The 89,927-nt window shown below is 58.3% G+C and carries 84 protein-coding genes, 1 pseudogene and 1 riboswitch (1 of these 86 cut by a window edge); of the genes and pseudogenes, 43 read left to right on the forward strand and 42 right to left on the reverse strand.

Annotation, left to right across the window (positions count from 1 at the left end; all coding sequences use genetic code 11):
* Nucleotides 1-268 carry the beginning of an ABC transporter permease subunit gene (locus ACJ8IM_RS21695; RefSeq protein ID WP_033654570.1) on the reverse strand. 1,904 nt of this gene lie to the left of the window's left edge, so the window shows 268 of its 2,172 coding nt (coding positions 1-268); the start codon lies at nt 266-268; its stop codon lies off the left edge, out of view.
* Nucleotides 269-664: 396 nt separating this feature from the next.
* Between ACJ8IM_RS21695 and ppk1 the strand changes: the two genes are divergently transcribed.
* The 6 genes from ppk1 (at nt 665) to ACJ8IM_RS21725 (ending at nt 10,248) form a co-directional block, all read left to right on the forward strand.
* Nucleotides 665-2,728 (forward strand): polyphosphate kinase 1, encoded by a 2,064-nt coding sequence (ppk1, locus tag ACJ8IM_RS21700; protein ID WP_033648827.1) that lies wholly within the window; start codon nt 665-667, stop codon nt 2,726-2,728.
* Nucleotides 2,729-2,738: 10 nt separating this feature from the next.
* Nucleotides 2,739-4,289, forward strand: coding sequence for an exopolyphosphatase (gene ppx / locus ACJ8IM_RS21705; RefSeq protein WP_033635528.1), 1,551 nt, complete (start codon nt 2,739-2,741; stop codon nt 4,287-4,289).
* Nucleotides 4,290-4,470: 181 nt separating this feature from the next.
* Entirely contained in the window at nt 4,471-4,653 is a 183-nt protein-coding gene (locus ACJ8IM_RS21710) for a YfgG family protein (protein WP_004941600.1), read from the forward strand.
* A 103-nt stretch (nt 4,654-4,756) separates the two neighbouring features.
* On the forward strand, nt 4,757-6,190 hold the full coding sequence (gene mgtE / locus ACJ8IM_RS21715) for a magnesium transporter (protein ID WP_033654569.1): 1,434 nt from the start codon (nt 4,757-4,759) through the stop codon (nt 6,188-6,190).
* Between the two features lie 185 nt (nt 6,191-6,375).
* Nucleotides 6,376-9,702, forward strand: a complete 3,327-nt coding sequence (locus ACJ8IM_RS21720; protein ID WP_308317486.1) for a diguanylate cyclase — start codon at nt 6,376-6,378, stop codon at nt 9,700-9,702.
* A 192-nt stretch (nt 9,703-9,894) separates the two neighbouring features.
* The gene (locus tag ACJ8IM_RS21725; protein ID WP_033635531.1) at nt 9,895-10,248 is read left to right on the forward strand and encodes a DNA-binding protein; all 354 of its coding nucleotides are present in this window, start codon (nt 9,895-9,897) and stop codon (nt 10,246-10,248) included.
* Between the two features lie 9 nt (nt 10,249-10,257).
* Here ACJ8IM_RS21725 and alkA read toward each other — a convergent pair whose 3' ends face one another.
* Nucleotides 10,258-11,748, reverse strand: coding sequence for a DNA-3-methyladenine glycosylase 2 (gene alkA, locus ACJ8IM_RS21730; protein ID WP_033654567.1), 1,491 nt, complete (start codon nt 11,746-11,748; stop codon nt 10,258-10,260).
* A 164-nt stretch (nt 11,749-11,912) separates the two neighbouring features.
* Between alkA and yegD the strand changes: the two genes are divergently transcribed.
* Together yegD and ACJ8IM_RS21740 are read left to right on the forward strand one after the other, a co-directional pair.
* A complete protein-coding gene (yegD, locus tag ACJ8IM_RS21735; protein WP_033654566.1) occupies nt 11,913-13,265 on the forward strand; it encodes a molecular chaperone in 1,353 nt (450 codons plus the stop codon).
* Between the two features lie 51 nt (nt 13,266-13,316).
* Nucleotides 13,317-13,883, forward strand: a complete 567-nt coding sequence (locus tag ACJ8IM_RS21740; RefSeq protein ID WP_033654565.1) for a GNAT family N-acetyltransferase — start codon at nt 13,317-13,319, stop codon at nt 13,881-13,883.
* Here ACJ8IM_RS21740 and ACJ8IM_RS21745 read toward each other — a convergent pair.
* A complete protein-coding gene (locus ACJ8IM_RS21745; RefSeq protein ID WP_033654564.1) occupies nt 13,880-14,497 on the reverse strand; it encodes a pyridoxamine 5'-phosphate oxidase family protein in 618 nt (205 codons plus the stop codon). The two genes, ACJ8IM_RS21740 and ACJ8IM_RS21745, sit on opposite strands and share 4 nt — an antisense overlap.
* 61 nt (nt 14,498-14,558) lie before the next feature.
* Entirely contained in the window at nt 14,559-15,512 is a 954-nt protein-coding gene (locus ACJ8IM_RS21750) for an aldo/keto reductase (protein ID WP_033654563.1), read from the reverse strand.
* Nucleotides 15,513-15,784: 272 nt separating this feature from the next.
* On the opposite strand from ACJ8IM_RS21750, the gene ACJ8IM_RS21755 reads away from it, so the two are divergent.
* The 6 genes from ACJ8IM_RS21755 to baeR are packed head-to-tail and all read left to right on the forward strand — an operon-like array spanning nt 15,785 to nt 26,770.
* The gene (locus tag ACJ8IM_RS21755) at nt 15,785-17,038 is read left to right on the forward strand and encodes an MdtA/MuxA family multidrug efflux RND transporter periplasmic adaptor subunit (protein WP_033654562.1); all 1,254 of its coding nucleotides are present in this window, start codon (nt 15,785-15,787) and stop codon (nt 17,036-17,038) included.
* A complete protein-coding gene (locus ACJ8IM_RS21760; protein ID WP_442516251.1) occupies nt 17,038-20,157 on the forward strand; it encodes an MdtB/MuxB family multidrug efflux RND transporter permease subunit in 3,120 nt (1,039 codons plus the stop codon). Before ACJ8IM_RS21755 ends, ACJ8IM_RS21760 begins: the two co-directional genes overlap by 1 nt.
* Complete coding sequence (mdtC, locus tag ACJ8IM_RS21765; RefSeq protein ID WP_033654560.1) at nt 20,154-23,234, forward strand: multidrug efflux RND transporter permease subunit MdtC; 3,081 nt, start codon at nt 20,154-20,156, stop codon at nt 23,232-23,234. The genes ACJ8IM_RS21760 and mdtC overlap by 4 nt, the downstream gene beginning before the upstream one ends.
* A gap of 10 nt (nt 23,235-23,244) precedes the next feature.
* Nucleotides 23,245-24,675 carry a multidrug transporter subunit MdtD gene (gene mdtD, locus ACJ8IM_RS21770; RefSeq protein ID WP_033654559.1) on the forward strand — a complete coding sequence of 477 codons (1,431 nt, stop codon included), beginning with the start codon at nt 23,245-23,247 and terminating at the stop codon, nt 24,673-24,675.
* Nucleotides 24,672-26,054 (forward strand): two-component system sensor histidine kinase BaeS, encoded by a 1,383-nt coding sequence (baeS, locus tag ACJ8IM_RS21775; protein WP_033635541.1) that lies wholly within the window; start codon nt 24,672-24,674, stop codon nt 26,052-26,054. The genes mdtD and baeS overlap by 4 nt, the downstream gene beginning before the upstream one ends.
* Complete coding sequence (baeR, locus tag ACJ8IM_RS21780; RefSeq protein ID WP_033635542.1) at nt 26,054-26,770, forward strand: two-component system response regulator BaeR; 717 nt, start codon at nt 26,054-26,056, stop codon at nt 26,768-26,770. The genes baeS and baeR overlap by 1 nt, the downstream gene beginning before the upstream one ends.
* 7 nt (nt 26,771-26,777) lie before the next feature.
* Here the strand turns inward: baeR and ACJ8IM_RS21785 are convergent, their stop codons facing one another.
* Together ACJ8IM_RS21785 and ACJ8IM_RS21790 are read right to left on the reverse strand one after the other, a co-directional pair.
* Nucleotides 26,778-27,167, reverse strand: a complete 390-nt coding sequence (locus ACJ8IM_RS21785; RefSeq protein WP_033654558.1) for a type II toxin-antitoxin system VapC family toxin — start codon at nt 27,165-27,167, stop codon at nt 26,778-26,780.
* Nucleotides 27,168-27,170: 3 nt separating this feature from the next.
* Entirely contained in the window at nt 27,171-27,434 is a 264-nt protein-coding gene (locus ACJ8IM_RS21790; protein WP_033654557.1) for an antitoxin, read from the reverse strand.
* A gap of 339 nt (nt 27,435-27,773) precedes the next feature.
* Between ACJ8IM_RS21790 and ACJ8IM_RS21795 the strand changes: the two genes are divergently transcribed.
* From ACJ8IM_RS21795 to gutQ, 18 genes are all read left to right on the forward strand, one after another.
* Complete coding sequence (locus tag ACJ8IM_RS21795) at nt 27,774-28,112, forward strand: YegP family protein (protein WP_033648841.1); 339 nt, start codon at nt 27,774-27,776, stop codon at nt 28,110-28,112.
* Nucleotides 28,113-28,292: 180 nt separating this feature from the next.
* Nucleotides 28,293-29,645 (forward strand): prephenate-dependent tRNA uridine(34) hydroxylase TrhP, encoded by a 1,353-nt coding sequence (gene trhP / locus ACJ8IM_RS21800; RefSeq protein WP_033654556.1) that lies wholly within the window; start codon nt 28,293-28,295, stop codon nt 29,643-29,645.
* Between the two features lie 466 nt (nt 29,646-30,111).
* The gene (gene yegS, locus ACJ8IM_RS21805; protein ID WP_033635546.1) at nt 30,112-31,017 is read left to right on the forward strand and encodes a lipid kinase YegS; all 906 of its coding nucleotides are present in this window, start codon (nt 30,112-30,114) and stop codon (nt 31,015-31,017) included.
* Between the two features lie 170 nt (nt 31,018-31,187).
* Nucleotides 31,188-32,402, forward strand: coding sequence for a D-mannonate dehydratase ManD (gene manD, locus ACJ8IM_RS21810; RefSeq protein WP_025303867.1), 1,215 nt, complete (start codon nt 31,188-31,190; stop codon nt 32,400-32,402).
* 5 nt (nt 32,403-32,407) lie between these two features.
* Nucleotides 32,408-33,424, forward strand: a complete 1,017-nt coding sequence (locus ACJ8IM_RS21815; RefSeq protein WP_080289917.1) for a Zn-dependent oxidoreductase — start codon at nt 32,408-32,410, stop codon at nt 33,422-33,424.
* A 91-nt stretch (nt 33,425-33,515) separates the two neighbouring features.
* Entirely contained in the window at nt 33,516-34,805 is a 1,290-nt protein-coding gene (locus ACJ8IM_RS21820) for an MFS transporter (RefSeq protein WP_033648844.1), read from the forward strand.
* A 52-nt stretch (nt 34,806-34,857) separates the two neighbouring features.
* Complete coding sequence (locus tag ACJ8IM_RS21825) at nt 34,858-36,363, forward strand: mannitol dehydrogenase family protein (RefSeq protein WP_033654554.1); 1,506 nt, start codon at nt 34,858-34,860, stop codon at nt 36,361-36,363.
* Nucleotides 36,344-37,675, forward strand: a complete 1,332-nt coding sequence (locus ACJ8IM_RS21830; protein ID WP_033654553.1) for an MFS transporter — start codon at nt 36,344-36,346, stop codon at nt 37,673-37,675. The genes ACJ8IM_RS21825 and ACJ8IM_RS21830 overlap by 20 nt, the downstream gene beginning before the upstream one ends.
* Before the next feature lie 98 nt (nt 37,676-37,773).
* Entirely contained in the window at nt 37,774-38,460 is a 687-nt protein-coding gene (locus ACJ8IM_RS21835) for a GntR family transcriptional regulator (protein ID WP_033635552.1), read from the forward strand.
* Between the two features lie 206 nt (nt 38,461-38,666).
* Nucleotides 38,667-39,716, forward strand: a complete 1,050-nt coding sequence (fbaB, locus tag ACJ8IM_RS21840; protein WP_033635553.1) for a class I fructose-bisphosphate aldolase — start codon at nt 38,667-38,669, stop codon at nt 39,714-39,716.
* Nucleotides 39,717-40,053: 337 nt separating this feature from the next.
* On the forward strand, nt 40,054-40,581 hold the full coding sequence (locus ACJ8IM_RS21845; RefSeq protein WP_033648847.1) for a hypothetical protein: 528 nt from the start codon (nt 40,054-40,056) through the stop codon (nt 40,579-40,581).
* Nucleotides 40,582-40,839: 258 nt separating this feature from the next.
* Nucleotides 40,840-41,388 (forward strand): PTS glucitol/sorbitol transporter subunit IIC, encoded by a 549-nt coding sequence (gene srlA, locus ACJ8IM_RS21850; RefSeq protein WP_004941528.1) that lies wholly within the window; start codon nt 40,840-40,842, stop codon nt 41,386-41,388.
* A gap of 15 nt (nt 41,389-41,403) precedes the next feature.
* The gene (gene srlE / locus ACJ8IM_RS21855) at nt 41,404-42,384 is read left to right on the forward strand and encodes a PTS glucitol/sorbitol transporter subunit IIB (protein ID WP_033635556.1); all 981 of its coding nucleotides are present in this window, start codon (nt 41,404-41,406) and stop codon (nt 42,382-42,384) included.
* A gap of 22 nt (nt 42,385-42,406) precedes the next feature.
* The gene (gene srlB / locus ACJ8IM_RS21860; protein WP_021504438.1) at nt 42,407-42,769 is read left to right on the forward strand and encodes a PTS glucitol/sorbitol transporter subunit IIA; all 363 of its coding nucleotides are present in this window, start codon (nt 42,407-42,409) and stop codon (nt 42,767-42,769) included.
* Nucleotides 42,770-42,779: 10 nt separating this feature from the next.
* Nucleotides 42,780-43,559 (forward strand): sorbitol-6-phosphate dehydrogenase, encoded by a 780-nt coding sequence (srlD, locus tag ACJ8IM_RS21865; protein WP_033654552.1) that lies wholly within the window; start codon nt 42,780-42,782, stop codon nt 43,557-43,559.
* 46 nt (nt 43,560-43,605) lie between these two features.
* Entirely contained in the window at nt 43,606-43,962 is a 357-nt protein-coding gene (gene gutM / locus ACJ8IM_RS21870) for a transcriptional regulator GutM (RefSeq protein WP_033654551.1), read from the forward strand.
* Nucleotides 43,963-44,045: 83 nt separating this feature from the next.
* Complete coding sequence (gene srlR, locus ACJ8IM_RS21875) at nt 44,046-44,819, forward strand: glucitol operon DNA-binding transcriptional repressor SrlR (RefSeq protein ID WP_033635559.1); 774 nt, start codon at nt 44,046-44,048, stop codon at nt 44,817-44,819.
* Nucleotides 44,812-45,783, forward strand: a complete 972-nt coding sequence (gene gutQ, locus ACJ8IM_RS21880) for an arabinose-5-phosphate isomerase GutQ (protein WP_016926691.1) — start codon at nt 44,812-44,814, stop codon at nt 45,781-45,783. Before srlR ends, gutQ begins: the two co-directional genes overlap by 8 nt.
* 39 nt (nt 45,784-45,822) lie before the next feature.
* On the opposite strand, the gene ACJ8IM_RS21885 is transcribed toward gutQ, so the two are convergent.
* From ACJ8IM_RS21885 to thiM, 3 genes are all read right to left on the reverse strand, one after another.
* Nucleotides 45,823-46,281, reverse strand: coding sequence for an inhibitor of vertebrate lysozyme family protein (locus ACJ8IM_RS21885; RefSeq protein WP_033654550.1), 459 nt, complete (start codon nt 46,279-46,281; stop codon nt 45,823-45,825).
* A gap of 84 nt (nt 46,282-46,365) precedes the next feature.
* Nucleotides 46,366-47,166: a bifunctional hydroxymethylpyrimidine kinase/phosphomethylpyrimidine kinase gene (gene thiD / locus ACJ8IM_RS21890; RefSeq protein WP_033654549.1), complete on the reverse strand. Its 801-nt coding sequence runs from the start codon at nt 47,164-47,166 to the stop codon at nt 46,366-46,368.
* Entirely contained in the window at nt 47,166-47,957 is a 792-nt protein-coding gene (thiM, locus tag ACJ8IM_RS21895) for a hydroxyethylthiazole kinase (protein ID WP_033654548.1), read from the reverse strand. The genes thiD and thiM overlap by 1 nt, the downstream gene beginning before the upstream one ends.
* Nucleotides 47,958-47,992: 35 nt before the next feature.
* Nucleotides 47,993-48,089, reverse strand: a riboswitch (TPP riboswitch).
* Nucleotides 48,090-48,230: 141 nt separating this feature from the next.
* Between thiM and ACJ8IM_RS21900 the strand changes: the two genes are divergently transcribed.
* Together ACJ8IM_RS21900 and ACJ8IM_RS21905 are read left to right on the forward strand one after the other, a co-directional pair.
* Nucleotides 48,231-48,656 (forward strand): GNAT family N-acetyltransferase, encoded by a 426-nt coding sequence (locus ACJ8IM_RS21900; RefSeq protein ID WP_033654547.1) that lies wholly within the window; start codon nt 48,231-48,233, stop codon nt 48,654-48,656.
* A gap of 101 nt (nt 48,657-48,757) precedes the next feature.
* Complete coding sequence (locus ACJ8IM_RS21905; protein WP_033654546.1) at nt 48,758-49,438, forward strand: class I SAM-dependent methyltransferase; 681 nt, start codon at nt 48,758-48,760, stop codon at nt 49,436-49,438.
* Here the strand turns inward: ACJ8IM_RS21905 and ACJ8IM_RS21910 are convergent.
* On the reverse strand, nt 49,415-50,644 hold the full coding sequence (locus ACJ8IM_RS21910; RefSeq protein ID WP_101455547.1) for an MFS transporter: 1,230 nt from the start codon (nt 50,642-50,644) through the stop codon (nt 49,415-49,417). The two genes, ACJ8IM_RS21905 and ACJ8IM_RS21910, sit on opposite strands and share 24 nt — an antisense overlap.
* A gap of 95 nt (nt 50,645-50,739) precedes the next feature.
* On the opposite strand from ACJ8IM_RS21910, the gene ACJ8IM_RS21915 reads away from it, so the two are divergent.
* Nucleotides 50,740-51,189, forward strand: coding sequence for a winged helix-turn-helix transcriptional regulator (locus ACJ8IM_RS21915; RefSeq protein ID WP_033648951.1), 450 nt, complete (start codon nt 50,740-50,742; stop codon nt 51,187-51,189).
* A gap of 6 nt (nt 51,190-51,195) precedes the next feature.
* Here the strand turns inward: ACJ8IM_RS21915 and ACJ8IM_RS21920 are convergent, their stop codons facing one another.
* Nucleotides 51,196-51,456: a DUF1158 family protein gene (locus ACJ8IM_RS21920; RefSeq protein ID WP_033655345.1), complete on the reverse strand. Its 261-nt coding sequence runs from the start codon at nt 51,454-51,456 to the stop codon at nt 51,196-51,198.
* A complete protein-coding gene (locus ACJ8IM_RS21925; protein ID WP_229601737.1) occupies nt 51,428-51,982 on the reverse strand; it encodes a DUF2778 domain-containing protein in 555 nt (184 codons plus the stop codon). The genes ACJ8IM_RS21920 and ACJ8IM_RS21925 overlap by 29 nt, the downstream gene beginning before the upstream one ends.
* 183 nt (nt 51,983-52,165) lie before the next feature.
* Between ACJ8IM_RS21925 and rluF the strand changes: the two genes are divergently transcribed.
* Nucleotides 52,166-53,035, forward strand: a complete 870-nt coding sequence (gene rluF, locus ACJ8IM_RS21930; RefSeq protein WP_033655344.1) for a 23S rRNA pseudouridine(2604) synthase RluF — start codon at nt 52,166-52,168, stop codon at nt 53,033-53,035.
* Between the two features lie 121 nt (nt 53,036-53,156).
* Here rluF and ACJ8IM_RS21935 read toward each other — a convergent pair whose 3' ends face one another.
* From ACJ8IM_RS21935 to ACJ8IM_RS21950, 4 genes are all read right to left on the reverse strand, one after another.
* A complete protein-coding gene (locus ACJ8IM_RS21935) occupies nt 53,157-53,609 on the reverse strand; it encodes a DUF943 family protein (protein ID WP_033655343.1) in 453 nt (150 codons plus the stop codon).
* The gene (locus ACJ8IM_RS21940; RefSeq protein WP_033655342.1) at nt 53,602-54,405 is read right to left on the reverse strand and encodes a DUF3289 family protein; all 804 of its coding nucleotides are present in this window, start codon (nt 54,403-54,405) and stop codon (nt 53,602-53,604) included. The genes ACJ8IM_RS21935 and ACJ8IM_RS21940 overlap by 8 nt, the downstream gene beginning before the upstream one ends.
* 181 nt (nt 54,406-54,586) lie before the next feature.
* The gene (locus tag ACJ8IM_RS21945; protein WP_230116455.1) at nt 54,587-57,649 is read right to left on the reverse strand and encodes an autotransporter outer membrane beta-barrel domain-containing protein; all 3,063 of its coding nucleotides are present in this window, start codon (nt 57,647-57,649) and stop codon (nt 54,587-54,589) included.
* A 195-nt stretch (nt 57,650-57,844) separates the two neighbouring features.
* Nucleotides 57,845-58,159 carry a hypothetical protein gene (locus ACJ8IM_RS21950; protein WP_025303891.1) on the reverse strand — a complete coding sequence of 105 codons (315 nt, stop codon included), beginning with the start codon at nt 58,157-58,159 and terminating at the stop codon, nt 57,845-57,847.
* A gap of 175 nt (nt 58,160-58,334) precedes the next feature.
* On the opposite strand from ACJ8IM_RS21950, the gene ACJ8IM_RS21955 reads away from it, so the two are divergent.
* From ACJ8IM_RS21955 to ACJ8IM_RS21975, 5 genes are all read left to right on the forward strand, one after another.
* Complete coding sequence (locus ACJ8IM_RS21955) at nt 58,335-58,967, forward strand: response regulator transcription factor (RefSeq protein ID WP_033654271.1); 633 nt, start codon at nt 58,335-58,337, stop codon at nt 58,965-58,967.
* Nucleotides 58,964-60,745: a hybrid sensor histidine kinase/response regulator gene (locus tag ACJ8IM_RS21960; RefSeq protein ID WP_033654272.1), complete on the forward strand. Its 1,782-nt coding sequence runs from the start codon at nt 58,964-58,966 to the stop codon at nt 60,743-60,745. The genes ACJ8IM_RS21955 and ACJ8IM_RS21960 overlap by 4 nt, the downstream gene beginning before the upstream one ends.
* Before the next feature lie 707 nt (nt 60,746-61,452).
* A complete protein-coding gene (locus tag ACJ8IM_RS21965; RefSeq protein ID WP_051917633.1) occupies nt 61,453-62,277 on the forward strand; it encodes a phytanoyl-CoA dioxygenase family protein in 825 nt (274 codons plus the stop codon).
* Nucleotides 62,278-62,368: 91 nt separating this feature from the next.
* On the forward strand, nt 62,369-63,484 hold the full coding sequence (locus ACJ8IM_RS21970) for an acyltransferase family protein (RefSeq protein ID WP_072008421.1): 1,116 nt from the start codon (nt 62,369-62,371) through the stop codon (nt 63,482-63,484).
* Nucleotides 63,485-64,044: 560 nt separating this feature from the next.
* On the forward strand, nt 64,045-64,869 hold the full coding sequence (locus ACJ8IM_RS21975) for a phytanoyl-CoA dioxygenase family protein (RefSeq protein ID WP_308317487.1): 825 nt from the start codon (nt 64,045-64,047) through the stop codon (nt 64,867-64,869).
* 29 nt (nt 64,870-64,898) lie between these two features.
* Here the strand turns inward: ACJ8IM_RS21975 and ACJ8IM_RS21980 are convergent, their stop codons facing one another.
* From ACJ8IM_RS21980 to ACJ8IM_RS22000, 5 genes are read right to left on the reverse strand one after another with little or no spacing between them, the layout of a single operon-like run.
* Nucleotides 64,899-65,156 carry a hypothetical protein gene (locus tag ACJ8IM_RS21980; protein ID WP_308317488.1) on the reverse strand — a complete coding sequence of 86 codons (258 nt, stop codon included), beginning with the start codon at nt 65,154-65,156 and terminating at the stop codon, nt 64,899-64,901.
* Nucleotides 65,153-65,527, reverse strand: coding sequence for a hypothetical protein (locus tag ACJ8IM_RS21985; protein WP_308317489.1), 375 nt, complete (start codon nt 65,525-65,527; stop codon nt 65,153-65,155). The genes ACJ8IM_RS21980 and ACJ8IM_RS21985 overlap by 4 nt, the downstream gene beginning before the upstream one ends.
* Nucleotides 65,512-66,027, reverse strand: coding sequence for a lysozyme (locus ACJ8IM_RS21990; protein ID WP_308317490.1), 516 nt, complete (start codon nt 66,025-66,027; stop codon nt 65,512-65,514). The genes ACJ8IM_RS21985 and ACJ8IM_RS21990 overlap by 16 nt, the downstream gene beginning before the upstream one ends.
* Entirely contained in the window at nt 66,011-66,244 is a 234-nt protein-coding gene (locus tag ACJ8IM_RS21995) for a class II holin family protein (protein ID WP_060448321.1), read from the reverse strand. The genes ACJ8IM_RS21990 and ACJ8IM_RS21995 overlap by 17 nt, the downstream gene beginning before the upstream one ends.
* Nucleotides 66,245-66,273: 29 nt before the next feature.
* Entirely contained in the window at nt 66,274-69,018 is a 2,745-nt protein-coding gene (locus tag ACJ8IM_RS22000) for a hypothetical protein (RefSeq protein ID WP_308317491.1), read from the reverse strand.
* 186 nt (nt 69,019-69,204) lie between these two features.
* Between ACJ8IM_RS22000 and ACJ8IM_RS22005 the strand changes: the two genes are divergently transcribed.
* Nucleotides 69,205-69,453, forward strand: a complete 249-nt coding sequence (locus ACJ8IM_RS22005) for a hypothetical protein (protein WP_050438967.1) — start codon at nt 69,205-69,207, stop codon at nt 69,451-69,453.
* An 85-nt stretch (nt 69,454-69,538) separates the two neighbouring features.
* Here the strand turns inward: ACJ8IM_RS22005 and ACJ8IM_RS22010 are convergent, their stop codons facing one another.
* Genes ACJ8IM_RS22010 through ACJ8IM_RS22085 form a run of 16 tightly spaced genes read right to left on the reverse strand, consistent with a single transcriptional unit; the run spans nt 69,539 to nt 85,595 of the window.
* The gene (locus tag ACJ8IM_RS22010; RefSeq protein WP_308317492.1) at nt 69,539-69,835 is read right to left on the reverse strand and encodes a hypothetical protein; all 297 of its coding nucleotides are present in this window, start codon (nt 69,833-69,835) and stop codon (nt 69,539-69,541) included.
* Nucleotides 69,836-69,841: 6 nt separating this feature from the next.
* Nucleotides 69,842-73,231 carry a hypothetical protein gene (locus ACJ8IM_RS22015; protein ID WP_308317493.1) on the reverse strand — a complete coding sequence of 1,130 codons (3,390 nt, stop codon included), beginning with the start codon at nt 73,229-73,231 and terminating at the stop codon, nt 69,842-69,844.
* Nucleotides 73,231-75,987 (reverse strand): hypothetical protein, encoded by a 2,757-nt coding sequence (locus tag ACJ8IM_RS22020; protein WP_308317494.1) that lies wholly within the window; start codon nt 75,985-75,987, stop codon nt 73,231-73,233. Before ACJ8IM_RS22020 ends, ACJ8IM_RS22015 begins: the two co-directional genes overlap by 1 nt.
* A 9-nt stretch (nt 75,988-75,996) precedes the next feature.
* Nucleotides 75,997-76,566 (reverse strand): virion core protein, T7 gp14 family, encoded by a 570-nt coding sequence (locus ACJ8IM_RS22025; RefSeq protein ID WP_308317495.1) that lies wholly within the window; start codon nt 76,564-76,566, stop codon nt 75,997-75,999.
* Entirely contained in the window at nt 76,559-77,032 is a 474-nt protein-coding gene (locus tag ACJ8IM_RS22030; protein ID WP_308317496.1) for a hypothetical protein, read from the reverse strand. Before ACJ8IM_RS22030 ends, ACJ8IM_RS22025 begins: the two co-directional genes overlap by 8 nt.
* A complete protein-coding gene (locus tag ACJ8IM_RS22035) occupies nt 77,032-79,533 on the reverse strand; it encodes a hypothetical protein (RefSeq protein ID WP_308317497.1) in 2,502 nt (833 codons plus the stop codon). The genes ACJ8IM_RS22030 and ACJ8IM_RS22035 overlap by 1 nt, the downstream gene beginning before the upstream one ends.
* Nucleotides 79,533-80,141: a hypothetical protein gene (locus ACJ8IM_RS22040; protein WP_308317498.1), complete on the reverse strand. Its 609-nt coding sequence runs from the start codon at nt 80,139-80,141 to the stop codon at nt 79,533-79,535. Before ACJ8IM_RS22040 ends, ACJ8IM_RS22035 begins: the two co-directional genes overlap by 1 nt.
* Nucleotides 80,141-80,464, reverse strand: coding sequence for a capsid staple protein (gene gp10, locus ACJ8IM_RS22045; protein WP_033648874.1), 324 nt, complete (start codon nt 80,462-80,464; stop codon nt 80,141-80,143). The genes ACJ8IM_RS22040 and gp10 overlap by 1 nt, the downstream gene beginning before the upstream one ends.
* Nucleotides 80,465-80,503: 39 nt before the next feature.
* Complete coding sequence (locus tag ACJ8IM_RS22050; RefSeq protein ID WP_308317499.1) at nt 80,504-80,953, reverse strand: hypothetical protein; 450 nt, start codon at nt 80,951-80,953, stop codon at nt 80,504-80,506.
* Between the two features lie 11 nt (nt 80,954-80,964).
* Entirely contained in the window at nt 80,965-81,411 is a 447-nt protein-coding gene (locus ACJ8IM_RS22055) for a Bbp16 family capsid cement protein (protein WP_308317500.1), read from the reverse strand.
* Nucleotides 81,412-81,464: 53 nt separating this feature from the next.
* Nucleotides 81,465-82,448 (reverse strand): major capsid protein, encoded by a 984-nt coding sequence (locus ACJ8IM_RS22060; RefSeq protein ID WP_100396667.1) that lies wholly within the window; start codon nt 82,446-82,448, stop codon nt 81,465-81,467.
* A gap of 6 nt (nt 82,449-82,454) precedes the next feature.
* Nucleotides 82,455-83,165 carry a peptidase gene (locus ACJ8IM_RS22065; RefSeq protein ID WP_308317501.1) on the reverse strand — a complete coding sequence of 237 codons (711 nt, stop codon included), beginning with the start codon at nt 83,163-83,165 and terminating at the stop codon, nt 82,455-82,457.
* A 10-nt stretch (nt 83,166-83,175) separates the two neighbouring features.
* Nucleotides 83,176-83,442 carry a head fiber protein gene (locus tag ACJ8IM_RS22070; RefSeq protein WP_308317502.1) on the reverse strand — a complete coding sequence of 89 codons (267 nt, stop codon included), beginning with the start codon at nt 83,440-83,442 and terminating at the stop codon, nt 83,176-83,178.
* On the reverse strand, nt 83,408-83,707 hold the full coding sequence (locus ACJ8IM_RS22075; protein WP_308317503.1) for a Bbp19 family protein: 300 nt from the start codon (nt 83,705-83,707) through the stop codon (nt 83,408-83,410). The genes ACJ8IM_RS22070 and ACJ8IM_RS22075 overlap by 35 nt, the downstream gene beginning before the upstream one ends.
* A complete protein-coding gene (locus tag ACJ8IM_RS22080) occupies nt 83,704-85,389 on the reverse strand; it encodes a portal protein (protein WP_075685980.1) in 1,686 nt (561 codons plus the stop codon). Before ACJ8IM_RS22080 ends, ACJ8IM_RS22075 begins: the two co-directional genes overlap by 4 nt.
* Before the next feature lie 2 nt (nt 85,390-85,391).
* Entirely contained in the window at nt 85,392-85,595 is a 204-nt protein-coding gene (locus ACJ8IM_RS22085) for a hypothetical protein (RefSeq protein WP_239505497.1), read from the reverse strand.
* 338 nt (nt 85,596-85,933) lie between these two features.
* On the opposite strand from ACJ8IM_RS22085, the gene ACJ8IM_RS22090 reads away from it, so the two are divergent.
* On the forward strand, nt 85,934-86,305 hold the full coding sequence (locus ACJ8IM_RS22090; RefSeq protein ID WP_121513947.1) for a Gp49 family protein: 372 nt from the start codon (nt 85,934-85,936) through the stop codon (nt 86,303-86,305).
* A 75-nt stretch (nt 86,306-86,380) separates the two neighbouring features.
* Here the strand turns inward: ACJ8IM_RS22090 and ACJ8IM_RS22095 are convergent, their stop codons facing one another.
* The 5 genes and pseudogenes from ACJ8IM_RS22095 to ACJ8IM_RS22115 form a co-directional block, all read right to left on the reverse strand.
* Nucleotides 86,381-87,853 carry a terminase gene (locus ACJ8IM_RS22095; protein ID WP_308317504.1) on the reverse strand — a complete coding sequence of 491 codons (1,473 nt, stop codon included), beginning with the start codon at nt 87,851-87,853 and terminating at the stop codon, nt 86,381-86,383.
* Nucleotides 87,850-88,401, reverse strand: coding sequence for a terminase small subunit (locus ACJ8IM_RS22100; RefSeq protein WP_308317505.1), 552 nt, complete (start codon nt 88,399-88,401; stop codon nt 87,850-87,852). The genes ACJ8IM_RS22095 and ACJ8IM_RS22100 overlap by 4 nt, the downstream gene beginning before the upstream one ends.
* A gap of 106 nt (nt 88,402-88,507) precedes the next feature.
* On the reverse strand, nt 88,508-88,765 hold the full coding sequence (locus ACJ8IM_RS22105) for a hypothetical protein (RefSeq protein ID WP_049234898.1): 258 nt from the start codon (nt 88,763-88,765) through the stop codon (nt 88,508-88,510).
* A gap of 72 nt (nt 88,766-88,837) precedes the next feature.
* Nucleotides 88,838-89,224 carry a hypothetical protein gene (locus ACJ8IM_RS22110; protein ID WP_308317506.1) on the reverse strand — a complete coding sequence of 129 codons (387 nt, stop codon included), beginning with the start codon at nt 89,222-89,224 and terminating at the stop codon, nt 88,838-88,840.
* 159 nt (nt 89,225-89,383) lie between these two features.
* Nucleotides 89,384-89,927, reverse strand: a pseudogene (locus ACJ8IM_RS22115) (hypothetical protein); the annotation flags it as partial.

An 89,927-nucleotide genomic window follows, 5' to 3' on the forward strand; every position in this document is an offset into this window, starting at 1 on the left:
CCTGCGCGTCAATGCGGTAACCGACGCGCTGCTGCACGTCCATGCCCAGCGCCAGCGCCGGGGCCGACGCCGCGATCGGCAGCGGCTGCGCCTGGCCGAGCGAGGCCGGTTTGAACAGCGGCAGCACCGCAAACAGCAGATAAACGAAGATCAGCATCAACGTCATCAGCACCATCAGCCCGCTGGCGGTCACTGCCGCCTGCACGCCGCGGTCGATGCGCCCGCGCATGCGATCTCGGGGATGTTGATTGGCCGTCGTCTGTGTCATGTGTCTCGCTGTCGCTGATGTAATCGGGCTTGCGCCGTAAGATAACCGGGCATCTTATGTCAGTTTTATGACGTTTGCATGACAAAGTTACCCTGCTTTGCCCAGGTTTTTTACACTGCAAACAGACAATATGGCGTCGGTATATTGCTGAAAAATGAACGTAAACACGCTTAATATCACTAAAAATGAGCCTGCTAATCGTCATTTCATGCTACTCACTTCACTGCCGGGCGTCCCGCCTCGGCGAAAATTTATTGCCGCCGAAAAATGCCGCGCGCCAACGCAATGGATATGTTGGACTTTCCTGTCAATCTCTCGCAATAATGATCAAGGACACTAGAGCGGCATCCGGGCGCTGCGTCCCGGATCCTATTCTAAATTTGAACTGGAGTGGCAATGGGTCAGGAAAAGCTCTACATCGAAAAAGAACTAAGCTGGTTATCCTTTAATGAACGCGTGTTGCAGGAAGCCGCAGATAAGAGCAATCCCCTGATTGAACGTATGCGTTTTCTGGGCATTTACTCCAACAACCTCGACGAATTCTATAAAGTCCGCTTCGCCGATCTCAAACGGCGCATCCTGATCAGCGAAGAGCAAGGCTCCGCCGGCGCCTCGCGCCACCTGCTGAAAAAGATCCAGGCCAAGGTGCTGAAAACCGATCAGGAGTTCGACGGCCTGTATAACGATCTGCTGCTGGAAATGGCGCGTAACCAGATCTTCCTGATCAACGAACGCCAGGTGTCCGAGAACCAGCAAATCTGGCTGCGGCAATATTTCAAACAGCATCTGCGCCAGCACATCACGCCGATCCTGATCAATCACGACACCAATCTGGTGCAGTTCCTGAAAGACGATTACACCTATCTGGCGGTGGAGATCATCCGCGGAGCGCGCATCGACTATGCGCTGCTGGAGATCCCGTCCGACAAGGTGCCGCGCTTCGTCAATCTGCCGCCGGAAGCGCCGCGCCGCCGCAAGCCGATGATCCTGCTGGACAACATTCTGCGTTACTGCCTGGACGATATCTTCAAGGGCTTCTTCGACTACGACGCGCTCAACGCCTACTCGATGAAAATGACCCGTGACGCGGAGTACGATCTGGTGACCGAAATGGAATCCAGCCTGCTGGAACTGATGTCCTCCAGCCTGAAACAGCGCCTGACCGCCGAGCCGGTGCGCTTCGTGTATCAGCGCGACATGCCGAACGAAATGGTGGAACTGCTGCGCGGCAAGCTGGGCATTTCCAACTACGATTCGGTGATCGCCGGCGGCCGCTACCACAACTTCAAAGATTTCATCAGCTTCCCGAACGTCGGCAAGGCCAACCTGGTCAACAAGCCGCTGCCGCGCCTGCGCCACATCTGGTTCGACGGTTTCCGCAACGGCTTCGACGCCATTCGCGAAAAAGACGTGCTGCTCTACTATCCGTACCACACCTTCGAGCACGTGCTGGAGCTGCTGCGCCAGGCGTCGTTCGATCCGAGCGTGTTGGCTATCAAGATCAACATCTACCGGGTGGCGAAAGATTCACGCATCATCGAATCGATGATCCACGCTGCGCACAACGGCAAAAAAGTCACGGTGGTGGTCGAGCTGCAGGCGCGCTTCGACGAAGAAGCCAACATTCATTGGGCGAAGCGCCTGACCGAGGCCGGCGTACACGTGATCTTCTCCGCGCCGGGCCTGAAAATCCACGCCAAACTGTTCCTGATTTCACGCCGTGAAGGCGATGAAATTGTGCGCTATGCTCATATCGGCACCGGCAACTTTAACGAAAAAACCGCGCGCATCTACACCGACTATTCGCTGTTGACCGCCGACTCACGCATCACCAACGAGGTGCGTCGGGTGTTCAACTTTATCGAGAACCCCTACCGGCCGGTCACCTTCGACAACCTGATGGTGTCGCCGCAGAACTCGCGCCTGAAGCTGTATGAGCTGATCGACAACGAAATCGCCAACGCCCAGGCCGGGGAACAGGCCGGCATTATGTTGAAAATTAATAATCTGGTGGATAAAGGGCTGGTAGATCGGTTATATACCGCGTCCGGCGCCGGCGTGAAGATCCGCCTGCTGGTGCGGGGCATGTGTTCCCTGATTCCCAACCTGCCGGGGATCAGCGACAATATTCAGGTGATCAGCATCGTCGATCGCTTTTTGGAACACGACCGGGTTTACGTTTTCGACAATAAAGGTGACAAACGGGTGTATCTGTCCTCCGCCGACTGGATGACCCGCAACATAGATTACCGTATCGAAGTGGCGGTATCGCTGCTGGATCCGGCGCTGAAACAGCGCGTTCTGGACATTCTGGAGATCCTGTTCAGCGATACGGTCAAGGCCCGTTATGTGGATAAAGAACTGAGCAACCAGTACGTGCCGCGCGGCAACCGCCGCAAAGTGCGTGCCCAGGTGGCTATTTACGAGTATTTAAAAGCTCTGGAACAACCAGGACAGTAGGCCAGCAACTATGCCGCTAAAAAACACTGCAACGAACAAACCGCAGGAAATCGCCGCCATCGACCTCGGGTCGAACAGTTTCCACATGGTGATCGCCCGCGTCGTCAACGGCGCCTTACAGGTATTGGGCCGTTTAAAACAGCGGGTGCATCTCGCCGACGGATTGGACAGCAACAACGTACTCAGTGAAGAGGCGATAGAACGCGGCCTGGCCTGCCTGGCGCTGTTTGCCGAACGGCTGCAGGGCTTCCCGGCGGATAACGTCACCATCGTCGGGACGCACACCCTGCGTCAGGCGGTGAACGCCGAAGTGTTCCTCAAGCGCGCCGCCAAAGTGATCCCCTACCCGATCGAAATCATCGCCGGCCAGGAAGAAGCGCGTCTGATCTTCATGGGCGTGGAGCACACTCAGCCGGAGAAAGGCCGCAAGCTGGTGATCGACATCGGCGGCGGATCCACCGAGCTGGTGATCGGCGAAGACTTCGAGCCGCTGCTGGCGGAAAGCCGCCGCATGGGCTGCGTCAGCTTCGCCCAGCTGTTCTTCCCGGGCGGCGAGATCAGCAAAAACAACTTCCGCCGCGCGCGGCTGGCGGCGGCGCAAAAATTGGAAACGCTGGCCTGGCAGTACCGCATTCAGGGCTGGCAGTACGCGCTGGGCGCCTCGGGCACCATCAAGGCCGCCCACGAAGTGCTGGTGGCGATGGGGGAAAAAGACGGTCTCATCACCCTGGATCGCCTGGAAATGCTCGCCGAACAGGTGCTGCAGTTCAAAAGCTTCAGCTCGCTGAGCCTGCCGGGGCTGTCGGAGGATCGCCAATCGGTGTTCGTGCCGGGGCTGGCTATCCTGTGCGGCGTGTTCGACGCGCTGGCGATCCGCGATCTGCGCCTGTCCGACGGCGCGCTGCGCGAAGGCGTGCTGTATGAAATGGAAGGCCGCTTCCGCCATCAGGACATCCGCAGCCGCACCGCCAAGAGCCTGGCCGATCACTACAACATCGACCGCGAGCAGGCCAAGCGGGTGCTGGAAACCACCGAGCTGCTCTACTCGCAGTGGATGGCGCAAAACACCAAGCTGGCGCATCCGCAGCTGGAAGCGCTGCTGAAATGGGCCGCCATGCTGCACGAGGTGGGGCTGAGCATCAACCACAGCGGCATGCACCGCCATTCGGCCTACATTCTGCAAAACTCCAACCTGCCTGGCTTCAACCAGGAACAGCAGCTGCTGCTGGCGGCGCTGGTGCGTTTCCACCGCAAGGCGATCAAGCTCGAAGAGCTGCCGCGCCTCAACCTGTTCAAGAAGAAGCACTACCTGCCGCTGATCCAGCTGCTGCGTCTGAGCACCCTGCTCAACAACCAGCGTCAGTCGACCACCACGCCGGAAACGCTGCGCCTGACCACCGACGACAACCACTGGACGCTGCGCTTCCCGGCCGGCTACCTGGCGCAGAACAACCTGGTGCAGCTCGATTTCGAGCGCGAGCAGGCCTACTGGAACGACGTCGTCGGCTGGAAGCTGCTGATCGAAGAAGAAGGCTCGCAAAACGAACAGCGCTCCGCCTGATCCCCCGCCCCCTGCCAGACAGGGGGTTTTTCTTTCCGCCCTCGCCCCGTCAACCTAAACGAAGCCCTAATACGCCGCCCCACACGCCGGAAAAAAATGGACAACTTTTGTCATCAGCGCCTAAAATCCGCTTACAAATTCACGAGCGAATAACACAGGACACCGGCATACCGGGTGATATATGCGCAAGAAAACCACCGGACAGATGACGAAGATAGTGTTGTTTATCAGCTTTATCATTTTAGTCGGCCGACTGCTGTACGCCGCCGTGGTGGCGGTGCCTCATCATCAGGAAAAAAAGCAGGCCGCTGCGCAAAACGCCGCCGAAGTCAGCGCGCCGCAACAGGACGCCTCCTCTGAATAACCGCCGCACCCCGGCCGTTTCATAAAAATGACGCCGGCACCCGCTATGCTCTATCTTTTAATGAGCCTGCGTCAGGAACGCCGAGCGCCCGTAAAGGAACACCATGTCAGCCGCAACCCATAACGTCAAAAAAGTCGCTGAATACCGCCAGCGCATTCTCACTCTGCTGTTGAACAATAAGGAGTTGGTCGACGGCATTCTCGGCCGGCCAGGGGATGAACACGCCCTCAGCCAAAGCGAACTGCTGAACCAGACGGCGGAAATCACCGGTCTGTTGGACGATATGCACGCCGCCGACCTGGCGGACCTGCTGGAGGCGCTGCCGCAGGACGAACGTATGGCGCTGTGGCGGCTGGTGGGCAACAGCAAGCGCGGCCAGACGCTGGTGGAGGTCGCCGAACCGGTCTGGGACAGCCTGATCGAGGAAATGAGCGACAAAGACCTGCTCAAAGCGATCAAAACGCTGGACGTCGACGAACAGGCCTACCTGGCGCAATACCTGCCGCGTAACCTGATGGGCCGGTTGCTGACCTCGCTGGAGCCGGAGCAGCGCGCCCAGGTGCGCGAGATGAGCCAGTACGCCAAAGACAGCGTCGGCTGGATGATGGATTTCGAACTGGTGACGGTGCGGCCGGACGTCACGCTCGGCGCGGTGCATCGCTTCTTGCGCATGCGCAAAACCATTCCCGACGCCACCGATAAACTGTTCGTCACCGATCGCAAAAACACCCTGTTGGGCGAGCTGCCACTGACCGCAGTGCTGCTGAACGATCCGGAGATCCCGGTGCGCGAAGTGATGGACAGCGATCCCGCCACCTTTCAGCCCGAAGACAAGGCCGATGAAGCGGCCGGCGCGTTCGAACGTTACGACCTGATCAGCGCCCCGGTGGTTGACGCCAAGGGCAAACTGATGGGCCGCCTGACCATCGAAGAGATCGTCGACGCCGTCAACGAAGAGAGCGACACCAACCTGCGTCGCATGGGCGGTTTGAGCCCGGAAGAAGACGTGTTTGCCCCGGTCAGCAAGGCGGTCAAGACCCGCTGGGCCTGGCTGGCGATCAACCTCTGCACCGCATTCATCGCCTCGCGGGTGATCGGCCTGTTCGAACACACCATTTCCCAGCTGGTGGCGCTGGCGGCGCTGATGCCGATCGTCGCCGGCATCGGCGGCAACACCGGCAACCAGACCATCACCATGATCGTGCGCGCGCTGGCGCTGCACCAGATTGAAGTCGGCAACATCTCGCGCCTGATGCTCAGAGAGCTGGGCGTCGCCATCATCAACGGCGTGGTGTGGGGCGGCATCATGGGCGTCATCACCTGGCTGCTGTACGGCGACGCGGCGATGGGCGGCGTGATGACGCTGGCGATGCTGCTCAATCTGCTGCTGGCGGCGCTGATGGGCGTAGTGATCCCGATGACCATGCTCAAAGTGGGCCGCGATCCGGCGGTCGGCTCCAGCGTGCTCATCACCGCGCTGACCGATACCGGCGGCTTTTTCATCTTCCTCGGCCTCGCCACCCTGTTCCTGCTGTAATACGCGAAAAGCCGGCCGCGCGCCGGCTTTTTCGCCATTCTGTCGCCGGGTTTGCGTTAACGCAGTAAAGTCGGCCATCCCGGTAGGTTTTCCTCTCGCGCTGTACTACCCTTTGCCAATAAATCGTCTTAATTCATCCACGTCATGAATCCAATCACTGACAGAGGCCATCGGTAAGGGTGTCTATGGAGATCAGCGCGCCGAACACGTTCGGCACCCACAAAGGCGTCGTGCTGACGCATTCCCTGTTAGTGGCGCTGGCGACGTTTCTGCTCGCCTTGCTGAGCCTGTCGCTGTCCAGCGAAGCCAGCCACTTCACCCCGCTGTGGTTTCCGACCGCCGCCGCTATCGCGGTGCTGTACCGCCACGCCCCGCGCCACTGGGGCCTGCCGCTGTTGGCCAGCGGCCTCGGCATCGTGCTCGCCAGCTTCTTGCTGTTCGGCGTCAGCGCCACGCCCGTCAAGCTGGCCGCCATCAACCTGCTGGAAGCGGCGGTTTGCGCCCTGCTGCTGCGCCGCATGCTACACCCGTACGATCCGTTGAACGATCTCGCCAGTTGGCTGCGTTTTGTGGTGTGCGCGGTGATTTTTACCCCGCTGTTCAGCGCGCTGCTGGCCGCCGGCCTGGTGCCCGCGCCAGGCCAGCCTTTTTGGCAGCCGTTCGGTACCTGGTTCATTTCCGAAGCGATAGGGGTGCTGTCGCTGGCGCCGATCGGCCTCTCTTATAACCGTCGCACCCTGACGGCGCTGAACCCGTTTCCATTATTGCTGACGCTGATGGTTACGCTGGCTTTCAGCTTTATGGCGCTGACCTACCTGCCTTTTCCGTTCACGTTCGTGATTTTGCCGCTGCTGTGGGCAGCCATCGCACTGCCGCGTTTTGAGGCGTTCACCGTTTGCTTCTGCACCCTCTTGCTGATCACCGTGATGATTTCGCTGGGGTTGCTGCATTTCCAGGCTTCCGGCAAGCACCTTGGCGATCTCGGTCTGTACTTGCCGATGCTGCTGATTTTAATCCCGGCGCACGCGATGGCGGTGGTGATGCACGCCTTTCGGGTGGAAAAACAGCACATCGTCGAGAGCGAAAGCCGCTTTCGCAGCGCGCTGGAGTATTCCGCCATCGGCATGGCGCTGGTGTCGCCGCAGGGGAAATGGCTGCAGGTCAATCAGGCGCTGTGCGCGCTGCTCGGCTATACGCCTGAGGCGCTGCATAAGCTGACCTTTCAAGAAATTACGCATCCCGACGATCTCACCGCCGATCTAAGCCAGTTGCACGACCTGCTCGATGGCCATATCAGCAGCTACACCATGGAGAAACGCTACATCCGCAGCGACGGCCAGACCGTCTGGGCGCTGCTGGCGGTCTCGCTGGTGCGCGACGCCGAAGGCCTGCCGCTGTATTTCATCTCGCAGGTGGAGGACATCAGCGATTTGAAACGCAGCCAGGCGGAAAACAACCGGCTGGTGGAGCGCATTACGCTGGCCAATCAGGTGGGCGGCGTCGGCATCTGGGAATGGGTGATGAGCCAGGAAAACTTCACCTGGGATCAGCGCATGTTCGAACTCTACGATCTCAATCCCGACCAAACGCCGACGCTGGCGCTGTGGCGCACGCTGTTGGTGCCGGAAGATCGCGACCGCACCGATCGCGAGCTGGCCGCGCTGTTGGCCGACCCCAAGCCTTTCGTCATGGAATACCGCATCGTGACCCGCCAGGGCAGCGTGCGCCATATTCGCGGCCAGGGCAACGTGATCCTCGACGATCAGGGCCGGCCGCTGCGCATGATCGGCACCAATATCGACATGACCGAGCTCAAGAGCCTCGCCGAAGCGCTGCACGAGGAGAAAGAGCGTTTGCACATCACCCTCGACGCCATCGGCGAAGGGGTGATCTCCACCGACAGCCACCTGCGCATTACCTTTATGAATCCGGTGGCCGAGCAGATGTGCGGCTGGCCGCTCGATCTGGCGATCGGTATGCCCGTCGCCGGCGTGGTGCGCCTGACCAACGGCAAAGACGGCCCGGAAATCGAAAACCTCACGCAATATCCACGGCAGTGGCCGGCGGATTACGCATTGGTGCTGCACAGCCGCGACGGGCGCTATTTCGACGTGCAGCAGTCTGTCTCACCGCTGAAAACCCTCGACGGTGAAACCATGGGCGCGGTGATGGTGCTGCAGGATGTCACCGCCTCGCGCGAACTGATGAAAAAGCTCAGCTACAGCGCCTCGCATGACGCGCTGACCGGCCTGCCGAACCGCGCCAGCTTCGAGAAGCAGCTGAAAGCGGCAATCGTCGCCGGCGGGGAACCGTCGCCGCCGCATTCGCTGGTGTTCCTCGATCTGGATCGGTTCAAGGCGGTGAACGACACCGCCGGCCACGCGGCGGGCGATGCCTTGCTGCGGGACATCGCCCAGCTGATGCGGCACCAGCTGCGCAACAGCGACTGCCTGGCCCGGCTGGGCGGCGACGAATTCGGCCTGATCCTGTTCGACTGCCGGCCGGAGCAGGCCAAATCGCTGATGCAACAGGTGGTCAACCAAATCAGCCAGCATCCGTTCTACTGGGAAGGGAAAATTTATCGCGTCGGCGCCAGCGCCGGCATCACGCGCATCGGCGGCGACGCCAAAAGCAGTGAGCTGCTGGCCCAGGCCGACATCGCCTGCTACACCGCCAAGCACCACGGGCGCGGCCAGGTGTATATGTATGAAGCACGGCAAAAACAGCTGCTGGAGCGGCAGCATGAATTGCTGAGCCTGCAGGAAGTGCAGACGATCGTCAGCGAGGGGCAGCTGCGGCTGCTGACCCGCGCGGTCGCACCGCCGGCGACGCCGCTGTCGGCCGCGTTCCACCAGGTGAAGCTGCAGGTGATGGCGCCGGACGATCGGCCGCTGCCGCACGAGGCATTCATCGCCGCCGCGCAGCTGTACGGCCTGATGCCGGACATCGACCGCTGGGCGGTGGCGCAGCTGCTGGTGCACTGCGCCGACGACATCAAGCGCAAGGGGCTGTCGCTCGCGTTGCCGCTGGCCACCGACAGCCTGCTGAACACCGACTTCCAGCGCGAGCTGACGGAAAGGGTGCGCGCTTCCTCGCTGCCGCCGCAGGCACTGTTGTTCAGCGTCGATGAGGCCGTGGTGCTGGAACACGCCGCGCAGTGCCGGGCGTGTCTTCGCGAACTGCAGCAACTGGGCTGCCGGCTGATCGTCAATGGCTTCGGGCATAATATCAATGCCTTCGATGAGCTGGGCGATCAGAAAATCGACATCATTCGCGTCGATGAACGCTTTATCACCAATGTGCACTGCAACCAGATGGATGAACTGATGGTCTCGATGCTCAACGGCGCGGCGCATCGGATCAAAGCGCAGACGCTCGCCGGGCCGGCCCACCAGCCGGTGACGCTGCAGGCGCTGCGCGATATCGGCGTCGATCTGGCGGATGGCGATCAGGTAGCGCTGGAGCAGCCGCTGGCGGTGTTGCTCAGCGACGGCTACTTCGGCATTCGCTAACCCCTCCCCCTCACCGGCGCCGTCTCGCGGGCGGCGCCGCACTCCCGTTATTCACATTGTGTTAACCCATGCGAGATTAGTGATATAAATAACACCTGAAGCTTAAACGATTAAATAAGATGAAACTCCCATGCGAACATCAGCGTATCCGTTGATTTTGCTCGACATGTGATGGCTCAGGGATAAGGGACTATGGAAAAGAAATGGTTTTCCGCCAGGGAACTGATGGGCAAGGCGGGGTTGCCTTCAACCCCGCAAGGGGTCAATTTGATGGCCCGGCGCGAAGGCTGGCTAAGCCGCCGCCGCAGCGGCGTGCAGGGCAAAGCGCTGGAATACCATATCGACAGCCTGCCGTACGGCGCGCGCAGCCTGTCGGCCTTGCGCGAGACAGACCCTCCGGGCTACGACGTCAAACGCCAGGATCCGATACGGGTCTGGATCGAGTATTACTACCACCTGACGCCGGCAGAGCGGGAAAAGCTGCTGGCGTTCCTGATGCGCGAGGGCATGAGCCGCCTGCTGCAGCTGATCGAGCCCCCCCGCTAGCCCGAATGCTCAATCCTCCCCTTCCGGCGCCCAGCCGTCGTTGTGCCACAGATGCAGCGTGGCGTAAGAGCGCCACGGGCGCCAACGTTCGGCATAGCGTTCGATCTGGCGCGGCGTCATGCCGGGAAAACGCTGTTTGATCAGGTAGTCGCCGGCCAGAAACACGTCCGGCCAAGACCAGGCGCGCATCGCGATATAGCTGGCGGTCCAGCTGCCGATGCCCGGCAGCGCGGTCAGCGCCCTGATGCCCTGGTCGATATCCAGCACGTTGTCGAGCTGCAGCCGCCCTTCGCCCAGCGCGCGGGCGATCTCGATCAGCGCCGCCGCGCGCTTCAGCTGCACCCCGAGCGGGCGCAGTGCTTCGGGCTGCAGCTGCGCCACCCGTTCGGCGCTGGGGAAAACGTGGGTAATGCCCTCGTGCGGCGCCGCCAGCGGCTCTCCCCAGCGTTCGGCCATCCGCCCGGCGAAGGTCGCCGCCATTTTCACGCTGACCAACTGCCCCAGCACCGCCCGCGCCGCCTGCTCGAAGCTGTTCACGCAGCCCGGCAGGCGCAGCCCCGGCGCATCGGCCGCCAGCGAGCCCAGCGCCTCATTGATGCGATCCGGCGCGGCGTCCAGATCAAACAGCAGGCGCACGCGGCGCAGCACCTCCGTCGTCACCAAACTGAGCGCAGGCGCGATCTCGACCCTGACCCGGTTGCGCGCTTCCTCCGGCTGCACGCTGACCCAGCCGCGATATTCCGTGCCGCCCTGGTTGACGGCGATCGAACGCAGGTAGCGGCGTCCCTCGACTCGCTCCACGCCCTGCACGGCGCGCGCCTGCAGGAAATTCAGCATGCGATCCCAGTCATAGGGCGGCCGATAGCCCAGATGGAACACCAGCCCGCTGGCGGCGGCCCGCTCACCGCGCGCGCCGCCGCTGCGCAGCGCAGACGGGATCAGGCGATAGCGCGCCTTGAACAGCTCGTTGAAACGCCGCAGGCTGCCGAAACCGGCGGCGAACGCCACCTCGCTGAGCGGCAGATCGGTGTCCGCCAGCAGGCGTTTGGCCTGCAGCAACCGGTGCGACTGCGCGTAATCGATCGGCGAAGCGCCAAACTGTTCGGCGAAGATGCGCCGCAGGTGGCGATCGGAAATGCCGAGCCGCGCCGCCAGCGCTTCGCAGCTGTGTTCGGACAGATAGCCTTGCTCGATGAGCTGCACCGCCACCTGCGCATAGCGATTGCCCAGATCGATCAGCGCCAGGCCGGGCGCCAGCTCCGGCCGGCATTTAAGGCAGGGGCGAAAGCCCGCCAGCTCGGCCGCCGCCGCGCTCGGATAGAAGGTGCAGTTTTCCAGCTTCGGCGTGCGGGCGCTGCACACCGGGCGGCAATAGATGCCGGTGGAAGAGACGCCGACGAAAAAGCGGCCGTCGAATTTGCGGTCACGCGCGCGCAGCGCGTCGTACAACGCTTGCTGTTGAGTATTCATGGCAACGCTCGGGTTCGGTTTTTTCTGCATTATGGGGCTCGCCTGGCGCGTTGACGTGCGGAATTCGGACATTAAGTTAAGCATGCCGATGCCGCGCCCGCTAAATTTTTCGACACTCGCGCATTGGCGCATTGCCCGCCGGCCCCGTCTCGGGTAAAGTCGCCCCCCTTCATTGGCATGGGGACAAAAAAGAGATGTTTATTGGATTCGACTACGGGACAGCCAACTGTTCCGTCGCGGTGATGCGCGACCACGGCCCCGAGCTGCTGACGCTGGAAAACAACGAACCGTATCTGCCTTCGATGCTGTGCGCGCCGACCCGCGAAGCGGTGAGCGAATGCCTGCACCGCCATTGGCAGGTGCCGACCGGCAGCGAAGAAAACCAGCAGCTGCTGCGCCGCGCCATCAGTTACAACCGCGAAGAGGACATTCCGGTCAACGGCGACAGCGTGTTGTTCGGCCTGCAGGCGCTGGCGCACTACATGGAAGATCCGGAAGAGGTGTACTTCGTGCGCTCGCCGAAATCCTTCCTCGGCGCCAACGGCCTGAAACCGCAGCAGATCGCCCTGTTCGAAGACCTGGTGTGCGCCATGATGTTCCACATCAAACGCCAGGCGGAAAACGTGCTGCAGACCGGTATCGAGCAGGCGGTGATCGGCCGGCCGATCAACTTCCAGGGCATCGGCGGCGAAGAGGCCAACCGGCAGGCGCAGGGCATTTTGCAGCGCGCCGCCGAACGCGCCGGTTTCAAAGCCATTGAATTCCAGTTCGAGCCGGTGGCGGCGGGGCTGGACTTCGAGGCGACGCTGAGCGAAGAGCAAACCGTGCTGGTGGTGGACATCGGCGGCGGCACCACCGACTGCTCGGTGCTGCTGATGGGGCCGCAGTGGCGCGACCGCGCCGATCGCCAGCAAAGCCTGCTGGGGCACAGCGGCTGCCGGGTCGGCGGTAACGATCTGGACATCATGCTGGCCTTCAAACAGTTGATGCCGCTGTTCGGCCTGGGCGGCGAAACCGCGAAAGGCATCGCCCTGCCGGCGCTGCCTTACTGGAACGCGGTGGCGACCAACGACGTGCCGGCGCAAAACGACTTCTACAGCGCCGCCAACGGCCGCGTGCTGCGCGATCTGATCCTCGACGCGGCGGAGCCGGAAAAGGTCAAACGCCTGCTGAAAGTGTACCAGCAGCGCCTGAGCTACCGACTGGTGCGCGCGGCCGAAGAGAGTAAGATAGCCCTGTCCGCCCAAACCGCCATCAGCGCGCCGCTCGGCTTCGTGCAGGCCGATCTGGCGGAGAGCATCAGCCAGGCTCAGCTCGCCGACGCCATCTCGCAGCCGTTGATGCGCATCCAGGAACAGGTCAGCGCCGCGCTGGCCAGCAGCCAGACCGCGCCGCAGGTGATCTACCTGACCGGCGGCAGCGCGCGCTCCCCCCTGCTGCGCGCCGCGCTGCAACAGCAGCTGCCGGGCATTCCGATCGTCGGCGGCAACGACTTCGGCTCGGTCACCGCCGGGCTGGCGCGCTGGGCGCAAACGCTGTTCCGTTGACGGCCCAAGGGCGCGGCTCGCCGCGCCCTTGCTCATTGGAGGCTATGCATCATGTCAACCATCCTTACCCTCGACAGCGCCAGGCTGCGCCTGCGCCCCTGGCGCGACGACGATCTGCCGGCCTTCGCCGCGCTTAACGCCGATCCGCAGGTGATGCGCTATTTCCCGGCGACGATGACGGCCGAGGAAAGCCGCGCGCAGGCCGAACGCATCCGCGCCTTCATGCAACAACATGGCTGGGGGCTGTGGGCGGTGGAAGTGAAAGACGGCGCGCCCTTTATCGGGTTTGTCGGGCTGGCGCGGCCGGGCGACGATCTGCCCTGTTCCCCCTGCGTGGAGATTGGCTGGCGGCTGGCGGCGGCCCATTGGGGCAACGGCTACGCCGCTGAAGCGGCACGCGCGGCGCTGGCGTGCGCCTTCGACACGCTTCACTTGTCGGAAGTGGTGTCCTTCACCGCCGAAAACAACCAACCGTCGCGCCGGGTGATGACGCGCATCGGCATGCAGTTTGACGGCGAAACCTTCCTGCACCCACGCCTGCCGGCGGGCCATCCGCTGCAAAAACACGTCTTGTACCGGCTGAACCGGCAAACGTGGCGCGAACGTCGCGGCGATTAATACAGCGTATCCTTCAGCCGCTGCGGCAGCGCCTGGTCGTACTCCTCACCGTCGAAGCGCGTTTGGCTCACCGCGGCCAAAATATGGCCGGGGCTGGGCAGCGCCGAACGTTCGAGGCGGCTGCCCTCTTCCCAGAGTCCCGAACGCAAGATCGCCCGGCTGCACTGGAAGAACACCGCCTCCACCCGAATGCGCAGCACCGAACGCGGCAGCTGATTGCGGTGGGCGAAGCGCTGCAGCACCGCCGGCGCCACCACGATCTCCGCCCGCCCGTTAATCCGCAGCGTTTCGCCGATGCCGGGGATCAGCAGCAGCAGCGCCACCCGGTTGTCGTGCAGGATATTGCGCAGGCTGTCGATGCGGTTATTGCCGCGCCGATCCGGCAGCAGCAGGGTTTTCTCGTCTTCGATATGGATAAAACCGGCCGGATCGCCGCGCGGGGAGACATCCATGCCGTCCGGCCCGACCGTCGAGAGGGCGGCAAACGGCGCCGCCTCGATAAACGGGCGGTATGCCGGGTGGATATAGCTGACTTCTTTAAACACCGAGGGCGCGGCGGGTTTGCCGTACAGCTGTTCCAGCGTCGCGAGGTCGTTGATGGTATCGCCAGACATTGCAGTTTCCTGAATAAGTCATATTGACCCCTTCAGCATAGAGCAAAATCGCCGGCGGCTCTTACTCAGCGCTGGCGTGGGTCAGCGTCTGAATGTCGTCCGCATCCAGCGTCAGGCGGGTGGCGCTGACCAACTCATCCAACTGCGGCAACGAGGTGGCGCTGACGATCGGCGCGGTGATGCTCGGGCGCGCAATCAGCCAGGCCAGCGAGACCTGCGCCGGGGAGCTGCCGTGCTTGCCCGCCACCTGATCCAGCGCCGCCAGAATGCGGAAACCGCGCGGGTTAAGGTAGCGTTCGACGATGCGATCGCCGCGCTGGCTTTTGCCCTCGTCCGCTTTACTGCGGTATTTGCCGGTCAGGAAGCCGCTGGCCAGCGCGAAGAAGTTGATCACTCCGAGCCCGTGGCGCTGCGCCACGCCTTCCAGCTCGGCCTCATACCCTTCGCGCGCATACAGGTTATATTCCGGCTGCAGGGTTTCGTAGCGCGCCAGCCCGTTGCTTTCGCTCACCCGCAGCGCTTCTTCCAGGCGATCCGCCTGATAATTGGAGGCGCCGATCGCCCGTACCTTGCCGGCCTTGATCAGCGCATCGAACGCCGCCAGCGTCTCTTCCAACGGCGTATCGCGGTCATCGTCGTGCGACTGGTAGAGATCGATATAATCGGTTTGCAGGCGGCGCAGCGAATCCTCCACCGCCTGCTGAATATAGCGCGGCGACAGCCCCTGTTTGCCTTCGCCCATCGGTTTGCCCACCTTGGTGGCGATGATCACCTGGTCGCGCTTGCCGCTCTTCTTGAGCCATTCGCCGATGACGGTTTCCGATTCGCCGCCCCGGTTGCCCGGCGCCCAGCTGGAATAGACATCGGCGGTATCGATAAAGTTAAGTTGATTGTCCACCAGCGCATCCAGCAGGCTGAAAGAGGTCGCCTGATCCGCCGTCCAGCCGAACACGTTGCCGCCGAAGGTTAACGCCGGCACCTGAATGCCCGAACGGCCCAGTTGTTTCTTGCTCATCACAAAGGCTCCATGAGTTAAATGATTTGCCTGTTAATTATTAGCGCCAAATGCAGGAAATCGTTAAAACGCATTGGCTATAAGCCGGAATAAATCACTTATAAACATAGCACGCTCAAATCACCCACTTATTAGGACAATGCTGACGGTTCCTCCATATTTCCTTCATTTTTATGCCGTCTTCGCTGGCTAAACTAGTATCCTGTAAGAAGTGTCATTTTTGTGGCAATGAGTGCCCGCGCCCCTGCCTTTTGGAGAGAATTTTCACCACCATGAATGCAAAACCCCAACGTCGTTCCCTGCTGCTGCGCCTGCTGGTTGCGGCGATTGCGATCATCGTCGCCGTTCTGGCCTGGCGCCATTTCAGCGCCGCCCAACCGGCCGCCGGGACGACGCCGGGCGCGCACCAGGCCGCCGGTAAAACGGGAGCAGGCCGCGCAGCGGGCGGCAGACGCGGCGCGCCGATGTCGCCGGTGCAGGTGGCGACCGCCACCCGCCAGACGGTGCCGCGCTATCTTTCCGGCTTGGGCACCGCCACCGCCGCCAATACCGTGACCGTCACCAGCCGGGTCGATGGCCAACTGATGGCGATCCACTTTACCGAAGGCCAGCAGGTGAAAGCCGGCGATCTGCTGGCGGAAATCGATCCCCGGCCGTTCCAGGTTCAGTTGACCCAGGCCCAGGGGCAGTTGGCAAAAGATCAGGCCACGCTGGCCAACGCCCGGCGCGATCTGGCGCGCTATCAGCAGCTGGTGAAAACCAATCTGGTTTCCCGTCAGGAACTGGATACGCAGGCCTCGCTGGTGCAGCAGACCGAAGGCGCGATCAAAGCCGATCAGGGCGCGGTCGACAGCGCCAAGCTGCAGATCACCTATAGCCGCATCACTGCGCCAATCGACGGCCGCGTCGGCCTGAAACTGGTCGACGTCGGCAACTATGTCACCAGCGGCAGCACCACCGGTCTGGTGGTGATCACGCAGACGCACCCGATCGACGTGGTGTTCACGCTGCCCGAAGGCAACATCGCCGATCTGCTCAAGGCGCAAAAAGCCGGGCCGGTGAGCGTCGAAGCCTGGGATCGCACCAACCAGAACAAGCTGACGACCGGTTCGCTGCTGAGCCTGGACAACCAAATTGATACCGCCACCGGCACCATCAAGCTGAAAGCGCGCTTCACCAACGAAGATGACGCGCTGTTCCCCAACCAGTTCGTCAACGCGCGGCTGCAGGTGGATACCCTGCACGATGCGGTGGTGATCCCGACCGCCGCGCTGCAGATGGGCAACGAGGGCAACTTCGTCTGGACGCTCGGTGAAGACAACAGGGTCAGCAAACATCGGGTCACCGCCGGCGTGCAGGACAGCCGGCAGGTGGTGATCAGCGCCGGCCTCAACGCCGGCGATCGGGTGGTGACCGACGGCATCGATCGCCTGACCGAAGGCATGCAGGTGGAAGTGCTCGCGCCGAGCGAAGCGCCGGCGGCGGCCAACGCCAAGCGCGAACCTGACGTTCAGAGGAAGTCCTGATGCAGGTGATGCCTCCCAACGCCGGCGGCGGTCCGTCCCGCCTGTTTATTCTGCGTCCGGTCGCCACCACGCTGCTGATGGTGGCGATATTGCTGGCGGGGATTATCGGCTATCGCGCGCTACCGGTGTCCGCCCTGCCGGAGGTGGATTACCCCACCATCCAGGTGGTGACGCTGTATCCCGGTGCCAGCCCGGACGTGGTGACCTCCGCCATTACCGCGCCGTTGGAACGCCAGTTCGGCCAGATGTCCGGCCTCAAACAAATGGCGTCGCAAAGCTCCGGCGGCGCCTCGGTGGTCACGCTGCAGTTCCAGCTGGCGCTGCCGCTCGACGTCGCGGAGCAGGAAGTGCAGGCGGCGATCAACTCCGCCACCAACCTGCTGCCGACCGATCTGCCCTACCCGCCGATCTACAGCAAGGTTAACCCGGCCGATCCGCCGATCCTGACGCTGGCCGTGACCTCCACCGCCATGCCGATGACGCAGGTGGAAGACATGGTAGAAACCCGCGTGGCGCAAAAAATTTCTCAGGTGACCGGCGTCGGCCTGGTGACGCTGGCCGGCGGCCAACGCCCGGCGGTGCGCGTAAAATTGAACGCCGCGGCGGTCGCCGCCTATGGCCTGAACAGTGAAACCATCCGCGCCGCCATCAGCAACGCCAACGTCAACTCGGCGAAAGGCAGCCTGGACGGCCCGACCCGCTCGGTCACCCTGTCCGCCAACGACCAAATGAAATCCGCCGACGACTATCGCCAGCTGATCGTCGCCTATCAGAACGGCGCGGCGATCCGCCTGCAGGATATCGCCACCATCGAACAAGGGGCGGAAAACACCCGGCTGGCGGCCTGGGCCAACAAGCAACAGGCGATCGTGCTGAACATTCAGCGCCAGCCCGGCGTCAACGTCATCACCACCGCCGACAGCATCCGCGAAATGCTGCCGACGCTGATTAAAAGCCTGCCCAAGTCGGTCGACGTCAAGGTGCTGACCGATCGCACCACCACCATCCGCGCCTCGGTCAGCGACGTGCAGTTCGAGCTGCTGCTGGCGATCGCGCTGGTGGTGATGGTGATCTACGTGTTCCTGCGCAACGTGCCGGCGACCATTATCCCCAGCGTGGCGGTGCCGCTGTCGCTGGTCGGCACCTTCGCCGCCATGTACTTCCTCGGCTTCTCCATCAACAACCTGACGCTGATGGCGCTGACCATCGCCACCGGCTTCGTGGTGGACGACGCCATCGTGGTGATCGAGAACATCTCGCGCTACATCGAGAAAGGGGAAAAACCGCTCGACGCCGCGCTGAAAGGCGCCGGCGAGATCGGCTTCACCATCATCTCGCTGACCTTCTCGCTGGTGGCGGTGCTGATCCCGCTGCTGTTCATGGGCGACATCGTCGGCCGCCTGTTCCGCGAGTTCGCCGTCACGCTGGCGGTAGCGATTTTGATCTCCGCCGTGGTGTCGCTGACGCTGACGCCGATGATGTGCGCGCGCATGCTCAGCCACGAATCGCTGCGCAAGCAGAACCGGTTTTCCGCCGCCTCCGAGCGCTTTTTCGAGCGGGTGATCGCGCGATACGGCCAGTGGCTGAAAACGGTGCTTAACCATCCCTGGCTGACGCTCGGCGTGGCCGTCGGCACCCTGGCGCTGACGGTATTGCTGTACCTGCTGATCCCGAAAGGCTTCTTCCCGGTGCAGGACAACGGCATCATTCAGGGCACGCTGGAAGCGCCGCAGAGCGTCTCGTTCAGCAATATGGCCGAGCGCCAGCAGCAGGTCGCGGCGCAGATCCTCAAAGATCCGGCGGTGGAAAGCCTGACCTCGTTCGTCGGCGTCGACGGCAGCAACGCCACGCTCAACAGCGGCCGGCTGCAGATCAACCTGAAGCCGCTGAGCGAACGCAGCGAGCGCATTCCGGCGATCATCAGCCGCCTGCAGCAGCAAACGGCGCAGTTCCCCGGCGTGAAGCTGTATCTGCAGCCGGTGCAGGATCTGACCATCGATACCCAGGTCAGCCGCACCCAGTACCAGTTCACCCTGCAGGCGATGTCGCTGGACGATCTCAGCCTGTGGGTGCCGCAGCTGATGGATGAGCTGAAGCAAACCCCGCAGCTGGCGGACGTCACCAGCGACTGGCAGGATCAGGGGCTGGTGGCCTACGTCAACGTCGATCGCGATTCGGCCTCCCGCCTCGGCGTCACCATGAGCGACGTGGACAATGCGCTGTACAACGCGTTCGGCCAGCGCCTGATCTCCACCATCTACACCCAGGCCAACCAATACCGCGTGGTGCTGGAGCACGACGTCAGCGCGACGCCGGGGCTGGCGGCGCTCAATGAGATCCGTCTAAGCGGCAACGACGGCGCCGTGGTGCCGCTGAGCGCCATCGCCAAAATCGAAGAGCGCTTCGGCCCGCTGTCGGTCAACCATCTCGACCAGTTCCCGTCGGCCACCGTTTCGTTCAACGTCGCCGACGGCTACTCGCTCGGCGAGGCGGTCGACGCGGTCACCCAGGCGGAAGAAAATCTCAACATGCCGAGGGACATCACCACCCAATTCCAGGGGGCGACCCTGGCCTTCCAGGCGGCGCTCGGCAGCACGCTGTGGCTGATTTTAGCGGCGGTGGTGGCGATGTACATCGTGCTGGGCGTGCTGTATGAAAGCTTCATTCATCCGGTCACCATCCTCTCCACCCTGCCGACCGCCGGGGTCGGCGCGCTGCTCGCGCTGATGATGGCCGGCAGCGAGCTGGACGTGATCGCCATCATCGGCATCATCCTGCTGATCGGCATCGTGAAGAAGAACGCCATCATGATGATCGACTTCGCGCTGGCGGCGGAACGCGAGCAGGGTTTATCGCCGCGCGACGCCATCTATCAGGCCTGCCTGCTGCGTTTTAGGCCGATCCTGATGACCACGCTGGCGGCCTTGCTCGGCGCGCTGCCGCTGATGCTGAGCACCGGCGTCGGCGCGGAGCTGCGGCATCCGCTCGGCGTCTGTATGGTCGGCGGCCTGATCATGAGCCAGATCCTGACGCTGTTCACCACGCCGGTGATCTACCTGCTGCTTGACAAACTGGCGCGCAACACGCATCGCCAGCCGGATACGCAGGAGCTACAGTGAAATTCTTCGCCCTGTTCATTCACCGGCCGGTGGCCACCACCCTGCTGACGCTGGCCATCGCCATCTGCGGCGCGATCGGCTTTCGCCTGCTGCCGGTGTCGCCGCTGCCGCAGGTGGACTTTCCGGTGATTTCGATCAGCGCGTCGCTGCCGGGCGCCTCGCCGGAAACCATGGCGTCCTCGGTGGCGACGCCGCTGGAGCGCGCGCTGGGCCGCATCGCAGGGGTTAACGAAATGACCTCGATGAGCTCGCTCGGCAGTACCCGGGTCATTTTGCAGTTCGATCTCGATCGCGACATCAACGGCGCCGCGCGCGATGTGCAGGCGGCGATCAACGCCGCGCAAAGCCTGCTGCCGACCGGCATGCCGAGCCGCCCCAGCTACCGCAAGGTCAACCCTTCCGACGCGCCGATCATGATCCTGACGCTGACCTCGGACACCTACAGCCAGGGGCAGCTTTACGATTTCGCCTCCACCCAGCTGGCGCAGAAGATCAGCCAGACCGAGGGCGTCGGCGACGTTTCCGTGGGCGGCAGCTCACTGCCGGCGGTGCGGGTGGAGCTGAACCCTTCGGCGCTGTTCAATCAGGGCGTGTCGCTGGACACCGTACGGCAGGCCATCGCCAACGCCAACGTGCGCCGCCCGCAGGGCGCCGTGGAAAACCCGCAGCAGCGCTGGCAGATCCAGGCCAACGACGCGCTGAAAACCGCTGAGGCCTACCGTCCGCTGATCGTTCATTACAACAACGGCTCGGCGGTGCGTTTGGCCGACGTGGCCGAGGTCAACGACTCGGTGCAAGACGTGCGCAACGCCGGGATGACCGACGCCAAACCGGCGATCATTCTGGCCATCAGCCGTGCGCCGGACGCCAACATCATCGAAACCGTCGATCGCATTCGCGCCGAGCTGCCCGCCCTGCAGGAAAATATCCCGGCCTCGATTAAACTCAGCGTCGCGCAGGATCGTTCGCCGACCATTCGCGCGTCGCTGGCCGAGGTGGAACAGTCGCTGGCGATCGCCATCGGGTTGGTGATCCTGGTGGTGTTCATCTTCCTGCGCTCCGGGCGCGCCACGCTGATCCCGGCGGTCGCCGTGCCGGTGTCGCTGATCGGCTCGTTCGCCGCCATGTATCTGTGCGGGTTCAGCCTCAACAACCTGTCGCTGATGGCGCTGACCATCGCCACCGGCTTTGTGGTGGACGACGCCATCGTGGTGCTGGAAAACATTTCCCGTCATGTCGAGGCCGGCATGAAACCGATCAACGCCGCGCTGCTGGGCGCGCGGGAAGTCGGCTTCACCGTGCTGTCGATGAGCGTTTCGCTGGTGGCGGTGTTTATCCCGCTGCTGCTGATGGAAGGCCTGCCGGGGCGCCTGTTCCGCGAGTTCGCCGTCACCCTGTCGGTATCGATCGGGCTGTCGCTCATCGTCTCGCTGACGCTCACGCCGATGATGTGTGCCTACCTGCTGCGCCACCAGCCGCCGCGTTCGCAGCGGCGGGCGCGCGGCTTCGGCAAAATGCTGCTGGCGCTGCAGCAGGGTTACGGACGCTCGCTGAACTGGGTGCTCGGCCACTCGCGCTGGGTGCTGGCGGTGTTCCTCGCCACCCTTGCGCTCAACGTCTGGCTGTATATCAGCATCCCGAAAACCTTCTTTCCGGAACAGGATACCGGGCGCCTGATGGGCTTTATCCAGGCCGACCAAAGCATTTCGTTCCAGGCGATGCGCGGCAAACTGGAAGACTTCATGAAAATCGTGCGCGAAGATCCGGACGTGGAAAACGTCACCGGTTTTACCGGCGGCTCGCGCACCAACAGCGGTTCGATGTTCATCTCACTGAAACCCCTGTCGGTACGCAGCGACGACGCGCAGAAAGTGATCGCCCGCCTGCGCGCTCGCCTGGCCAAAGAACCGGGCGCCAGCCTGTTTCTGATGGCGGTGCAGGATATCCGCGTCGGCGGCCGGCAGGCCAACGCCAGCTACCAATACACGCTGCTGGCGGACGATCTCGCCGCGCTGCGCGAATGGGAGCCGAAGATCCGCACCGCGCTGGCCGCATTGCCCGAGCTGGCGGACGTCAACTCGGATCAGCAGGATAAAGGCTCGGAGATGGATCTGGTCTACGATCGCGAAACCATGGCGCGCCTCGGCATTTCGGTATCCGACGCCAACAACCTGCTGAACAACGCCTTCGGCCAGCGGCAGATTTCGACCATCTATCAACCGCTCAACCAATACAAAGTCGTGATGGAAGTGGCGCCGCCCTACACCCAGGACGTGAGCTCGCTGGACAAAATGTTCATCATCAACAGCGAAGGCAAGGCAATACCGCTCTCCTACTTCGCCAGTTGGCGGCCGGCCAACGCGCCGCTGTCGGTCAACCATCAGGGGCTGTCCGCCGCCTCGACCATCTCCTTTAACCTGCCGGACGGCGGCAGCCTGTCGGACGCCACCGCCGCGGTAGAGCGCACCATGACTCAGCTCGGCGTGCCGTCTACGGTACGCGGCGCGTTCGCCGGCACCGCCCAGGTATTCCAGGACACCCTGAAGTCGCAGCTGATCCTGATCCTGGCGGCTATCGCCACGGTCTATATCGTGCTCGGCGTGCTGTATGAGAGCTATATCCATCCGCTGACCATCCTTTCCACGCTGCCTTCCGCCGGCGTGGGCGCGCTGCTGGCGCTCGAGCTGTTCGGCGCGCCGTTCAGCCTGATCGCGCTGATCGGCATCATGCTGTTGATCGGCATCGTGAAGAAAAACGCCATCATGATGGTCGACTTCGCGCTCGAGGCGCAGCGCAACGGCGGCATCAGCGCCCGCGAGGCGATTTTCCAGGCCAGCCTGCTGCGTTTCCGGCCGATCATGATGACCACGCTGGCGGCGTTGTTCGGCGCACTGCCGCTGGTGCTGACCAGCGGCGACGGCGCGGAGCTGCGCCAGCCGCTCGGCATCACCATCGCCGGCGGCCTGGTGATGAGCCAGCTGCTGACGCTGTACACCACCCCGGTGGTCTACCTTTACTTCGACCGGCTGCAGGCGAAGTTCCGCCGCAACAAGCAACTGGCCCCGCTGCCGCATTAATGGCCGACAGATGCTGATAAAACACGCCGCCACGGTACGCTGGCAACTCTGGATAGTGGCATTCGGCTTCTTTATGCAGACGCTGGATACCACTATCGTCAACACCGCCCTGCCCTCGATGGCCGCCAGCCTGGGGGAGAACCCGCTGCGCATGCAGTCGGTGATCGTCTCCTATGTGCTGACGGTGGCGGTGACGCTGCCGGCCAGCGGCTGGCTGGCGGACAAGATCGGCGTACAGCGGGTGTTTTTCAGCGCCATCCTGCTGTTCACCCTCGGCTCCCTCCTCTGCGCCCGTTCGGAAACCCTGAACGAGCTGATCGCCTCGCGCGTGCTTCAGGGCATCGGCGGCGCGATGATGGTGCCGGTCGGGCGCCTGACGGTGATGAAGATCGTGCCGCGCGAGCAGTACATGGCGGCGATGACCTTCGTGACGCTGCCGGGGCAAATCGGCCCGCTGATGGGGCCGGCGCTGGGTGGCTTTCTGGTGCAATACGCCAGCTGGCATTGGATTTTCCTGATCAACATTCCGGTGGGCATCGTTGGCGCCATTGCCACGCTGTTGCTGATGCCCAACTACCAAATGCAGACCCGCCGCTTCGATCTCAGCGGCTTTATCCTGCTGGCGATCGGCATGGCGGCGCTGACGCTGGCGCTCGACGGCCACAAGGGCATGGGGCTGTCCGGCGGCGCCATCGCCGGCCTGGTGGCGCTGGGCGCGGCGGCGCTGTTGGGATATGTTTGGCATGCCTACGGCAATAGCCGCGCCCTGTTCTCGCTGCGGCTGCTGCGCACCCCGACTTACAAGATCGGGCTGCTGGCCAGCCTGCTGGGGCGCATCGGCAGCGGCATGCTGCCGTTCATGACGCCGCTGTTTCTGCAGGTGGGCATGGGCTTCACGCCGTTCCACGCCGGGCTGATGATGATCCCGATGATCATCGGCAGCATGGGCATGAAGCGCATCGTGGTGCAGGTGGTCAACCGCTTCGGCTACCGTAACGTGCTGGTGGCCGCCACGCTGCTGCTGGCGCTGGTCAGCTTGAGCTTCCTGCTGGCGGCGATGCTCGGCTGGCTGTGGCTGCTGCCGGTGGTGCTGTTCTTCCAGGGGATGGTCAACTCGCTGCGCTTCTCGGCGATGAACACCCTGACGCTGAAAGATCTGCCTGACAGGCTGGCCAGCAGCGGCAACAGCCTGTTATCGATGGTCATGCAGCTGTCGATGAGCCTTGGCGTCAGCGTCGCCGGCATCTTGATCGGCAGCTTCGCCCATCATCAGGTGGTGGCCGATAGCCCGGCCATTCACAGCGCATTTATTTACAGCTACTGCTGTATGGCGTTGATTATCGCTCTGCCCGCGCTGGCCTTCGCGCGCGTGCCGGCCGATAGCGCGCCCAACCGCACGCTGACCAAAGAGCCGGGTACCGGCTCAACGAGGTTGCAATGAGGATAGGCATTACCGGGAAACTGTTCCTGGCCATTTTCGCTACCTGCATGCTGGTGTTGATCACCATGCATTGGGGGGTGCGCGTCAGCTTTGAGCGCGGCTTTATCGATTACATCAAGAGCAGCAACGAGCAACGCATCAATATGCTGAGCGAAGCGCTGGAGGAACAGTACAGCCACCATGGCAACTGGATATTCCTGCGCAACAACGATCAGGTGGTCTACCAGATCATGCGTTCGTTCGAGCAGAACAGCGACAGCAGCCACAATCTGCCGCCCAAGGGCTGGCGCACCCAGTTTTGGGTGGTGGACAGCCAGTTCAATCGTTTGGTCGGGCATTCTGGCCCCCTGCCGAAAGAGGGGCCGCGCCACCCGATCCGCTACAACAACCAGATCGTCGGCTGGGTGCTCACCACCCCGGTCGAGCGCCTGACGCGCAATACCGACATCAACTTCGATCGCCAGCAGCGGCGCACCAGTTGGATTATCGTCGCGCTCTCCACCCTGCTGGCGGCGGCGGTGACCTGGCTGCTGTCGCGCGGCATGCTGGCCCCGGTCAAGCGCCTGGTGGCGGGCACCCACCGCCTGGCGGCGGGCGATTTCACCACCCGCGTGGCGGTCAGCAGCCAGGATGAACTGGGCCGGCTGGCGCACGACTTCAACCAGCTGGCCACCTCGTTGGAAAAAAACGAGCAGATGCGCCGCGCCTTTATGGCCGACGTATCGCACGAGCTGCGCACGCCGCTGGCGGTGCTGCGCGGCGAACTGGAAGCGCTGCAGGACGGCGTGCGCCAGCCGACGCCGGCGTCGCTCAGCTCGCTGCAGGCCGAGGTATCCACCTTGACCAAACTGGTCGACGATCTGCACCAGCTGTCGCTCTCCGATCTCGGCGCGCTGGCCTATCGCAAATCGTCGGTGGACTGCGTGCACCTGCTGCAGATCGCCGTCGCCGCCTTTCGCGAACGCTTCCGCGCCAAAGGGCTGGAGATCGTCACCCATCTGCCGCCCCAGGCGCCGCTGTTCGGCGATCCCGATCGCCTGAACCAGCTGTTCAATAACCTGCTGGAAAACAGCCTGCGTTACACCGACGCCGGCGGCCGGCTGGAGATCGGCGCCGAGCTGCAGCCGGGGCGGCTGCTTCTCTACTGGCAGGACAGCGCGCCGGGCATCAGCGATCAGCAGCTGACGCGCATTTTCGAACGTTTCTACCGGGCGGAAGGTTCACGCAACCGCGCCAGCGGCGGTTCAGGGCTGGGGCTGGCGATCTGCCACAACATCGTGGAAGCGCACGACGGGAAAATCCGCGCCGAGCATTCGCCTTTAGGCGGCGTGCGCATTACAGTAGAATTTGCTACTCCGATAAAAAATAAGGCGCCCTGATGGACATTCAGAATCAACCCGTGCAGATCATGATTGTTGAAGATGAGCCCAAGCTGGGCCAGCTGCTGGTGGATTATCTGCAGGCGGCGGGCTACGCCACCCGCTGGCTGACCAACGGCAACGAGGTGGTGCCGACCGTGCACCAGCATCCGCCGGCGCTGATCTTGCTCGACCTGATGCTGCCGGGCGCCGACGGGCTGACGGTGTGCCGCGAGCTGCGCCGCTTCAGCGACGTTCCGATCGTGATGGTGACGGCGAAAATCGAAGAGATCGACCGCCTGCTGGGGCTGGAGATCGGCGCCGACGATTACATCTGCAAACCCTACAGCCCGCGCGAAGTGGTGGCGCGGGTGAAAACCATCCTGCGCCGCAGCTATCGGCCGCAGGAGAGCGCGCGGGAAGATGACCTGCTGCACATCGATGAACCGCGCTTCCAGGCCAGCTATCAGGGGCAGTTGCTGGATCTGACGCCGGCGGAATTCCGCCTGCTGAAAACGCTGGCCAGCCAGCCGGGCAACGTATTTTCTCGCGAGCAGCTGCTGAACAACCTGTACGACGACTACCGGGTGGTCACCGACCGCACCATCGACAGCCACATCAAAAACCTGCGCCGCAAGCTGGAACTGATCGACGGGGAAAAATCCTTTATCCGCTCGGTATACGGCGTGGGCTACCGCTGGGAAGCCGAGCCCTGCCGGCTGGTGAATGGGGTTTAGGGGGAAATCAGCGCGTCCAGTCTTCAACCGCCAACCCGGGCACCATGGCGAATGCGCGATCGTTGGTCACCAACGTCGCGCCACGGCTCTGCGCGTGAGCGGCGATCAGTTGATCCAGCGCGCCCATGATTTTGCCTTTTTTCTCCATGTTCGCGCGCATTTCACCGTAGCAGCGGGCGGCCTCGCTATCCCATGCATAGACCGTCACCGCGGCAAGAAAGGCCTCGACCATGCTTTGCAACGCCTTGTTCCGCCGTTTAGCCACACCGTAAAGCAGTTCCGCCTCCGTGACGCAGGAAATACATACGGCAGAAGGCGGGAGCTTTTCCATGACGTTAAGCACCTGCGGATTCTGCCGAAACAAGTGGCTGACGGTGTTGGTATCAAACATGTACATCGCCTACTCTTCCTCTGAGAATGGATCGCGGTCTGCAACCCCTTGCTGACGATCTTCCGCGCTAAGAAACTCTTGCGGCACCGGCGTTTGGGCGATAATGCTCAGCAGCGGTGCCCAGCTGTCCGGCTTTGCCGGATATTTGGATAAAATCACGTTGCCCTCCCGATCGCGACGGATATAGACACGATCCGTATCAAATTCAAATTCCACCGGTAACCTCACCGCCTGATTTCTGCCGTTTTTAAACAGCTTTGCGATTCTTTCCATCTCGACAACCTCCACAGCAGGCATAGGCCAAAGCATATGCCTGTAGCGTGTCGATGCCAAGATGTATCGCTCATTTTTCATCCATATTGACGAAACGGCCAAACCGTAACGCACAATCTCACGGGGTGAAACCCTGTTCCCCTTGTTATGCGGCGCACTGCGCAATCACCGCGCCTTCCCTTAGCTTCCCGTGCGGCGCCAGGTTCACCGAATGAAAACTCCGCGCCGGCGCAAAAAAACTGCGCATTTTTTCGACTAAGCTGCTGTGAGGTTTAGCCGCCGATTTTCAAGCGATTGGCTACACTTACATCACGAATCGGAACCTACAGGAGAAGAACCATGGCAATCGGTCATTATGAGCTGAAAAAAGCAAAGAACGGGCAGTACCACTTCAACCTGAAAGCCAGTAACGGCGAGAGCATCCTGGCCAGCGAAATGTACGCCAGCAAAGCCTCGGCGGAGAACGGCATCGCTTCGGTGCAGACCAATTCGCCGCACGAAGCGCAGTACGAACTGAAGCACAGCACCAGCAATCAGCCCTATTTTGTGCTGAAGGCAAAGAACCATCAGGTGATCGGCGTCAGCGAAATGTACAGCTCCGAAAGCGCCGCCAAAAACGGTATCCAGTCGGTGATGAAAAACGGCCCGACCACCGATATCCGCGATTTGAGCGCCTGATATTTCCCTTTCTCCCGCGCGGTGGCCCGCCGCCGCGCATTTTCCGTTTGACCAAGATCAATCTCCCCTGAATAAATCCGGTTAACTGCTGATTTCTTGCCGCGCTGCGGCTACAATTCCCCGCTTTTACTGCGCCATCAGGTGGCGTGGTGCTGACCTGAAATCAGACCGAGACACACTATGTTTACACCGGAACTTCTCTCCCCGGCCGGAACGCTGAAAAACATGCGTTACGCCTTCGCGTACGGCGCCGATGCGGTTTACGCCGGCCAGCCGCGCTACAGCCTGCGGGTGCGCAACAACGAGTTCAACCACGAGAATCTGGCGCAGGGAATCAATGAAGCCCATGCGCTGGGCAAAAAATTCTACGTGGTGGTAAACATCGCCCCGCACAACGCCAAGCTGAAAACCTTCCTGCGCGATCTGAAGCCGGTTATCGATATGGGCCCGGATGCGCTGATCATGTCCGATCCCGGCCTTATCATGATGGTGCGCGAAGCCTTCCCGCAGATGGACATCCACCTGTCGGTGCAGGCCAACGCCGTTAACTGGGCGACGGTGAAGTTCTGGCAGCAAATGGGCCTGACCCGCGTGATCCTCTCGCGCGAACTGTCGCTGGAAGAGATCGCCGAGATCCGCGCCGAAGTGCCGGACATGGAGCTGGAGATCTTCGTGCATGGCGCGCTGTGCATGGCCTACTCCGGCCGCTGCCTGCTGTCCGGCTACATCAACAAGCGCGATCCCAACCAGGGCACCTGCACCAACGCCTGCCGCTGGCAGTACAAAGCGGAGGAAGGCAAAGAGGACGACACCGGCAATATCGTGCACCTGCACGAGCCGATCCCGGTGCAAACCGTCGAGCCGACGCTGGGCATCGGCGCGCCGACCGACAAGGTGTTCATGCTGTCTGAAGCGCAAAAGCCAGGCGAATATATGAGCGCCTTCGAAGACGAACACGGCACCTATATCATGAACTCCAAGGATCTGCGCGCCATCCAGCACGTGGAGCGTCTGACGCAGCTCGGCGTGCACTCGCTGAAGATCGAAGGCCGCACCAAATCCTTCTACTACTGCGCCCGCACCGCCCAGGTCTACCGCCGCGCCATCGACGACGCAGCCGCCGGCAAACCCTTCGATCCGACTCTGCTTACCACGCTGGAAGGCCTGGCGCACCGTGGCTACACCGAAGGCTTCCTGCGCCGCCACGTGCACGAAGCGCAGCAGAATTACGACTACGGCTCCTCGCTCTCCGAGCGCCAGCAGTTCGTCGGCGAATTCACCGGCGTGCGCCGCGAAGGCTGGGCGGAAGTCGACGTGAAGAATAAGTTCGCGCTCGGCGACAGCGTCGAGATGATGACGCCGGGCGGCAACGTGGTGTTCACCCTCGAGAGCATGCAAAATAAGAAAGGCGAGCCGATTGAGGTGGCGCCGGGCAACGGCCATATCGTTTATTTGCCGATCCCGCAGGATATCGATCTCAATTATGCGTTGCTGATCCGCAATTTGGCGGAAGAAAATAGTGCCGGGGCATAAAAATGAATCGCCGTCATTCGGCGGCGATTTTTAGCAAATATTAGAATTGGATCACATCAATGTGCGCGCAGCTTGGTTACTATCACGCTGCTTAAAACGAACAACGAAAATATTTGCATAGCAATACTAGGAACCACCTCCTTAGCCGGCCCAATCTCCCTTGGGCTGGCTTTTTCTTTATGGGTGCGCCTATTTTTTTCGCCGCGCCGATTTCCATAACTTATTCCCGTTATCCGTTTTAATAATAATAATCACGCCGCTTCGATATATAAATAACGCTACAGCGATTAATCCTCTCGTCTTTAAAACCTGGCTTATTTCCGGGTAAAATTCAGATAAATTCGCCTTGTTTCTTATTCACTGAACGCCGGGAAATAACCAGAATTAGCTGAATATTCTGATGGCCTGGTGGCGGCAGCTGGTTTATCTTGAGGCATTCTTGGTTTTCCGCCGGAGGATATCGGCAATGCCTCAACACTCACATGCGCCCGCCCTGCTTATCATCAACGGCAAAGGCGCCGGTAACGAAGAGCTGCGTCAGGCGGTCAAACGCCTGCGCGCAGAGCAAATCACGCTGCACGTGCGCGTGACCTGGGAGCACGGCGACGCCGCGCGCTATGTCGCAGAAGCCACGCAGCTCGGCGTCGGCACCGTCGTCGCCGGCGGCGGTGACGGCACCATCAACGAAGTGGCCGCCGCGCTGGTGCAACTGCCGGCGCACAACCGGCCGGCGCTGGGCATCCTGCCGCTCGGCACCGCCAACGACTTCGCCATGGCCTGCAACATCCCCCCTTCGCCGGAACAGGCGCTGCAGCTGGCGATCAAGGGCCGCTCGGTGCCGATCGATCTGGCGAAGGTCAACGGCGAGCGCTACTTCATCAACATGGCCACCGGCGGCTTCGGCACCCGCATCACCACCGAAACGCCGGAGAAGCTGAAGGCGGCTCTCGGCGGCGTGTCCTACTTCGTGCACGGCTTGCTGCGCATGGATACGCTGCAGGCCGACCGCTGTGAAATCCGCGGGCCGGACTTCCGCTGGGCCGGCGAGGCGCTGGTGATCGGCATCGGCAACGGCAAGCAGGCCGGCGGCGGCCAGGAGCTGTGCCCCAGCGCGCTGATCAACGACGGCCTGCTGCAGCTGCGCCTGCTGATCGCCGATGAGCTGCTGCCGGCGCTGGTCGCCGCCCTGTTCAACGACGAAGAGAGCAACAGCATCCTCAGCGCGGCGCTGCCGTGGCTCGAGATCGACGCGCCGCATGAGATGACCTTCAACCTCGACGGCGAACCGCTCAAGGGCCGCCATTTCCGCATCGAAGTGCTGCCGCAGGCCATCGAATGCCGCCTGCCGCCTAACTGCGCCCTGCTGGGCTGACCTTGTCGGGCGCAGTTCACCGCTGCGCCCCGTTTCTTCCCCCGTTTACCCGCTTCCGCTCGCGATCAAATGTGATCCTCTCCGGCAAATTCATCAAATCATACTTGTATGGTAGTTAGTTCATGGCGTATTTTCGCGCTATCTCTCCGCAGCTACAGGATGTGAAGGTTATGAAAATCGTCAACGCCGAGGTGTTCGTCACCTGCCCGGGGCGCAATTTTGTCACGCTGAAAATCACCACCGATGACGGCATCATCGGCCTCGGTGACGCCACGTTGAACGGGCGCGAATTGCCGGTGGCCTCTTACCTGAAAGATCACCTCTGCCCGCAGCTGATCGGCCGCGACGCGCAGCGGATCGAAGACCTCTGGCAATTCTTCTACAAAGGCGCTTACTGGCGGCGCGGCCCGGTGACCATGTCGGCCATTTCCGCTGTCGACATGGCGCTGTGGGACATCAAGGCCAAGGCCGCCAACATGCCGCTGTATCAGCTGTTGGGCGGCGCCTCGCGCTCCGGTGTGATGGTGTATTGCCACACCACCGGCCACTCGATCGACGAGGTGCTCGACGACTACGCCAAACATAAAGAACAAGGCTTCAAGGCGATCCGCGTTCAATGCGGCGTGCCGGGTATGAAAACCACCTACGGCATGGCCAAGGGCAAAGGCCAGGCCTATGAGCCGGCCACCAAGGGCGACTGGCCGGAAGAGCAGCTGTGGTCGACGGAAAAATACCTCGATTTCACCCCCAAACTGTTCGACGCGGTGCGCAACAGGTTCGGCTTCAACGAACATCTGCTGCACGACATGCACCACCGCCTGACGCCGATCGAAGCGGCGCGCTTCGGCAAAAGCGCCGAACCGTATCGCCTGTTCTGGATGGAAGATCCTACGCCGGCGGAAAATCAGGCCTGTTTCCGCCTGATCCGCCAGCATACCGTCACGCCGATCGCCGTCGGCGAGGTGTTCAACAGCATCTGGGACTGCAAACAGCTGATCGAAGAACAGCTGATCGACTACATCCGCACCACCCTGACGCACGCGGGTGGCATTACCGGCATGCGGCGCATCGCCGACTTCGCCTCGCTGTATCAGGTGCGCACCGGCTCCCACGGCCCTTCCGATCTGTCGCCAATCTGCATGGCGGCGGCGCTGCATTTCGATCTGTGGGTGCCGAATTTCGGCGTGCAGGAATACATGGGCTATTCCGAGCAAATGCTCGAGGTGTTCCCGCACAGTTGGACGTTCGACGACGGCTATATGCACCCGGGCGACAAGCCGGGCATCGGCATCGAGTTCGATGAGAAGCTGGCGGCGCGTTATCCGTATGAACCGGCCTACCTGCCGGTCGCGCGTCTGGAGGATGGCACCTTATGGAACTGGTAAACACCATGCGCAACGTCGTGATCGAACAGCCCGGGCGCCTGGCGCTGCAGACGCGCGCGCTGCCGCAGCCGGCGGCCGGCGAGGTGCGGGTCAAGGTGAAATTCGCCGGCATCTGCGGCTCCGACGTCCATATCTATCACGGCCATAACCCGTTCGCCCGCTATCCGCGGGTGATCGGCCACGAGTTCTTCGGCCTGATCGATGCGCTGGGCAAAGGCGTCGATCCAGCGCGCCTCGGTGAACGCGTCTCGGTAGATCCGGTGGTGAGCTGCGGCCACTGCTATCCCTGTTCGGTCGGCCGCCCCAACGTCTGCACCTCGCTGCAGGTGATCGGCGTGCACCGCGACGGCGGCTTCAGCGACTACGCCTGCGTGCCGGCGCGCAACGCCTATCCGATTCCGCCCACCATCAGCGATCGCCACGCCGCGATGATCGAACCCTTCAGCATCGCCGCCAACATTACCGCCCATCTGCAACCGCGCCCCGACGACATCGCGCTGATCTACGGCGCCGGGCCGATGGGGCTCACGGTGATCCAGACGCTGAAAGGCGTGTACGGCGTCAAGCAGGTGTGGGTCGTCGATCGCATCGCCGAACGGCTGGACATGGCGCGCGCCAACGGCGCCGACGAGACGTTCAACAACGCCGAGGCCGCATTGCCGCAGATGCTGCAGCAGCGCGGCATTCAGCCGACGCTGATCGTCGATGCCGCCTGCCACCCCGCCATTTTGCCGGAGGCGATCAATCTGGCCTCGCCGGCGGCGCGCATCGGCATCATGGGCTTTTCCGGCGACGCCTGCACGCTGACCCAGCAGAGCATCACCAGCAAGGAGCTGTCGATCTTCTCCTCGCGTCTGAACAGCGCGCGCTTCCCGCAGGTGATCGGCTGGATGGCGGACGGCAAGCTAGACCCGCAGCGGCTGCTCACCCACTGCGTGCCCGCCGCCGACGTCGAACGGGCGATGCTGATGTTCGAGCGGGATCAGCGCACCTGCTGCAAGGTGCTGCTGCAGTTCGAGTAACGCCAAGGCAGCATCGGGGCATTGGGCGGCACCCGCCGCCCGTGCAAACAACGAAGCATCACGATTAAAACGACACCCAGTGGAGCGCTTTATGTTTAAAAACCTGCGTTGGACCATCGTGTTCCTGCTGTTCATGGTCTACATGATCAACTACCTCGACCGCGTGGCGCTGTCGATCACCGTGCCAATGATCGAACAGGATCTGATGCTGAACGCCGAACAGTTCGGCCTGATTTTCGGCAGCTTCTTCTTCGGCTACGCCATCTTCAACTTCGTCGGCGGGCTGGCGGTCGACCGTTTCGGCCCGACGCTGGTGCTGGGCGTGGCGGTCGGTCTGTGGTCTATCTTCTGCGGCATGACGGCGATCGCCACCGGTTTTTACTCAATGCTGATCCTGCGCATCCTGTTCGGCATGGCCGAAGGGCCGATCTGCGCCTCGGCCAACAAGATGATCAACGGCTGGTTCCCGAAGAAGCAGGCGGCGACCGCCATGGGCCTGCTAAGCGCCGGTTCGCCTTTGGGCGGCGCGGTGGCCGGGCCAATCGTCGGCTATCTGGCGCTGGCGTTCGGCTGGCGACCGGCGTTTATGATCATCTGCGCCATCGGCATCGTCTGGATGCTGGTGTGGTTCTTCGTGGTGGCGGATAACCCGGCGAAAAGCCAGCGCGTCAGCGCCGAAGAACGGGCGCTGATCGCGCGGCTGAAACAGGAAAACCTCGGCGAAGAAAGCGCGCTGAGCGACGCCGCGCACGGGCTGGGTTACTACCTGAAGCAGCCGATCATTCTGGTCACCGCCTTCGCCTTCTTCTGCTACAACTATATTCTGTTCTTCTTCCTGAGCTGGTTCCCCTCGTATCTGGTGCAGGCGCACAACCTGAACATCAAAGAGATGAGCCTGACCACGATGATCCCGTGGATCGTCGGCTTCGTCGGGCTGGCGCTCGGCGGCTATATTTCCGACAAGATCTTCAACATCACCGGCAAATTGCTGCTGTCGCGCAAGATCGTGCTGGTCACCAGCCTGCTGGCGGCGGCGGTGTGCGTGGCGCTGGCGGGCACCGTCAGCAGCGTGGTGCCGGCAGTGATGCTGATGTCGGTGTCGATCTTCTTCCTTTACATCACCGGCGCTCTCTACTGGGCGATCATCCAGGACGTGGTGCATAAATCCCGGGTCGGCGGCGCCAGCGGGTTCATTCATTTGATCGGCAGCGTCTCCGGCATCATCGGGCCGATCGTCACCGGCTACATCGTGCAGAACACCGGCAAATTCGACAGCGCCTTTATGCTGGCGGGCGGCGTCGCCGCGCTGGGCGCGCTGCTGGTGCTGCTGGTGATCAAGGCGCCGCGCGCGACGGCGGGCGTGCAAATCTTAAAACCATAACGCCAGGCGGGGCGGCTTCGCCCCTTTGCTTACCTCTCCAGGGACATTGAACATGAGACTTTCCGATCACAGCGCGCTGCCGGCCGCCGTTCTCCGGCCCGGCTACGCACGTGAGCGCGTGAAACCGCGCATGGTGCATATCGGCTTCGGCGCGTTTCACCGCGCGCACCAGGCGATGTACGCCGACAGGCTGGCCAGCGAGCACGGCAGCGACTGGGGCTACTGCGAAATCAGCATGCAGCACGGCCAGCAAAAGATCGCCGACCTGCAGCAACAGGATCTGCTGTTCTCGGTGGCAGAGATGGACGACGACGGCTTGCGGGGCCGGGTCATCGGCGTGGTGCGCCAGGCGCTGCACCTGCAAACCGACGGGCTGGCGGCGGTGCTGGCGGCCCTGACGCAGCCTGAGATCGCCATCGTCTCGCTGACCATCAGCGAAAAGGGCTATTGCCACCAGCCCGCCAGCGGCCGGCTGATGACGGAACACCCGGCGATCGCGCATGATATCGCCCACCCGGCACGGCCACAGTCGGCGCCGGGGCTGCTGTTGGCGGCGCTGCGCCTGCGCCGCGAACGCGGGCTGCCGCCGTTCGCCGTGATGTCCTGCGACAATATGCCGGCCAACGGCCGGGTCACGCGTCAGGTGCTGCTCGACCTGGCGCAGCGGCAGGATCCGGCGCTGGCCGACTGGGTGCGTCAAGCGGTCGCCTTCCCTTCCACCATGGTGGATCGCATCGTGCCGGCGATGACGCAGGAAGCCCGCGGGCAGCTCCATGCTTGGTTGGGCGGCGTCGAGGATGAGGTCGGCGTGGCCTGCGAGCCGTTCAGCCAGTGGGTCATTGAAGACCGCTTTCCCCAGGGGCGACCGCTCTGGGAAAAAGTCGGCGCCGAGCTGGTGAGCGACGTGCTGCCGTATGAGGAGATGAAGCTGCGCATGCTGAACGGCAGCCATTCGTTCCTCGCCTACCTCGGCTATTTGGCCGGTTATCAGCACATCGGCGACTGCATGCAGGATGCGGATTTTGTCCGCGCCGCCCGTCACCTGATGCTGGCGGAACAGGCACCGACCCTGCAGGTGCCGAACGTCGATTTGGCGCAGTATGCCGACTCGCTGCTGCGGCGTTTCCGCAACCGCGCGCTGAAGCACCGCACCGCGCAAATCGCCGTGGACGGCACGCAAAAGCTGCCGCAGCGGCTGCTGGACGCGATCCGCTGGCATCTGGCGCATGGCAGCCGCTTCGACTGCCTGGCGCTGGGCGTCGCCGGCTGGATGCGCTACGTCGGCGGCCGCGATGAGCAAGGCGCGCCGATCGACATCAGCGATCCGCTGCGCGACCCCATCGCCGCGTTGGTCGCCGGCAGCGAGGAAGGCCGGCCCCGCGTCCTGGCGCTGCTGCAGCTCGACAGCGTCTTCGGCCAGGATCTGCCCGACTCGCCTGACTTCGTCCGCGCCGTCAGCCACGCTTATCATCAACTGCTGAGCCTGGGGGCCAAAGCCGCCGTCGCCGCTCTGCCGCTTACCGACCGGGAGGTTTCCGATGACCGTCACCACGCATAACGCCGTCAATACCGGCAATCAACCGCTGCTGCGGCGCGTCGCCAGCGCTTCGGCCATCGGCACCGCCGCCGAGTATTATGATTTCTTCGCCTACGGCACCGCCGCGGTGCTGTTCTTCGGCCAGCTGTTTTTCCCCAGCGCCGATCCGCTGATCAGCACGCTGGCGGCCTTCGCCACCTACGCGGTCGGTTTCCTGGCGCGCCCGCTGGGCGGCATCGTGTTCGGCCACATCGGCGACAAGGTCGGCCGCAAGAAGGCGCTAGTGATCACCATCCTGATCGTCGGCCTCGGCACCTTCTGCATCGGCCTGCTGCCCACCTATGAGCAGATCGGCATCTGGGCGCCGCTCGCGCTGATCTTTATCCGCGTGCTGCAGGGCTTCGGCGTCGGCGGCGAACAGGCCGGCGCGGTGCTGATGACCGCCGAATATGCGCCGCCGCCGCGGCGCGGTTTCTACGCCAGCTGGGTACAGATCGGCGCGCCCGCCGGTTTCCTGCTACCGTCCGGGCTGTTCGCGCTGCTGACCGCCGTGCTGTCGCCGGCGCAGATGCTGGACTGGGGCTGGCGCATTCCGTTCCTGCTCAGCCTGCTGCTGGTGATCGTCGGGCTGTTTATTCGCCTGAAGATCGACGAGTCGCCGGTGTTTACCCAGATCCGCGCCACCAAGGCGGTGGAGAGCCGGCCGGTGGTGGAAGTAGCCCGCCGCTATCCCGGCCTTATCGGCAAAGGGGTGTGCGCCAAGCTGATTGAAGCCTGCGCCTTCGCCATGTTCACGGTGATCGTACTGGCCTACGGCAAGGCTAACCACCTCAACGAAAGCATTCTGCTGGAGGCGATGATCGTGGCGGTGCTGCTGGAGATTTTCGCCATTCCGCTGATGGGCCGCCTCTCCGATCGGGTTGGGCGAAAACCGGTATACATCGCCGGCGCGCTGCTGCAGGTGGCGTGCATCGTGCCGTTCTTTATGGCGATCAACCTCGATAATTTCTGGGTGACGCAGATCGCCATGATCGTGGTGCTGACCTTCGGCCACAGCATGTGCTACGCGCCGCAGGCCTCCTACTTCCCGGAGCTGTTCCCCACCCGCGTGCGCTGCAGCGGCATCGCGCTGATCTGGCAGATCGGCTCGCTGATCGGCAGCGGCATTCTCGGGCTGCTGGCGGTGAAGATCCTGCAGGTGACCGGCGGCCACTACTACGGGCTGGCGGGTTACATGATGGTGCTGGGCGTGGTGTCGGCCATCGGCCTGAGCCTGATGCCGGAAACCGCCCCTGGGCGGCGCAAGCAGGAATATCAGGATTGGCATCACTGAGTTACCCTACCCGGCGGGTGGATTTATCCACCCGCCCTCAACCAATAATCTGCTAGTATGGTGGCATTCGAATTCCAGCCAGATGCCTGATTGTCGCCATGTCTGAAACGTACAGTCTCACCAACAACGTCCCGGTCAACCAACAGATCTATCGCTTCCTGCGCAAGGATATCGTCGACTGCACCATCCCCCCCGGCACCCTGTTGTCCGAGAAAGAGATTTCCACGCGCTTTTGCGTTTCGCGCCAGCCGGTGCGCGAAGCCTTCATCAAGCTGGCGGAGGCCGGCCTGGTGCAGATCCTGCCGCAGCGCGGCACTTTCGTGATGAAAATCTCCGCCAAGCGCGTGGCCGACGGGCGCTTTATCCGCCAGGCGGTGGAATGCGCCATCGTGCGCCGCGCGGCCGAGCGCGCCACCCCGGCGCAGCTGATGACGCTGGAGCATAACCTGCACCGTCAGGCGCTGGCGGCGCAGAACGGGCAAACGCGCGAGTTTCTGGCGCTGGACGACGAATTCCACCAGCTGCTGACCCAGTTCGCCGACTGCCCGCTGGCGTGGGAGACCATCGAAACCATCAAGGCCACCATGGATCGGGTGCGTTTCCTCAGCCTGAGCGAAGTCTCGCCGCCGGAGAGCCTGATCAAGCAGCACTACCGCATCTATGAGGCGCTGAAAGCGCGCGATGCCGAGGCGGCGGAGCGCGCCATCCACGATCACCTGCAGGAGATGATCTACTCCATCACCCCGATTGCCCAGCAGAACACCGAGTGGTTCGAGATCGAATAATCAATCGTTTAGCGCGCCGGGGGCGATCGTCCCCGCGTATTTGGCCTCGCAAATGGCATTTCCTCTCAATCGCATCTATTGTTTGTCCTTGCCGGATCCAGTTCGGTAGTATCGCTTTACAGCTTCAATCACCGCTTTTTTACTGCGCCGGTGGTCAAAAACCCTTGCATTGCCGGTGTATGAAGAAGCTTAATCGGGAGTGAATCATGACTGATATTGTGCAGTTGCTAGGAAAGGAAGCGGAAGATCTGCTGCAACACCGCTGTACCACTATCCCCGCCGAGAATCTCTACCTGCCGGGCGACGACTTCGTCGACCGCGTAATGATCGATAACAACCGCCCCAACAGCGTGCTGCGTTCGATGCAAACCCTGTTCAACCACGGCCGCCTGGCCGGCACCGGCTACCTGTCGATCCTGCCGGTCGATCAGGGCATCGAGCACTCCGCCGCCGCCTCGTTCGCCGCCAACCCGCTGTATTTCGATCCGAAGAACATCGTCGAGCTGGCGATTGAAGCTGGCTGTAACTGCGTCGCTTCCACCTACGGCGTGCTGGCGTCGGTATCGCGCCGCTACGCGCATAAAATTCCGTTCCTGGTCAAACTCAACCACAACGAAACGCTGAGCTACCCGACCCAGTACGACCAGACCCTGTACGCCAGCGTCGAGCAGGCGTTCAACATGGGCGCGGTGGCGGTCGGCGCTACCATTTACTTCGGCTCCGAGCAGTCGCGCCGCCAGATCGAAGAGATCTCGATCGCCTTCGAGCGCGCGCATGAGCTGGGCATGGTCACCGTGTTGTGGGCCTATCTGCGCAACCCGGCATTCAACAAGGACGGCGTGGACTACCACTCCAGCGCCGATCTGACCGGCCAAGCCAACCACATCGCCGCCACCATCGGCGCCGACATCGTCAAACAGAAAATGGCGGAAAACAACGGCGGCTACCGCGCGGTGAAATTCGGCTATACCGACGATCGCGTCTACACCAAGCTGACCACCGATCACCCGATCGATCTGGTGCGCTACCAGTTAGCCAACTGCTACATGGGCCGCGCCGGGCTGATCAACTCCGGCGGCGCCGCCGGTGAGAACGATCTGCAGGAATCGGTGCGCACCGCGGTGATCAACAAACGCGCCGGCGGCATGGGCCTGATCCTGGGGCGCAAGGCGTTCAAGAAATCGATGAAAGACGGCGTGGCGCTGATCAACGCCGTGCAAGACGCCTACCTGGACAAGAAGGTCACCATCGCCTGATGTGACGGACCGCCTGTCCTCAAGCCCGGTTCGCCGGGCTTTTTTGTGCATCGAGGGAGGTCTTGACAAGGAAATAATGCAACCGAATGTATTTTATGAGCAAAAATAAGAGCTGGTTTTTATTTAATCTCCCTGGGCTTTTTTTATTCCAAATATGCGAAAGAGAACGACATAAATCATTAAAGATTGAAAGTTAACCTTATCAAACTTCAAATTTCCCACCTTTTCCGAAAACACAAAAACTTAGCGCATTAATAATTATTATAGTTCATTGTTATTTATGGACTTTTGACTAAATTTTACGCTAGTTAATCCACATTTTTATGGTGGTGCCATCATGAAAGTCAATATTGTAATCATCTCCCTGCTCATCCTTTCGCTATCGTCTTGCGCGCTATTTAAATCTCCGGCCTCTAGGCATGAGTTGAAACCTGGAGAAACGTATTGGTTTGACTATGACTCAACAAGAAGCAGCGCCATTTATATTCCCGCAGACTCAAATATCAAGTACTGCGTGGCTCCACCGCCTGATGTCGCGCAGTCCGTTATTGCCGCGCTGAAAGCTGAAATGAGCACGGAACAAATTCAAAAAGTCAGTGGCGATGCAGAGTTCAGCACCGCCGTAGTCGATCTGGCTCGGCGCACCACCACGGTAAATTTTATCCGCGATACGTTGTATCGCGTCTGCGAAGCCAGACTACAAGGCCCGCTCACCGCGACGGAAAAAGAAATTTTCCTGGCCGCGATAGCCGCCGCCAAAGATATGGCAATCGCTGAAAAAGACAAACAAAAGCAAGAACTGGCCCAAACGGCCGAAAGAAACGGTGCTTCCGTAGAGACAATACAAAAGATTCTCGAGCAGTAACAGAAACACGCTAACAACGGCGATTTCCGTATACCCCCTACCCAAAGCCCGGTTCACCGGGCTTTTTTGCGCCCGCGCTCTCCCCCTCATGCCACAGACCTTCTCTTTCTTTCATTTCAAACTTTCAAAATAAAATATTTATCTTTCAAATTGTGATCTATTTAAAACAAATGGCCCAACAAAGTGACTACTGTAAGGCCCATGGCGACAGAGCCGCCGTTCGCTCCAGGCCATATCAGTCCATTACAGGAGAACATAATGATTGAGCTAATCACCCACGGCGCCGAGTGGTTTATCGGCCTGTTTCAGAAAGGCGGTGAAGTGTTTGTCGGCATGGTGACCGGCATTTTACCTTTGTTGATCAGCCTGTTGGTTATCATGAACGCGCTGATCAAATTTGTTGGCCAGGAACGTATCGAACGATTGGCGCAGCGCTGCGCGGGCAACCCCGTGTCGCGTTATCTGCTGCTGCCGCTGATCGGCACCTTTGTCTTCTGCAACCCGATGACCCTCAGCCTAGGGCGCTTCATGCCGGAGAAATACAAGCCGAGCTACTACGCGGCGGCCTCCTACAGCTGCCACTCGATGAACGGCCTGTTCCCGCACATCAATCCGGGCGAACTGTTCGTTTACCTCGGCATCGCCAGCGGCCTGACCACCCTCGGCCTGCCGCTCGGCCCGCTGGCGGTGAGTTATTTCCTGGTGGGGCTGTTCACCAACTTCTTCCGCGGCTGGGTCACCGATCTCACCACCAGCCTGTTCGAACGCAAGATGGGCATCCGTCTGGATCGCCAGGTGCAACTTTAATTCGTGGAGTGCAGCATGAGTGCTTATATCCGTATTGAAAAAGGCGCCAGCGGCTGGGGCGGCCCCCTGGAGCTGCCGATCGAGCCCGGCAAGAAAGTGGTGTACATCACCGCCGGCACCCGACCTTCGATCGTCGATCGCCTCAGCGAATTGACCGGCTGGCCGGCCGTCGACGGCTTCAAAGAAGGTGAACCGCCGGCGGAAGAGATCGGGGTGGCGGTGATCGACTGCGGCGGCACCCTGCGCTGCGGCCTGTACCCGAAACGCCGCATTCCGACGGTCAACATCCACGCCACCGGCCAGTCCGGCCCGCTGGCGCAGTTTATCCTCGAAGACATCTATGTCTCCGGCGTGCGCGACCACAACATCAGCCGAATCGAAGCGGCAGATAGCCAACCCGCCGCCACCGTTGCAGCGCCGCCCAAGGCGCGCGACTACGACACCAGCAAGAAGATCACCGAGCAAAGCGACGGGCTGCTGGCGAAGGTCGGCATGGGCATGGGATCGGTGGTGGCGGTGTTCTTCCAGGCCGGGCGCGACACCATCGACACCGTGCTGAAGACCATCCTGCCGTTTATGGCGTTCGTCTCGGCCTTGATCGGCATCATCATGGCCTCCGGCCTCGGGGACTTTATCGCTCACGGCCTGACGCCGCTGGCCAACAGCCCGATCGGCCTGGTGACGCTGGCGCTGATCTGCTCATTCCCGCTGCTGTCGCCGTTCCTCGGCCCCGGCGCGGTCATCGCCCAGGTGATCGGCGTGCTGGTCGGGGTGCAGATCGGCCTCGGCCATATTCCGCCGCAGCTGGCGCTGCCCGCGCTGTTCGCCATCAACGCGCAGGCCGCCTGCGACTTCATTCCGGTCGGCCTGTCGCTGGCGGAAGCCAAGCAGGACACCGTGCGAGTCGGCGTGCCTTCGGTGCTGGTCGGCCGCTTCCTGACCGGCGCGCCGACGGTGTTGATCGCCTGGGCCGCCTCGGCCTTCATTTATCAATAAGCTGATTTCCAGGGAGACGTTTATGCACACCATTTTTCACACCACCATCACGCAGATCGGTGGCTGCGCCCGCGACGCGTTGCTGGACAACATGCTGATCACTTTCCGTGAAGGCGCCCCGGCGGATATCGAAGAGTTCTGCTTCATCCACCGCCACGGCGCGACCGCCGGCGAGCTGCAGGTCGGCGGCGTGATGGAACTGGCGCAGCGGCGCTACGCCATCACCGCCGTCGGCAGCGTCGCCACGCAGAATCTGCGCGAGCTGGGCCACATCACCGTGCGCTTCGACGGCGAAGCCGAAGCCGAATTCCCCGGCTCGATCCACGTATCCGGCCCGACGCCGACCGATATCCCGTTGGGCAGCACGCTGTCATTTATCGCATAAGGAGTAGACCATGTCTGAAGTAGCTGTAGTGATTGGCGGCGGCCAAACGTTAGGCGCCTTTTTGTCCCACGGGCTGGCGCAGGCCGGTTATCGGGTGGCGGTGGCCGATCTGAATACCGACAATGCCAATCAGGTGGCACAGCAGATCAACGAAGCGTTTGGCGCAGGCAGCGCCTGTGGTTTTCAGGCCGACGCCACCGACGAGCAGAGCGTGATCGCGCTGGCGGCGGCGGTTGACCGGGCGTTCGGCCAGGCCAACCTGCTGGTGTACAGCGCCGGCATCGCCAAGGCGGCACCGATCACCGATTTTCCGCTGGGCGACTTCGATCGCTCGCTGCAGGTGAACCTGGTGGGTTATTTCCTCTGCGCCCGCGAGTTCTCGCGCCTGATGATCCGCGACGGCATCGCCGGGCGCATCATTCAGATCAACTCCAAGTCCGGCAAGGTCGGCAGCAAGCACAACTCCGGCTACAGCGCCGCCAAGTTCGGCGGCGTGGGGCTGACGCAGTCGCTGGCGCTCGATCTGGCGGAGTACGGCATTACCGTGCATTCGCTGATGCTCGGCAACCTGCTGAAGTCGCCGATGTTCCAGTCGCTGCTGCCGCAGTACGCGCAAAAACTGGGCATCGCGCCGGACCAGGTGGAGCAGTACTACATCGACAAGGTGCCGCTGAAGCGCGGCTGCGACTACCAGGACGTGCTGAACACCCTGCTGTTCTACGCCAGCGACAAGGCCTCTTACTGCACCGGCCAATCGATCAACATCACCGGCGGCCAGGTGATGTTCTGACGCCATCGATGCCCCCTTCGGCGCAAGGGGGCCTAAGGAGAACCCCGTGACTCAAGCTCTGATCGCCTTCGCGCTGCTGGCCTGGCTGCTGCAAATCGCCTTTGGCTGGTGGCAACTGCAGCGCTTCAACCGCGCCTTCGACGGCCTGTGCCGGCTGGGCGACGTTGGCGTCGGCCGTTCCGGCGGCCGTTTCCGCCCGCGAGTGGTGCTGGCGCTGGCCTTCGACGCCGAGCGACGGGTGTGCGGCAGCCTGTTGCTGCGCGGCCTGACCGTTTTCGCCCGGCCCCGCCCGCTGCCTCGATTGCACGGTTTGCATCAGCGGGATTTGCGCCCGGATGTGATCTTCCCCGAGGATCGCGCATGCCAGTCTGCACTAACGTTAGCGATTGAACCCAAATCGTGATATTTTCACATTAAAAGACATTACCTTTCATAGTGAATTATTCAGCGAGGGGAAATGCCCAACTCTTGTGAACGGGAATCGCGATGAAACCAAAGCAGCGGCAGGCCGCTATCCTTGAATATCTGCAGCGGCACGGCAAAACGGCAGTGGATGCCCTGGCCGAGCATTTCTCCACCACCGGCACCACCATCCGCAAGGATCTCACCCTGCTGGAAGAAGAAGGCGAGGTGATCCGCACCTACGGCGGCGTGGTGCTCAGCCGCGACGACGGCGATCAGCCGATCGACCGCAAAACCCATATCAACACCGAGAAAAAACGCCACATCGCCAGCGCCGCCGTGGCGCTGATCGCCGACGGCGACTCGCTGATCTTCGACGCCGGCAGCACGGTGCTGCAGATGGTGCCGCACCTGGCGCAGTTCAATAACATCACGGTGATGACCAACAGCCTGACCATCGTCAACGCGCTGGTGGAGCTGGACAACGATCAGACCATCCTGATGCCCGGCGGCACCTACCGCAAAAAATCGGCCTCGTTCCACGGCAGCCTGGCCGAATCGGCGTTTCAGCAGTTCAGCTTCGACAAGCTGTTTATCGGCGCGGACGGCGTCGATCTCAACGCCGGCGTCACCACCTTCAACGAAGTGCACAACGTCAGCAAAGCGATGTGCGAAGCCGCCGGCCGCATTATTCTGTTGGTAGACTCCTCGAAATTCGGCCGCAAGAGCCCGAACGTGGTGTGCGAACTCAGCGCCGTCGACACGCTGATCACCGACCGAGACATCAACCCCGATTACCTCGCCGCGCTGCAGGCGAAAGGCATCAATATCCTTCTGGTAGGAGACCCCGATGAGTAACGCCAACGCCCTGCTCGCCTTCGCCCGCGAAACGCTGGAGATCGAGCTGACCGAAGCGCAACGCCTGCTGGCGCGCCTGGACGACAACTTCGTCTGCGCCTGCGAACTGCTGCTGAACTGCCGTGGCAAAGCGGTGATTTCCGGCATCGGCAAATCCGGCCATATCGGCAAGAAAATCGCCGCGTCGCTGGCCAGCACCGGCACGCCGTCGTTCTTCGTGCACCCGGCGGAGGCGCTGCACGGCGATCTCGGCATGATCGGCGCCGACGACGTGGTGGTGTTCATCTCCTACTCCGGCCGCGCCAAAGAGCTGGATCTGATCCTGCCGCTATTGGCGGAGAACGGCATTCCGGTGATCGCCGTCACCGGCGGCAAAGAGTCGCCGCTGGCGCAGGCCGCCGCCTGCGTGCTGGATATCGGCGTCGAGCGCGAAGCCTGCCCGATGGGGCTGGCGCCGACCTCCAGCGCGGTCAACACCCTGATGATGGGTGATGCCCTGGCGATGGCGCTGATGCGCCAGCGCGGTTTCAACGCGGAAGATTTCGCCCGCTCGCACCCGGGCGGTAGCCTGGGGGCGCGCCTGCTGAACCGCGTGCATCACCTGATGCGCACCGGCGATCGCCTGCCGCGCGTGAGCGAAAGCGCCAACGTGATGGAAGCGATGCTGGAGCTGAGCCGCACCGGGCTCGGGTTAGTGGCGGTCTGCGACGCGCAACAACGGGTGGTGGGCGTGTTTACCGACGGCGACCTGCGCCGCTGGCTGGTGAAGGGCAACAGCCTGCAGGATCCGCTCAGCCCGGCAATCACCCGCCCGGGCTATCGGCTGCCGGAGCAGTGGCGCGCCGGCGAGGCGCTGGAAGCGCTGCACGAACAGCACATCAGCGCGGCCCCGGTGGTCGATATGGACGGCGTGCTGGTAGGGGCGCTCAACCTGCACGATCTGCATCAGGCCGGCATCGGCTGATCAACGCCGGGGGCGCCGTCACCGGCGCCCCCGGTCAGATCATTTCCAGTCGGGATTGTTCTCGAACTGCTGCTTCAGCAGCGCTTTCATGTCATCATCCGGCTTGCCGAGCCACTGATACTTGGCGTATTTCTTCGGATGGTCGACGGCTTCCGGCCGGTCTTCCACCGCCACTCGCACGCCCCAGGCCTGGGATTTGTCCGCGCTGAACGCCACGATCAAAAAGTTGTTGCCGCAGTCGTGCGGCTTGCACAGGTTGCCGACCAGATACTCTTTGCCCTTCCAGCTCAGGTTCTGCGCCGGCGTCGAGGTGCCGACGCCCTTACGCGCCCAGCCCGGCATCCGCGCCTGGCCTTTCACCATGTTTTGCCAGCTGGCCTGATACCCCGGCTGCTGAATCAAATCCGACGTGGTGACGATCTGCTGAGCAAAGCTGTCCGCGCTGAAGCTGAGCAGTGCGCCGAAGAGGGCGCAACGCAGCGCCTGGTGTCCCGTCATAGTCCTTCTCCCTAGGTTAAATCAGGTTTCGCCCATAAAACCGGGCCTGAACTAGTCAGACCACGGTTGCGGCAAAAAGTTGACTCACCACCAGGCGTGGAAATGATGCACCGGCCCGATGCCGTGCCCCACTTCCAGCGTGTCCGCCTGTTGCAGCGCTTGTTGCAGGTAGTCCTTGGCGACGGCTACCGTAGCCGCCCAGTCGGCATGGCGCGGGCGCAGCGCCGCCAGCGCGGCCGAGAGCGTGCAACCGGTGCCGTGGGTGTGGCGGGTGGCGACGCGCGGGGCGGTAAAGCGCTGCTCGCCTTCTGCGGTAAACAGCCAGTCCGGGCTCTCGCTTTCGCTCAGGTGGCCGCCCTTCATCAGCACCGCCCGGCAGCCCATCGCCAGTAGCGCCCGCCCCTGCTCGCGCATCTGCGCTTCATCTTCCGCCGGCGCGCACGCCAGCAGCGCTGCCGCTTCCGGCAGGTTCGGCGTAATGATCGACACCAGCGGCAACAGCTCGCGTCGAATAGACGCCACCGCCTCCGGCGCCAACAACGGATCGCCGCTTTTCGCCAGCATCACGGTGTCCAGCACCACGAATTCCGGCCGGTAATGGCGCAGCCGTTCGGCCACCGCCTGCACGATGTCGGCGTTGGCCAGCATGCCAATCTTGACGCTGTCGATGCGCACGTCGCTGAACACCGAGTCCAGCTGCGCGGCGACGAACGCCGGATCGATGTAATACACCGACTGCACGCCGCGGGTATTCTGCGCCACCAGCGCGGTGATCACCGAGGTGCCGTAGGCGCTGAGCGCCGAGAAAGCCTTCAAATCGGCCTGAATGCCGGCGCCGCCGCTGGGATCGGTGCCGGCGATGGTCAGCGCGTTAATGCGTTTCATCACAGATCCTCCCCGCGCAGCTGATACAGGGCATCGAGGAACGCCGGCGTAAAGCTGCCCGGCCCGCCGGCCTGCCTGGCCGCGAGGCCGCCGCAGTGGGACATCACCCGGCAGGCGGTCGCCACGTTGTCCAGGCGATCGCCCGGCAGGGCGCAAAACGCTGCCACGACCGCCGACAGCGCGCAGCCGGTGCCCACCACCCGCGTCATCAGCGGGGAACCGCCTTCGATCGCCCAGTCGCGTTGGCCGTCGGTGACGTAATCCACCGCGCCGGTGACCGCCACCACCGCGCCGCTGCGCTGCGCCAGCTCACGCGCGGCGGGCAATGCCGCCAGCGAATCGTCGCCGCTGTCCACGCCGCGGCCGCTGGCCAGCAACCCGCTGAGCGCCATGATTTCCGAGGCGTTGCCGCGTATCGCCGCCGGTTTCTCGTCCAGCAGCTGTTTAGCAAAGGCGGTGCGGTAGGAGAGCGCGCCGACCGCCACCGGATCCAGCGTCCAGGGCTTGCCGGCCCGATTGGCGGCGGCCACCGCCGCCCGCATCGATTCGGCGCGCAGCGCATTGAGGGTACCGACGTTGATCAGCAGGCCGTCGGCCAGCGCGCTGAACTGCGCCGCCTCTTGCGGCTCCACCACCATCGCCGGGGAGGCACCGAACGCCAATAGCACGTTGGCGGTCAGCGATTGCACCACTTCGTTGGTCAGGCAGTGGATCAGCGGAGGCCGCTGTTGGAATTGGGTCAGACAGGCCGCGGCGCGCGCGCCGGGTAGTGCATCAGGTCGAGCGATCATATTCCTCCCAACCGGCGTTCAAGAAGGCGGCGCCGGCTGGGCGGCCGTGACTTCCCTACGCTGGCATTATCCAGATCAGGTAATACGGGTATTTCTCAGCCTTCACGTAGAAGGGCACCCCGAGTCATGAAAATCAATAGGTTGTGATCAACGTTGCGTTAATCCCTGCAGGGGATCATGCCAGCGGCGGCGCGGACAAACAAGCGAATAAATTGCCCGGCGGGCATACGCCACGCAATGCGCTATAGTGAGCACAAACCACCGGGAGATGCCATGCAGATAAGACCCTACCAAGAAACCGATCGCCCCTTCCTGCGCACGCTGTACCTGGCGTCGCGCAAGGCGGCGTTCGGCTGGCGCGATACCTCAAACTATCAGTTGGAAGATTTCGACGGCGCGACGCTGGGCGAAGCGATTTGGGTGGCGGAAGACGGCGGCGTGCTGCTGGGATTCGTCTCCGTCTACCGCGAAGACAACTTCATTCATAACCTGTATGTCGATCCCCATCAGCCGCCGCGCGGCGTCGGCAGTGCGCTGCTGCAGGCGGCGGAAGCTACCTTCACCGCCACCGGCTCGCTGAAATGCCTGGTGAAGAATGAAAAGGCGCTGGCGTTCTACCGCAAACACGGCTGGCGCATCATCTCTACCGGCAACGACGGCGAAGAAGATTATTACCTGCTGCATTCGCCGGCCCGCTAACGCCGCCTTTCCCGTCACAGAACTCATTAATGATAATGGATTTCATTATCATTTAAGCATACCCTTCCTTGTCTCTCTCAATGAACTTTGCAAGGAAGGTTATGCAACATCAAACGGATACACGCTTCCCCGATGCCGCAGCGGCGGACTACGATCGCCGAATTCTGACCCTGGTGCCCGGCTATCAGTTTGCCCAGGCGCTGCTGACGGCGACGCTCGCGCAGACGCTGCCGAATGACGCCATTCTGTTGCTGGCCGGCTGCGGCACCGGCAGTGAACTGGAGGCGCTGGCCGCCGCCAACGCCAGCTGGCATTTCAGCGCCGTGGAACCCTCCGCCGGCATGCTGGCGGCCGCGCGCGCCAAGGCCGAAGCCGCGGGTTACGCACAACGGGTGAGCTTCCAGCCCACCTTGCTGCAACAAGCGCCGCAAACCCGCCACGACGCGGCGGTGTGTTCATTGGTGCTGCACTTTATCGCCGACGATGGCGCCAAACTGGATTTCCTGCAGCAGTTGGCGCAGCGCCTCTCCCCCGCAGCACCGCTGCTGCTGTTCGACTATCAACCGGACGGCCTGCCCACCAGCCACTACCAACACTGGCTGCAAAGCACCGGGCATTCGGCGGCGCAGGCGCAGGAGGTGATCGAACGCACCCGCCGCAACTGGCACCCGATGACGGCGGCACGCAGCCGTCTCCTCCTGGCGGAAAGCGGCTTCACCGCGCCTCAGCGGCTGTGCGGTGCGCTGGGCTTCCAGCTTTCACTGCTCCACCGCCGTCGCTGAGGGCGGCATGCCGCGCAGCGTCAGCCGCCAAAACAGCAGCGCGCTCAGGCTGACGCCCGCCCCCAGCCAGCAGACGCCGCTCCAGCCCGCCCAGGCGTACATATGGGTGCCCGCCCAGGCGCCCAGCCCGCTGCCGACGGCGTAAAACAGCATGTAGCAGCCCACCAGCCGGCTGTGCGACTGCGGGTGCGCGCTGAAGATCATGCTCTGGTTCAGCACGTGGATCGCCTGGCCCGCCAGATCCAGCAGCACGATGCCCGCCACCAGCCAAACCAGGCCGCTGCCGAGCAAACCGAGCGGCAGCCAGGCCAGCGTCAACAGCAGCAGACACACGCCACTGGCCGCCTGCCCCAGCCCGCGATCCGCCAGATGCCCGGCGCGTACCGCCGCCAGCGCGCCCACCGCGCCGACCAGGCCGAACGCCCCCACCGCGGCATGGGTGAAGTTGAACGGCGCCTGGCTCAGCGGCAACACCAGCGAACTCCAAAAGAGGCTGAAAGCGCCGAACATCAGCAGCGCCAACATGCCGCGAATTTGCAGCGTGCGGTCATGTAGCAGCAGGGTCAGCATTGAACGCAGCAGCGCGGGATAGCTCAGCGTACTGGGAGCGGTGCGCGGCGCAGGTAGCAGGCGCGACAGGATCGGCAGCAATACCAGCGTCACCCCGGCAGAGAAGAAGTACACCGTGCGCCAGCCGCCGACATCCGCCAGCGCGCCGGACAGGGTGCGCGCCAGCAGCAACCCCAACACCACTCCGCCCTGCGCCGCACCAACCACCCGCCCGCGCTCCTGCGGCGCCGCCAGTGCTGCGGCGAAAGCGATCAGCCCCTGCGTCATGGCGGTACCCAATAAGCCTACCAGCAACATCCCCGCCAGCAGCCAGGGCGCGCTGTGCGCCCAGCCCACCAGCAGCAGCGCGCCGATCAGCCCCAGCTGTTGCCCCGCCAGCAACCAATGCCGGTTCAGCCGATCCCCGAGCGGCACCACCAACAGCAGCGCCAGCGCGCAGCCCAGTTGGGTCACGGTGATCACCATGCCGACCGCCGCCAGGCTGATGGAAAAATCATGGGCGATGGCGTCCAGCAGCGGCTGCGCATAGTAAACGTTGGCCACGCTAAAGGCGCTGGCGGCGGCCAGCAGCAGCACCAGAGGGGCCGGCAGGCGCCCCAGCGCCGCACAGGGGGGATCCAGCAGTTTGTCGCTCATCGCATACCTCAATCTGGTTTCATTATTAAACCCAATGAACTTTAGGCGCAGAGGTTTTATAATGCAACCAGAATGTGCAGCTGGAGATAACCGTCGTGAAACGTAAAAGCCTGGAAGACGCGCCGTGCCCGGTGGCGCGCACGCTGGATGTGATTGGCGACTGGTGGTCGCTGCTGATCGTGCGCGACGCCTTCGACGGCGTCACCCGCTTCAGCGAATTTCAAAAAGGGCTGGGGATGGCGAAGAACATCCTTGCCACCCGCCTGCGCGCGCTGGTGACGCACGGCGTGCTGGAAATCGTGCCCGCCGCAGACGGCAGCGCCTATCAGGAATATGTGCTGACCGAGAAAGGCCGCGCGCTGTTTCCGGTGATCGTCGGCCTGCGCCAGTGGGGGGAAGATCATTTGTTCGCCGAGGGAGAAGCGCACTCAACGCTGGTGGAAAGCGACAGCGGCCGCCCCGTCCCGCGCCTGACGCCGATCGGCAGCGCCGGGCAGACGCTCACCCCGCTGAATACCCGGGTGGTGAAGGTGGAGGAACGGTGATGAGAGTTAGTGGCGGTGCCCGCAGCTCACCCGCTGAAAAACCTGGCGGATAAAGAGCCATTCCAGACACCCGGCCAGCAGATAAACCGCGCCAAAAACGAGCGCACCAAACCATTCCGTATCGTTAAAATGGAAAAACCCACTGGCGTCAATCAGCCAAGCGGTTTGATTCTGGTTTAGCCTGGGTACAGGAAAAAGCTTTATTGTCAGCACAGCCAGCCCAACAACAGCCAATGCGTTAGCGAGCAGCAGGGCAAGTTTTTTCATAGCCTTTCACCTCGATAGTCCCATATGCCTGTAATGTCGTTCCCGGAACTCTGGCTGTTTTCGATTTCAGCAATGCAGCTCGCAGACGATTGAATTCGTTTTGGGAATAAAAGGTTACACATCCTTCGGATAATCCAAGTGGACCGATTGGATGTAACCTGAATTGCCCACGCATAATGCCGTTAATCCATGTTCTATCGTTAACTGTTCCATCATCTCTGTATAAAGCAAACCAACTATTGTGATCTACATTGGTCACAATATCTTTTATGAAAGTAATAGTCTGCGACTTTAAACCACCGGATGGCCGATCCACAATCCAGTAAGTACCGGCTGGTATAGCCCCGTGATTGGGAACATCTGTGCATCCTGGTTGATTTGTATACTGTTTATTACCAGAAAACACAGAGAACATCCCAACCCCTTGACACAACAGGGTGTTTATTTTGTTTCCATTATGAACTAAAAAGCAGCGAAGCATTTTATTTCCCCCATCCTTTGGCTGAGCACCGATAATATCCAGCAAATAAGATTTTATCTATCTTATTGATTTTGTGAATATTGTTAACTCGTGATGATAGAATCAGCAATGAGTAAGGCCCAATCAGCATTGATGGCGCATGCATCACCTTGCGCTATTACATCTATTCTCTAACAGCTTCCGCAATCCCCTGCAGGTAATGTATAGTCCGCGTTTTACGGAGATCCCATGCTGACTAACTCATCCATTCGTCTGAACAAATACATTAGCGAGAGCGGTATCTGCTCACGCCGCGACGCCGATCGATACATCGAACAGGGCAACGTTTTCATCAACGGTAAACGCGCCACCGTTGGCGCTCAGGTATTTGCCGGCGATGTGGTGAAGGTTAACGGTCAGCTGATCGAACCGCGCAATGAAGAAGATCTGGTGCTGATCGCGCTGAACAAGCCGGTCGGCATCGTCACCACCACCGAAGACGGCGAGCGCGACAACATCGCCGACTTCGTCAACCACAGCAAACGCATCTTCCCGATCGGCCGCTTGGACAAGGATTCGCAGGGGCTGATCTTTCTGACCAACCACGGTGACTTGGTCAACAAGATCCTGCGCGCCGGCAACAATCACGAGAAAGAGTATCTGGTGACGGTCAACAAGCCGGTGACCGACGAGTTTGTTCGCGGCATGGGCGCCGGCGTGCCGATGCTGGGCACGGTGACCAAAAAGTGCAAGGTGAAGAAAGAGGCACCTTTCGTGTTCCGCATCACGCTGGTGCAGGGGCTGAACCGCCAGATCCGCCGCATGTGCGAACACTTCGGCTACGAGGTCACCAAGCTGGAACGCACGCGCATCATGAACGTCAGCCTCAAAGGCTTGCCGCTGGGCGAATGGCGCGATCTGACCGATGACGAGCTGATCGAGCTGTTCAAACTGATCGAGGGCTCCTCGTCCGAGGCCAAGCCGGCGAAGAAGGCCCCGGCCAAATCCGCCGCGGCGAAAAAGCCGAGCGCCGGCGGGCCGAAAAGCGCCGACAAAGCCGCTGCGCCGGCCGGCCGCAAACGCTTTGCCCAGCCAGGGCGCAAGAAAAAAGGGCGTTAACCTCCCCTCCCTTTCGCCCTCGCTCAGCCCGCCGTTGCGGGGGCTTGGCGAGGGCGAAAGCCTGAGCACCACTTAGACGAGTCTGATTGAAAGCGAGGAAAAACTCAGAGGGTAAGAGTCACTATTTTTTTAACAGCGTGGTCTTACCGTCAGGCTCTTGAGCGAAAGTCTTCCCATCCAGACTGATAAAAACTCTTTTATTAACATCACCATTAATAATCATCGCTATATCCTTATAGATACATTTATTCTTGGTATCACCCTCGCTAAGACAATGATAGTCATCAATACTTCCATCATTGCTGCCAGTCGGAGCGGCAACATAGCCGTCAAAATTCATTACGGCAACGGTAAAATGATTCTCGTCCTTGATAATATGATACTTATCCTGAAGTTTATCTTTATTATCATTCCACCAAGATATTTTACCTTCCGTGGTCAGCGGAAGGTATTGAACATAAACAGCAGCACCATCAACCCGCACAACATTAGCCGGCCTGACAAGCACCCAAACCAACCAAAGAGCCGCTACGGCGACCAAAGAAAAGAACGCAATCTTTTTTTTGTTAAGCATAGTTTTCACCTGTTACTATTATTTTCGCGCCAAAGTTGGTGAAAAAGGGTCTAAACGCGAACTCTTTATACCTTTGAAGTACAAACCAAATCCTGAAAAACCCAATAGAACTAAACTTTAATTTACTAATATCTTCTTTATCTAACCCAAAATGATCCTGAGCTTTATAGCTAATCACAGCAGTATATTTATTATCTTGAAAAAACAAAGAATCAATACTGATCTCTGTACTATTGACCTCATGTACACTGACTCCCATTCCATTTATGCAGTCTTCCCAGCGAACATACTTTGGCAAACGGCTTTGTGATAACTGAAGAGTAAATGCATCTTTATTCAACTGATATGAGTTAAAATCAAAGGTATCGAGAACACTTTTAATTCGAATTAGCGTACTATTTTCTGATTTATCGCTCAGTATCAGCCTTTTATAGGCCAAGTCCATTTGAACATCTTGAAAGTCAGTTCCGTTATTGTACTGCATATGATTGAAAAGTTTAACTATCAACCCTTGATAAACGCCAGTAAAAGAAAAGTATCTCGATGCAGCTCTCAGCTCATCAAAAAGCATTGCAACCGCCTTTTCTTTTCCAGCTGCCGGAATATTTCGCGTTGCCGGGTGGTCATAGGGCGATTTATAAGTACTCCAATCGATAAACGTTGATACTTGCCCCAAACGATATCGTTGCTTAAGTGTACGTTCATCCATATCGCCATATTGCATATCATCAGCAAAACGGTCGTTAAAAGGCTTCTTGCTGGTGAAAATCGTTAACGGCCTTGTCAAGTCACGCATTGGAAAATCAGTCCCTTGCCCATGCTAAGAAGAACATTAATCATACAGGCAATCCCGCCCTGCTCATATCGGGAAATGTCTTAGCGCCCCCTTACGCAGGCTCACGGGAAACTTAATGTTCACCATAAAAAAGGCCCGCATCAAGCGGGCCTGCAAGTACCAGAGAAGTCTAGAGGAAAAATCAGAACGACCAGCGCAGGTTGGCGTTGACCGAATTCACGCGGGTATCGGCGCCGAATTGCCCCTGATAGCCGACATCCAGCGTCGCGGCGCGCGACAGTTTCACGCTCACGCCGATATCGCCCACCATCACGTTGTCATCCACGGCCTGGCCCTGAGTGACGAACGCGTCGCTGCCGGCAAACGCCATGCGCGATGAGGTGTTCTTATCGCCGTAGGCGTGCTGCCAGCCGAGCGAGCCGTAGAGGCTGACGTTCTTCGGCAGTTCGGTCACGCCGCGCACCCCGAGCGTGGAGTAGAAGGTGTTCATCGTTTCATTGCGCACGCTCAGCGCCGCCGCGCCACCCGACTCCTGGAAGCTGTCGGTATGCAGACGGATGTAGCTCAGGTTGATGAACGGTTCGACGTTCATCTCCGGCTGGCCGAAACGGTAACCCGCTTCGGTGAACGCCAGCAGCGAGTTGGCGTCGTAGTCTGACTTCAGCCGATCCGAGAAGCCGCTGAAATCGACGTTGCGTTTGCCTTCGATCTTGTGCCAGGTGTAACCCAGCGCGCCGCGCAGCGAGAACGCATCCTGCTGCCCCGCCGCATACAGGCCGAGGTGGTAGTTGTCGGTATCGGCCTTGGAACGGCGGCTGTCGACGTCGTAGTCGCCGCGGCTGTAACCGAAGTAGCCGCCGATGCGCACGTTATGGTCCACCAGCTTGCGATCCGCCCCCAACAGGAAGCCGGTGGTGTTGCCATCCAGCTTGCCCACGTTGCCGTTGCCGCTGTTTTTGCCCCAGGAACTGAAGGTCTGTCCCCAGACGCCGCTGTTTTGCGCCTGCGCCGGTTGCACCAGCGACATCGCCAACGGCGGTATCGGCAGGCTGTCATTGTCGAACAGGCGCAGCATGCGCTGGTTCAGCACGTTGAACAGCTGGGTGCTGCCGGCGATCAGGTTAGACTGCATCGACGGATAGACTTCGCCGGACAGCTGATTGAACGCCTCGCGCGCTTCCGGCGCACTCAGCAGCAGCAGCGAGTTGTACAGCGCCAGCGAAGGGCCGCTCTGCGTCAGCGTCGAGAGCGCACCGGCGGTATTCCACTGGTTGCCGCTTTCGGCCACCGTTTGGAAAATGCCCGGCTTGCCGCTGCCTGGGTTCTCGCCCCCCGGATTTTCACCGCCTGGGTTTTCCCCACCCGGATTCTCGCCCCCTGGATTTTCACCCCCTGGGTTTTCCCCGCCCGGATTCTCGCCCCCTGGATTCTCACCGCCTGGGTTTTCTCCACCCGGGTTTTCGCCCCCTGGATTTTCACCGCCCGTGTCTTTCTGCGCGATGGTCAGATCCACGGCGTTGGCGCTGTGATTCAGCGCCACATCGAGGAAGGCAGACTTGGAGACCGCCGCCGCGAACTGGCCGTCAATGCCGCCGTCCGAGGTCAGAATGCGATAGCTTTGGCCGGTTTTATAGCTGGTTTGCGGATCCAGCGCCGTAACCTGCACCTTGGCCCGATCGCTGATGGTGGTTTTGCCCGCCACCAGCAGCTGGTCGCTGCGGCCGTCGCCGGCGATATCGACGTCGTAGAAGGATTCGCCGATAAAGTTCAGGTAGCGTTTCAGCGTCAGCGTGCCGATATTGCCGTCGCCGGGCGAGATATGCCCGCCGGACTGGATCTCGGTCTGGCCCAGCGTGCCGTTGCCGCCCAATGTGCCGCCGGCCTTGATCGACGCGGCGCTGCTGTAGCCCTGCCCGTTATTGACGTCGGAACCCGCCGTCGCGTTGAGGATCAGCGTGCCGCCGTTCTCTGCGCTGAGGGTTTGGATCTCGAAGATGTCGTCTTCTTTCTGGGTATTGATGTCGCTGGCGATGATGAGCTTGCCGCCGCGCGCGGTGACGTTGGCCTGCAGCTCAGAGAGATCGCCGTTCAGCGTCGTGTGCCCGGCGCTGTTGATCACCTCGCCTTCGCCGCTCATCTTGTTGCTGAAAACGTAATTGCCGTCGGTATGGTTAAAGTACACATAGCTGCGGAACAATCCGCCCCGCAGGGCGATCGCCGTCTGGGCATCGATGGTGCCTGCGGCGCCCGCCGCGCCGAGCGTCGGCTCGGTCAACCCGGTGCCGGTATCCATATTGCCGCGGCTGCCGATAATCAGCGCGCCGCGGTTCGAGCCGGAGCCGGTCTTGCCCAGCACCACTTCGTTGCCGCCGGCGGAGAATGTCCCGCCGTCCATGACCGCCAACACGCCGTTGCCGTAATCGCCGACGTTGACGCTGCTGCCGCTGGTAAACCGTGAGCCGTTGCCGGCGATCGTCAACTCGGCGGTTTTACGCGCGCCGGAGACGCCCGCCACTTCGATGCTGCCAACGCTGACCGCGCCGCCGTTCAGCACGTCCAGATCGCCGTAAAGCGTGAGCACGCGGCCGACGTTCCATTGGGAATTGGCCCCGGTGACCGTGGCTTTCGGGCTCAGCGTATCAGTCTCGCCCGGCCCGCTGCCATTGCCGATGCGCGCATCAAAGGCGGTGTTCAGCACCGCGCCGTCTTCAATCGCCAGCGTGGATCGTGCCCCTAAATCGGTGCCGACGCTGAGAAAATTGCTGGTGACGCGGGAGCCGGCGCCGGTGGCGATCAGGTGGCTGTCGTAGCCACGCGTGGTGCCGACCACGATCTCTTTCGCGCTGGCCAGCGCGCCGTCTTCAACCCGCAGGGTGCCCCGCCCCAGATTCAGGCCGCCGCGCAGCACGAACTGATCGTTCACAGCGTTCAGCTCGGCGTTCGGCCCGCGGACCGTGACCAGGCTTTCATGAATTTGGCCGTTGAACATCCGGCCGATATTGATGTTATAGGCGCTGATCTTGCCATTATCGATCAGCAGGTTGCCGCTTTGATTACGACCGACGTAAACGTCCCCGGTGTAGGCCAATGATTCGGTAATTTTTGCGTCGCCATCAAAAATGGCATCATCTGCGCGAGCGATATCGGCGGGCGCCAGCATCAACAGCGGCGCAGAAAATAGAGCGAGGTAAAGTTTGGAAAGCGGTGTTTTAACCGCTAAAGGATGCGATGTCTTGTCATTCACGGGCTATCTCCGTACTCGTTGGCGTGATGGCGCGAAATTTATTGTTATAGGGAAACTCAATGCACTAGAGGAGGTGTAAGGCGTTATTTCGCGCACGCCGGTTTAGTGATCGTCGAAGCAAAAGCTTATTGCCCCCCGGCGCTGACGCTCCGACGATGGAAAACCAGGAAGCGGCAATACCGCCCCCAAAGCGAATTATTTATGCGTGACCACCGGCGTACAGGTCGGCGCGCTCAGCGACGGCGACGAACCTAAAATTCCCGGCATCATCAGCGACGAGCAATCGAAAATGCGGCCTTTTTCCGTGGTGGCGCGATAAGAAAGTTTTTGCCCGCCCAGCGCATCCGGCTGTGCGCCATTGACATTGGTCACGGTAATTTCGTCCGATGAGCCCAGGCCCAGCATTTTGGCGGTTTCCGCCTGCAGTAATGGAATGGCCTGATCGGTTTTCAGGGTGGAACAACCGGCTATCATCATCGTAACGGTTAAAGCGATAAGTGGTTTTTTCATAAATTATCCTTTATAACCAATCAGTTAAAATTATCGATTGGCTTTATGTTTTCTCTTATCCAAATCCTCGAATAATATATTTCCCTTTCCTAAACGAAAAAACCCTCCTAAAGTAGGGAGGGTTGATAATAATTCATCAGACCTATCTGAACTGTGAAGGCGAAAGGAGAATCCTTTGGGGCAGGATTATGCGTTGGTCGTTGATGACCATCCATTGGTAGCAAGCGGTATCGCTAACTTTCTCAGCACGCATTGCCGATTCAAACAGGCACATGTGGTGACCAATGAAGAAAATTGCTACCGTCATATTAGGGAAAATGGCCCGCCGCGTTTACTGGTGATCGATTTTTGGCTCTCTTCCGGTACGGCGTTGAAATTACTCAAAGAAGTAAAACAACGTTATTCTCAGGTGCGTATTTTGGTGGTCAGCGGCGACGAAAATAACGATATCTGGCAGAAAGTGCACAATGCCGGCGGGCATGGGTTCGTATTAAAAAATGAACCCCCGGAATTATTCGCCAGAGCGGTTTTTGCGTTGAATAATAATCAGGAGTGGTTCCCGGAAGGAAATGAACCCGCCATTAAAAACAGTCATGAACATTTAAATAAATTCAATTTAACGCCGAGACAAATCGACGTATTAACTATGATGCTGCGCGGCCTGCCGAATAAAAGGATCGCGACGCAGCTGTCTATTTCCGAACCCACCGTGAAAGAGCATATCAGTAATATCTTGAAAAAGATCGGCGTCAACAGCCGGGTGGAAGCCATCACGCTGTTGCACGGCAAACGGGATCCGTCACAATGAAGTTTTTCCAGAATTTACAAAATGATGGCATCTCCTCACGCGCGCAGATCCGCCTGCTGGACAACACCTTCATGCGGTTGGTGTTCAGCTTCACCGCCGTGCCTTTCGTCGGCATCCCGTTCGCCATCTGGATTTATTTGCTGGGGGATGAACTCGGCCCAACCATTGCCTGGATCATGGTTTACCTGCTATGCGCCGTGGCGATCAGAATATGGCATCGGCGCTACCAACGCGAGGCCAAAGAAAATGATGAAGACGCCGTGCTGCGCCGCTGGCTGCCGCGCATTAATAAGGTGGCGTTTATTCACGGATTGGGGATCTCATCACTCTATTTAATTACCCCGCAGACCCATAACTTTGACTTTTTTCTGCTGCTCAATATCAGCATCGCCGCGATCGTCGCCGCCAACGCAACGCATCTGACGCCGGTTATCAGCACCTTTACCCGCTTTTTCTTCGCTTCCTGGGGGCTGCTGAACCTCGGCATCATCTGGCGGCTGGAAGACGTGATGTTCATCGTGCTGATGCTGAACTTGCTGTACGGCTTCGCCATTTACCGCCACGCGTTAACCTCGCATGCGTTCTTTATCCAGCAGGCGTTGCTCGAAGAACAAAGCTCCCGCCTGGCGGAACAGTTCCGGCAAGCTAAAGAGGAGGCGGAACAGGCGCTGCTGGACAAGAACCAGTTCCTGACCACCGCCAGCCACGATCTGCGCCAGCCGGTGCACGCCATGGGCTTTCTGATCGAAGCCATCATCCACAAGAACCGCGACGACAGCCTGACGCCGCAGCTGCTGGATCTGCAACAGAGCGTGCGTTCGGTGCATTTGATGTTCAATTCGCTGCTCGATCTCAGCAAGATCGAGTCCGGCAACGTGCGCACCGCCGCCACCCATGTGGATATCGGCGCCCTGCTCGACTCGGTGATCACCCTGTTCCGCGAAGAGGCCAACAGCCGCGCCCTGGCGCTGCGCACCTGGCGGCCTAAACGGCGCATCAGCGTGATGGGCGATCCGCTGCTGGTGCGGCAATCGTTGATCAACCTGATCCAAAACGCCCTGCGCTACACGCAACGGGGCGGCGTGCTGATCGCCATCCGCCCGCGCGGCGCCGAGTGCCTGGTGGAAGTGTGGGACACCGGCGTGGGCATCGCCGACGAAGAGAAAAGCAAAATCTTCTCCCCTTACTACCGCCCCGAACTGGCGTGGAAAATCGACAGCGCCGGCCACGGGCTGGGGCTGGCGGTAGTGGCGCGCTGCGCCAAGCTGATGAAGGTGAAGTACGGCATGCACTCCGTCGAAGGCAAAGGTTCGCGCTTCTGGATGCGCTTCACGCAATACATCGGCGAAGACAAAGCGCCGGAAACCGCGGCCGCCTACGACAACACCGCCACGCCCATCCGCTATGCGCCGCTGCGCGGCGCCTGCCTGGTGGTGGACGACGATCCCTTGGTGACTTCAGCCTGGGAGAGCCTGATGAGCACCTGGGGCATCACCGTGCGCTGCGCGGCCTCCGCCGAGGAAGCCTTCGCCATCGTCGACGACGGTTTTACGCCGTTCGCCGTGCTGTGCGACCAGCGCCTGCGTTCCGGCGAGAGCGGTTTCGACATCCTGAAAGCGCTGTTCGAACGCCTGCCGGACGTGAGCGGCGCCATGGTCAGCGGCGAGTTCAACTCGCAGATATTGCAAGAGGCCGAGCAGGAAGGCTATCTGGTGCTGCGCAAACCGCTGGAGCCGGCCAGGCTGCATGCGCTGCTGACGCAGTGGGGGGCCGGCTAAGGGTGGTTTGGTGCTGACAACATGGTGATGCCAAGGATCATGCGGAGAGCTCTCTACGAGAAACTGTGCATCCATCTGCTTGTTCAGGCGCTATGATTCAAACACCTTATATCCCGTCGATATGACAAGATTGTATGTATGGTGGAAACGGTCCCTCTCATAATTTTTCCCTGGAGCGCGCGCACTCATCAGATTTATCTTTCATTGAAAATGGCAGCAATCTCAACAAAACAACGGCCTTCTCTCACCACCATCTTGTTCGTAGGATTCTGAAACATGGAAAAGATATATCTAAGGTTTCCGCGTTATTACCGTAGCAATTGCTCTGTTTTCATCCTCGCTCCTCCTGGCGTTTCCTATGAGCTGTCGGCTTTCATATGAACCATAAACATGTTCTTCATCGTCAATAACTTGGCTGGAGCCTCAACATAAAAAACGTTAAAAAACATAAAACTACCCACACTAATAAACTATTAAGCGATGAGAATGTTTAGAATCTTTTCGATTAAAACCAGAAAAAACAATCGTTAATTTGTTATTTTCGAAATAAAAAAATGATTTTCTAATTAAAAATAGATTTTTACTCCAAAAAAATAAGCTCATGATTAATTTTTGCACTTAAAAACTCACGGGCTTTACAAATTGTCTTTTTATGTAAAAATAGTATGACAAAATCTAAGCAACTGAAAATACTTGCAAGGTTAATTATGTACACAACTAAGGAATCAATTGAGCGTGATGGTTTTGTCGTCATTCGTAACCTTTTCACCCCAGAAGAAATGGCTCGGATGAACTCTTCCATACACACCTTTTTTCAAAAAAAGGGCGTAACTTACCGTTACGGACTGACTCAGCCAAACATTGCTGTTGAAGAGCCTGATTTCTCATGGGTAATTAGTCATCCAAAGGTATTAGAAGCCTACCGTTCTGTATTTGGCCAGGACGAATTTGTTTTTACATCCCATGCAGATATTCATCACAACATGGGATTCGGTTGGCATAAAGACGACGCCAAAGGTGCATATTTTTCCGAGCCATATTTCACGTCCGATTGCCGAGTGTACAAAATGGGGATCTACATGAATGATCACTCCTCTGATGGAAACGGTATGTCGGTAAGGATAGGTTCTCATCTTAAAAACAACCTAACGGAAGGAGAGGCCATCTCATTAGCCACTAAGCCCGGAGATGTTGTAATTTTTGATGTAAGAATTACGCACGCAGGTAAAGAATATGATGTTATTGAGAAAGGATTGCTGAAGATAGGAAGGATGCTTGGTGATATGAATGGCAAGTCAGAAATTGGCCGTAAAGTACGTGACTTTTATTGCAGTTTGAAATCTGGAAAGCCAAAGCGTAGCTTCTTCTTTACATTCGGTGCACTAAACACTTTCACTTACGACTTCTCCCGCACAAATATGCGTAGGCAGCTAGAACAGTCTGGAGGCAACGAATATATTTTATCAGAAAAGTTGTCTAATGAACTGCATAGCAATGGCGTTAGAACTCTGAAATTTGAAGATGGTTTGTAACTTATCTGACCGAGGCAACTCGGTTAGACGTTATCATAACGATATTTTTCTCATTTAAGCGCTTTGAGCATGCCCAGAAAAGAGAATTTCAATGAAAAATAACCGCGTTGAATCACTTGATTATCTCCGTGGATTAATGGCCTTATCCGTTGTAATCTATCATTATATTTCATGGTCAATGTCTACCGGTTCGTCAGTTGACGTTATCGGCAGTCAGTTCATACTAGGGAAACTGGGTATCTATGCAGTTTCTATTTTTTATATTCTTAGTGGTGTTAGTCTAGCGTATATCTACGAAGGAAAAATAACATCCACACGTCAAGTTTCAGCATTCGCCATAAAGCGTGTATTTAGGATATTCCCTTTATTTTGGATAGCCGTAACCGGGATGATTATTTTTAGCTGGCTTTTGGCGACGGTGAATGGCCTAGCATATGACTTCCCATATTACAAAGCATTTTTAAATTATACACTATTATTTGGATTTATTGAACCAACAGCTTACTTATCCACCGGAGCCTGGTCAATCGGCAATGAACTTGTATTTTATTTCATATTCTGCCTTACTTATTTTTTATCTTCATCGTACAGATATACCTTCCCGATTGTAATGGTGTTAAGTATCATTTCTGGATTTTACTTCGCTTTTAGCGTTCTTGACTCCTCATCACCGCTTGCCGAACAGTGGGCTAACTACATAAACCCTTTTAACCAATTATTCCTCTTTATGTGTGGCGCTGCAATTGGTAAATATGCACCGAAGTTAACAATGCGCAACAGCTCTCTGTTATCAATTTGCTTATTATCAACTTTGGCATTCATTTTTTATCCTGTTTCCGGAGATAAAATAAACCTGGTTTCAGGAAACAATAGAATTGTCATCTCCACTTTATGCGTGGCATTTGTTTTTTCGCTTTACAAATTAAACCCCAGCTACAATAACGTATTGACTAATGCCCTGAGAAAACTGGGTGAAATATCATACTCAATTTACTTAATGCACCCTATAGTAGCAATACCCGTGACGTTTATAGCAAAGAAGATGGGAGTTCCGATCGGCTTTGGATACGCTACATCGTTCATTATTGTCATTATTGTTGGGTTTGCTACCTATCACCTTGTGGAAAAACCCATGATGCGTGTGGGAGCAAACATAGCCTCTTGGTTAAAAAAGGATGCCGCCATCACGCAAAATCTAGTCAAATAATCTTACCAGGATATATTGAATAGTCCGTCTCGTGAACAACTGACTCTCCCAGTTGTTCACCCTGATTGCCGATTCATTGCTATCTAGCGTTCTTACGCCTGTAGCGTAAATATGCCAATACATGACAAATCAATAGTTGATCAGTAATACAAAGCAGCAGCAACTTTGTATGGCGCAGTTTGGAACAACGAGCTCAGTATACGGCAGCACGGGTAGCGTACCTGAGCAAGCACAGATGCTCACAGCACAACCAAGCTCCTAAAAGAGAAAACCCCCGCGTGGCAAAGCCGCAACGGGGGTTTTTAAATAATCACTGATAGTCAGTAATTAGCCGTTCATCATTCCCACTCAATTATTTACAGTTATAGTAACCAATTGATTTTATAAAGACTAATGACACCCGGCGAGAATTGATACCGTCTTTTATACCGTCACCAGAGTTGCTTGCTCAAAATCTGTGCGAAAAAACCTAAGGCAACATACTCTTTACAAATGGTGTGTTTGTGTGAAAATCTAATCACAAAAGACTTGCACTTGTAAATTACTTTGGAATGCTAATTATGAGCACAGCTAAGGAATTGATTGAGCGTGACGGATTTGTAGTTTTCCGGAACCTCTTTACACCAGATGAAATGTCCAGAATAAACTCTTCTATTCACAAATTCTTTCAAAGAAAAGGTGTGACTTACCGGTATGGGCTTACCCAACCTAACATCGCGGTTGAAGAGCCCGAGTTCTCTTGGGTTATCAGTCATCCAAAAGTTATAGAGGCCTATCGTTCTGTTTTTGCGCAAGACGATTTTGTCTTTACCTCACATGCTGACATCCATCACAACATGGGTTTCGGCTGGCATAAAGATGATGCTAAAGGTGCCTACTTCTCTGAACCTTACTTCACCCCAGATTGCCGCGTTTACAAGATGGGGATCTACATGAATGATCACTCAACTGATGGCAATGGAATGTCTGTGCGCGTAGGGTCACATCTGAAGGATAACCTAACCGAGGGGGAGGCTGTAGCCCTAGCGACAAAGCCCGGAGATGTGGTGATTTTTGATGTACGAATCACTCATGCAGGAAAGGAGTATGATTTCTTCGAAAGAGGTCTGCTGAAGATGGGCCGCATGCTGGGAGATTCGACCGGAAAATCAAAAATAGGAAGAAAAGTCAGGGACATTTATTGCGGGTTTAAAGCAGGAAAACCAAAGCGCAGCTTCTTTTTTACATTCGGAGCGCCAAACAATTTCACCAATGACTTTGCTCGTACCAACATGCGCCGACAGCTGGATCAATCTGGCGGGAAAAGATTCACATTACCAGATTCATTGTCAGCTGAGCTTAACAAAAACGGCATTAAGACATTGAGTTTCGACGGCGAACTATGAAATAGCGGCCGGTACCACCGGCCGTAAACTCATTTACATGCCTCATTTGCTGCGAGTAATTCACGTTCATAGCCGATGCGCTGATGGCGTTCAGCACGCAATGCCCGCATCTGCATGTCGATGGGTGCACCAATCGGCAGCTGGTTAACGGCGAACGCTGGGCGCGCAACGTCGGCCGTTTTGCATGGCACGGCCACCGGAACTTTCACTTCAACGTATGACGGCGCCGGCGATGCACTCGAGCAGCTGGCCAGCATCAGAACAGAAACCACGATCAGCTTTTTCATTGGGCGCGCTCCCGACGCAGCTCGTCGTCAAAAGCAGCAGACGCCGCGCCACATGATTCACCGGTAGTGCGCTCAGCCATAACTGCGTTAGCCCTCTCATAATCGCTACGGGCCTGCTTGCGGGCTTTTTCCTGATCATCCTTGGCCTTGGCCTCTCTCTCGGCCTGTTCACGCTGCAGCGCCGTTATTCCAGCGTTCTGGCTGGCGATCGTGGATGCCTGTTGCTTATTACTGTCCCTGCATTGCGTCAGAGCCCCGTTGAGCCGGTCAATCGTTGGCTGGTAGTGTCGAGATGCCAGCCAGGCGCCAGCGCCGACAACAGCCGTCAGCGCCAGCAGGATCAAGACCGTAGACGTTATTCTTCCAGGCATAGCGCGCGCTCCTTATCACGGCGGATCACCAGGCCGTTTAGCTTTACGCCGCCGGCATATACCCAGCGAGGGAACTGCTCGCAGGCGGCCACAGTTTCACCCTGGCGGAACAGCCGGAACATCGTCGATTTCTGCATCCCCACGCAACCGACATTAAACGTGATGCTCACCGCCGCGTCGAAGGAACCCTGCTGCAGCTTGTCACCGGCGGCATAGTTTGTAACGCACCACTCAGCTGCCAAGATGTTCTTTTGCCAGTCGGCGGCGATCTGCTGATCTGTCTTGCGCACGCCTTGTTTCATGCCGTGCGTGTTGCCGATGCCATCAGTCCAAACGTCCGCCGGGCATTTGTATGGATCACGGCGGCACCCCTCGGCATTACCGATTAGCTCCAAGCCGGCGCGGCTGGTTTTTACTTCCCCACTAGACAGCACCAGGCCGATGATTACCGCTACAGAACAGACTGCGCCGGCCGCGCCAGTTTTATTCAGCTTGCTCATCGGCAACCCTCCCCATTCTTTCGCGGCGGCGATCCTCGCGAATCTTGAAATAAAGGTTCATCAGCCAGGTGAGGAAGGCGAAAAACAGACCGCCAAGAACACCTATTGCTGCCCACTGTTCAGGTGAATAACCATCCAGCAGCCGAGTAAACCAAAATGCGGCGCCACCACCGGAGGCGCCATAAGAAAGACCTGTCGTTAACTTTTCCATTTTCATACTCCACCTCCGCCGTTTGGCGGCGTTGATTAAGCCGCAGCGACTGAGTTGTCGTAGAATGTTCTCCAGGCCGAACCATCCCAATACACGGGGCAGCCAGTCCCGGAACCAGCTGATTCACCAGCCTTCCTCGCGTTTCTCGCATACACGAAAGCCCCCTTATCTTGGCCGGCGGGGAGTTCTGCAACGAGAAAATTACCCGGTGTTAAATCTCTGATTGAAGTTAACCCGCCAGCATTGGTAACTTTTACGCCTTGCGACGCCCCAGGCGTGCTGAATGCAATACCGCTAACTGACCCACCGCCAGAAATAACAGATTGCGATCCGCTGCTATCCTCAAGTATCAAATTAACCGCAGCAGATGGGCCAGCAAATGACGACCGTTTGAATTTAAATCCGTTAGAGGAGTACATAATCATCTGCACGTTATACGCGCTCTGCGTCGTTCCTATCTCGATCGTGTTGCTCGCATTGTTATGGTAAAGAAGACTTGGCCCAACATTACCAGTGTCCCCACCAATACGAATTCGTGCGCCTTTACCGAGGTGAATTGTTTTATTTGCGGCAAGGATTCTCAGATCCCTGTTAATATCCAGCGGACCCGTTGAGCCATCATATGAAACCGTATACGGCTGAATAAATAACGCCGGGGTTTGTGGGCCGCCGTTATAGGTATATAGACCGAGACCTTGCGTAAAATTGGCGGCATACGTGCCAATGCTAAAAACATCATCAAGCCCCATCACAGATCGACCATTGAATCGAATTCTTGGGGTGAATGGGCCGACATCATTTAGTCGCATTTCTGCGCGGCCGCCAAATTGGCTTCCTGAAAGCGATCCCAAGTGATGAGTGCTTGCCCCTTTCTGCATACGAGATTCGTTATAATCTATCTTCAGGCAATACACATCTGAACGATCTAGATTATCCTCAACCATGCTCGCAAACGGAACCAGCACCGTGTTGCCTAGCGTAACGGCATGCTGCACACCAGCAGTTGCCGCAGCAAAGTTATATTCACCGGCGATGCGCACCAGGCAAAACGTGCGTGCGTTAGACCAATTCAGGTTATAAGCATCATTAACAGGAAGCTCAGAAACCCAAAGACCGGCCTGCTCTGCGTTGGGGTTTTGCTGGTCGAACCGATAGCAGTAGAAAAAAAGTACCTTCGTGAAATCAGGTGAAAATACCGGACTCACTGGGTTTACACTAAACGGAACTGAAGTTTCTACAGGACCAGTAACTGAGGTTAAGTTGTCCTCCGCAACCCACATCAGCGGCTTTTGAACGCCAGCGAACTGACTTCTGGAGATAATGATAATTTTACCACTATCAGACCGCTTTAAGAAATTAGCCTCAACATGAATAATATTTCCAGCACTTAAGTTGTTTGATGAATCTAGCAACTTAATTTTTGTATATTCATACGTTGATGTATTGAATACCAGACAACCAAACTCACCATCAATAGAATGATAGCCAACGATCCCCCTGCCATCACCTGTCAATTCAAATCCATGTAGGGCAATGGCTGGATTACCCGCATCACTAAGAAAATTAAAATTCTTAATGAATGACCAATTCACCCCACTGTTAACTGATTCGTAAATCTCGTAGCGGATTTCTGCATTATCATTCGTCCCCTTTCTGAATCGAACAAACGCAAATAATTTTGTTCCGGCTGCATCTCTGCCGAGCGAGAACGCAGCAGCAGATTCGTTTGATGTATGCGCAGCAATGCGCCGAGGCTGGCTAAAGTTTTGGCCGTCGCGTGTCGACGTACACATCGCATCCATATTAATCGATGTGTGATCAGAACCCAGGTTATAGCCGATGAATGCCCGACCGCCAATAGCCACGGCCTTCCCTTGTGGCCAGTTAGCGAAGCCCCAACCCGTATCCGAAACCCGAGACACCGAACATGATAATGCACCTGCCAGCGCGTCAGCGGTTGTCTCTCCATTCCAGCCAATCATACCGGCGCCGCCTGGTATCGACTGATCAGCCAGTTCGAGGGAAAGATCGGTACCAGAATCACTGTCAGCTGAAACGGCCACCGGCTGCCCTTGAGCATTGATGCCGATTAATTTATTTGCCGTTCCAGATTGTGGGAGAGGCTGTACACCATAAGGGAACCTGACGCTGCGCGCGTTTGAGGATGCAAGCTCATTTCTTATGGCAATGTCTTCGCGTTGGCGCGCGGCGGCTTCTGCTATATCAGCAGCAATTCGCTGTTGTCGTTCTTGCTCCAATGCCTCTGATGCTCCGGACTCGGCATCTGCAACTTCGGAGTCAACATAACGCTTTGTGGCAGCGTCCTGGTTAGCCATTGGATCGCCAAGGTTAGAAATGCGGTTCTCTTGAGCGTCGTAGAACTTCGCTAACCAGTTGGGCTTTCGCAGTGCCAATGATGCAAATGACCAGGTTTGCTGGATCAGCATCGTCAGCTTATCCCAGGCATCCTCATGCACTTCCGGGAAGAAGTTGCCCTGGTTGCGCACGTCCGTTTCCTGAGTGAGTGGTAAATCACGCTCGATATTGATTCGCCACCCTGCAGCAAGCGGGATGGCCAACTTCACTTTTCCTCCCGATCGCAGACCCGCGCCGGTGACAGAGTAGTCAGTATTAAGGGTTAGATTGATGATATTTTCTGACAAATCAACAACTGATACAGAAAGCTGATCCTCAGTGAACACGCGAAATCTGTAATCAAAGTCCGTTGTCACACCATTCCCGGTGTACTCCTCGCGATCGACTTCAGTTGATACGGTCATGTTTTAGCTCCGATGGTGTGCTTTTTGCTCATTTTAGCCACCAACAAACCCTATATGAATCGAATTGTGTGATAACATTATTCTTATTACCATTAAGGTAATTATCTTGCGCATATTGCTAAACTAATCATTTTTATATATGGTTATTTATACAGTAGTCACACGCTGAGCGAGGTGCATTAGGAAATGAAGAGGTACAGCTACCCGGCCAGCAGGATGCTGGAGAAAAGCGTTAACACGCGCGAAGGAATCGCGGGATTAGCTAAGGCTTCACTACTGGAAACACTGCTGAAGGAACTCGATGAGGACGGCTCAGAGATCGGCGGTGCTATGCTGGAACTGAATGCTTTAGTGAACTATGTCACACAAAATGAAAAAATGAAGGAACAAATCAAAACACATTCGCAATTTATTACTCACCAGTTGGAACAATAATTACCATCGTCAATATCTCGCCGGGCCTAGCCCGGCTGCTGCTCAGGTTTGAATAAATCCACGATGGGTCTTGGTTGGTTAGCTTTTAAGACAGCTCATTATACTTTGCATCGTCATAACTCTTACCGAATCTTGACCAGCAGTATGAGTTCAAACTTTCTTTGTACTTAGTTGCTTTTCTTGCATTTAATGTCCAATTTGCCCCACAGCCAAGCAACGCTAAGATTATGCAAACAGTTTCAAAATCAATAAAGAAACCAACAAAAACCATGTAAGCAAAAAGCCCAACGGCAACTAAAACTGTTATTGACCTTCCATTTCTCGCTGATGCTTCAACTCGATTTAATTCCGAGTTAAATAATTTTGCTTGCTCTATATCCATATGCGCCTACTTAAGTTGCTCTTCTACCCGGTTCAAAAGCGGGGATATGTAAAACAGGTTCTGATATGGTAGCAACTTCCTGACCGCATGTGTCTGCTTGTCGTCAAATTCTCCGTTAAGCACACCATTGGCGATCACTGCCCCATCACCGGCCATGTCGAACGTTGGCCCCAACAGAGCACCGATTGCGTTACGACTCTGGAAGCGGGATACCGGCGGCGCGCCAAACATTGCGCCAAGGCCAAACCGGCCGCCGCTGATATTCTCCACGGCGTTCAGCGGTTCTGACAACCAGCCGATCATACCGGCGCGGTCGATGCCCTCTTTAACCAGGTTATTCGGGCTGTAGTCGATATCACGGCCGCTTAGCTTTTGCTTCATGACGTAGACCATTGCACCGAGCGCGATAGTCCCCATGGCGCCGAGATAGAACGATGCATCGCCCTGCTGGATGCCAGAGGCGATCACCCGGTTATGCTGCGCAAAAATGAACGTCTTGAATTGCAGGATCATCTTGCCTACTTCATTGCTCATCATCAACGGCGTATCGCCAACTCCTGGCGTGACAACGGTAGAGTCAACGTCTTTCAATACGGCAGATTGGAAAGCCTCACGCACTGCACGGTCGTCCCAAAGGTGGCTATGGCCAGTTAGAAGCCCGTCCATATCTTCACCGTGCTTCGCGTATTGCTCACCAATGCGGCGCAGCATGCTCTGGTCGATACCGATTTGCGCCAGCTTTCTGACCTCCTTCTTAGGCACTTCCTTCCCTGCCGCCAGCAGCTGCGCATTGTCCAGGATGCGGGATTGAACGATTAGGCCTGACCATGACTTCAATGCGCTGTTCCATTGGTTCATCAGCGTCCAGTTACCAAATTTCTGCGTACCCCAGTTAAGTCCACGCTCAAAAGCAGAGCGTCGGCTGTATGGGTCAGTCAGATCAGCAATGGCCTTCGTTCTGGTAGACAACACATAATCCAGGCCGACAGCCATTTCACGCAGGTCTTTGGTTGCGACTTTCACCGCGGCCATATTTCGGAGCATAGCGCCCATAGGGCGCAGAGATTTGCTTAAACCGTGCTGCATGATAGGACGCATCAAGTCGGTGGCGGCCGATATTGTCATACCCCCCAGCAGGCGCAGGAAGTTGACGTTTCGCGCGACACGGCCGGCACGGACAAAGAAGCTCCGCGGGTCCTTTGGCGCCCCATACGTACCGATCAACCTGTCTCGCATTGCCTCAATGTCGCGGAGGTCAGCTTCACGTTGCTTCTCCAGCTTCGCACGTTCCTTCGGCGTCTTGGCATCTTTGATCAGTTGAGTGTATTCCTCCGATACCTGTCGGATTTGCTCCCCCATATCCTTGCTGCCGAATTGCGCGGTTAGTTCGATCTCCGGCCCTACCTGGCGCAGATAGCTTTCCATGACATGGTTGATGTCAGACTCCAAAAAGTCCTCAATCCGTTCGTCTGGGATAAGCAGGCTCCGGCTCTTAGTGAAGCCAGCGCGGCCGATTATTTTTTCAGGCAGCAGCTGAGCAGGAACCAGGCCAGAAGGCGCGCCAATAATTTTGTTGATGATTTCATCTGCGGCATCCTCTGCTTCCTCTCGTGAAAGTGGCTCCATCGCCTTCAGCGCGCGCTCACGGCTTGCATTCAGTCTGGTAGTGGAGTTGGCCTTCTTCTGCAGCTTGCGCAGCTCTGAGCGGTGCTTGCGTGGATTATCCAGCAACTCAAGATGGCGCTGCAGGGTTGGAAGTTCCTCCTTTGCCCTGGCAACGTCATCCAGCTTGGTGCGTAAGTCAGAAACCTCTTTGTTAAGCCGGGTGATCAGCTTCTGATTTTTAGCTGTGGCCAGTTGCGCCTGTTGCTTCTCCAGCCTGGCTGTTAAGCCCTGCTCCTGGCCGATCAGTTTCGTCCTGTTGCCAACCTCGTCCATAAGTTCAGTTTTACGGCCAGACCATGACTCTGCTGCGGCAATTTCGTCAGCTAATGTTTTTGCTCGTGGCTCTGCTTCTGCTGCTGCAGCCAGGCCAGAATCTATCTTCTCAATACGCGCGCTGGCCGCATCAGCACCTTTTGCACTGATACCCTGAATCCAGTTAGCAATGCGCCCTCGGAACTCAGTGCGATCAGAGAGAATTTTGTCGAACTTATAAATGCGAGGCAGGTAGCTTTGCGCCGTTGATACGTCGACATCCTCTGGCAAAATGCCAAGTTCCTGCATGCGGACCTTTGTTGCTTCGAACATTGGCCGAATCTTAGTAGCAGCCTGTGCCACTTCAGGAATGTCACTCTGATCGCCGCGGCGCATAGCCATGCCAACGGCCTCGTTGAAATCAACAAAGTTCATTCGCTTACCGCCGGCGGCGCGGATGTTTTTGCTGTACGCCTGATAAGCATCCTTGGTTGACTCCATTTGCTTGTATAGCATGGCATCATATTGCTTGATCTTGGTTTCAGCCGCGGTGAACGTTGCCAACCCTTCATCGTTCTTCGCAAAGAAATAGTTGTTCTCTGCCAGTTGCTGATTGATTGCCCGCGACGCGCGGGATGGCGATTGAGCCAGGCGGCCGCCAGGATTAACGCTCAACGTTTTGTTGATTAACCCAACACCTGCAAGCTGTTCCTGATCCAGCGTTGTGTTGAAAACCTGCGCCGCGCCGATGCTCTGCGGAGAATCATTGCCCCGTAGGTTACTGGAAACTGCTTGAGATACCGCGGTACGCTGACCGGCACCGGCAAGCAACTGCGCCCCAGCCCCGAGTATTCCGCCAACCATAGCGTCAACGGCAACGTTAGCTGCGCTCTCTCCCAATGTCCGAGTTTCCTGGGTGGCGCTAAGCGCAGCCTCGGATGCGATACCGCCGACGGCATTGGCAAGGGCAAACCTACCTGCAGTAGCCGCAACCTCACCGCCGCGAACCACCGCGCCGGCAGGAACAAACATCGACGCCAGATTGATAGGATCGATAAGCCCCATCGCCAAGCTTGATATTGTCCCGGATCCGCCAGTTTCTGAAAGGTATTGCCTGTCCTGCATCTGCTGATCGATACGCTGCTTTATGGCGCGCGTCTCGTCAGGAGAGCCGGCATCAATGAATGAGTCTGCGTAATCCTCATATCCTTTAAGATCGGCCGCATCATTGTCGAAAGGGTTATACCCATCAACCTTGTCAAACTGGCTGAATGGCGCAGTGGCAATGAAACTTCCCAGGGAGTTATCAATTCGGAAAGCCGCGTCACGACCGCGCTGAACCTGCTGATTATCGGTGAATGGATTGAACGCCGAAAGCAATGACGGCGTTTCCATATATGCAGAACTATCATCAGGCTGAGGTATGCTCTGTACATCAGCAGACAGCAGATCATCGGGATTCATCTCATACGTTGGCATTACTTACCTCCTGCGGTGATGTTGCTCGGCAGTTGATTGGCAATGCCGGCGCCAAATGGTTTAGTAAAATCAGGCGGTGTATATCCTTGCTGGCTTGTGAATGCCGGCTGTTTTTCTTCCTGCCGAGCAGCGCGCGCCGCATCAACCCTCTGTTGCTGAATATCCATAGTTTGCTTGTACATAGGCGAGGTTTTTTGCTCAGGCCTGAATCGCAACGGCATACCATTTTCGCCGTAATACGGGCGAACATCGTCATAGCCTTCTGCGTTCTTCTGGCGCACCATAACGCTGTAACTCTGATCGCGTGGCGTAACAGCATCGGGAACCAAAACCAAATCGGTATCATCTCGCGCGCCGCCAAACGCGGAGCTTTTCAAAGCTTTTTTCTCTTCCTCCCACTGGCCTTTGATCCAGTTGCCTGAACCGTTAGTCACGCCATAAACGGCTTCAGGGGCATACTTCATCACCTCTTCTTTGCCGTTGATGGTCGATACCGCCCACACCTTTTTAATCATGGCGTTAGTCATTGCCTTGGCCTGATCAGCATCTCCGCCGGTCTGTGCAAAGTTCGCATCGTAAATGGTCTGGTAGTCGCGTTGGTACAACTGATTAGCCTGCCCTGCGGCGCTGATGCTTGGCGCCCCGAAACTGGTCCACGACGGCGAAAGACTATTGATATTATCCTGCGCCGCGGTAGCTCTATCCTTGATGTAGTCTTTATCCCTGACCTGTTGGCTAATCATCTGCTTCAAGCGATCGTCCTGCTGATAGACCTGGTTGTAGGCCATATCTACCGCTTTCTCTGCAGGCACACCGGCGCGGTCATAGGCATAAACTTTCGAGTAGAACGCCATTGCTCCTTTATCAACGCCCGTGGCCGCCGCCGGATTGTTGTCAAAAATCTGACCGTACATCTTGGCCATAGGAACAACGACAGCTGGATCGCGCGATGTTGCCCCAGCGGTGAGCATCGTCTTAATCTGCGTCGGAAGCATGCCGGATTTGGTTGTTATCTCTGCAACCTGGTTCAAGCTGTCGGCGTTGTTAATATTGAAACCGGGGGCAACCTCCTGATCAAAGTAGTGATCAGCTGCCGCCTGATTGTTTTTGTCGTTCGGGTCTAAGGGGAATTTATTTTGCAAGGATGAAGAGAATCGTGCACTCCCCTGGTTCTTCTCCCATTCAGCATCGAGTTGCTTAAATTTCGCCTGCATTTTGTCCCAGCGCTGCTGGTTGGCTGCAAAATTCGATGCATTCGGATCCGTTGGCCGCAAGCGCTCAAGCAGATCTTGCCGCGCTGCCGGCGACATGCTTTTGGCTGCTCCAATTACGCCACCATAACTTTGCTGGTCTTGAAGGTCTTGCCATTGCCGCATTCCTTTTGCTGGACCATAGGCATTTATCAGATCTGCTTGCGTTGGTAACTGCGCCGGCTGCAGCCCTTCATCAAGAGCTGAATACGCATCTTTCAGCGATGTACCAAGCTGCTGCGCGTATAACGCTCGCTGCTCATTCTGCATAGCCTGCGCCTGTCGCAAATAGGCTCCTTGAGTTGCAGGGCTTGCAGCATCAAAAGCGGCATTGCCGGTTCTACGCTTTGAGGACTCCAGCGCCGAAAGGCCAAGCGCAGCACTGACGCCGGCGCCGATCTGCTCATCGGTGTACGGCTGGCTGCCATTCTCATGCTTCACGATGCCGGCACACAACGCTGCCAGGGTTCGTGGGTTGCTCATATCAACCTGATCATTGGCGCCAACACCCAACGCGCCGCACAGCGCCTTGATGTAGGCATCAGTGTTGTTTCCATCTGATGCCGGCGCCCAACGGTTAACGATCTCTGCTACGGTATCGAACCCTTTAGCCTGATACGCGAGCAAGTTCTTACCCAGCGCTCTAATCCCATGCTCCGGCGTCTCAAACTTGGCAAAGCGTCCATCGCTGCCAGATTGACCTTCCCATGGGTTTTTATCACTGGACTCAATGTTTCCAGGGTTGTTATTTCGCAAACCTCGCGCAGCAGATGAATTTCCATGCGCAGCGAATCGAGACACGCCACCCACGTCTGACGGCTCGCCATTTCTTGCCAAGAACTGATCATAGCGGCCAGCAGTAAGCTGAGCATTCAAGGCGGACTTGGCAGAGTTTTCCCGGAAGCTTACCCAATTGGCTTCAATTTCTTCCGGGCTTTGTCCGTGTGCCTGGCCATATGCCATGATCTGCTCTCTGGCCAGCAGGTTGGCATTTACAAATCCTTCGTTGCTGTCGAAGCTGTTTTCAGCCTGCTGCTGCAAGTTTGCCAAAAGCCCTTGCTGCTGACCTGCTTCGAATTGCTGACGCTGGCCGATCTCGTACTGGCGCGCACGATTGGCAATAGGCTGGCCGGCGGCGGTGAATTGATTACGGAAACGTTCTTTAACCGGGCCATCAGGAATGGAGTCAAAAGCCGTGCTGGCCATTTGGCTTAACTGGCTTGCTACCTGTTCGCTCTGCCCAATAGCGTTGGCGCCCTGCTTGGTTAGTAACCCAGTTTGAGGGTTATTCATCAGGTCATCGGCTTGCTGGTTGAATTGCATCAGGGCGTTTTGAGCGAAAGCCAGATCTTCGCGTTCCCGCTGCTGCTGATAAATTCCCAACGCATTAGAACCAACGTCTGCCAGCGCAGTGAAAGCGTTGTCTTTGGGGATACGCAAATCCTGCGTATTAACCGGCGCCGCTTGTGATTGCGATTGGCGCTGATATACCGGTACTGTAGGCATCATTCCCCCTTAAAACGTGAATGCGTTAGAGCCGTAGCGACTGCTGCGGGCATTGCTAAACATGTTGTTGCTGGAACCACTGCCGGCTTTGGTAGCTGGCTTATCCAGCGCGCCTGACGATTTATAAGCGCCATATGCGGTAAGTGAGGAATTCAGGATTGTCGTTGCTGCTCCAAGGTTTGCCGCGTTGCTGTCGATCTGCCCCTGAGCTCGACTAACACCAGCCTGGAAGTTAAGGCCAGCCGCCTGGCGCTCTGCGTTATTGACGGTAGTTAGAGCATCAAGCTGTCCGCCGGCCGCCGTATCACCGAAGATATTCAGCGCACTTCCGCTGGTCATGTCGGTTCCGCCGGCGCCGAATGCTGCTGCCTGCTGGCCCTGTAACTGTCGAGTCTGTTGTCGCTGCTGTGCAGCCTCCGCATTGCCGGCATTAATCGTGTCGAGCGCGGCGATCTCTTGCGCATCTGCGTTGGCGTTGGCGATCTTTGCCTGCTGCCGTCCCTGCTGAACTTGCCCATATGCGCTTACTGCAGCAACTGCAAGAGAAACACCTGCAATAATCGTGGTTGGCTCACACATGATCACCTCGTCTCATTTCAAATCTGTGGAATGGAAGCCCGGCACGGCCAACGGGCTTCGCTTCATGGATGGTGAACCCCAGCCAGTGCAGCCAGCATTTCGCCGCGGTATTGCGCGCGTCGACATAGTTCTCCAGCTCTGGGTAGTGCTGCAGGAAAAGACGCAGAACTGGCCGGCACCGACGGGTGAAAGTGGCCTGGTATTTTTCAAGCAGGTCAGAACCCACCAGCCACGGAACCCCGGAACCGGTTATCATTGACCGTGGCGCCACGCCAAATATGGTCACAACCTCGCCATTGATCAGCCCAGCGAAAGCAAATGCAGAAGTGCGCAGCGCCAGCTCAAGAACCTGAGCTGGCGTCTTGCCGCTCATCGCCTCGAACTCATCGGCGTCAGCCTGGCGAACGTGCGGCAAGAGCGCCGCAACGTGTTCCAAGGTGGCTTCGATAACTTCAACCTTGCGCACTAAATTCCTCCTACGGTTACGCGCGGGATAACCGCGAGAATGGTCATCGGCAGCGGGTCGTTCTGTTCCACAATCAGCCGGCCGTTCTTGCTCCAGTTGGCATCCAATTGTAATTCAATGGTTCCCGTCTTCGGTTCGACCGGGTCATCATAAAATTCATCGTTGCGTTGCGCGTATTCGTACATCTCACCGCCGGGCGTACCAGCAAACACACCGCGAGATTCATTCACCAGCAACGATGCGGCCGTGAAGAGTTTCTTCTTATCCAGCAGTGTTTCGTTGCCGTTCAGGTTAACGTCCAGCGTTTCAATGACTGCGGCGATCGGCAGTCCTGCATGCACTACGGAGCCAGCCTTCTCCAGCGTAATGGCGCCAGCATTGACAACCTTCTGCGGTTCAACGTTGGCATCTGACAAAATGCTCACAGCCTGGCCTTCGAGGTGATCAAGCCCTGCGAATGTAGAGCGCGCCATGCTCCAGTCACTGACCGGGACACCACGGAACTGCGGCGGCACATTTCGGTTGCTGGTAACGGTTGCCTGGTTTCCACTTGCGACCGAACGGATCAGCAACTTAAGCACCTTGCTTACATCATCCTCGACATAAGGCATGTGGATTTCGCTGCCAATATCGCCACCAGTGAAGTAACTGGCGCCGGCCACCGTCAGCGTCATCTCTTCATCGTATGGCCAGTCACCTGCGCCACCGGTAAGCGCCATGGTTTTGCTGGCGTCATGGTTTCTGCCGTCATACGTCAGGCCACAGTCAACGAAAAAGGCATCATCCATCACATCGTATAGGCGGCTCTGCATACGCTCGATATAGCGTCGCTGCTGGCCATTGATGGTGCGTTCAACCACGCAATAGAGCGCATCTTCGTTTCCTTCGGCGATGCTGCACACTGATTCATAGTGGCCGGCTCCTGGGTGTAAGTGCCATGCCGCTACCTGCTGATCACGCAGGTAGGTTAATCCCAACAGAGCGCCGTCATTGCGTGTACACCAAACGATCGACATAGGCGTGATGGAGAACGCCCAATCGGTAATCTGGTATCCGATAAAGAAGTGGTTAGCTAGGATGGTCAGGTCAGAACCCTGGAAGCCGTCGACATCGAACGAGTAGGCCAGGTCGCGCACAGCGCCGCCCTTCTGCTGGATGAATAGCGCGACATTGCTGATCGCAATAGGCTGCACGTGGCTGGCGCCATTCTGTCCCTGGCTTGAAAATTGAAAGGCCGACGGGGTCAGCGTACCTTGCTGGTTCCCGTTCACCTTGTATTCGCCACCACTGGTTAGCGCTACGAGCGAGCCTACGTCGATCAGATGACGGATTTGATTGAGCTGGCGCCCGGCGTAGGTATAGGTGATCGCATCGTCATCAACGGTCGGGTTTGATGTGCCGAAGTCCTTATAATCACCGCTGCGGCTGGTCCATACTGTTTGCGGCTGACTGCGTGATCCGGCAAACATCAAGCGCTGCTGGAAGTAAACGACGGTGCCAGGATAGCCAGCATCACCATTCCAGGCATAATGCGCCCACTTGTATGTTGCGGACTCGACGCCAACTACCTGGCCGGGTAGTTCAATCTCACCATCCTTGCGGATCACTACTTCGGCGGTGGCGGTCATCCCGTCTCCGCTTACGGCCGTAATGCGGCAAATACCTCGGCCGGAATGCAAATAACGCCATTTGACGCCATAGGCATCAGAACCGGCTACAGCCCAGCCGTCCCAACTATCACCAGTTGTATGAGTTGGCGCCACCGGGCCAGTATGCCCTCGCTCGCCGGCATCAACGCAACGATAATAGTTCTCCTGGTATCGGCAGATATTCCCAACGCTAACTTGCTCACCGGTAACCCAACGCCCGACCGTGTCGACGTTCTTCTGCTCCATGTAGAATAACTTGCCAACATGCCAGCTTTTGAAGATCGATGAACTGGCTGTAAGGTCTACCGTTCCGCTTGTCGCGCTCGCATAGACAGTGATCGACTCATCAATGTTCACGTTAGCAAACGGACCGCTGACTGTGGCCACCTCTGCAGTACGCCAGTCATCGTGTGCATAGCGCTGGATTTCCATAGGTGGGTAGTTCGGGTGGCAAACTGTCATCACGTCTGCGCTCTGCGTGTATTTCAGCAGGTCGATATCTGCTGCGGCCCACGGCGTTGTTACGTCGACAGGCTGGCCAGCACTGGCGCCTGATGAGTAGACAACCTGTGCGCCATCCATAAACACGCGGAAGTAATGATCGCCGACCTCGAGCACATAGGTCTGCTCCGTGTTGAACTGAAACGGGATCAGGCGACACTTGCGATCGGGAAACTTTGCCGGCGCCACATAGCGCGTTCCTGGGCGGTTCTCAACGCCACCATATTGGCGGACAATGAAATTACGGCAGCGGCGCAGTGACGTCTGATATTTCTCCAGGTCAACGCGGCCATAAAGGCTTGGCGATACCTCGCCACCAGCAAATGACGGTTGAATGAGGCTGGTTGTCATTATGATGCCCTCGCGTCGGAAACCTCAGACCACGGCGCCGGCGGCTCCTGGGTTTCATTCATGCTCAGCGTTGACGCAGATGAAATGGTGAGTTGGTATTTCTGCTCAGCGCGATTACCGAGACTGGCATCGCCAGTGATCTGCATGTTGATTTCGGCGGCCAGGCGCCAGCTAAGTGCGTCGCGGAACTCTGCGTCAAACATGTTGGGGTCGGTGACGCGTGTCACGTAGCGCAGCCATGCTTGCGGCAGGTCAGTCAATATCAAACGGCCAGTGCCATTCTCATCTGAACCAACTTCATACGGCACACGCTTTTCTGGCGTGATAAAGCGCTCACCGTCTGGAGAGACGATCGCAACAATGCGCAGGCAGTCCACCGGGTAGCGGTAACTGTATTGCCAATCAGGCTGTTCGATATCCAGATCGGCAAGGGCCACACGCTTGGTTGCAAAGCGCCAAGGGAAATCAGCCAGCACCGCGTCGCGGCAGTCTTCATAAAACAGCGAGCATACCGCCGCTTCTTTGCTCTTTTCCGTCAAGCTGGCAATAACTCGGCTGTTGCCAAGTCGACCAAGTGCCACGTTGCAGATCTGGATAACGGATGCCATCACTCGCCTCCTGCGTCGCCATAAAGCGTGTCGGCAGCAGAACGCTGCGGCGCGGCCGCCGGCTCAACGCCAATATCGGTGAACTGCAGATCAACGCTGCTTTCGGCTTTATCACCTTCGGTGCGGGTGGAGACAGACAGCACTTTAGCCAGGCCGCCAATTGTCAGTGACTCTCCAACCTTTGGCAGTTGGATCCCCAGCTTTTCCAATGTGTCATTGTTCAGCGTGAATCGAAGCCCCCACGGATATTCGTCGCGAGTCTCCGGCTTTCCGCCTTCGCTTTCGTAGGTGTCTGTGCCGATCTTGAGGTTTACGGTTTTCATGCGAGGACTCCAGGAAAGAAAGGGGCCGAAGCCCCTTTGTTAGTTGATGCCTAACTCTTTGCGCTTGGCTTCAATTTCTTCTGACAATTTGGCGATGCCCGCTTTGTGGTGCGGCTTGGAGCCGAAGATTTCTTCATACTGCTGCTGCAGTGCGGCCAGCTTCGCGCTGTCGTCGCTGTCGCCGCCGCCCTCTTCCAGCAGATTGCCATCACCATCGATCAGCTGCAGGTTGTCGCCAGCCCTGCCGCCATATTCGATTGTGTCGCCCTCTTCCAGCAGATTGCCATCACCATCGATCAGCTGCAGGTTGTCGCCAGCCCTGCCGCCATATTCGATTGTGTCGCCCTCTTCCAGCAGATTGCCATCACCATCGATCAGCTGCAGGTTGTCGCCAGCCCTGCCGCCATATTCGATTGTGTCGCCCTCTTCCAGCAGATGCCCGTTGATGAATGACTTCCGTGTGACGCGGTACATTTTCAGTTGTGACATGTCACGCCCCGTTAAACAGTGATGTTGAAGGCGCTTGCATAGCTGCGTTGTGCATCAGCATCCAGCAGCAGGCCAGCAGTGAAAGAACCGGCGGTCAGCGGGCCAGTGCCCACGGTGTAGTTGACGCGCAGATAGCGCTGCACACCGTGTGGAACAGTGGCCACGTAGCGATAACCAACCTTCAGATCAGCAACTGCAATTGCCCCTGTCTGCAGTAACGTGGTTGCACTGGCGAAATCGCTGGTCTTGGAAGTCTGCAGGCTGATTGTCACGGTAGCTGAACCGCCAGCCGCGCCATTGGCTGCCACCTGAGCGAAGAACTCCACCGGGTAGCCAGGACCGATATCGCGGACATCATTACCGGCATACAGCGGCCCGAGGTCGATAACGTCAGTAGAAGGCGCGGTTGCCGTAACAGCCTGCGCCTGCGAGAACATATTCAGATAGTCGAGGATCATTTTGTCTCTCCATCAGTGAGAAAGGAGAGCCGCACCCGGCGGCTCAGCCGGGATTATTGAACCTGTGATTCAGTGCTCAGCAGAGCATCGCAGGTACGCACTGGCACGCCGCGGAACGAGGTCCACCACACGCCTTCGGTTTCTTTAACGCTGATCGCCAGAGAAGCTTTTTCAGTTGCCTGAATGTCCAGGTATTCAGCCGCGTCGCGGTTCATATAGAACACAGCCTTACCCATCTGCAGGTTAGGGATGCGATGCAAAGCCTGCACCATCAGCTTTGCCAGGTTCGGACCGTCGTCGGCGCCCAGCTTGGTGGTGTCGATGTTGGCAATGCGAACGGCATATCGCCAGTCGCGAACAGTCAGACCATTGTCCCACTTGTAGTGGGTTCGATAGCCTTGATACTGGCCGCCATTCGGATCTTTCAGGGTTTGCTCGCCAAGGTCTTGATGGTTCAGACCTGCTTTCTGCCCTTTGGGGAAAATTCCATGAACTGTATTGCTACCCCAAACAACCAGCCATACAGAGGTCAAGTTTGACCCGGTGCCGCCGGCATCAACGATGTTTTGCGCGTTCTTGGCAGACTTGTCGTTATAACGTGCCGACAGGCCGGTGAATCGCTGAGGGTTAATACGAGTGTCACCGTAGAAGATGGTTTCTGCCATAGTCTGATTCATGGCCTCCAGGAAGGCATTGTCTTCAGACAGGCGAAACTCTGCCGAATTGCCATTCAGGTCAGCCAGGGCTTTATCAATCTCAGCATAGGTTTCCAGCATGCCAGTGCTGTCTGTTACCTGTGCAGTGGTGGATTTGCTGGATGGTACGCCGTAGTTAAGCAGGCGCCAGGTTGCTGCAGGCAGGCCGGTTCGCACAGTGGTACGGTGGCCAGTAGGTAGGTTGCCTTCAACAAACAGCATATCGGTCAACACAGGGTTGGTTTGCGACAGTAGTTCTACGATGGTTGGCACTTTACCATCAGGATCGGTACGCTTTGCCCAGTCTGCCAGCGTCAGCGCGTTGGTGCTTTTAATAGCCATTCGGTGTTACTCCTTCTTGCCGTAGAGAATGTCGGCCGCGCTACGCTGACCGCCTTGATTTGGCACGACGAAGGTATCTTCAGCCATCGCCTTGCCGACTTTTGCACAGAAGCGAACCAGAGCCGGGTGATTACCCAGGCCGCTCGCATTCAGGTATTCGCGCAACTCTGGGTTGCCGAACTGATCCAGCGCGCGCTGCGCGGCGCCTACACTGGCGTTGAACTTGTCGCCGCCGATTTCTTTGTCGGCCTTGACCTGCTCACCCCAATCCGAAACTTGCTTGCTCCAGGCTTCTGCCTGCTGCTGCTGGATCTGCGGATAGATGTCGACCAGCTTCTGCGCCTGCTCTTGGCTCAATCCCAGTTCTTTGGCGATCGGCTCAAACACAGCCAGAGCATTGGCATCCAGTTCCTGGCCTTCCGGCGGAGTGAACTCGTATTTCTCCGGCGCCGTGGGTTTCTTATCCTTTTCCGCTTTTTCCGCAGCTTCCTTATCGGCTTTCTCTTTCGCGTCTTTTTCTGCTGCGAGTTCTTTGGCCGTCTTGCTGCCTTCCTGCTTTCCTTCGCCTTCCGGGTTGTCACCTTCCCCCGGATTACCTGCATTGGCATCTGCTGCCGGGTTATCGCCGGTTGCTGCAGGGGCTGCGCCACCATCACCGCCTTCAGGCGAAGCTTCAGAGCACAGACGGCGATACATCAAACGTTCTAACAAGTTCATGCGTTGCCTCTTAAGCCATGATCCCCGCGGCCTTCAACTTGGCCAGCAGAGCGTTAACGTCAGTTACCAGCCCAGCCACATCGGTTGCGGTTGAGTTAGCTTGTGTTGCAGCCTGCTTCACGCCGCCGACTACAGAATCGGTTGCCGCCGGCGGCGCGAATGTGGTTGGTTTGCCGGTGATGTCTCCCCAAGCCACGGAAGAACCGCCGCCGCTCAGAACCTTAACGACTTGCACGCCGCCGTCATTCCGGATCACTTTCTGGCGTTGTGTTGCCATGATTAGCCTCTCTGTCTTTCTCGGCCTCGGCGGCCATCTTTAGGTACAGTTCAGGGCAGAACTTCAACACATCGTTGAATAGCGCCAGCCCCGAATTGCGGTTACCTTCATTGAAAATTGTGCTGTTGACCTCGCCGGTGAATGAGATGCGAAACACACCAGCCTGATCGAGAAGCCCCCACACAAAACGGCGACCACTTCCTGTTGCCATCACCTTCTTAACGTCGTCAGCGTGGCGTTGCTGAAGCTGCTCGCGAGTCATCATTGCTGCGCCCCCTGGCCTTGCTGCATAGCCTGCTGAATGCTGGTCAGTAAGTTAGGGTCTGCAGTTCCTGATTGGCTGAGAGTCTTCGCGATATCCGCGGCACCGGCGCCCATCTGCAGGCTCTGCGCTGCCTGTTGCTGCTGCGCGCGCTGCTCGCGCTCTGCCTGCACCTGCTCGTCGGACTTGGTGATCGTCGTAGGCACGCCAAGCATGTCGCCGTACTCATCGATCGCCTGGTCAACATCAAGTTTGTCAGCGGCCTGCTGGAATCCAGCTGCAGCCATATTCCCGATGAATCCGACAAAGCGCTCAATAGAGCCGATGCCAACAGACTTCTGCGCCTGCGCCATCACGCTGGTGTATTCCACGCGCAGTGGTTGACCCTGCAGTTCATCCGGAGGCGGTGGCAACATGCCGCGGCGCATCATGATGTTGAAAATCCGATCGATAGCGGGGTCCAGCAGTTCATCGTTCAGTCGGTCGAGCACCGGTCCGATCTGCAACATCTTCTCGTCGCGCATCTCGTTGACCGCTTCGATCGGCATGCTGCGGGTGTTTACGTTGCTGAACATGTTGAACAGCGGAACGAAGTAGCACTCATTAACAAGCTGGCGCCCGTCTTGAATGCTGCCTAGCAGTTCCTGAATGCGGGGGTTAATCTCGTAAACCGGTTTGAATCCAGCCGTGTCGCCGGCGCCGTTGTAGTAGGAAACATCGCCAGGCAGCAACGACAGGCGTTCATTCTTCATCGAACTTGGCGCCATCATTGGCGGGTTAACCAGCTTGTCGATTGCCTGGTCTTTTCGCTTCTGCTGAAGTTGCAGTGCCTTAACGCCACCCAGAGCCAGAATGCCAGGGCATGATGAGCCGTATGCATCCTCACCGTTGATGTCCCAGCGCGGCACCAAGATAGGCATTTCATCGAAACCCGACTCGCTCAGCAGTTTGTCGCCGGAGCCGCCTGGTTCGTAATAAATCGAACTGAAGCGCTTGTTCTTCGCGTTCAGCTTTCCAGTGTCACGGTTGGTGTTCGGCAATACGGCATGCACGACTTCGAACCACGTTTCAAACGAGCCGGTATCCCATGCGGATGCCACGGCATCGCTCACGTTCTCCTTTCCAAACTTCGTCACCAACTGGCGGCAGGTCATGGAGAATTTGCGAAATACAGTGTCGACCTGCAGGCGATCGCTGTTCGAGATGTAGTAGCTCCCGATCGGCAGCACATGCGTGCGGATCACATCCTCTTCATCTTCCAGGATGGAAATCGCACCGGTGGCAAACGTGCCAAGGTAGCGGTAGAGCACCGTCAGGGACTGATACCAGTTTGATTTGTTCATCACGTCGTTCATCAATTCGACGACCTGAGAAAGCCACATCTTGACCGGCCAGCTATCCATCAGTTGCTTGTCTGGAGTGCTCAGAGAAAACCACGGGCGCGTCGGGCTAGTGATGCCGGACAACATGCCAGATTCAAGAGTGCGCGAAGCAAGCCCGCCGGTAGGGTCAACAACCTTGGTGTTGCGTTTGTTGCGCCCGGCGTCGGTTGTCAGGAATCGTCCGCAGTTTGGCAGGATGAAATCGCTCAGCTCTTTCCAATGCGAGTCATACGACGTCCGCGCGGTTACGAGCTGAGATAGCTGCTTTTCAAGAAACTGCTTGCGGGATTCCTGCTCAGCCATGATCAGCCACCCAACAGAGTTTTGCCGGTGGTGCTGGCTTGGCCTGTGGCGCCCTGCGCACCGGTAAGGATTGTCGACTGTTGGCCAGCGGCTGCACGGCGTCGAGCCTTATCCTTGTCGGCAGCATCAATCACTGCAGCATCCTGCGCTTGCGGCGCTGCCTGTGGCTGCGGTGGCGTTGAAACCTTCGGCGAACTCATGCACATGCGCGTAACCCTCCAAAATAATTACCAATTAAACCACATGAGAATTATTTTGACTAATTTGTTGACGTTATAATCAAAACAAATTACCTTTATGGTAATCATTGAGGGCGTAAGCCGAGCCAGCTTCTATCACACTACACAGTATAAAACTGGTATCGGTGCTCTCGATGAGCTATCGCGAAGCATCATCCGAACTTAATCAGGTGCAAACACTTGTAGGGGGTGTCGGAACTTGGTGGATGGTGTTTCACGATAGCCGTGACCGTTATCAACCTGAAATGCTGTGTGTAGGATTTAGCCCGCCTTGCGCGGGCATTTTTTTAACGAGGAATCATTCGATGAACGACAAAGAAATCGAGCAGGAAATCCAAGCCAAAGGCAAAACAGCGCCGCGCGTTACGCCTGACCATATCGAGAGCGTTATCGCTAGTGAGCATTTTTTCACTGCCGCTCAAGGCTACGATAAATCAGCCGCTGATAATTTCCATGATGACCCGTACCCACTGGCAACGCCGGACGCATTACACCTGCTAACATTCTGCGTTCTGGTATTGCGCAACGGATTCACCGTCACCGGTGAAAGCGCCTGCGCCAGCCCGGAGAACTTCGACGCCGAAATCGGCATGCAGATCGCCCGCGCCAACGCCGTGCAAAAAATCTGGGCGCTGGAAGGCTATCTGCTCAAACAGAGGCTGCACGAAGGCAAATAACAACAGCCCGCTAATGCGGGCTTTTTTATGTCAACCACCTGAGAAATTTAGGCAGTTCGATATTCTGCAAAAACATCACGCATAGGGATCATAGTCTGTTACGGCCCCGCCGCGCTTCTCGCCTGGTAGAGCATGCTGGCGTTTCGTAACCGGATAAGCGAACGTCAGCACAAATGCATCACCGCAACCCGGTGATCGCCCTAACCGTTCTTTAATCTGTTCCTTTGGCTCCAGCACTATCTTTCCATCCGTCCTAACTTTGTACTCAGCCGCTGATAAATCCTCTGCTGTCTCGCGTTCATCCAGCGCGCCGCCAAGCTTTAACCAGGTCTTGGCATTGTTATACATCTCACCGCGCTTATTCAGCATCTGCGGGTCGCTCGACGCGCTACCGAATGGCACCAGTGTCCATGAACGCCCCCAGCCGCTTCCGATTGAGTGCAGGCCAGTGCCATAGCCAAAGTCGATATGCACAGCATCAGCGTGATACTGGTCTTCGAAGTCGGCAATGCGTTTAGCCATAATCAGGTCATCGGTTGTTTTATTTCCACGCCATAGAAGCTTCGCATGAAGTCCGCGCCGCATGTAGATCACCGCGTCGTCAGCGCCGGAGTATGCTGGGTCGACACCGATGATTGTCGGTGCGTGCGCCACATCGCGCTCTGTAACCACACGCGTCAACGCTGCATCAGTAAGGCCTGTGGGAATAAACTGCGTTTCAGAGGCGTCAGGGAATATCCCGCGCACGCGCACTTTGAAGAAATCGCTATCCTCGCCGTTGTCCTCTTCCCATTTGGCGATCTGCTCTTTGTTGGTGCCTTCCACTGTGCGGCTGTCGATCTGCTTACCCTTCCAGCGGTGGCGATACTTGCGGAAGCACTCACGGAATCGTCCCATGTTCCGCGTAGGGTTGCCGAATGCCACCCAGATAATCTCTGTTCCCTCATCGGTAAGCGCGCCCTCGGCAACCTCCCACACCAGATCCGCAATGTTGGATGCTTCATCGAAAATCAGGATGATGCGTTTGCCCTTGTTGTGCAGGCCTGCGAAGGCCTCCGTGTTGTTCTCTGACCACGGAACTGCGTCCGCGCGCCACGATTTTGCGTGCGCCGGGTCGTTGGCATAGATGGCGGTAGCCGTGCAGTTAAACCAGTCGCAGGTAATAGACAGGCGTTGCCACTTGGCGATCTCCGGCCAGGTCTTGGTGCGCAACTGGTTCTCGGTGTTTGCGGTCACCACCACCTTGCAGTCTTCGCAGGTGTCCATGCCCCACTTAACCAGCATTGAGATCCAGGCTGACTTGCCGATGCCGTGCCCCGAAGCGCGGCAGATTAGCAGCGGTTGGTGGCGGGTAGCTGGGTTTTGAAGGTGGGCGCCAATCTCATCGAATGCTTCACCCTGCCATTGACGCGGCCCGGCTGAGTCGTGCAGCTCGGTTCCCTCCTCGCCCCACGGGAACGCATAGAGCGCGTAGCCGTGAGGGTCATGCGTGAAGCTGGCGATATCCTCAACGAGTTGCTGCTCGAGTAGCTCTTCGTCATCACTCACTTGGTATTTTTCTCCAGTGCGCGCCGGCGGGCGTTGGCCATACGATCGGCCAGGGTCACGTTAACATTGACGTCCACCCGGTCTTTGAATGCCTGAACATCGACGTGCTTACCAATCATCTCAAGGTTCTTCACTTTGTCAGGCCACTTGATTGACTTGAGCACGCCGATCATCTGCTTGTCATCGCCCTGGCCTTCGAACAGTTCCGCCACCTTCACGCCAGACAGGAATTGTCGCCACGCCTTCGGCCACGCGCTCAGTGGTTTCAGCGTCAGATCATCGTTCATGATATCGGCAAGGTCCAACTCATCGATTTCCACCAGCCGCTTGAGAACGTAGTCAGCGTCTATCTTGGTGCGCTTATTGCGATGCTTCATCAGTTCCGCGATGCGTTCTTGAACCTTCGGGCTATCCATATTTCGGGACGCAGACACGGCTGCATTCTTATAACCGGCCGCCGCCGCCGCTGCGGTCTGGTTGTCCGGGTTCTTGATGTATTCCTGGCAGAAGCGTTCCATCTGCGCGTTAAGTTTACCGTATCTCGCCATAAAAATTACCTCCCGGGTAATATCATAACACGCAGTAAAAAACCGCCAAGCGGCGGTTTTATCATGTGTGACCTTATTTCATTGTCACGCTCTATTGTGTGACACGTCACACTAGCTCGAAGTCATCGTCAAATGTCGGCGAGTTGCGTTCTATCGCCATTATCGCAAGGATAAACTGGATTCCCTCGTTAAGCGAAACCGGCCGCTCATACTCGATCATGAAGACATTCTCGTATGTCCTGCCAAGCCAATAGCCACCGCCATATTCGATATTACGTTGAAAGAAAACCCATCCACCTGGAACAAACTGCTGCAGCCACTCTCCCCTGTAGACCACCTGATAAATGTCTGCTTTCTTGCTCATAACCCACCCGCAAATACTGTATGTATGGACAGTAATATTTTAGACCAGATGAGTCAAATTTTCCGCAATCGGCTACAGCGTCTTGAGCATCAGCTCTCGCCAGATCTGTGTCTGCCCGCACACCGCTTCACCATTTCGGTAACACCCGCCGGCAGGTCCAGGCATCGATTCACCGCACTGGCATTTATGGGTAGCCAGTTCAGCAAGCTGGCGCTTCAGTTGGTTGATGTCCTGCACCGCCAGCAACTCGAAGTATTCATCAACGCTATACGGTTCTTTCCCAGGGCGACGCGCACTACAGTTGGCCTTGATCTGCTCGAAGATGTGATCGCTCACCTCGAACGTAATCCGGCGCCGGCCGCTTACAGCTGCGCTGCTCGCCGCTTCTCTTTCGCGTTGGCGCTGGGCGCGCTTACGGTCGCGCGCGTCAGCCTTGCGTTGTTCATCGCTCTTAGCCATTCCAATCCTCCGGCACTTTATCCATCACACGAGTTATTCGCCTCAAGCAATGTAGCCGCAGCTTGCTCCCCACCTTCTCCATGCACATGCCTGTAAATCCCACTGTTTTGCAGTAGGCTATGTTTGGCACCAGGACAAGAAACACATACGCCGTTCGTTTCATGATTCCCCCGGCGCTGCTGCCAGCGCAGCTTCGTAGATGCATAGAGCAATCCCACCGCAGCAACGAGCTTCCATGGCGATGGCTTCGCCGATTTCGTCGGTCATTTCCAGCGGCATGAGTTTGAAGCCATCCGGCAACGTGTAACCGCTACTTACAGGTTGAGCCAGCATTGCGGCGCGGCAGGCGTTCCACGCAGAAAAAGCCATCTGAACGCCAGAGAACTTGTAGGTGCCATCTTCATTTTTAACCAGGCGCTCTGGCTGCTTATATTTTTCAACAAACCACGCCTCAAAATCTGGAACTGCTGGCGCTGGCGGGGCGTAATAGTTTGCTAGCACCCAGCCAATAACGTAGTCAGATTTGAACTTTTCAACCGGGAACCCGGTGTTCCAGTCCTTGAATCGCGCAATGACGTCCAGAGCCACCGGCTGCGCCTCCCGGTTAGCCGCCAGCAATGGTTCGACAACTTCGGCGTAGATTGCCTCGGCCACTACATTACGCCCATCCCGCGCCCGCAGGCCTGACGCCACAGCGATTTTC

The sequence above is a fragment of the Serratia sp. CY33525 genome (assembly GCF_052169115.1).
Lineage (GTDB): Bacteria > Pseudomonadota > Gammaproteobacteria > Enterobacterales > Enterobacteriaceae > Serratia > Serratia sarumanii.

Bases quoted from the DNA above. Each gene is read 5' to 3' on its own strand.
- ppk1 (WP_033648827.1), top strand. From the start codon at position 665: ATGGGTCAGGAAAAGCTCTACATCGAAAAAGAACTAAGCTGGTTATCC.
- ppx (WP_033635528.1), top strand. From the start codon at position 2,739: ATGCCGCTAAAAAACACTGCAACGAACAAACCGCAGGAAATCGCCGCC.
- ACJ8IM_RS21710 (WP_004941600.1), top strand. From the start codon at position 4,471: ATGCGCAAGAAAACCACCGGACAGATGACGAAGATAGTGTTGTTTATC.
- mgtE (WP_033654569.1), top strand. From the start codon at position 4,757: ATGTCAGCCGCAACCCATAACGTCAAAAAAGTCGCTGAATACCGCCAG.
- ACJ8IM_RS21720 (WP_308317486.1), top strand. From the start codon at position 6,376: ATGGAGATCAGCGCGCCGAACACGTTCGGCACCCACAAAGGCGTCGTG.
- ACJ8IM_RS21725 (WP_033635531.1), top strand. From the start codon at position 9,895: ATGGAAAAGAAATGGTTTTCCGCCAGGGAACTGATGGGCAAGGCGGGG.
- alkA (WP_033654567.1), bottom strand. From the start codon at position 11,748: ATGCAGAAAAAACCGAACCCGAGCGTTGCCATGAATACTCAACAGCAA.
- yegD (WP_033654566.1), top strand. From the start codon at position 11,913: ATGTTTATTGGATTCGACTACGGGACAGCCAACTGTTCCGTCGCGGTG.
- ACJ8IM_RS21740 (WP_033654565.1), top strand. From the start codon at position 13,317: ATGTCAACCATCCTTACCCTCGACAGCGCCAGGCTGCGCCTGCGCCCC.
- ACJ8IM_RS21745 (WP_033654564.1), bottom strand. From the start codon at position 14,497: ATGTCTGGCGATACCATCAACGACCTCGCGACGCTGGAACAGCTGTAC.
- ACJ8IM_RS21750 (WP_033654563.1), bottom strand. From the start codon at position 15,512: ATGAGCAAGAAACAACTGGGCCGTTCGGGCATTCAGGTGCCGGCGTTA.
- ACJ8IM_RS21755 (WP_033654562.1), top strand. From the start codon at position 15,785: ATGAATGCAAAACCCCAACGTCGTTCCCTGCTGCTGCGCCTGCTGGTT.
- ACJ8IM_RS21760 (WP_442516251.1), top strand. From the start codon at position 17,038: ATGCAGGTGATGCCTCCCAACGCCGGCGGCGGTCCGTCCCGCCTGTTT.
- mdtD (WP_033654559.1), top strand. From the start codon at position 23,245: ATGCTGATAAAACACGCCGCCACGGTACGCTGGCAACTCTGGATAGTG.
- baeS (WP_033635541.1), top strand. From the start codon at position 24,672: ATGAGGATAGGCATTACCGGGAAACTGTTCCTGGCCATTTTCGCTACC.
- baeR (WP_033635542.1), top strand. From the start codon at position 26,054: ATGGACATTCAGAATCAACCCGTGCAGATCATGATTGTTGAAGATGAG.
- ACJ8IM_RS21785 (WP_033654558.1), bottom strand. From the start codon at position 27,167: ATGTACATGTTTGATACCAACACCGTCAGCCACTTGTTTCGGCAGAAT.
- ACJ8IM_RS21790 (WP_033654557.1), bottom strand. From the start codon at position 27,434: ATGGAAAGAATCGCAAAGCTGTTTAAAAACGGCAGAAATCAGGCGGTG.
- ACJ8IM_RS21795 (WP_033648841.1), top strand. From the start codon at position 27,774: ATGGCAATCGGTCATTATGAGCTGAAAAAAGCAAAGAACGGGCAGTAC.
- trhP (WP_033654556.1), top strand. From the start codon at position 28,293: ATGTTTACACCGGAACTTCTCTCCCCGGCCGGAACGCTGAAAAACATG.
- yegS (WP_033635546.1), top strand. From the start codon at position 30,112: ATGCCTCAACACTCACATGCGCCCGCCCTGCTTATCATCAACGGCAAA.
- manD (WP_025303867.1), top strand. From the start codon at position 31,188: ATGAAAATCGTCAACGCCGAGGTGTTCGTCACCTGCCCGGGGCGCAAT.
- ACJ8IM_RS21815 (WP_080289917.1), top strand. From the start codon at position 32,408: ATGCGCAACGTCGTGATCGAACAGCCCGGGCGCCTGGCGCTGCAGACG.
- ACJ8IM_RS21820 (WP_033648844.1), top strand. From the start codon at position 33,516: ATGTTTAAAAACCTGCGTTGGACCATCGTGTTCCTGCTGTTCATGGTC.
- ACJ8IM_RS21825 (WP_033654554.1), top strand. From the start codon at position 34,858: ATGAGACTTTCCGATCACAGCGCGCTGCCGGCCGCCGTTCTCCGGCCC.
- ACJ8IM_RS21830 (WP_033654553.1), top strand. From the start codon at position 36,344: ATGACCGTCACCACGCATAACGCCGTCAATACCGGCAATCAACCGCTG.
- ACJ8IM_RS21835 (WP_033635552.1), top strand. From the start codon at position 37,774: ATGTCTGAAACGTACAGTCTCACCAACAACGTCCCGGTCAACCAACAG.
- fbaB (WP_033635553.1), top strand. From the start codon at position 38,667: ATGACTGATATTGTGCAGTTGCTAGGAAAGGAAGCGGAAGATCTGCTG.
- ACJ8IM_RS21845 (WP_033648847.1), top strand. From the start codon at position 40,054: ATGAAAGTCAATATTGTAATCATCTCCCTGCTCATCCTTTCGCTATCG.
- srlA (WP_004941528.1), top strand. From the start codon at position 40,840: ATGATTGAGCTAATCACCCACGGCGCCGAGTGGTTTATCGGCCTGTTT.
- srlE (WP_033635556.1), top strand. From the start codon at position 41,404: ATGAGTGCTTATATCCGTATTGAAAAAGGCGCCAGCGGCTGGGGCGGC.
- srlB (WP_021504438.1), top strand. From the start codon at position 42,407: ATGCACACCATTTTTCACACCACCATCACGCAGATCGGTGGCTGCGCC.
- srlD (WP_033654552.1), top strand. From the start codon at position 42,780: ATGTCTGAAGTAGCTGTAGTGATTGGCGGCGGCCAAACGTTAGGCGCC.
- srlR (WP_033635559.1), top strand. From the start codon at position 44,046: ATGAAACCAAAGCAGCGGCAGGCCGCTATCCTTGAATATCTGCAGCGG.
- gutQ (WP_016926691.1), top strand. From the start codon at position 44,812: ATGAGTAACGCCAACGCCCTGCTCGCCTTCGCCCGCGAAACGCTGGAG.
- ACJ8IM_RS21885 (WP_033654550.1), bottom strand. From the start codon at position 46,281: ATGACGGGACACCAGGCGCTGCGTTGCGCCCTCTTCGGCGCACTGCTC.
- thiD (WP_033654549.1), bottom strand. From the start codon at position 47,166: ATGAAACGCATTAACGCGCTGACCATCGCCGGCACCGATCCCAGCGGC.
- thiM (WP_033654548.1), bottom strand. From the start codon at position 47,957: ATGATCGCTCGACCTGATGCACTACCCGGCGCGCGCGCCGCGGCCTGT.
- ACJ8IM_RS21900 (WP_033654547.1), top strand. From the start codon at position 48,231: ATGCAGATAAGACCCTACCAAGAAACCGATCGCCCCTTCCTGCGCACG.
- ACJ8IM_RS21905 (WP_033654546.1), top strand. From the start codon at position 48,758: ATGCAACATCAAACGGATACACGCTTCCCCGATGCCGCAGCGGCGGAC.
- ACJ8IM_RS21910 (WP_101455547.1), bottom strand. From the start codon at position 50,644: ATGAGCGACAAACTGCTGGATCCCCCCTGTGCGGCGCTGGGGCGCCTG.
- ACJ8IM_RS21920 (WP_033655345.1), bottom strand. From the start codon at position 51,456: ATGAAAAAACTTGCCCTGCTGCTCGCTAACGCATTGGCTGTTGTTGGG.
- rluF (WP_033655344.1), top strand. From the start codon at position 52,166: ATGCTGACTAACTCATCCATTCGTCTGAACAAATACATTAGCGAGAGC.
- ACJ8IM_RS21935 (WP_033655343.1), bottom strand. From the start codon at position 53,609: ATGCTTAACAAAAAAAAGATTGCGTTCTTTTCTTTGGTCGCCGTAGCG.
- ACJ8IM_RS21940 (WP_033655342.1), bottom strand. From the start codon at position 54,405: ATGCGTGACTTGACAAGGCCGTTAACGATTTTCACCAGCAAGAAGCCT.
- ACJ8IM_RS21950 (WP_025303891.1), bottom strand. From the start codon at position 58,159: ATGAAAAAACCACTTATCGCTTTAACCGTTACGATGATGATAGCCGGT.
- ACJ8IM_RS21960 (WP_033654272.1), top strand. From the start codon at position 58,964: ATGAAGTTTTTCCAGAATTTACAAAATGATGGCATCTCCTCACGCGCG.
- ACJ8IM_RS21965 (WP_051917633.1), top strand. From the start codon at position 61,453: ATGTACACAACTAAGGAATCAATTGAGCGTGATGGTTTTGTCGTCATT.
- ACJ8IM_RS21970 (WP_072008421.1), top strand. From the start codon at position 62,369: ATGAAAAATAACCGCGTTGAATCACTTGATTATCTCCGTGGATTAATG.
- ACJ8IM_RS21975 (WP_308317487.1), top strand. From the start codon at position 64,045: ATGAGCACAGCTAAGGAATTGATTGAGCGTGACGGATTTGTAGTTTTC.
- ACJ8IM_RS21980 (WP_308317488.1), bottom strand. From the start codon at position 65,156: ATGAAAAAGCTGATCGTGGTTTCTGTTCTGATGCTGGCCAGCTGCTCG.
- ACJ8IM_RS21985 (WP_308317489.1), bottom strand. From the start codon at position 65,527: ATGCCTGGAAGAATAACGTCTACGGTCTTGATCCTGCTGGCGCTGACG.
- ACJ8IM_RS21990 (WP_308317490.1), bottom strand. From the start codon at position 66,027: ATGAGCAAGCTGAATAAAACTGGCGCGGCCGGCGCAGTCTGTTCTGTA.
- ACJ8IM_RS21995 (WP_060448321.1), bottom strand. From the start codon at position 66,244: ATGAAAATGGAAAAGTTAACGACAGGTCTTTCTTATGGCGCCTCCGGT.
- ACJ8IM_RS22000 (WP_308317491.1), bottom strand. From the start codon at position 69,018: ATGACCGTATCAACTGAAGTCGATCGCGAGGAGTACACCGGGAATGGT.
- ACJ8IM_RS22005 (WP_050438967.1), top strand. From the start codon at position 69,205: ATGAAGAGGTACAGCTACCCGGCCAGCAGGATGCTGGAGAAAAGCGTT.
- ACJ8IM_RS22010 (WP_308317492.1), bottom strand. From the start codon at position 69,835: ATGGATATAGAGCAAGCAAAATTATTTAACTCGGAATTAAATCGAGTT.
- ACJ8IM_RS22015 (WP_308317493.1), bottom strand. From the start codon at position 73,231: ATGCCAACGTATGAGATGAATCCCGATGATCTGCTGTCTGCTGATGTA.
- ACJ8IM_RS22020 (WP_308317494.1), bottom strand. From the start codon at position 75,987: ATGCCTACAGTACCGGTATATCAGCGCCAATCGCAATCACAAGCGGCG.
- ACJ8IM_RS22025 (WP_308317495.1), bottom strand. From the start codon at position 76,566: ATGTGTGAGCCAACCACGATTATTGCAGGTGTTTCTCTTGCAGTTGCT.
- ACJ8IM_RS22035 (WP_308317497.1), bottom strand. From the start codon at position 79,533: ATGACAACCAGCCTCATTCAACCGTCATTTGCTGGTGGCGAGGTATCG.
- ACJ8IM_RS22040 (WP_308317498.1), bottom strand. From the start codon at position 80,141: ATGGCATCCGTTATCCAGATCTGCAACGTGGCACTTGGTCGACTTGGC.
- gp10 (WP_033648874.1), bottom strand. From the start codon at position 80,464: ATGAAAACCGTAAACCTCAAGATCGGCACAGACACCTACGAAAGCGAA.
- ACJ8IM_RS22050 (WP_308317499.1), bottom strand. From the start codon at position 80,953: ATGTCACAACTGAAAATGTACCGCGTCACACGGAAGTCATTCATCAAC.
- ACJ8IM_RS22055 (WP_308317500.1), bottom strand. From the start codon at position 81,411: ATGATCCTCGACTATCTGAATATGTTCTCGCAGGCGCAGGCTGTTACG.
- ACJ8IM_RS22060 (WP_100396667.1), bottom strand. From the start codon at position 82,448: ATGGCTATTAAAAGCACCAACGCGCTGACGCTGGCAGACTGGGCAAAG.
- ACJ8IM_RS22065 (WP_308317501.1), bottom strand. From the start codon at position 83,165: ATGAACTTGTTAGAACGTTTGATGTATCGCCGTCTGTGCTCTGAAGCT.
- ACJ8IM_RS22070 (WP_308317502.1), bottom strand. From the start codon at position 83,442: ATGGCAACACAACGCCAGAAAGTGATCCGGAATGACGGCGGCGTGCAA.
- ACJ8IM_RS22075 (WP_308317503.1), bottom strand. From the start codon at position 83,707: ATGATGACTCGCGAGCAGCTTCAGCAACGCCACGCTGACGACGTTAAG.
- ACJ8IM_RS22080 (WP_075685980.1), bottom strand. From the start codon at position 85,389: ATGGCTGAGCAGGAATCCCGCAAGCAGTTTCTTGAAAAGCAGCTATCT.
- ACJ8IM_RS22085 (WP_239505497.1), bottom strand. From the start codon at position 85,595: ATGTGCATGAGTTCGCCGAAGGTTTCAACGCCACCGCAGCCACAGGCA.
- ACJ8IM_RS22090 (WP_121513947.1), top strand. From the start codon at position 85,934: ATGAACGACAAAGAAATCGAGCAGGAAATCCAAGCCAAAGGCAAAACA.
- ACJ8IM_RS22100 (WP_308317505.1), bottom strand. From the start codon at position 88,401: ATGGCGAGATACGGTAAACTTAACGCGCAGATGGAACGCTTCTGCCAG.
- ACJ8IM_RS22105 (WP_049234898.1), bottom strand. From the start codon at position 88,765: ATGAGCAAGAAAGCAGACATTTATCAGGTGGTCTACAGGGGAGAGTGG.
- ACJ8IM_RS22110 (WP_308317506.1), bottom strand. From the start codon at position 89,224: ATGGCTAAGAGCGATGAACAACGCAAGGCTGACGCGCGCGACCGTAAG.